Origin of the sequence: Enteractinococcus coprophilus (assembly GCF_006716305.1) — a bacterium.
GTDB classification, from domain to species: domain Bacteria; phylum Actinomycetota; class Actinomycetes; order Actinomycetales; family Micrococcaceae; genus Yaniella; species Yaniella coprophila.
This window is the reverse complement of the sequence record NZ_VFOU01000002.1, coordinates 230,686-346,028: the sequence shown is the minus strand read 5'-3', so window position 1 is coordinate 346,028 and position 115,343 is coordinate 230,686. Positions and strand designations below refer to the sequence as shown.

Genomic DNA, 115,343 nt, shown 5'->3' with positions numbered 1-115,343 from the left:
ACGATACGGATATCTCATTTACCGAAAATGTTGAACAGCGCTACGAGGCCTACGGTTGGCACGTGCAACGCATCGACTGGTTGCAGACCGGGGACTATGTCGAAGACACCAAAGCGCTCTATGAGGCGATTATCAATGCCAAAAAAGAAACCGATAAGCCGTCGCTGATTTCACTGCGCACGATCATCGGGTGGCCCTCACCGAAGAAACAGAACACCGGTGGGATCCACGGAGCCAAGCTCGGTGCCGAAGAACTTGGTGGTCTCAAGGAGGTTCTGAGCTTTAGCGCAGATGAACACTTCTTCATAGAAGACGAGCTCCTTCAACACGCCAGAACCGTGTGCCAGCGCTCTGCGGAGTATCGCAAAACCTGGGAAGCGGCCTACCAGAGCTGGCGAGACAACAACCCGGATGCCGCCAAACTCTACGATCGTTTGGTTGCCCGTGAACTGCCGCAAGGCTTCGATGAGGCATTCCCAACGTTTGACGCTTCCGAGGGCTCGATGGCGACTCGCGCCGCATCCGGCAAAGTGCTCTCCGCGCTAGCAGATGTGATGCCGGAACTGTGGGGCGGCTCCGCTGACCTTGCCGGGTCCAACAACACCACGATGGCCGGTGAACCATCCTTCCTACCGGTTGATCGCCAGACGACCAGCTGGTCGGGTCACCCGTACGGCCGGACCCTGCACTTTGGTATTCGCGAGCATGCTTCGGGGGCGATCGTCAATGGCATTTCCCTGGGCGGTCTCACTCGCGGCTATGCAGGTACGTTCCTGATTTTCTCGGACTATATGCGCCCAGCCGTTCGCTTAGCGGCACTCATGGGCGCTCCGTCGATTTATGTTTGGACCCACGACTCGATCGGTTTAGGTGAAGACGGTCCAACACACCAGCCAGTCGAGCACCTAGCTGCCCTGCGTGCCATCCCGAACCTCGATGTGGTTCGTCCCGCAGACGCAAACGAGGTCTCCATCGCTTGGAAGACGATCTTGTCCCAGCGTGAGCGCCCGTCCGGGCTGATTCTGTCGCGTCAAGGCCTACCAGTCTTTGACCGCAGCCAGGATGCTTTCCGGTCGGCCGAGGGAGTCGCACGCGGTGCATATATTATGGTCGAAGCCAGTACAGACAACCAGGAAACGACTCCCGAAGTCGTACTCATCGGTACCGGTTCGGAAGTTCAATTGGCTGTGGCAGCTCGTGAAACACTCCAGGCTGCGGGTATTGCCACCCGGGTAGTTTCGGCGCCATGTCTGGAATGGTTCGACGCCCAAGACGAGGCATACCGCAATGAAGTGTTGCCCGTCGACGTGCTACGTGTCTCTATCGAGGCCGGCGTCGAACAAGGCTGGCAAAAATACACCAGCGGTCATGGTCACTCGGTGTCTTTGGAGCACTTCGGGGCCTCCGCCGACTACCAGACCCTCTTTAGAGAATTTGGCATCACCGCCGAAGCTCTCGTGGACAAAGTCAACAGCCTCTACAACGCTTAAGGACTCTTTGTGACTCAAAATCAGTACACCAAAGCCCTCAACGACGCCGGTGTATCACTGTGGCTGGACGACCTTTCCCGTGACCGCATCAACTCCGGAGACCTACAAAATCTCATCGACACGAAAACCATCACCGGGGTGACCACGAACCCAGCGATCTTTGCCAAAGCGCTGACAACGGGTGAGGCGTACACCAAGCAGCTCACCGAGCTCGCGGCTTCCGGCGCAGATGCAACCACAGCTGTCGTGGAAATTACCACCGACGATGTCCGTGCAGCGTGCGATGTGCTGGCAGATGTCTATACGGCAACCGACGGCTACGATGGCCGTGTGTCGATCGAAGTTGATCCTCGATTAGCGCGAAACACCGAGGAGACGGTGGCTCAGGCCATCGAACTCCACCAGAAGGTGGATCGCGAAAATGTCATGATCAAAATTCCGGCGACCACCGAGGGACTGCCAGCGATCACTCGAGTTTTGGCTGAAGGGATCAGTGTTAATGTCACCCTGATCTTCTCGCTGACCCGATACCGTGAAGTCATTAACGCCTGGCTCGCCGGATTGGAAGCAGCCCGCGCCAATGGTCATGATCTTGCAAAAATCTACTCGGTGGCAAGCTTCTTCGTATCTCGTGTGGATACCGAGGTGGACAATCAATTAGAGGCTGCCGGATTGCCTGACAACCAGATTCTGCAACTGCGAGGGCGTGCCGGCATCTCAAATGCTCGATTGGCCTACCGGATCTTTGAGCAGACCCAGGAGACCGAACGATGGCAGCTGCTAGCATCTGCGGGCGCTCGTCTTCAGCGCCCCCTGTGGGCTTCCACCGGCACGAAGAATCCGGAATATTCTGACGTTCGCTATGTCAACGGGCTGGTTGCGCCGCATACGGTCAACACGCTGCCAGAAGACACTCTGAATGCTGTGGCCGATCACGGTGACATCACCGGTAGCCGCATTCCGGAATACTACGACATGGATGACGAGCAGCTTGATGCACTGGCTCGTGCCGGGGTGGATTACAACCAGGTCGTAGAGAAACTCGAATTAGAAGGCCTGGAAAAGTTCGTCGATGCTTGGAATCAATTACTTCACGATATCCAGCAACAACTCGACAGTCACAAATAGACCGAACTAAACAACGGCCGGGCCGGGTGCTCATCAAAGAGCACCCGGCCCGGCCGTTCTACGTTTTACCTCACTCTATGGAATGAGGATTTGCTGGCCTGGGTAGATGAGTACCGGGTCAGCAATCGTGGCGGCATTGGCTTCATAAATCGCCTGCCAACCACCGGATACATTATGAGCCTGGGCAATCTTTGACAGCGTATCCCCTGCGGTCACAGTGTAGGTCTGTCCGGTTGGTGCAGCCTGCTGCTGAGGGGCAGCCTGTGCCTGCGGCTGTACAGGCTGTGACTGAGCTTGTTCTTCGACAGGTGCCTGCTGCTGAGGTTGCTGCTGTGGCTGCTCAGCGGTCTGCTGTTGCTGGGTCTGTTCGCCAGAACCACCGGACGGCTGGGCATTGCCTGACAATCCAAGCTCGGCAGAGCAAGCTGGCCATGCACCCCACCCCTGACCGTCAAGAACGTTTTCGGCTACAGCGATCTGCTGGTCGCGGCTAGCATTTGCAGGGTTGCCTGAGCCACCATATGCTTCCCAGGTCGACTGGCTGAACTGGAGGCCACCGCGGTAGCCGTTTCCGGTGTCGATATTCCAGTTACCGCCTGATTCACATTCGGCTAGCTGATCCCAGGTACCGCCATTATCTGCGTTGGCGGGAGCGGCAAAACCGAGGAGCGGTAGCGAGAGCGCGGCAGCTGCTGCCAGCGATTTGGCGGCAAATTTACCGCGCGATGGTTTCTGCATACGATGACGAAGTTCGTTTTTCACGTTTTGGTCAATCCTTTCCTTCGCAAGACTGCGATAGGGAGTTCGTGTGCAGGCCATAGTTGGTCGCCATGTTCAATGTGGTAACTATTTGGGCGATACCAACGGTGCTGAAATGACCTGAGTTTGCCACCCTACAACTTCTCGATTTGTTATCAAACCGAGATACCGAGAAACTAGCCTAAGACGGTGTGGCCGCGGTAACACGGCTCGTCTGAACTTATTGTTCGTCCATGTCAGGGATGGGTGCTTCGGCATGAAATGCGGACCTTTTAATGCACTGTGAATCGTCTTAGTAAAACCTTAGGAGCATGCTTCAATCGTGATCTAGGTAGCAAAAAGGGGTGGCAAGGTTTCCCTCTGCCACCCCGAATCGAGCGTCGTAAATGCTCTGTCTGAGCTAAAAATCACCCGAGAATCGGGACATGATCCCAAGGGCAATAATGATACCGCCCCATACCACGGCTAGCGTTACAGTCAAACGGTTGAGGTTGCGCTCGGCGACACCTGAGGAGCTCAATCCACTGGTGACACCCCCACCGAACATGTCGGACATGCCGCCACCACGGCCCTTGTGCAGCAAGATGGCAAAAACCAGCGCGACTGACACGACCACCAAGATGATCTGGAGCACAAGTTCAAAATTCAACGGCTAAATCCATTCTTCAACGACTAATCGGTAACCAGGTGGTGTTCGAACCTGACAATATTAGCAAATTCCTCAGCGTCTAGGCTTGCTCCGCCGACCAAGACACCATCGATGTCACGTTCCCGCATGATGGCAGCGACGTTATCCGCTTTGACAGACCCACCATACAGCACACGGATTGCTTGGGCTGTGTCAATGTCGTAGAGCTCGGCAAGCTCTTGGCGGATGGCAGCTGCCATCTCTTGAGCATCTGCTGGACCAGCGACTTCTCCAGTCCCAATGGCCCATACCGGTTCATATGCCAGAACCAGATTGGCTACTACAGAGGCGTCAATACCCTGAAGCGCCGCACGAAGTTGTTGCAGCGTGAAGCTCACGTGTTCTCCGGCCTGTCGAATATCCAGGCCCTCACCGACACACAGTATCGGGGCCAGGTCATGTCGCAAGGCCGCCTGGAGTTTCGCCGCCACGACGTCGTCGGATTCCTGATGAATGTTGCGCCGCTCAGAGTGGCCAACGAGTACATAGGTGCACCCAAGTTTTTTCAGAAAATCCCCGGAAATATCGCCGGTGTAAGCTCCTGAGTCGAACTGCGACAGATCCTGGGCACCATAAGTCAGCTCGAGTTTATCTGCCAAGATGAGCGTTTGGACACTGCGCAGGTCGGTGAACGGTGGGAACACCGCGACTTGGACGTTGTCAAAGTCGTGATCGTGATCGGTCAGCGTCCACGACAGTTTTTGCACCAACGAAACGGCTTGGAAGTGATCCATGTGCATCTTCCAGTTCCCGGCAATCAGTGGGGTACGGTCGTAGACACCGTCGGTCTTTGAGGTCAATGAAACTCCTGTGTTGAGGGATAAATCGTGCCGGATGGCCTATTGCGTGAGGGCATCGATGCCGGGCAGTGTTTTGCCTTCCAAATATTCCAGGGAGGCTCCCCCACCGGTTGAGATATGGCCAAATTGTTTGTCGTCAAAGCCCAACGCACGGACTGCAGCAGCAGAGTCGCCACCGCCAACGACGGACAGTCCTTGAACTTTCGTGAGAGCTTCAGCAACCGCACGGGTACCTGCCGCAAAATTTTCCATCTCGAAGACTCCCATCGGACCGTTCCAGAAAACGGTGGCCGAAGCTTCGATGTGTTCAGCGTAGATTTTGGCCGTCTCGGGGCCAATGTCCAAACCGAGAGCCGACGCGCCACCAGGGCCCGTCGTCATGGCATCCACCGACACCACAGCATGGGCTGCATCGGAGCTGAACGCCTCGGCGACGACGGTATCGACGGGAACCACGATCTGTGCTGCTCCGGCTGCGGAACGGGTGAGATAATCTTTCACGACTGGGATCTGGTCTTCTTCAAGCAGTGAGGATGCGACATCGTGCCCCTGGGCTTTGAGGAACGTATATGCCATCCCACCGCCGATCAACAAGGTATCGGCACGATCGAGCAGGTTGTCGATGACTGCGAGTTTATCCGACACCTTGGAACCGCCCAACACCACGGTGTAGGGGCGCTTGGGCTCAACGATGAGTTGATTCAGCACCTCGAGTTCAGTGGCCACCAGCGTGCCTTGATAGCTTGGCCGCATCGTGGCGATATCGAACACGGAAGCGTGTTTACGGTGCACCGCCCCGAAAGCGTCGTTGACGTAGGCGGCGTTCTCCCCGGCGAGGGATGCAATTTCCTGGGCAAGATCGGCGCGCTCGGCGTCTTTTTTCGAGGTTTCTCGCGGATCAAAGCGAACGTTTTGCAGTAGCAAAATCTGACCGGGTTCCAGTTGCTGGGCGTGCAGTTGCGCCGAGGGACCGGTAACGTCGTCAGCCAGGGTGACGGGATGGTCGGTGAGTTCGCGCATCCGCTGAGCAACGGGAGCAAGCGAGAATTCAGGGTTGACGGTGCCGTTCGGGCGACCCAGGTGGGCCATGACGATGACCTTAGCCCCGGCGTCGGCTAGCTGCGTGATGACAGGCAGGCTCGCACGGATGCGGCCGTCATCGGTGACTGTGCCCTCATCCAGTGGACAGTTGAGGTCGGAACGGACGACTACGGTACGTCCGGAGGCTGTGGGCAGCAGATCACGAAGGGTTTGGGCCATCATCAATCTTCTCTTTGGGTCTCGACTATTGGGATGGGCCGCTGATGCGACCGTCACCATCTTAGTCATTTCGCCCGCAGGTTTTGGATTTAACACACGAAGGACCTTTTGCCCGGTGGCAAAAGGTCCATGTGAAGTGGTATGGAACCGGTGAACCCGGTCTACCGACTAGTTAGGGGTCACAAGTTTCGAAGCGCCTTGGCGAGCGGCTTCGAAGCGGGCCTGGACGTCGGCCCAGTTAACGATGTTCCAGATGGCGTTGACGTAGTCAGCCTTGACGTTCTGGTAATCCAGGTAGAAGGCGTGCTCCCACATATCCAACATAAACAGTGGAATGGTGGCTACTGGCACACCGTTTTGCTGGTCGTAGAATTGTTCGATGACCAGGTTACCGCCGATGGGTTCGTAAGCCAGGATGGCCCACCCGGAACCCTGGATGCCCAGCGCTGCGGCAGTAAATTGCGAGCGGAAGGCATCGAAGGAGCCAAAGTACTCATCGATTGCGGAGGCGAGTTCGCCGGTTGGTTTGTCGCCACCATCTGGAGACAGGTTGTTCCAGAAGATCGAGTGGTTAGTGTGACCACCCAGGTTGAATGCCAGGTCCTTGGTCAGCTGGTTGATGTTGCCGAATTCGCCGGCTTCGCGAGCAGCAGCGAGTTTCTCCAGTGCGGTGTTGGCACCGTTGACGTAGGTGTTGTGGTGCTTGGAGTGGTGCAGTTCCATGATGCGACCCGAGATGTGCGGTTCCAGGGCACCGTAGTCATAGGACAGTTCTGGCAATGAATAAGTAGCCATGTATTCCTCCTGATAAGTCCGGATAATAATCCGAGATGGTACTGAAGTGGAAACATCAGTAAAAAAGTTGGTTCTTCAATTATATGAACCACCTCGTCTATCTTAGGCCGAGACCCCCGGGTGCTGGTCAAGGCTTGAACGCTTATCCCTCTGCGAACACCAGTGTGATCTTAGTTGCGATCGCGGAGATCGACAGGGACCGCCTCGTGGGTATCCGGGAGCCCTAAATCCTTGGCTCGCTTATCGGCCATGGCTAATAGCCGGCGGATCCGACCGGCTATCGCATCTTTTGTCATAGGTGGTTCGGCCAAGCGTCCCAGTTTGTCCAGGGAGGCGTGTTGATGTTCAACACGCAGCTTGCCAGCGTATGCCAGATGTTCGGGGACGTCGTCGCCCAAGATCTCAAGCGCCCTGGTAACACGTGCGCTGGCGGCCACGGCGGCTTGTGCGGAACGACGCAGGTTAGCATCATCGAAATTGGCCAACCGGTTCGACGACGAGCGGACCTCTTTGGTGGTGTGGCGTTGCTGCCAGGTTTTGACGGTTTGTTCGGCCCCCATCACCGTGAGCAATTTGGTGATCGTCTCGGCGTCACGGATCACTACGCGATCGGCTTGACGAACTTCCCGGGCTTTTGCGGTGACGCCCAGTCGGCGGGCGGCTCCGACCAGGGCCAGGGCGGCTTCTGGACCGGGGGCCACGACCTCAAGTGCTGAGGAACGTCCCGGTTCAGTCAGCACTCCCTGGGACAGGAACGCTCCGCGCCAGGCGGCAGCAGCATCGGCCACGGTGCCATTGACGACGGCGGGCGGCATGCCGCGCACGGGACGACCGCGCGGGTCCAGCAGACCGGTCTTGCGAGCCAATTCGGCGCCACCATCCATAATGCGCAACACATAGCGCGTGCCGCGCCGGGAAGCGGACCCGGCCAGAGTGATCAGCTCACACTCGGTGCCGAAAGTATCGCGCAGGGTGGTGCGTAACCGACGGGCTGCAGCCTCGTGGTCGAGTTCGGTTTCGATGATCAGGCGTCCGGGTAACAGTTGCAAACCGCCACCGAAACGAAGAATACCGACAACCTCTGCTAAACGTTCAGAAAGGCGCGTCACGGGTACGCGCGCGAGTTCGTCTTTAGCGGTTGCGGTCAGTGCCATAGGGTGTTCACAATTCTTTCTTCGCGATACAACGCGAGCTGTTTATGCTTCCGTTCGATTAGGAAGTGATGGTGTCGAAGGCTTCGGAGAACGCCACGGCCAGCCGCAGCGGGTCGTGGACGTTGTCGCGATGTTCGTCCTTTACCTTACTAAACACCACGGTTGCGCCAAGTTTTTCTGCTGCCTGACAGAATTCCTCGCGATGGTCATCGGTGACCACCGTGGGATCGGCGATGATCACATCGAGGCGGAATTCTGGCGCATAGTAGTGCAGTACTGACAGGTGTTCGGCCGCTGACATGCCCACGGTCTCGGTGGTCGACGGCTGCAGGTTCATCACCAGACAGCGCTTCGCGGGAGTCTGGGCCAGGGCGGCGCGTTGTTCGGCCAGCAGTAGGTGCGGCAGCACCGAGGTATACCAGGAACCGGGGCCCAATATGACCCAATCAGTGGAGTCAATGGCTTGGAGCGCCTGTGGGGTGGCCGGGGCATCGGCGGGGGTGAGTTCAATGTGGCTGACCCGGCCCCGGGCTGCGGTCTTGGCTAAGCGGTCCTGTCCGATCACATGGCGTTGGGTCAGTCTGCCGTTCTGGCCATCTCCCAGCACGGTCCCGGAGATCGTCATCGGTGTGGTCGACATCGGCAGCACCACGCCGCGGGCACCCAGCAGCGCTCCGGCCCAAGCCAGACCGTCAACCGGATCGCCGAGCAGCTCCCACAGCGCAACAATGAGCAAATTGCCCAGCGCGTGGTTATCCAAAGTGCCTGGATCGCCATTGGTCGCGGCGGTTTTGAAGCGATGTTGCATTGTGTCGCGCCAGGTGCGGCCCCAGTCGGTGTCATCACACAGTGCGGCCAGCGCCATGCGCAAATCCCCGGGGGGCAGGACATCCATTTCCTGGCGGATGACACCAGAGGAGCCGCCGTCGTCGGCGACCGTGACGACAGCGGTGATTTCCCCGGCGATCAATCGCAGCGCGGACAGGGTTGCATAGAGTCCGTGACCGCCACCGAGCGCGGTGACGCTGAGATTCGGCGCGTAGTGGCCAATGTTTGCGCGTTCTGGTCGGCTAACGGGCGAGAGCGGCAGCTGCCCGGTGACATGCATGCTCATTCGCGCCCCATATCTCGGTGGCTTATGCGCACGCGTACGCCGGGGAAAGTTTTCAGACGCCGGGCGATTTCATAGGTGATCGCCACGGACCGGTGTTTGCCGCCGGTGCAACCAAATGCCAGGGTTGCGTAGTGTTTATTCTCGGCCCGGTACCCGGCAATGACCGGCTTCATCATTTCTACGTAGCTTTCGATGAACTCGTTCACGCCGTTTTGAGCCAGCACGTAGTCGGCGACCTGGTTGTCCTGGCCGGTGTAGGGGCGCAGTGCAGGAACCCAATGCGGGTTGGGAATGAACCGGACATCGGCCATGTAGTTGGAGTCTTGCGGGACGCCGTATTTGAAGCCAAACGACATGACATTGAGACGGATGACGATGGGCCCGGATTCGGTGAACAGTTCGGTGGTCTCGGTCGTGAGATCATGGACGTTGAAGTCCGAGGTGTCCAAGATCATTTCAGCTTGTTCGCGCAGTTGCGACATCAATTCGCGTTCGGCGGCGATGCCATCAAGGATTGATCCGCCACCCTGCAGGGGGTGGGGCCGGCGCAGTGTCTCAAAGCGCCGGACGAGAGCGTCGTCTGAGGCATCGAGGAACAGCACGCGCAGCTCGGCGCCATCGGTGCGCAGCTGGTTCATGGCTTCTTGGAGCGATTCGAAAAATTCTTTGGAGCGGACATCAACAACCAGGGCGAGTTTTAGCGGGGTCTCGGGGTTTTTGCCGATCAGCCCAGCCATGGTCGAAAACAGTTGGGGTGGCAGGTTGTCAACGACATACCAGCCGAGATCTTCAAGCGAATGTGCTGCGGTGGTGCGTCCTGCACCCGACATGCCGGTGATGATCAAGACTTCTGCGGTGTCCGGTTTGACCGGTTCGAATTCGGAGGTCATGGGGCTAGCTTACCTGGTTCCTGAGGGGTCGAATCTGTGGAGAGCGTGGTGTGAATCGTCTCGGCAAGTTTCGGGCCGATGCCGGGCACGGCCTGCAGCTCGTCGATATTGGCAGCCCGAATCTTCTTCAGCGAGCCGAAGTGTTTCAACAGATCTTGACGACGTCGCTCCCCCAGGCCGGGGACCTCATCGAGCGCCGAATGGATCATGGATTTGGAGCGTTTGGCCCGGTGGGCTTGGATCGCAAACCGGTGGGATTCATCGCGCAACCGCTGCAGCAGGTAGAGCCCTTGCGAGGTTCGGGGCAGGATCATCGGAAAGTCATCACCCGGGATCCAGAGTTCTTCGAGTCGTTTGGCCAACCCGACGACCGGTATGTCATCGATCCCTAGGTTCAGCAGCGCCTGTTGGGCGGCGTTGACCTGGGCTAATCCCCCATCGACGACGACCAGTGAGGGTGGGTAAGAAAATTTCTTGGGGTCCCCGGTGTCTTCTGGATCCAGTTCACCCGAGAGCACCAGGGGCGCATCGGATTGTTCGCGCAGATAATTCTTGAACCGGCGGGTCAGCACATCATCCATGGCTGCGGTGTCATCGCGGGCGGCGTCCCCGGTAACGTTGAATTTTCGGTAGTCACGTTTCTTGGGCAAGCCATCTTCAAAGACAACCATCGACCCCACCACGTTGGTGCCCTGAACATGCGAGATGTCATAGGCTTCAATGCGTAACAAGGGCTGGTCGAAGTTCAGGGCTTCTTGAAGTTCGCGCAGCGCGGCCGAGCGGGCGGTAATATCGCCCGAGCGCCGGGATTTGTGCAACCGCAGTGCACCGTTGGCATTTTCTTGTACCGTTTCCATCAGTTGCCGCTTCGTGCCGCGCTGTGGCACTCGCAGATCCACGAGGGCACCGCGTCGCTGGGTCATCCAGGTTTCGACGTCATCAGCGTTTTCGGGCAGGACCGGTACGAGCACTTCGGGCGGAATGCGCTCGGTGTCTTCCATATCGCCATAGATTTGCAACAGCAGCTGTTCAACCAGCTGAGGCTTGGTAGTGTCATCGACTTTTTCGACCACCCAACCGCGTTGCCCACGAATTCGGCCGTCGCGGACATGAAACACCTGGAAGGCGGCTTCCAGCTCGTCTTCGGAAAACGCGAAAATATCGGCTTCGGTGGTTTCGGGAAGCACAACGGCGTTGCGCTCGAAGACTTTCTTCAACGCTTCGATGTCGTCGCGGTAACGGGCTGCGTCCTCGTAGCGCAGTTCGGCCACCGCTTGTTTCATGTGCTCTTCCAGTTCGCGCAGGTAGGGCCGGACGTCGCCATTCATAAACGCTACGAAGTCTTCGGCCAGCGCGTAGTGGTCCTCTTGCGAGATCCGATTCACGCACGGGGCAGCGCACTTATCGATGTAACCCATCAAACACGGGCGGTTGGCTAGTTGGGCGCGTCGAAAGACTCCGGCGGAACAACTGCGGATTGGAAAGACGCGCAGCATGCGGTCCACGGTCTCGCGGATGGCTTTTGCCGGGTAGAAGGGGCCAAAGTACTTGACACCCTTGCGCTTATCACCGCGCATAACCATCACACGCGGGTATTTTTCGTTCATGGTTACGGCCAGATACGGATAGGACTTGTCGTCGCGGTACATGATGTTGAACCGCGGGGTGAATTCTTTGATCCAGGTGTATTCCAGCTGGATGGCCTCTTGTTCGGAGGCGACGACGGTCCATTCGACGGCGGCAGCCATGTGCACCATGGTGCGGGTTTTGGGCGGCAGGTTGCCGGGTTTGACGAAGTAGGAGCCCAGTCGGGAGCGCAGATTATTGGCTTTGCCGACGTAAATAATACGGCCGTGTTCATCCTTGAAACGGTACACTCCCGGATCTGTGGGAATGTCAGACGGTTTTGGCCGGTAGGAGGCTGGGTCAGCCAAGGTGTTGGGGTCTCCTTTAGAACTTAGGAGGCCGTTTCGTCTGGCCTCTTATTATAGGTCGCTACGCGTTCTTGTTGCGTGAGGTCCGCGATGGCGGCCATGATCTTATCGGTGGTTTGTCGCCGGATGGGCAGCCCGTGTTTGGGTCCAAGTTTTTCTACCTGAATGGGTTCGCCGACTCGCAACTGGAATTTACGCGGCAGAATGATATTGCGTCCGGGCGGTTGGAGTTTATCGGTGCCAATCAGCCCCACGGGTATGACGGGTACACCGGTCGTCAACGCTAGCCAGCCAACCCCGGTTCGGCCTCGGTAGAGCCGACCATCGCGGGAGCGGGTGCCTTCCGGGTAGATACCCACGCCGTCGCCGGCTTCAATAAAGTCCACCAGCTGGTTCAAAGCGTTGACCGATGCGGACTGGTCACCGCGTTCTACTGGGATCGACCCGACGGCGTCAAAGAACCCGCTCATGATTTTGCCTTTGAGTCCGGGTTGGGTCCAGTAGTCTGCTTTGGCAAAGAACCGCACCTGGCGAGGTAATAAGGCCTGAATAATCACCGAGTCCAAGAATGACAGGTGGTTGCTGGCGACAATGAACCCGCCGGTGGTTGGGACGTGTTCGAAACCTGTTGTTTCTGGTCGTGCTCCAACTCGTAGCAGCGTGCGCACAGTGGTGCGCACCAGCCCAGTTTCGCCGATTGCCATGGTTCCCCTCCCTGCCAACGTGTGGCAGCGTTTTTGGACGTGGACTCAATGATTCTACAACGTTAAGCGCGCAGCACTTCCGCTAAGAATTGCCCGGTGTGACTTGCGGACACCTTGGCTACGTCCTCGGGGGTGCCGGTAGCAACAATCTGGCCCCCACCTGAGCCGCCTTCGGGGCCCAGGTCAATAATCCAGTCGGCGGACTTAATGACATCCAGGTTGTGTTCGATCGTGATGACGGTGTTGCCCTTTTCAACCAGGCGGTTCAACACGATGAGCAGTTTGCGGATGTCTTCGAAGTGCAGACCAGTGGTTGGCTCGTCCAGCACGTAGACGGATCTACCGGTGGCTCGGCGCTGCAGCTCGGTGGCCAGCTTGACGCGCTGGGCCTCCCCACCTGACAGCGTGGTAGCTGGTTGCCCGAGGCGCACGTAGCCCAATCCGACATCGACCAGTGTGTTGAGGTGGCGGGCAATGCGCTGATACGGGGCAAAGAACGCGGCGGCCTCATCGATCGGCATATTCAAGACTTGCGAAATGTTTTTACCCTTGTATTCGACCTCGAGGGTTTCCCGGTTGTAGCGGGCGCCGTGGCAGACCTCGCAGGGCACGTAGACATCGGGAAGGAAGTTCATCTCGATCTTGAGCGTGCCGTCGCCGGCGCAGGCTTCACAGCGCCCACCTTTGACGTTGAAAGAGAACCGGCCGGCCTTATACCCGCGGACTTTGGCCTCGGGAGTGTCGGCAAACAGGTTGCGGATGTGATCGAACACGCCCGTATAGGTCGCCGCATTGGAGCGCGGGGTGCGGCCAATTGGCGACTGGTCGACGTGGACGACTTTATCAAGTTGATCCAAACCCTTGACCCGACGGTGCCGGCCTGGCACGTGGCGGGCGTGGTTGAGCTCATTAGCCATGACCTTGTACAAGATCTCATTGACCAGCGTGGACTTGCCGGAACCGGAGACCCCGGTGACCGCGGTGAAGACCCCGAGTGGGAACTTGGCGGAAACATTTTGCAGGTTGTTCTCGCGTGCGCCAACGACTTCGACCTGGCGGTCGCGATCGATTGGCCGACGCTGGGGTGGAATCGCAATCTCTTTGCGCCCCGAAAGATAGTCCCCGGTCAGTGACTCGGTGTTTTCCAACAAACCCTTGAGGGAACCGGAGTGGACGATCTTGCCACCTTTTTCACCGGCTTCCGGACCGATATCAACGATCCAGTCGGCTTCAGCAATGGTTTCCTCATCGTGTTCCACCACGATCAAGGTGTTGCCCAGATCGCGCAAACGCAGCAGGGTGTTGATCAGACGGCGGTTATCGCGTTGGTGCAGCCCGATCGAGGGCTCATCGAGAACATAGAGCACACCGACCAGGCCGGACCCGATTTGGGTGGCCAGTCGAATTCGCTGGGCCTCACCGCCGGATAGGGTCCCGGCGGGGCGTTCCAAGTTGAGATAGTCGAGGCCGACGTCGAGTAAGAACTTCAGGCGCGCCTTGATTTCGATGAGCACTTGGTCGGCGATCTTAGCGTCACGTTCAGACAGGTCCAGTTCGCGCATGAACTCAATGGTGTTTTGCATCGGCATGGCCGACACCTGCGCGATTGATTTGCCACCGACCAAAACCGACAGCGAGGTCGGGTTTAACCGGGCTCCCCCACAGGCCGGGCAGGCGACCTCACGCATATACGACTGGAAACGATCCCGTGCTTGATCAGATTCGGCTTCCTCGTGCTTGCGCTGCACATAGTCAATGACGCCCTCAAACCCGGTGGTGTAGCGGCGTTCACGACCCCACCGGTTACGGTAGGATACTTTGACTTTGAAATCCTTACCGTGCAGCAGAGCCTTCTTCGCGGCTTTCGGCAGGTCTTGATACGGGGTGTCCATTGAGAAGCCGACCTCGTCGGCCAACCCGGACAACAGCCGCTGCCAGTATTCGCGCGTGCGCTTGCCAATATCCCACGGGGAAATCGCGCCCTCTTTCAGCGATAGGTCTGGGTCTGGAATCAGTAATTCCTCATCAACCTGCAGCTGTGAGCCGATACCGGTACACGTCGAGCACGCACCGAAGGGGTTATTGAAAGAAAACGAGCGCGGCTCGATTTCATCAATGTTCAGAATGTGACCGTTGGGACAGGACAGCTTTTCGGAAAATGACCGGTATTTGGCGCGGCCTTCGTCATCGACGGCGGTCCACTCACCGGTATTGCGCATATCGGGATCGATTTCGGCGTCAATATCGACGTAGTCGACGACGACGATACCTTCGGCCAACTCCAGGGCGGTTTCCACCGAGTCAGTCAGGCGCTGGCGGATCCCGTCGCGGATGACTAGGCGGTCGATGATCACGGCAATATTGTGCTTGACCTGTTTTTCTAGCTTGGGGGGATCCGAGAGCTGGACCTGTTCGCCGTCGACAATCGCGCGGGAGTACCCCTGGGCAGACAGGTTCGAGAACAGATCAACAAATTCGCCCTTGCGGCCCCGGACCACGGGCGCCAACACCTGGAAACGGGTGCGCTCTTCGAGTTCCAGCAGCTGATCGACAATCTGCTGCGGGGTCTGTTGCGATGCCGGTTCATGACACTCCGGACAGTGCGGGACTCCGATGCGAGCCCACAGCAGGCGCATGTAGTCGTGGATCTCGGTGATCGTGCCGACCGTGGAGCGCGGGTTTTTCGACGTCGACTTCTGATCGATCGACACCGCCGGGGAGAGTCCTTCAATGAAGTCGACCGAGGGCTTATCGACCCGCCCGAGAAACATCCGCGCGTACGATGATAGCGACTCGACGTAGCGACGCTGGCCTTCAGCAAAGATAGTGTCAAAAGCCAACGACGATTTCCCGGATCCCGACAGGCCGGTGAAGACCACGAAAGCATCTCGTGGGATGTTCAGGTTCACGTTTTTGAGGTTGTGTTCACGCGCACCCTGGACCACGATCCGATCTGGTTCGTGGGCCCCGATAACGGCCTTGGATTGCTGGTCTTGAGGTGTCACGTTATTGGAAACCTGCTGACCTGCAGCGCCGTCAATATTATGTGTGGTGGTCAAATACTCAGTCCCTCGAGTCGTTCAAGACAGTAGAAAACTAGACTTCCAGAATAGTTCAATTTGACTTCACGCATTGCGTTGCTTAGCTATTCGCTCACAGTCTTCGCCTAAAGCTAAGGAACCTGGCAACAGTGGGTTATTCGCCACAACACGACGGAACGTGTAAATTAGCGTGCATGTCCAAAACGTCGTCACCTATTGGTCCCATCAAGGTTTTATTCAACCTGCCCCAGGTCACCATCCGAACCCGATCGGTTTCTGAGATGAATAATAACGTATATCTCATTACGTCGAAGACCACCGGAGCGCAGGTGCTCATTGATGCTGCCGACGAACCCGACGCGATTATGGAACTGATCGAGTCGGCCGCTGTGGACACTCCGTGTGACCTCGATCTGGTCTCAATCATCACCACCCATCAGCACTGGGACCACATTCGCGCTTTGCCTGAGATTGTTGAGCGCACCCAGGTGCCGACCTCCGCTGGCATCCCGGATGCTGAAGCGATTTTCGCCGAAACCGGCATTCGTGCCAAAGTTGAGCTCAAACACGGCGACAAAGCACAGTTCCCGGGCATTGAGCTCGACGTCATCGGCCTGCGCGGCCACACTCCGGGTTCGGTGGCTCTGGTCTATGTACCCAGCGAGGATGAACCGACCATCATTTTCTCCGGGGATTCGCTGTTCCCCGGCGGCGTGGGCAATACCTGGGACGACGCCGAGCGCTTCACTTCCCTTCTAGATGACGTGACCGAACGAATTTTCGCTCAATACGACGACGATACCGTGATCCTGCCCGGCCACGGCGGCAGCACTGTGCTGGGCACTGAGCGCCCACACCTCGATGAGTGGCGGCAACGCGGCTGGTAACCGCTCCGCGACGCCGCAGCACTTTCTCACGACGAAAAAACCGTTGACCACCTTTGTTGTGGTCAACGATTTTGTTGTTTCTTGTGCCGGGTGTGGACCTAGATGAAGTAGTCCAATTCCTTGTGTCCAACGACAAAGATCCGGCGGAACGGGTAGACGGTGACTTCTTGACCATCCGGACCAGCATAGGGTGGATAGGCTGCGGTCATCTCGGCTTTATACCGCGTCACGAACGCATCGTGCAGGTTGGTCCCGTGGGCCTCGTCATGTTCTGCAAGCTTCTGTAACACCGGGCGCAGTGCGGCCCCCTTGACCCAGTCGTATACCGGATCTGGGCCGGTGAGCACTTGGTGATAGGTGGTCTCCCAGACATTCGGGCGGAAGCCGTGTTCTAACAGCATGTGCGTGTAATCTTCGACCGAATGCACCGTCTCCCCCGTATAGGCCGAATCTTTGGCTACCGAGAAGCGCTCTTCGGAGGCCAGTTCACCGATGTATTGGTGCGACCGGGCAATCGAGTTGCCGGGTACTTGCATCGCAAACCAGGCGCCCGGCTTCAAGGCTTTGAGCCAGCCGGAGATAACCTCGATGTGGTTTGGAATCCACTGGAACATCGCATTGGACACAATGACGTCGGTATCAGCCGGGGGCGTCCACGAGGCGGCCTCTTGTTGCCCGAAGGACACGTTGGACCAGGCGTCGTCGTCACGGGACGCGACCAGTTGATTGGCGTCGGCAATCATTTCTGCCGAGGCATCGAAGCCGGTGATGTTGGCGTTCGGCCAGCGATCGGCCAGGGTGACGGTCATATTGCCGGGGCCGCAGCCCATATCGAATACCAGCTGCGGGTCATCCAATTGGATGGCGTTGGTCAAGTCGACGAAAGGCCGGGCTCGGTGGCCGGCGAAATGCGCATACTGGGCGGGATCCCATACGAAGTTTTCCATGTGATAAGCCTAAACTGGTCAGCTGTATCCCCAACAGGGTCGCGTTATGAATCGCAATGTTCGCGCAGCCAGCGGGGCACAGAATGGGCACTAGGATGGGTTGGGTGCAACTGACTGACTTTATTCCTGATCCTGACCGCGGCGAAGAACTCGAGCCAGTGCTGCTCTATGATCGGTTTGTTGAATGGACAACCCATCGCGGTATTGAACTGTATCCCGCCCAAGACGAGGCCGTGACTGAATTGGCCGACGGGAAAAACGTCATCATGGCCACCCCGACCGGTTCGGGGAAGTCCATGGTTGCTCTGGCTGCGCATTTCTACGCGCTGGCCAATAAGCAGCGTTCGTACTATACGGCTCCTATTAAAGCCTTGGTTTCCGAGAAGTTCTTTGATCTCATTGAAATCTTTGGCGCCGAGCACGTCGGGATGGTGACCGGAGACTCGGCGATCAACCCGGATGCGCCCATTATTTGTTGCACTGCCGAGATTCTGGCGATTCACGCGCTGCGGGAAGGTTCAGGGCTGGAGGTCGGGCCCGTGGTGATGGACGAGTTCCACTTCTATGCTGATCCGCAGCGCGGTTGGGCCTGGCAGGTTCCGCTGCTGGAACTGCCGCAGGCACAGTTCGTGTTAATGTCGGCGACCCTGGGCGATACGACCTTCTTTGAAGAATCGCTGACCGATCGCACGGGTCACGAAACCGTGACCGTGTCTTCGGCGACGCGGCCGATTCCGTTGTATTTTGAATACTCCGAAATTCCGGTGCAACAACAAATTGAAGCACTGGTCGAATCGACCCTGTCACCGATCTATATTGTGCACTTTTCTCAGTTGGATGCCGTGGATCAGGCGTCGAATCTGGCCTCCATTTCGGTCACGACGCGCGCTGAGAAAGATCGGATCGCTGAGATCATCAAGGACTTCCGGTTCACCTCGGGTTTTGGGAAGACCCTGAACCGACTGATCCGCCAGGGTATCGGCGTCCACCACGCCGGGATGTTGCCCAAGTACCGGCGCCTGGTCGAGCGCTTGGCGCAAGAAGGCCTGCTGAAAGTCATTTCCGGGACCGATACGCTAGGCGTCGGCATTAATGTCCCGATTCGCACCGTGCTGATTACAGCGCTGTCAAAGTTTGACGGCAATAAACAACGCCACCTCAATGCCCGCGAGTTCCATCAGATCGCCGGCCGAGCCGGGCGTGCCGGATTCGATACGGCAGGCACCGTCGTCGTCCAGGCCCCCGAGCATGTGATTGAAAACCAGCAGGCTGATGCCAAGGCCGCCGAGAAGTTTGCCAGCGTGAAAGACCCCGAGGAACGTGCCCGGCGAATCGCGCAGTCCTCAAAATCCCAACCGAAAAAGACCCCGCCCAAGGGCTTCGTTTCCTGGTCGAAGGCCACGTTCGACAAACTCGTCGCGGCCGAGCCAGAACCGATGGTTTCGCGGATGCGCATCACGCACTCGATCCTGCTGAATATTCTGGCGCGCCCGGGCAACCCGGTGACCGCGGTCCGCCGAATGATCCTGCGCTCGGCCGAAACCAAGGCCTCGAAAGCCGCCCTGCAGCGCCGTGCGATTGGGATTCTGCGCGAACTCATCGTCACCGACGTCGTCGAAGTCCATGATGAACCCGATGAATGGGGCAACCGACTGGAACTGACCGTCGAATTGCAGGCCGATTTCGCGCTGAACCAACCCCTGAGTCCTTTCGCGCTGGCCGCCTTCGAGTTGCTCGAGACTGATTCGCCGACCTACGCCGTCGATATGGTTTCCATTATCGAGGCAACGCTGGAGGCGCCGCGGCAGGTGTTGACCGCCCAGCTGCGCAAGATCCGCGATGAGGAAATGGCCCGGATGCGCGCCGACGGGTACGAATATACCGAACGCATGAACGTGCTGGACTCACTGACCTACCCACAACCGTTGGCCGAGTTGTTGAATCAGCAGTTCGAAATTTACCGGCAGGGCGCGCCCTGGTTGGCCGAGTTTGAGCTGCAACCCAAATCTGTGGTGCGCGATATGTACGAGCGCGCGATGGGATTCGGCGACTACGTGAACTACTACGGCATCGCCCGCTCCGAGGGCGTGTTGCTGCGGTACCTCACCGACGCCGCCAAAGCCCTTCGCCAGACGATCCCCCAGGAGCTGCGCACCGAAGAACTCGATCTACTGCAAGAATGGCTCGAGACCATTATCGTCACGACCGACTCCTCGTTGCTCGAAGAGTGGGAGCACATGATGGCCGACGACGTCGATCAGCTCATCGCCGATCACGAGGCCATCTCCCCGCCCGAACCACCGAAGCTGACCGATACGGTCGGGGTGTTTACCGTCATGCTGCGCAATGCGATGTTCCACCGGGTCCAGCTCTTTGGCGACGAGCAAGACGCCCGGCTCGAGGCCCTGGACTATCTGCCCGACGGCGCGGTGCCGTTCACCTCGGATAACTGGGCTGATGCACTCGATGAGTACTTCGGTACCTACGAAGACCTCGACGATTCTCCGGCCGCCCGCTCTCCGGAGTTCTTTCGGATTGACAAGGCGCCGGAGTTGTCGTCGGCGGAAATGGCAGACGTTGGCGCCGAGGCCGGTGACTACTGGGTCGTGAGCCAGGTGCTCGCGGATCCGGAAGGCAACCACGATTTTGCGCTCAACGCCGTTGTGCACCTTGCTGCCTCGAATGAGCAGGGCTCCCCCGCCCTCACGACCCTTTCCGTCGGTACTCCGGTATTGTGAAGCCCGCCGCTGTGCTGGGTCTCGAACCGTGAGTGCCCGAGGGCCGCTTAGCTCAGCAACGCGACCCAGGTGCCTTGCGCCCAGTGCAATCCGGCAATGCACATCCCGGCAATCGCTACCGCGGAAATGGGGATCGTAACGGCCCAGCACCGGATCGAGTTGGCCGAACCTAATAAGGGAATGGCGATCCGTCCGTTACGCCCCCACACCTCCGCTACGAGGGGTGCACCGCTCAGAGCCTTGGGACGTTTGAGGGTGAGCGGCCAGAAGATGTTGCACCCTTCTTTCGTGAGCATGTCGCCCACAATGTGCACGACGACGCCCAAGACAATGCAGGTGATCAGCCAGGACTGTCCGCTTGGCGTGACCACTGCCGTGATGACGCCGACCAGAATGCCCGCGGCCCAGGGCGCGCGCCGTGCAGAATCGGGCATAAAGTGCAGCACCTTGAACGCAAAGGCCGACAGGATGACGGCCATCAGCCCCGCACCAATGTTGAGATCGCCGAACCGTCCGCAACCAGTGATGACGAGGAAGCTGGCCAACCATGCCACCACGCCGAAAAACACGACGCCGACTATCGAGTGTGTGCCGTTGCGGTGCCCACCCGAAGCCTTCTGAAAGAATCGGGCCAGGATTTTGGTCATCGGCGGTAAGGAATGGGCAATCGAGGCGTTGTGGTGATCAATGTCTGGCAGCAAAGCTGCACCGGCGCAGATGATGGCCCCCATAAACACCGCGGCTGGTCCCACCTCGAGCAGCCCAAACCCTAGAGGCAGTGCCTCCGGGAGCCAGGCGAGCCGAGGATATGCCTCGACGAGAGGCTCGGTCACCGCAGTGATCGGCAGCTCATAGTTTGAAGCCACGGCAACCCAGGCTGCTGCTCCACAGGCGGCGTGCTGCGCACCCATCATTGGGCATCGCCGAATGTTCTTACAGGAATGACTGGTAGCTGCACGGCAGGGTTCTGAGCAGACGTCCAGTAGATGATGTTCAAAAATACCTGGCTAAAGGATAAAAGTGTTGTGTGGTGTGGGCTCGTCGGTACCCTCGATCAGGAGTATCGTGTCGCCGGCTGAGCGCGGCTTTAGCATACCAAATATCCACGTCGGACAAGGTGCTGGCAAGTGCGGGGCGACCCACCGGCTCGGCGGGGACCCCTGTGCACCGTGACCCAGCGCTAGACTCGAATGATCACGATGATCCGTAGCCGGATAAGGAGACCCATGGCCACCGCACCACACACCGTTGGTTCCCCCGCTCGATTGCATGACGGGACCGGGGTACGCGATCACTACTTCACTGTGCCACTGGATTATCAGACCCCCGAAGGCGAACAACTCACGGTGTATGCACGCGAATTTTTCACGCCCGATGCTGAAGACAAGCCGTGGCTGTTGTATCTGCAGGGCGGACCGGGTGGCAAAGGCTCGCGGCCGGCGCGGGTCAGCGGGTGGTTAGCCGAAGCCCTGAAATACTACCGGGTGCTGATGCTTGACCAGCGTGGCACAGGCCTATCTACACCGGTCAACCACCACACCCTAAGACAGCGCGGCGCTCCGCTGGAACAAGCCCGGTATCTGACCAATTTCCGAGCTCCGAATATTGTGTCTGACGCAGAGGCCATCCGCCGCGCGCTGGGCTCCGACCCGTGGGTCACCCTTGGACAATCCTTTGGTGGGTTTTGCACTCTGACCTACCTGTCCTTCGCCCCCGAGGGACTGGCCGGTGCAATGATCACCGGTGGCATCCCACCGCTCCAAGGCCTCGCTGACCAGGTGTATCAGGCGACCTATCGTCGCATGCACAGTCGCAACCGCGAATACTTCCGCCGCTTCCCAAAGGACCTAGAAACCCTGACCAATATTTATCGTCGAGTGCGTCGCGGCGACGTCGTCCTACCGGATGGATCCCCGCTTACCGTCGGGCGCGTCCAAGCTCTGGGTATGTACCTCGGTGGCAACACGCGGATCGATGCACTGCACTACGTTTTAGAAGAGGCGTTCATCCCGGGCACTGACATCTTGTCGGATACGTTTCTCAACGCCATCTACCAACAAGTATCGCGCGCCACGAATCCGCTGTATCTGATCCTGCACGAAGCAATTTACGCCCAGCCCGGTGCCCAACCAACTGCCTGGGCAGCGCAACGGGTGCTCGCCCAATACCCGGAGTTCAACCCCAAGAAAGCTGACACTCCCCTGTTGACCGGTGAAATGTGCTTCGATTGGTATCCACAACTGGATCCGGCGCTCCAACCGGTTGCACGCGCGACCCAAATCATTGCCGATTGCCGCACCTGGGGTCCGCTGTACGACCTCGACCAGCTGGCCGCCAACGAGGTACCCGTCGCTGCACTGGTATATACCGATGACGTGTACGTTGACCGCGATCTCTCCCTTGCTGCTGCCGAACAGGTCGCCAATTTACAGGTTTGGGAGTCTGACCGGTGGCACCACGATGGTATCGGTGAAGCCGGGGCCGAAATATTTATACGTCTCCACGAGATGATCCAGCCTTCCTAATACTGCCCGCCCCGGGGAGCCTACATCCTTTGTTGCCTCGGGCGAAGGGTGTTTCCCACAGGCCTTGATGCGTTGCCGGGTTATACACGACCCGCACTGCTTCAGTGCTGCATCTCGTGTGGTCTGCCTAGGCTGGAACGAACGTGACAACGCACGACCAGCCGATACGGGGTGAGTTCCATGGTGACGCGGGTACCCGATACCGAAGCATTGATTTCTGATGCGGAACTGGACACGCTCTCCCCTGGTGAATTACAAGCGTTAGCCCTGCGCATTGTGCAGAAGCAACAGACCAAATTGTCGTCTCCGGATGCCTATAATTCATTTGCTCGCCATACTTATACCACGGGTACAGACTGGGGTACCGTATGGTCGAAAGACCCGAATGAGACATACGATGACGAAGCGGCTAGCCGCTCGCAAGGTAAACACGCTGGGCCTACACCGATCCCGCCCGACGCGTTCTTTAACACCCTGCCGGGATTCGTCGACAACCTTGTAACAACCCGTCGAGTACAAGATGCGCTCATTGTCACCCTGACGGGTTTTGCTGAACAGGCCTACACCTTCGATCGTGATGGAATGTTAGGGATCCCCGCCGAGGTGAATCTGCACAAGTCCGGCAAGCGATGGCTGGCGGACCGATTCCAACTTGAAACACGTCAGATGGCAAAATTTTACAACCGTGCGGCTCTGGTGAACGGCGAACTGGCGACCACCGACCGGCTAGGCAAAGATCCATTGCTGCCGCAGATGGCAGCCGCATACTCTGCCGGGGACATCCCTTCGGAAAATATGGACCGAATGAGTCAGATCGTGAACCAGCTTTTCGATTTCTACAATGCGGTGGGGTTAAGCAAGGACAATGCCACGGAGATCCTGAAAATCATGGATCCTATCTTCACCGATGCAGCCAAAGCCATGCGACCTCAAGAGTTAGCGCAGCAAGCAACCCAGTGGCTCAACCAAATTGCACATATTGTTGATCCAGACGGTCCACCACCGGAACAGCGGTTGACGAAAGTCAAGAACTCCCTGAAGACACGAATCGTCAATGGGAAGCTGCACATTAACATCGTTACTGACGTTGTGAATCTGGAACTCATCGAGGCTCTCGTCTTGGCCGGGCTGAATTTCAAAGCAAACCAGGATAAATTCCGGCAAGATCACGACGAAACTGAGGACGATGCACCTCACCCAGCCAGCACTACGCATCAGGCCGAAGACACAGCGCACGAAGACGCAGCGCACGAAGACACATCGTCTGAGCCCGCTGACGCCGGACACGCGGAGCCTGATGATGACAGCTTGGGAGATTCAGCCCCATACGACGAAGATCGAGATGCACAAGAACGTCTCGGACAGTTCCACCGAGACATGGATGACGCGGTCAACGACTCCGACACGTTCATAGAAACCGAGACCGGAACCAAGGTCTCTCGGGAGCAGACGCGTAAACTTGATCCACGGACTCGTGACGAAAAGGCCCATGACGTCTTTATGGCCATGCTAAAAGCTCAGGGGAAACGTTCTCCCGGTGCGGAAGGTATGGCCGAATACAAACGAGCCCCTGCCATTTTATGGACCGTCATGGACTACGAAACCTTGTTGAGAATCCACCAGGATCGTCTCCCAAGGCAGTTTCACCTCGATGACCGCTACACTCGACTCCCCGGGCTAGCAGGCTACGACCAGGGCCCGCCACGGCGCCTCGATCCCTTGGAAGCAGTCGTGGATGAACATGTGCCACCGGGCACGAGTGACCCGGAGAAGCTTTTGGGCGCCGATCCACTGCTGAGTCGAGTCTGGCACCGGTCGACATCGGATCCTCCAGATGAACGTCAGGCCACCAGTTCCGATCCGGCCGAGAGTAGACGTCAACGGGGACATCCGTATGTCTCTCATCGTTTTCAGACCGGAAGCATTGCTCCTGCGGCCGTACTACAGGATCTGTGTGATGCAAAGATCATTCCGGCCATCTTTAATCAGGGTGGAGTGCCACTCTTTTTAGGCAGAGGGAAACGTCTCTTTAGCGACCACCAGATCCTCGCTGCAGGTATGCTCGGTGGATGTCGCGGTCCCGGGTGTCGGGTTCCTCCCGTTTGGACTGAAGGCCACCACGGTACATATTGGTTCCACGATGGTGGCACCAATATCACTAATCTCATTTTGTTATGCAATGCGTGTCATACTCACGTCCACCAGGGCGTCTGGACTCCTACCTGGAACGATGACGGAGTGCTCTACTGGGTTCCTGCTGTTTGGTTGGATCCCACACAGACTCCGGTTCGCAATACCTACTGGGATGATTAGCACGGGTGTCGAACGGTCGATGTGTTAAATGAAATGCTCGCCAGCACACGGTGTATTGGCGAGCAATTCAAGGAGTTGGTCTCTAGTTACGAGGCTCTGAGTCCTCGTTGTCTTTGCCGTTGGTGTCGGGGGCAAGGACCGGACCGTCGGTTTTCACAATACGTTGAGACATCAACGCCGGAATGCCGCGACGGTTGGCGTCTTCTAACCGGGTTTCGTGAGCGGCTCGGATAATGGCCGACCACCGATCTTTGTGTTCAATGAGTTCTTCAAGATACCGGTGTTCGGTCTCTTGAGCTTGATGTGTCCAGTAGTCCATCTTCTCGGCAGCTTCTTGTCGCTGTTCCGCTGGGGCATCATCTGGAAGCTGGGTGTAGCGGTGGGCAAACTTCTCGGCGTTTTGCAGCGCACGGAGAGCCTTGCCCTTCGGGCTGAGCAATGAGATAGCGATGGTGACAATGAGGATGCCGATGATCACCAACAGGGAGAACCCGGTACTGAGTTCAATAACTGGCACATCTTCGCCGCCGTTGATAAACGGCAGGTTGTTCTGATGTAGTGCGTGGAGCATCAGCTTGACGCCAATGAACCCGAGGATGGCGGCCAGCCCGTAACCGAGGTAGACGAGTCGGTCGAGCAAGCCGTCGATGAGGAAGTACAACTGACGCAGACCTAACAGGGCGAATGCGTTGGCAGTGAAGACAATGTACGGTTCCTGGGTCAAACCAAAAATCGCAGGGATTGAGTCGAGCGCGAAGATAATGTCTGTGACCCCGATAGCGACCATCACGAGCAGCATCGGCGTGAACATTTTCTTCCCATCCACACGCGTGCGGAGTTTGTCGCCATCATAGTGCTCTGTTACCGGCAGGATCTTGCGTGCAAAACGCACGAGCGCGTTGTCAGCCTCGGAACCGGCTTCTTCAGCCGATGAGAACTCGGATTTCAGCTGTTGACCGGCCAACAGGAGCAAAAAGATTCCGAAGATGTAGAACGCATCCGACCACCATTCCAGGATGGCGGCACCCGCCAGAATGAAGATCGTACGGCTGATGAGTGCGAACGTAATCCCAAACAGCAACACCTTTTGCTGGAACTGCCGCGGTACCGCGAAACTCGTCATGATAATCATGAACACAAAGAGGTTATCGACAGATAACGCTTTCTCCGTGATGAAGCCGGCATAGTATTCGATCGCGTGGTTCGTGTCGCCGACGGCGAAGAATATTAATCCGAACGCCAGCGCGAGTCCGACATAGATGGCTGACCAGATGGCAGCCTCTTTCAGCGTCGGAGTGTGTGCTTTCCGGACGTGGAAGAAATAATCGAACAGGACCAGAGCGATGATCACTGCAATGGTGACAGCCCAAGTAAACCCGGTAATCTCCATGAAAGGGAGTCCTTCCTAGTTTTTAGGTAACTTCAATTCCACAAGTCTCTCCCCCGACGTAGTAACGGGGTCCGTACCCGGCCGAACGACGGTGTTCGACGTGTTGACGTGTACGGAACTTCTGGGATACTCCCTTGTTCTGCACAGACTATATCAGGAAAGTTCAGGGAACTGGTTCAAATCCACTGCATTGTTGAAGGAAATGCCGTGAACTATGCGTGGCCTTCTCGCTTCATGTCGCGCAGTTCTTTTTTCAGTTCCGCCACTTCATCGCGGAGTCTTGCTGCAAGCTCGAAGTTGAGGTCCACGGCGGCCTGGTGCATCTGCTCGGACATCTGTTGGATGAGATCGGAAAGGTCTTTGGCCGGAACCGCGGCAAGCTTGGCAATTTTTTTGTCTTCTTCGGACAGAGCCGCGCGCTGTTGTTCTTCGGTAATGGTCGCCGTGTAGCCGCGATTCCCCATTCCATAGTCAAAGCCGGTCTTAATACCTGCCATCCCGGACATCAGATCCTGAGTATCGGCATCCTCGCGTGCCAGTTGGTCGGTGATGTCTGCGATCTTTTTGCGCAACGGTTGCGGATCGATACCGTGTTTCTTGTTGTGAGCGACCTGGATGTCTCGACGACGGTTCGTTTCGTCGATTGCAAATTTCATCGAATCAGTGATTTTATCCGCGTACATGTGCACTTCACCGGAGACGTTACGGGCGGCACGGCCAATCGTTTGGATGAGCGACCGGTTCGACCGGAGGAAGCCTTCCTTGTCAGCGTCCAGGATCGACACGAGGGAAACTTCTGGAAGGTCAAGACCTTCACGTAGCAGGTTAATGCCCACCAGGACGTCAAAGACCCCTCTACGCAACTCGGTCATGAGCTCCACCCGTCGCAACGTATCGACATCGGAGTGAAGATACTGGACCTTCACACCGTGTTCGACGAGGTACTCCGTCAGATCTTCGGCCATACGCTTCGTCAACGTCGTCACCAGGACGCGTTCATCACGTTCCACTCGAAGATTGATCTCATGCATCAGGTCATCGATCTGGCCCTTGGTTTCTTTGACGATAATCTGTGGATCGACCAGGCCGGTAGGTCGGATGATCTGTTCAACAACGCCGTCGGCCTGGCTGAGCTCATATGGGCCGGGGGTTGCCGACATATAGACGGTTTGTCCGATGCGCTCTAGGAACTCATCCCACTTCAGTGGCCGGTTATCAAGCGCCGAAGGCAGACGGAAGCCGTGGTCCACCAGGGTGCGTTTTCGTGAGGCATCCCCTTCATACATTCCGCCAATTTGCGGGACCGTCACGTGAGATTCGTCGATGATCAGTAAAAAATCATCCGGGAAGTAGTCGAGCAGAGTGTGCGGGGCGGAACCCGGTGGCCGACCGTCGATGTGGCGTGAATAGTTCTCAATGCCGTTGCAGTAGCCCATTTGCTGCATCATCTCGAGATCGTAGGTAGTCCGCATGCGTAACCGCTGTGCTTCAAGAAGTTTGTTTTGCGATTCCAGTTCCTGCAGGCGCTCGCGTAGCTCATCTTCGATGTCACGAATTGCCCGGGACATGCGGTCATCTCCGGCAACATAATGCGACGCCGGGAAGATATACATTTCGTCTTCTTCGCGGATGATGTCACCGGTCAACGGATGCAAGGTTTGAATCGAATCGATTTCGTCGCCAAAGAATTCAATGCGCACCGCGAGTTCTTCGTACATCGGAATGATTTCCACAGTGTCGCCACGCACCCGGAACGTCCCGCGGTGGAAATCCGTGTCATTTCGGACGTATTGCATGTTCACGAACTGGCGTAGCAGATCATCTCGGTCGAGCAGGTCCCCGCCTTTTACGGTGACCATTTGCGCGATGTATTCCTCGGGAGTCCCCAGACCAAAGATTGACGATACGGTCGCGACCACGATCGTGTCGCGGCGAGTCAGCAGCGCGTTGGTGGCCGAGTGACGAAGACGTTCGACTTCTTCGTTAATCGACGAATCTTTTTCGATGAACGTATCGGTTTGTGGAACATACGCTTCAGGCTGGTAGTAGTCGTAGTACGACACGAAGTATTCCACAGCGTTATGTGGCAGCAGCTCGCGAAACTCATTGGCTAACTGGGCAGCCAGCGTCTTGTTCTGGACCAAGACCAAGCTGGGGCGTTGTAGCCGCTCTACAAGCCAGGCCGCGGTTGCAGACTTACCAGTACCCGTGGCACCCATGAGGACAACGTCCTTTTCGCCACCTTCCACGCGCTGGGCGAGTTCAGCAATGGCTTGCGGCTGATCACCTGCCGGCTCATAGGGTGCTTCGACCTTGAACGGGGCAACGACGCGGTTAATCTCTCGGGCCATACTCATGCCCAACATGTTACGCCCGTGGGCACGCGGTAACCACCTGTTCTCCCGCGGGCTAATGCAGCCGGTACGTGCGCCCGCTAGCTGAACAACAGCAGCACATAGACCCCGAAAACCATCAGGTGGGGCACTGCGTGCATCACAGTGAGTCTCGGTGCCAAAAAATTATTGATGGTGAGCAACATGGTCACTGCTAGCAGGACGACGTTGGCACCGGTTTCGGCCAGGATCACGGTCTGACCTGTGGCTAACCCAATGAGCAATACGGCAGGAATCGTGAAAGACACAGTCGAGACCAGTGCCCCATGACACAGATTAATGACGCGCTGTAGCTCTCCTGCGATACCGGCGCGAATCGCGGTAATGGTTTCTGGTAAGAAAACGATCGCGGCGATGAGCACGCCGGCCAGTTCAATTGGTAACGTCGTCCGGCTTAGGCCATCGTCGAGGAAGGCGGCCATGTATTGGGCCAAGATCACCACCGGGATGACGGTGATGATCAGTACAGCAATCCGCAGCAGAATTTCGGTGCGATGCTTCGCAAAAATCTTCCCGATGGGCTGACGTTGGGTCGGTGGTTCGACGTCGTGCTGTGGGGTTTCTACAGCGGACTCGTGTAGGTGCCAAGCAGCGGCGCGACCGATCGGGTCGACTTCGGCGAAGTCTTGCGGCTGCTGGAACATTTGGCGATAGAGGAAATACCCGTAAGCTGCCAGCGTTCCCACGGCCACCGTCACCGCTACACCCGGCGGGTAACTGCCCCCGTGGTCGAGCTGGCCGGGAATCACAAAGGCCAGGGCCAGCAAGATGACCAGCATGGCCGAGTAGGTGGCCGTGCCGGTGCGATTATGGCTCAGCGCACCGTACTTTCTAGTGGCCATGAGTACCGCTGCGCCCACGACAAGGTTCATAATGATCATCGACACGGCCATCACGGAGTCGCGTCCGATGGTCGTGTGGTCTCCCGGGCCGAGCATCACCGCGGATATCAGAATGACCTCGATCAGAACAATCGAAATGGTCAAGACTAACGAACCGTAGGGGTCGCCCATCCGGTTGGCAAGTTTTTCGGCCTGCGTCACGACACCAAAGGAACACACCATGATGATCGCGACCACCGCCATGAGTAATGCCAGCAACATGGTGCCTGGTAGTGGAGGGCCCAAGAAGTCTGCCGTGGCGGCAAGGACTGCCACGGCAACCCAACCGATGATGATCCGTGTCAGAGAATTGGCGGTAAAAACCCGCGAACGCGAGGTGGTGTCCATGGCGCCCGTCAGTTGACCAGCTCCTTCCACACCGCAGCCACCTGGGCCTTGGTGTCTTGCAGGGATCCGGAATTGTCAATAATCCAATCGGCCACGGCGTTGCGTTGCTCGTCGGTTGCCTGTGCTGCGATGCGTGCGCGTGCGTCGTCGGCGTCCATGCCGCGTAAGTCCTTGAGGCGTTGCAGGCGCGTCGCCATGTCGGTGTGGACCACTATCACGCCGTCAAATTTCTCGGCCTGCCCGGTCTCAACCAGCAACGGGATGTCTTGAATGATGACGGCGTGCTCAGGGTCCGCTTCGATGGCGTGTTTCAGTTGCAGCTTCGATTCGGCACGCACCGCCGGGTGCACTATCGCATTGAGTCGTTGGCGGGCGTCGTCGTCGTTGAATACCACATCTGCCAGGGCCTGGCGGTTGAGTCGACCGGTTTCATCGAGCAGATGGTCGCCGAAGGTAGCCACCACGTCGGCGAGGACCTGCTGTCCAGGCTCCATAAGCTCACGGGAAATGGCATCGGCGTCGATGATCGTGGCGCCGCGGTCCGCGAAAAATTGCGCGACGGTTGATTTGCCGGAACCGATGCCGCCGGTCAGCGCGAGGTGACGCATGATTCTCCTTCGGTAGACTTGGGCACATGTCCTATGCCGATTCTCGTACTCGACGTTATACCGTGGTGGCCCACCGCAACACCGTTGAGGTGACCCTAGATATTCGCCGCTCTGAGTTTATCGGCATGTTACGGCGTGTGGAATCAGAAGACGAAGCCAGGGCGTGGATTGACGAGGTGCGCGGGATACATCATGCGGCAACCCACGTCGTGCCGGCGTTCGTGCTGGGGCCCGATCGCGACATTCAGCGTTCTTCCGACGACGGCGAACCGGCCGGGACCGCCGGGATGCCGATGCTCCAGGCGTTGACGAACTATCGGGCGGTGCATGACGGCGTGGAGTATGCGGACCTGTCGGATGTGTGTGCGATCGCGGTCCGGTATTTTGGTGGGGTCAAGCTTGGCGCCGGCGGGTTAGTGCGCGCGTATTCGGATACGGTGGTTGCCGCGCTGGAACAGACTCCCCTGGTGGTACGGCAACGAATGTTGCTGGTTGCGTTGGGTGCTCCCCACGGCGATGTTGGGCGGGTCGAAAACGAGTTGCGCAGTGCTGGTTTCACGGTGCTGGGTACCGATTATGCGGGGCCGCAGGCGACCCTCACGGTGGGGCTCGATGACGCCGACGACGCCCTGGAGCAGTTCAATGCCCGGCTGGCCTCGATGACGGCGGGTGCGCTGGTGGCCGAAGCAGTAGGAACTCAATGGCAGGATCTCTCCCGATGATGACACAAGACATAACGCCCGATAACGTTGATCGGATGCTGTTGCGCGTCTTAGAGGAGACGTTCACGGCCGAGCCATGGCGTCGTGAAGAACCGATGGTGGTGATCAATGATGTCACCGGTGCGCTGAGTGCTTGGACCTTGGACCAGGACCTCCCGGTGCGATTTATTCAAGATTCGGCGAGCTTAGCTGCAGCCCATGCGCGCATCACCGGTTCGGTTGCCGCCGTGCCGACCCCGGAGGTGCTGGCCGGTGCGGCCACCGTGGTCACGCGGCTGGCCCGTCCGCTCGAAGCGCTGGAAGAACTGTCCTGGCAAGTCGCCCGCTGGGCCGCTCCTGAGGTCATATTCTTGGCTGGTCAGCTGCAACGACACTTAAGCTTCTCGTTCAACCCGATACTGGAGCGTGTTTTTGACGAGGTGACGGCTTCGCGAGGGTATCACAAGGCCAGGGCCTTGCGAGCCCAGCGGCCTAAAGCGCTCACGGGCCTGACTCCGCCGAGGTTTCCACGCAAAAATACGGTTACGGTCGCCGGACAGACATTCCACTTGCGAGCCCACGGGCTGACCTTTGGCGCCGCCCGCCTGGACCCAGGCACACAATTGCTGTTGGAAACTATCCAAACTCAACCGCCCGAACAGTTCACCGCCCAAGCCACCGTCGTGGATCTAGGCAGCGGCAACGGCACGGTTATCGCGGGACTGGCGCGCAGCTTTGCGGTCGGTAGATACATCGCCACGGATGACTCGGCCTCGGCGGTGTTGTCGACGTTGGCGACCCTGGCCGCCAACGGGATTGACGGGGTAGGTGTTATGCACCAGTCCGGCATGGTTGATCTGCCCGATGCCTCCGCGGACATCGTCGTATTGAATCCGCCCTTTCACGCGGGAACGCAACTCACCAGTGATATTGCGTTTTTCCTCTTCGATGAAGCGGCTCGAACCCTGAAACCCGGTGGTGTACTGTTGACCGTGTTCAACGCATCAAGACACTATCGCCGCCAGCTCCAACACCGCGTGGGGCCCACCCTGCAGCTGGCCCGAGATAAGCGCTTTATCGTTACACAATCACAGAAAGTCCACTAAATGTCTGAACTGTTTGTCAAAGTCTGCGGGATCACGACCGTCGAACAGCTCGAATGGGCGATTGAACTGGGCTACGACGCGATGGGGTTGATGTGTGCCCCGCATTCCCCACGCCTGGTGGATATTGGGACGGCGCGCGAATTGCTCGTGCATGCCAACGGCAGGATTCAAACCTTTGCGGTCGGTCTGACACTGGACCAAGTCGAGCCGCTCAAGGACCACGTCGATACGGTCCAACTGTACGAGTCCGCCGAGGTCAAATCCCTAGCGCTGGCCTCAGACACTCCCCCGGAATCGACCGAGGGCCTGGAATATTGGTTTTATGATGCATCGCACGGGACCGGGACGTTTTCCGAAATCCCCCAGTGGGTGCACGACGTCGATGCGCGGTTTGTGCTGGCCGGCGGGCTGAACCCCGGCAACGTCGCCGAGGTCGTTGAGCAATATCATCCAGATGGCATCGATGTATCCTCAGGGGTCGAATCTAGCCCCGGCACCAAAGACTACGCGCTGATGAAGTCCTTCATAGAGGCGGCCCGTGGGCCAAAGCCGCGGGGATGACGCCTCGACACAGGCGTAGAAACGCACAGATCAAGCCTTCCCAAAGCGTGAACACCAACCGCGAGTTTCAACGGGCTCGCCTGCCGTAAAGAAAAAGACTCGCCTGCCGTAAAGAAAAAGACCGGAAACCACAACTAGTGCACCGCCAAGTCCTAAGAGTTGCGTGCTGATGTTGGGTCTGCTCCACCAGACGAGTGCCCGCAGAGTCGTGTCACGCAGCGTTGCCGCGACGAGGATCAGGCTTCCGCCCCCTAGGACAACCAGGATGACGGGGTTGTCGGTCATGCGGATCCACGGGACGACGCCGTCGACGACGTCGACGTCCCAGAGACCGGCAGGTGTCATTGCGTTCCGGATGAGGACGAACCCGAGCAGAAGCATCACAATCCGCAGCAGTGGATCGGTGTCGGTGCGCGCTAACCAAGAGTAGGCCGCGATGAGCACTACCCCAGGTAGAACCGCCAGACTGGAGTCGGCAAGAACGGGTCCGGCGACGTGGATGGTGGCACCCATATGAGCCGGGTTCCCTACTGGTGTACCGAGAGGGAATCGTCTTTATGACTCATAAGTGTCTGGTGCAACGCGAAAGGCCGTCACTTGCATGCAAGTGACGGCCTTTCGAACGTGCGATGCCCTAACGGGCTGACGGGTTAGTTACCGGTCAGTTTTTCACGCAGTGCGGCAAGTGCTTCATCGGAAGCCAGAGTGCCGGAGTCTTCGACCTGGGTCTCTTCGTCCTCGGAGGAGTACGAAGCAGCACCGGTGTCGGCTGGGCTGGCGGAAGCGGCTTCTGCAGCTTCGTTCAGGTGACGGGCAACCTGTTCCTTGTGTGCCTCCCAGCGTGCCTGAGCGTCGGCGTACTGCTGTTCCCAAGCGGCGCGTGCTTCTTCGAAACCTTCCATCCATTCGTTGGATTCAGGATCGAAGCCTTCTGGGTACTTGTAGTTGCCGTCTTCGTCGTAGTCGGCAGCCATACCGTAGAGGGCTGGGTCGAAGTCGGTGCCTTCTGGGTCCACACCTTCGTTGGCCTGCTTGAGCGACAGGGAGATACGACGACGATCGAGATCGATGTCAATGACCTTGACGTACAGGATCTCGTTGACGGAGACAACCTGCTCGGCGGTGTCGATGTGGCGGTTGGCCAGTTCGGAGATGTGCACCAGGCCTTCGATGCCGTCTTCGACGCGCACGAATGCACCGAACGGTACAAGCTTGGTGACCTTGCCCGGCACGATCTGACCCAGAGCGTGGGTGCGGGCGAAGACCTGCCATGGATCTTCCTGAGTGGCTTTGAGCGACAGGGAGACGCGTTCGCGATCCATATCGACGTCGAGGACCTCTACAGTGACTTCCTGACCAACTTCGACAACCTCGGATGGGTGGTCGATGTGCTTCCAGGACAGTTCGGAAACGTGGACCAGACCGTCGACGCCGCCCAGGTCGACGAACGCACCGAAGTTGACGATCGATGAGACGACGCCGGTACGGACCTGACCCTTCTGCAGTGCCTGCAGGAAGTTCGAGCGGGTTTCGGACTGAGTCTGTTCCAGCCAAGCGCGGCGGGACAGGACAACGTTGTTACGGTTCTTATCGAGCTCGATGATCTTCGCTTCGAGTTCTTGACCGACGTATGGTGCCAGGTCGCGAACACGACGCATTTCGACCAGCGATGCTGGCAGGAAGCCACGCAGACCGATGTCGAGGATCAGACCGCCCTTGACAACTTCGATCACGGTACCGGTGACAACACCGTCTTCTTCCTTGATCTTTTCGATGTCGCCCCAAGCGCGCTCGTACTGAGCACGTTTCTTGGACAAGATCAGGCGACCTTCTTTATCTTCTTTGGTAAGAACCAATGCTTCAACGGAATCGCCAACCTCGACGACGTCATCAGGATCGACGTCGTTTTTGATTGACAGTTCACGTGAAGGAATGACACCTTCGGTCTTATAGCCGATGTCGAGCAGTACTTCGTCTCGGTCGACTTTGACGACGGTGCCAGCCACCAGGTCGCCATCGTTGAAGTATTTGATGGTTTCATCGACTGCGGCCATGAATTCTTCAGCCGAGCCGATGTCGTTCACAGCGACCTGCGGGGCGTTGCTAGTAGTGGTCATGTAGTAGGGACTCCGATATGGATTAATATGGTTGATAAACTTACTGAGTTCGTGACATGGCTTGTTGACCAGTCACAACGATTTTTGCCAAAAATAGGCAACGTTTAATATAGTACGGTATCCATCCTGTCAAAATCAACGTAAGACCCGCGCTGTTGTTGATGAATCGCGAAATTAATTGCACGATTTTGACCGCAAGCTGACCTTGAAGTGAACAGGATGTTACCGCCGCAGCTTAATGCGCCGCCTCATGCCATGAGTAACCCTTGCCGACCTGGACATCCAGTGGCACCGCCAAGGTGGCCGCAGAGGACATCTCTTCAACCAGAATAGCTTCAGCGGCATCGACTTCGGAATCGACAACTTCTAAGATCAATTCGTCATGAACCTGCAGAATCAGCCGTGATGTCAGCTGTTCTTTTTCCAATCGGGCCTGCACGCCGAGCATTGCGACCTTAATGAGGTCAGCGGCGGAGCCTTGAATCGGGGCATTCAGCGCAGCACGCTCAGCCATTTCGCGCAACTGGCGGTTATCGGATTGTAGATCCGGCAGGTACCGACGGCGTCCCAACATTGTTTGGGTATAGCCATCCTTGCGCGCCTGGCGAACCACGTTGCGCAGGTACTTCTGGACGTCGCCGAACCGGTCGAAGTAGCTACTCATGAGTTCCCGGGCTTCATCGACCGAAATGCGCAGCTGCTTCGACAGACCAAAGGAGCTCAACCCATAGGCTAGACCGTAGGACATGGCCTTGACTTTGTCACGCATCGAGGTAGTGACGTCTTCAGGTGGCACGTCGAAGACTTGCGAGCCGACAAAACGGTGGAGGTCTTCGCCGTCCTGGTAGGCCGCAATGAGGCCTTCGTCGCCGGACATATGCGCCATGATGCGCATTTCAATCTGCGAGTAGTCTGCGGTCAGCAGGGTCGTACGTTCGTCGCTGTTCGGATGCGTTCCGGCCACGAAGATGTCGCGGATCTGCCGGCCCGCGGGAGTCCGTACGGGGATATTCTGGAGGTTTGGATTCAGCGAGGACAACCGGCCGGTTGCGGCGGCAGTCTGTGAGAACCGAGTGTGAATGCGACCGTCTTCTGCGATTGCGTCCAACAGGCCCTGGACGGTCTGGCGCAATTTGGTCGCGTCACGATAGGCCATGAGGTTATGCAAGAACGGATGATCGGTTTTCTCTAACAGATCCGCCAACGAGTCGGCATCGGTTGAGTACCCGGTTTTGGTCTTACGGGTCTTGGGCATATCGAGGGTTTCAAACAGCACCACTTGGAGCTGTTTGGGTGAGGCCAGGTTGACCTCTTGGCCACCAATGGAGGCAAAAGCAGACTCCTCGGCCTTATTGACCTCGTTGGTGAAGCCTTCGAGCAGCGAGTCGAGGCGTTGACGGTCGATGGCGATCCCGGTCAGCTCTATTTTGGCGAGCACCACAGACAGTGGGATTTCTAAGTCGTGGAGTAGTGATTCGGCGCCGCGCTGGGCCAGTTGGCCATCCATGGATTCATTGAGGCGGTGGATCATCCAGGCGTTGCGCGCGTATTGGGCCAATAATTTGGCGTTGGCATCGTCGTCGAGGCCTTCGATGGTCAGTTGGCCCTGGTTGTTCGGAGAACTCACGGCATCCAGGCGGGTGTTCAGGTAGGTCTGGACGAGGTCGGCCAGCTCGTAGCCGCGGCGGTCGGGCTGCAGGATATAGCCCGATAATAGGACGTCGTCGGTGACATTGACGACCGAGGTGTTGACGTCGGGCTGTGCCGGCACCGGGGAGGCCTCCGGTGCGGTCGCGAGGGCTTTGAGGATGGCTTTGAGGTCGTAGACCACCTTGCCGTATTGGTCATCAGCTAAGAACTTGGTAACGGCGGCGCCGAGCTCGTGGCTGGCGGTCTCCAAGTCGATGACCGCGGTGGCCTGTGAGGTGGCGAATGCGAAGGCACGGATCTGGCCGTAGTCCCCCGGTGCTGGGATCTTGCGTCGAGTAATGGTCGCCGGTGGGTTGATGTGACTGAACACGGCGATCGGTTCGTCCACGGCGTCCAAGAACGCGGCGAAAGCGTCCGGGGTTTCGATCACAGTGGTTTCAGGCATGTCGTGATCTTCGTCGGCATCGGCTTCGGTGTGGCCGAGTTGTTGTTCAAAGGTAGTGAACAAGCGGTCGCGGATGGTGTTGAACTCGAGGGCGTCGAAGAGTTCGGAGACCAGGTTGCGATCCGGGTTGACCAATTCGGTGTCGTCGAGATCTAGTGGAAGCTCAAGGTTGGTCACCAGGGCGTTGAGCTGGCGGTTGCGTTTGACGTCGTCGACGTGCTCGCGCAGCGCCTCGCCCTTTTTGCCACCGATGTCGTCGATATTCTCTAGAATGCCCTGCAGGCTGCCGTATTTTTTCAACCAGCGAGCCGCGAAACCGGGACCGACACCGGGAACACCGGGGAGGTTATCGGCGGTTTCGCCAACCAGGGCCGCCAGCTCTGGGTATTGCTTCGGGGACACACCGTAGCGCTCTTCGATGGCGTCGGCGTCAAAAGGTGGCAGCTCGGAGACGCCGCGCATGGGGTATAACACGGTGACGTTGTCATCAATAAGCTGGAAGGTATCGCGGTCGCCTGACACGACACGGGCGGTCCAACCGTGGGCAGCGGCCTTGGTCGCCATCGTGGCGACGATGTCGTCTGCCTCGTAGCCGTCGACTTCGATGTTCGGGATGTTCAGAGCGGCCATGACCTGTTTGGTCAGGTCAATTTGGCCGTGGAATTCATCCGGGGTTTTGTCGCGGCCAGCTTTATATTCCGGATACTGTTGCGACCGGAACGTCGGGGTGTCCATATCCCAGGCCACGGCAATGTGGGTGGGCTGTTGTTCCCTGATCATGGCCAGCAACATGTTGAGAAAACCGTAGACGGCGTTGGTGTGTTGGCCGGTCTTGGTCTGGAAGTTTTCAGCGGGCAGCGCGAAGAACGCGCGGTACGCCATGGAGTGGCCATCGATGACCATCAAGCGGTTGGAATTCGTCGAAGCAGAGTTATTGGTAGCAGTCACGGTATCTAGTGTAACGAGCCGGTGCGCCCCACACCGATAGTTCTCCCCAGTTGCGCCGGGCGCGGCATTAACGCACGTCACGTACCGTGTCGTCGACCGCGGCTGCGGTGGCGTCGTCGGGCTCATCGGCAAGTGAGACGTCGTGGTCGAGCGCGACGTCGTGGTCGGGCTGGGCGGTCTCGGAGCGATCGGTTTGGTCTTCGGCCAGGTGATCGAAGTAGCCGGGTTGCATTGTGGAGCCTGTCAGATAGGCGGACCGGGCGATGGCCATGGTCCCGATCGAAGAGGTGGCCAACTGCAGGAACACGATGATGAGCAGTTTGATGAAGTTAGGCCAGGACGGTGCCATGAGGAACACTCCGACAATAACCAGGGAGATCCCCAGCCCGGCGGCGGTACCAACCGCAGAGATGCGGGTGTAGACGTCGCGAAATTTGAACAACCCGATTGCGGCGACGGCAAATACGAGGAGGCCAACCAGGATGATGACGTTGGCGCTGATGTCGAGTATGGCGGTATCCATTAGCGGCGCCCCCTGGTCAGTGCTCGAGCCAATGACACGGCGGAGAGGAAACCGACGACGGAGGCGACAAGGATCAGATCAAAAAAGAAGGCTCCGGCCAGGATGACGCCGAGCAGCGCCAGAATGCCGGTGAACGAGAACATCAACAGGTCGGCGGCCACCGCACGGTCCGCGTCGGTGTCGGCGGCGATCATGCGGTAGGCCACCGCGATCATGCAGGCGGCCAGAAGGACCAACCCGAGCAGCAGGCCGAAGTTCACAGCGGTCATGACGTAGCCCTCCTCGGATGGTGGCGGTTGGTTTGATCAACTGTGCGCGGGTCGAAACCGGTCCGACGCATCGCGGCCAGGATGTGGTTTTGCATGTCGATTGACCCAGCGGCCACGGATGCCGGGTCGCCGTCGTAGAGCGAGTGCACGTAGATCCAGCGGACGCCGTCGGCGTCTTGTTCGGTGCCCAGGGTCAGGGTTCCGGGCGTAATGGTGATCATGGCAGACAGCATGGTGACTTCGGCATCGGTAGCACAGTCCGTGCGCACGCGCGCGATGCCGGGGTGGGCGTCGATGCCGGGGGTCGCGAGGTCTTTGAGCACGGCCCAGGACGAGGTGATGATCTGGCCGATAAACCAGATGACCAGCCAGATCCAGCGCGGCAACCAGGTCAGTGTTTTCACGGTGTCAACACCGCCTGAACATACTGGGTGGTGTCGAGCAGGCCGTCGGCGGCGATCCCGGAGAGTGCCAATAAGAATTGTGCGCCGAGTCCGAACGCCACGGTGATGGCGGCCAGGATCACGGATGGTGCGGCCAGGGCAAAGTTAATGCGCCGCCGCGGCACGGTAGATTCATCGGATTCCAGAATGGTTTGGGCACCGGTGAGCGTGGTGACCTGGGAGTGGGTGGCTTCGGTGGCCAGTTCAGGAGTGTAAGAGGCTTCGTGAGCGTAGGGGTCGCGGGTGGCTGAGGTGATAATGGTCCCCGTTTTTGTTGCGGGGCCACCCGAGCCTTTTTCCCAGAACATTCCGGTCCAGATTTTCAACATCGACAGCAGAGTGATCAGTGACACGAACAGCATCACGACGACGGCGGCGATTTCGCCGGCCTCAACCGCACCGACGATGAGCATAAATTTGGCGGCGAATCCAGAGAACGGAGGGATCCCGGCCAGGGAGAGCGCGGCGATCATGAAGGCCACCGCGATGACGGGTTCGGTGCGCGAGATCCCACCCAATGCCCCGATGACGCCGGTGCCGTAGCGGACTTCAACCGCGCCGGTGGACATAAACAGCGAAGCTTTGACGATCATGTGGTGCAGCAGATAGAAGATGCCTGCGGTCAGACCCAGTTCGGTGAACAGTGCGACGCCGAGCAGGATGTAGCCGATCTGGGAAACCATGTGGAACGCCAGGATCGTGCGGGTGGTCTTTTCTCCGACCGCTCCGAACACGCCAATGAGCATGGTCAGGGAAAATAACACGACGCCGATCCACAAAAATCGAGTATCGCCGTTGTAGACGACCGCATAAATCCGGTAGATCGCATAGATCGCGACCTTGGTGTGTAATCCCGAGAACAGTGCGGTGATTGCCGGGGAGGTTCCCGGATAGGCACGCGCCAGCCAACCGTGAACCGGCACCACCGAGGCTTTAATGGCCAGGGCGAAGATGCTCACGGCCCCGGCGAATGCCACGGTCGGATCCGTTTGGGCTTGGTTGGCAAGCACCGCAATATTCACCGACCCTGCGGTGCCGTAAAGAAAACCGACACCGATCATGTACAGGGTTGAGGTGAACAGGTTCATCGTGACGTATAACCGTGCCCCGTGGACGCGCCGCAGTGGCAGGTTGCGGTTCGCGCTCAGGACGTAGAGCCCGTAGCTGGGCAGCAGCATGACTTCTAAGAAGACGAAGAGGTTGAACAAATCGGCGGTGAGCAGCGCCCCGTTGACCCCGGTCGTCAAAATCAGCACCAGCGGTGCGAAGTACCTGGAGTTTGCCGCCCGGGAAGCCTGGGCGAACCAGATCGACACGACGGTCAGGATCATGGTCACCGACAGCATCAGCGCGGTGAACATGTCAGCGGCAAAAGGGATAGCGATGCCCGCTGGCCAGTGCCCAACCTGGTGGGCCACGGCGCCGCCGTCGTGAGCCCAAAAATAATACACGAGGCCACACGCTGCGCCGAGCATGGTCAGCATCGTGGCGAAATTCACGACGGCGTGTAGGCGCAGCCGTGGCCCGGTCATCACTAAGAGGCCGGCCACGAGCAGCGGCAGACCGACCAACAGTGGTAGCAGCGCGCCGATCATCTCGGAGGTCATGGCCGCTCCTGTCCGTTGGTTTTGCGTGGAATGCGTCGGACGCCGTCGGAAGCCGATTCGGCGGCGACGTCGAGTTCTTCGACCTTCTGCGCGGTGTCGTCGGTCTTGTCACCGGTCACCGCGAGGACGAGCATGAACACCGTGATCGAAAACGCGATGACGATCGCGGTCAGCACGAAGGCCTGCGGGAGCGGGTCCGCCATAACCGAGGGGTCGGCCGATGGGTGGAAGGCCTCGGTGCGGCGGTCGGTACCGCCGGCAGCAAATAGGATGAGATTGCCTGCGTGCCCGATCAACACGAAGCCTAAAATAATGCGCAGCATCTCGCGTTTGGTAAAGAGGTAGACGGCGCCTGCAGTCAGGATTGCAACGGTGAGGGCCAGGGTCATTTCACACGCTCCCGCTCGCGGACGCGCTCGGTCGGTTTGGTGTTGGGGTTGGAGATATCGGTCTTCGATTCGGGGGCCACTTCAATGGCTTTGGCCAGGCCGCGCTCGGAGCCCAGCATGTTAAAGGCACCCAGGATCAGCCCGAGGACGGCGAAGTAGACACCAACATCGAACAGCAACGAGGTGTTGAGTTCAAAACCAAAGAGGTCCAGGTAGATGGGTTTCAAAAATGATCCGTCCACGAGACCGTAGATGCCCACGGCTGACCCGAGTGCGACCCCTGCTCCGGTGAGCCCCATATACGGCCACCTGATGGGAGCGGCATCGTCGGTTGGTGCCGCCAAGTACAACAGCGCAAACGCTGCACCGGTGAGCAGGGCCGCTACGAATCCCCCGCCGGGCTCATTGTGTCCGCGCACCAATAAGATGAGGCTGAACACGATCAGGATAGGAACTGCGATCTTGGAAAACGTTCGCAGATAGGCGGAGTTATCGAAGGGGTCGGACAGTGGAGAGGTTTTCAAAATGGTGGCTTGACGCACCGGATTCGGCGTCCGTGAGGCCAACAGTGCGGCAACGGCGACGCCCGCGACCCCCAGGACGGTTAGTTCGCCGAGGGTATCGAGTGCACGGAATTCCACCAGGATGACATTGACCAGGTTATTGCCGCCGGTGACCTCGGTGCCTTGTTCGGTCAAGTATTGGGCTGGCTCGGACATGCCGCGTCGTCCGGTGAGGGCATAGGTTCCGGCAAAGGCCGCAGTACCGGCCGCGATCGCTGCGATTAAGCCCACCTTGGAGAGCTTGTCGGTTGTACCAAAGGTCTTGGGCAACCGGTGCAGCAGTAAGACCATGACGACGACGGTGAGGACTTCGACGAGCAGCTGGGTCAGGGCAACATCGACCGCACCGAGTGCAAAAAACCACAGGGTGACTGCAAAGCCCACGGTCCCAAGCACGGCGATCGCTGCTACGCGGGTGCGGGCGCGGATGGTTGCGATGACGCCGACTGCGACCACTGCGACGAGCAGCCAGTCGGACCAGCGGGTGAGGTGTTCTTGTTGGGCTGGCAGACTGTCGATCGTCAAGAAACCCGCCAGCGCGAGAACCGCCAGCAGTACTGATGGGACCGCCAGGTGTCGACCGGGGTTCAGCCCCGAAGTCCATGAACTGACGGTGGCGCCAATTTCGATAGTTGCCTGGCGGAGTTTCTCCACGACCCCCAGACCTGAGAAGCTCAGCGGGCGGGGCACCAGGAATGCTTCAATGACCGGCAAATACCACACGGCCACTGCCCCCAGTCCAATCACCAGAATTGACAGCAGCAATGCGGGCGTGACGCCGTGCCACAGCGCTAATTCCAGGTCTAGTCCGACACCAGTGACGGCATATACCGCTGCGGCGACGATGCCGGTCAACATAAACGGGGCGATCCCTAGGATTAGTGAGAGAAATGCGTTGACGGCAGGATAACCCCAGAACGTCGCGGAGGCTTCGCTGGCAGTGTGACGGTTGGCCCCGGTGCCACGGGGCGTGTTGATCCAGTGCTTTGGTGATCGGTAGCGTCCCATGGCGCCCAAAACGAGTCGGCCCGAGTAGGTGAATGTACAAATCGCGATCAAGACCACGATGACGGTGAGCAGTATCATGACCCCATCGGGGAGGTCGGCATCCAGAAATGCGGCGAACAGTGACTCTTTTGACACAAAACCCAACAGTGGTGGCACCCCGGCCATGGATGCTGAGCCTAAGATGATCACCAGCAGGGTCGCGGGCATGACCATTCGGCGGACGGTGAGCATGCGCATGTCCCTGGTTCCGGTCTCGTGGTCAATCACCCCGACCGCAAGGAATAATGCCGATTTGAACAGTGCGTGGGCGATGGTGTGGACAATGGCCGCCGTCAGCGCTGCAGGCGTTCCGAGGCCGATGAGAGCTACCAGATAGCCCAATTGTGACATGGTGGAATAGGCCAAGAGTTCTTTGAGGTCGTAACGACGCAGTGCTGACACGGCTCCCATCAGTGCGGTCAGCAGTCCCGATGATACGAGCAAGACCAGCCATAAGGTGTTCCCGGCTAGGACCGGTGAGAAGAGCAAAAGCAGGTAAATGCCTGCTTTGACCATCGCTGCGGCGTGGAGATACGCCGAGACCGGTGAGATGGCCACCATCGAGTCCGGTAGCCACGATTGAAATGGGAATTGGGCTGATTTGGTAAATGCGGCGATGGCCAGGGTGATGATAAGCCAATTCACCGGTGTGGATTGTGTCCACAGATCAGAAACCAGGATCTCGGTGATCACGGTTGTCCCGGTCGCAGCGATCATGACCGCGACGGCAGCGAGCAACGCTAGGCCACCCAGAATGGTTACCAGAAGAGTTCGAACCGCGGGTTTCCGGGCATGTGATCCAGAACGTGCGATAAGGAAAAACGAGACAAGCGTGGTTGCTTCCCATGCAACGTAGAGCAGCATCACGTCATTGGCTAGGACTAAGACCAGCATGGCTAGTGCAAAAGTGGTCATGCCCAGATAAAAGCTCGTAATTTTGGTTGTGCCCAAGTATTTTGCTGAATAGAACAGCACGCCGGCACCAATGACCGTCACCAGTAAACCAAAGATCAGTGAGAGACCGTCAAGGCGCAGGTGGAATCCGACGTTGAAAAAATCCGGAATCCACGGGTAGTACTCAATAACCTCCCCGGCCGATGAAGCAAACGCTTGGCTCAGCGTCCAGGCCGAGGCGGCCAAGGGAATCCACAAAAGCCAGCCAGCATATCGCCCCATCCAATGTGACAGCGGAACCGCCAGGATGACTGCGACCAGGCTGAATACGACCGCTAGTAGCAGCACGGTGCTTCACCTCTCCGCAGGCACCTGCGCAGTTCATCTTCGAACCGCCGGTGTGAGTTTCATATCGGGGAACAGAATCAAACGTGCATAAGCATTTTATGCACCAGACCATATTGTCATAGGACACTCTACAGTTTCAAAATCGTCATGGCCGTCGACATGACGCCCATCCCTTCGAGGTGTCACAACTGTTCGTATACGGGGTTCTTTGACGAGAAAAAGCCTCCGCACCGATCTCGTGGATCGATTGCAGAGGCTTGGCAGTTGTACCCGAAGTGGGACTCGAACCCACACATCTTTCGATATTGCATTTTGAGTGCAACGCGTCTACCAATTCCGCCATTCGGGCTAGGCACCTGACCTATTTTACACAAGTTTTTGGAATAACCAAACGGGGACCATCTGGTTTCTAACGTAGAATGATCCACTGATCCTGCCCCGTGGCACCAACGATATGAGGTTACGATGCCAGACACTGAGCCAACCCAACCGATACGTATTGTGGTAGCGGAAGACGAGACAATCATCCGATTAGATATCGTTGAAACGCTCACTGCACAAGGCTATGAGGTCGTTGGCGAGGCGGAGAACGGGCAGCGTGCCATTGAACTGGTAGAAGATCTCAAACCCGACGTCGTGTTGATGGACATCTCGATGCCGGTCATGGATGGCCTCTCAGCCACTCGGTATATCGCCCAGCATTCCATAGCGCCGGTTGTGATCCTCACGGCATTTTCCCAGCGGGACCTCATTGATCAGGCCACACAGGCTGGCGCGATGAGCTATATTGTCAAACCATTTAGTGAAACCGATCTGGTGCCCGCCATCGAATTGGCCAAGGCGCGATTCGACCAACTGGTGACACTTGAGTCGGAGATCTCCGATCTGACGGTCCGGTTTGAGACTCGCAAACTGGTGGATCAGGCCAAAACATTACTGCAGCAAAAACTGGATATTACCGAACCTGAAGCATTTCGGTGGATCCAAAAAACTTCGATGGATCGTCGTTTGACGATGAAAGATGTTGCCCAAACGGTCATTGACCAGCTGGGCAACACTTTGTCGTAGGGTTTTACATTGGGGACCAGCCGGATACGGCATCCCAGCGGTGGGCTGCCGGTGCTACTGCGGTGTCGACGAGGGCTGGATCAATTTCGGCCGTCCTTGCGCCCATACGGTGCACTTTGAGCATGTTGGTGGACCCTGGCACACCCGGAGGAGAACCAGCAACCATCACGACTAAGTCATCGAGTTTGGCCAGCCCATTTTTGACCAGTTCGTGATCGATCTGCTCAGTCATTTGGTCGGTAGAGTCCTTGAATGGCACGACCTTTGGCACCACGCCCCAGGACAAGCACAGCACATTAGCGGTGGTAAACGAGTGGGTGAATGCATAAATCGGCTGCGGTGCACGCAAACGCGACAGACGCCGGGCGGAGTCACCCGACTGGGTGAAGGCGACTAAAAACGGGATGTCCAATGAGCGTGCAATATCCACGGCGGCGCGGGTGATCGCTCCCCCACGGGTACGAGGCCGGGTGCCCAGGGGCGCCATGCGTTCTAGCCCATGCTCTTCAGTGGATTTGATGATTTTCGCCATCGTTTGGACCGTTCGTACCGGGTACTTACCAACCGAGGTTTCGCCGGACAGCATGACCGCATCTGCCCCGTCCAGGACCGCGTTGGCACAGTCGGAGGCTTCCGCACGAGTCGGGCGCGGGTTTTCGATCATGGATTCCAGTACCTGAGTGGCAACAATGACTGGCTTGGCCCAGCGGCGGGCAAGATCAATCGCGTTTTTCTGGACAACCGGTACCTGCTCCAGGGGGAGTTCAACTCCGAGGTCGCCACGGGCCACCATGATTGCGTCGAAGGCGTCAATAATCTCTTGGAGGTTGTCCACCGCCTGGGGTTTCTCCAGTTTGGCGATCACTGGGATGCGGCGGCCTTCCTCCTCCATGATTTGATGGACGGGCTCAATGTCTTTGGCGCTACGCACAAACGACAGGGCGACCATATCGACCCCGAGTTTCAGAGCAAAGCGCAAATCCTCTTTGTCTTTATCAGTTAACGCTGGGATGTTCACGGCTACGCCGGGGAGGTTGATGCCCTTATTATTGGACACTTCCCCACCGATGACGACATTCGTGATGACATCGGTTTCGGTGACTTCGATGGCTTGAAGCTGGATCTTGCCATCGTCGATGAGCAGCTGATCACCGACTTCAACGTCGTCGGGCAGGCCCTTGAAGGTGGTGGAGCAGATGTCCTGGGTACCCTCGACGTCCCGAGTGGTGATCGTGAAAGTGTCGCCATCTTCCAACAGGTGTGGTCCGTTGGCGAAACGGCCCAGACGGATTTTCGGGCCTTGGAGGTCAGCAAAAATCGCAACCGGCTCATCGAGGTCAGATGAGGCCTGGCGCACGGTGTTAAAGGTACTCGTGTGGACCTCGTGATCCCCGTGACTGAAGTTCAGCCGGGCAACGTTGACACCGGCCTTGATTAGTTCACTGGTGGTTTGATATCCCTGCGTGGCAGGCCCGAATGTGGCGACGATCTTCGCATGTCTCATATGGGCAAGTCTAGGGTTCGACCACACGGAAGTTAATCATTGAATAGCGATAATAACCATGACCTTGGTCATGTCACCCATCATATCTTCCGCTTATCTGGATCGTCGTCATCGGAAGTCACGGGCGCATTGTCGGCCGCGTCATCGACGACGTCAGGAGTTGAAACTTGCTCCGGGACTTCACGGTCGTCACGGTAGATTTTATTGGCTTCGGCCCATTGTTCGGGCGTTCTGGGTCGCAGCCTGAAAGTGTAGATGAGTAATGCTATTGCGATCAAAAACATGAGGACCGAGGTCCACGTATTTGTTCTGGCGGTCATGCCTAAAATGGTGAATTCTTGAGCGTGGTCCAACCTGATGGATTCGATGGGAATGCGACCCAGGGTGTACCACGCGATATACGACCACAGCATCATGCCATTGCGCAGTTTGAAGCGTCGGTCAATTAACAACAGCACGGCCACGCCGAGAAGATTCCATAGCGATTCGTACAGAAACGTTGGGTGGAAGAGTGTATCGGCAGGTAAGCCTGTGGGGAAGTTATAGTGGTCGGCGTCGACCTCTAGTCCCCATGGCGCAGTGGTGGGTTCACCGAAAAGTTCTTGGTTAAAATAGTTGCCCCAGCGGCCCACAGCCTGAGCTAACAGAATCCCCGGAGCAATGGCATCAGCCATGGCCGGCATACGGATCCCGTAACGGCGGCACGCGATCCAGACACCTAGGGCGCCACCACCGATCGCGCCCCAGATGGCGATACCGCCCTCCCAGATGGCGAAAATCTTCGATAAGTCACCCGTGCCATCGTAGCCGGGCCCGAAGTAGACATCTGGCACGGTCAACACATGGTAGAGACGTGCACCAATGATGCCGAAGACCACGGCCCATAGGCCGACGTCATGCATTTCTTCGGCTCTCCCGCCGCGGGCAGCCCACCGTTTACCACCCAGCCAGAATGCCAGGATGCCCCCGGCAATAATGCACAGTGCATATATATGGACCTTGAAGGGACCGATTTCAAATCCATCCAGCGGCGGTGGCGGGATGGCTGCCATCAGGGCTGCAAGCTGCATAAGGCGTTGTGTCCTAGAGGTAGGGGCGTATCGCTAGTTTTTGGTTGCTCCGCTTACCAGACGGCGGGTGATCTCACCGACGGCTTCTGGCCCACCATCACGCAGGGCGGTGACCAGTGCTGTACCTACTATCGCACCGTCAGCATAGGAGCCGATTTCGGCGACGTGTTCTGGTTCAGAGATACCCAGTCCGACACAGACTCGTGGCGCACCGGCTGCGTGGGTACGTTGGACGACGCGTTCTGCGGCATCAGAGACTTCCTGGCGTGCCCCGGTAATGCCCATGACCGACACCGCGTAGACGAATCCTCGGGAAGACTCGACGGTCAGTTTGACTCGTTCTTCCGGTGATGAGGGGGCGGTCAAGAAAATCCGGTCCAGCTCGTATTTATCGGAAGCTTCAAACCATTCGGCCGCTTCTTCTGGCACCAGGTCGGGGGTCACAAGGCCTGCTCCTCCGGCTTCAGCGAACCGGCGCGAGAATTCGTCGACACCCATGCGATCGACCAGGTTCCAGTAGGTCATGATGACGACGGCGGCATCGGTACGGGAGGTGACTTCTTTGACAATGTGGAACACATCAGCCACGCGGAACCCATTTTCCAGCGCTTGGGCGGTGGCTTTTTGAATGACCTCGCCGTCCATCACGGGATCGGAGTAGGGCAATCCGATTTCGATGATGTCGGCACCGTTATTGCCCAGCTGGACTGCGGCTTCGATGGATTCTTCGATGGTCGGATACCCGGCTGGCATGTACCCGATGAATGCGGTACGACCTTCAGCGCGAGCTTGTTCAATTTTTTGTGCGGTGAGTGAGCGAATCTGTTCTGACATCTATCTATTCTCCACGTCCGGCTTGATCTTCGGGGACCATACCGAACCAGGTGGCGGCGGTACTAACGTCTTTATCACCGCGACCCGACAGGTTCACAATGATAACTTTCTGGTCGGCTTCAGGGGTGTCAGCGTCGACAACCCCGTCTTTGACCCATTGTTCGGCCAGACGTTGCGCACCGGCCAGCGCGTGGGCGGACTCGATCGCAGGCATGATGCCTTCGGATTGCGTGAGGGTTTTGAAAGCGTTCATCGCCTCGGAGTCTGACACCGGCTGGTAGTCCACGCGCCCGGAGTCATGCAGAAAAGCGTGTTCTGGACCGACTCCCGGATAGTCGAGGCCGGCAGAAATCGAATGCGAGTCGATGGTCTGACCGTCTTCATCCTGCATCAGATAAGTGCGTGCTCCGTGCAAAACACCGACACGTCCCAGAGTAATCGGGGCGGAGTGTTTCCCAGTATCAACACCGGCACCGCCGGCTTCCATGCCGTAGAGACCGACGGTTGTGTCATCGAGGAAAGCATGGAAGATACCAATGGCGTTGGAACCGCCACCGACACAGGCAATGACGGCATCGGGCAGCTTGCCGGTTTGTGCCTGGGACTGTTCGCGGGCTTCCTGACCAATGACCTGGTGGAAATAGCGAACCATCTCAGGGAAAGGGGCCGGACCGGTCACCGTGCCGAGCAAGTAGTGAGTGGTATCGACAGAAGCTACCCAGTCGCGGAGCGCCTCATTGATCGCGTCTTTCAGGGTGCGCGCACCGACTTTCACGGCGATCACTTCAGCGCCGAGCATTTCCATGCGGGCAACGTTGAGCGCTTGGCGCTGGGTGTCGACTTCACCCATGTAGACGGTGCATTCCAGCCCAAAGAGTGCTGCTGCAGTTGCGGTGGCTACCCCGTGTTGTCCGGCACCGGTTTCGGCGATCAGCCGGGTCTTGCCCATGCGTTTGGCTAACAGTGCCTGGCCGATCACGTTGTTGATCTTGTGCGAACCGGTGTGGTTGAGGTCTTCGCGCTTCAAAAAGATACGCACGCCCGGATATGGCTCGGCGAAGCGTTTTGCTTCCGTCAGCAAGGACGGGCGGTTGATGTAATTGGCGTACAGGTCATTGAGTTCTTTGATGAACTCGGGATCTTCGATAGCTTCGCGGAAAGTCTCTTCGACCTCCTGCAGTGCTGCCATGAGAGATTCTGGCATCCATCGGCCACCGTATTTGCCGAAGTATGGACCTTCTTGATCTCGGAAGGCTCCCTCATGCGAAGTAGAACCGGACTGTGGTGTATCCATTGGGACGCTCATGAATTGTCTTTCCAAATACGACAACCGCCCCGGCACCAGGTCCGAGGCAGCGTAAAGGTGGTTATGATCTGCTGGCTTGTCGGAAGTCGACGATCGCCTGTTTGGGCTCGCCATGCTTCACCAGCGCTTCGCCTACCAGCACTGCGTCGGCACCCTGAGAAGCATACATTGCCACATCGCTGGCGGATTTGACGCCAGATTCTGCGACTCGCACGACGTTTTCGGGCAGTTGGTCTGCCAGCGTACCGTAGTGGGCGGTATCGACCTCGAGGGTCTTGAGGTTGCGCACATTGATACCCACGATCCTGGATTCAAGGGCCGCAGCACGTTCGATTTCTGCAAGCGTGTGCGTTTCTACCAGCGCGTTCATGCCGAGTTCGTGGGTGAGCGCAAGATAGTCACGCAGTTGCGTGTCGTCGAGCGCTGCAACGATCAACAGGACGAGGTCGGCACCATGAGCTCGAGCTTCATAAATCTGGTACTCATCGACAGTGAAATCCTTGCGCAACAACGGAATGTTGACGCGGGCGCGAACGGCATCAAAGTCTGCTAACGAACCATTGAAGCGACGCTGTTCGGTCAAGACCGAAATCGCAGCCGCTCCCCCAGCTTCATACTGGGCAGCCAGTTCTGCGGGAGAGTCGATCTGTGCCAGTGGACCAGCAGACGGTGACGAACGCTTCACTTCAGCAATGATATTGACACCGGTTGAATTGTCTCGGCCACCGGCCAGTGCCACGTACGCATCTTGTGCGGGTGAGGCTTCTGCTGCGAGCTGCTGCATGCGCGCCAACGGCGTGTTGGCTTTTCTGGCGTCCATGTCTTCGATGACGCCATCGATAATACTGTCGAGAACCGTTCCGGTTGTGGGGTTGGGTCGGGTCATTTAGGAGTATTCTCCGTTGGCACCTTTACCGGCGAGACGCATGAAGAATCCAACTGGCGCGCCCAGGACGGCAATGACGATACCGACCCACATGACGATCCATGCTGAAGCAAGCGAACCGATACCTGCGATGACCAAGCCGACCAAGACCATGGCAACCAGTGCCCAAGCAGCCGGTGAGTTGCCGTGACTTGGGGACTCATCGTGGGTGGGGTCGTTCAGAATACGGCCGTATTCGTCGACTTGGATTTCATCTGTGGTGTTAGCCATAAGGGTGTTGCCTTTCTGTCAGCCAGGATATTTCCGGCAGCCTCAAGTTGCTAGCGATGATATGTGTTCCATTGTGCCATTTTTTCTGCCGGCCCAGTGCAGAACACGAACTACTACAGGATTTAGGTCGGATCTTCGCCGCGGGATAATTCGTCCCATGTGTCGATTTCATCAAGCGGTCCCTCCCCCTGCGCGCGCTGTTGAGCACCGACGTCATATTTTTTGGTCTTGCCCACCGGCCAGCTGCGCCCTGCGATTAGCGCGAGGACTCCGCCGACGGCGCCGATCAGCGATCCAATGATCGTCAACCAGGGCAGCATGGACACTTCGATGTTCGGAACAATGTGCTCAACGCCCGTGGTGCCTGTGGTTTCAGCAATCTTCAGTGCCACGGCGCCCAGCGGATTGGTCAGCACACTCAAGGTCACCCACCCCATGGTGACGGCAGCCAGGACGATCACAATGCCGATAATCCAGCGTCCGATATGGCGGGCAATGGAAAGCGCTGCCCCGGCAGCAACAATCACCAGCGCCATGGCAGTGATGACCGGTGAGGCCTCCTGACCAGATAACTGGACACTGTTGATATGCGCGGCTTCAAATCCGGTGGCTGTCACCCAGGTTTGCGTTGCGCCGATCAGCGCGAGCACCCCACCGAGCAAAATGATGATCACGGTCATACCGCGACTGATGCCTTGGGAGCGCAGCGGCGTTTGGCTTGGTTGTGGTGTCGTCATCTAGTGGGGATCATTCGGTTCGATGGTTTGCAACTGCTGGGCGGCCAGTACGGCACGAATGGCAGCGGTTGCCTTGGTTAGTGTCTCATCTGCTTCAGTGGCGGGCACGGACTCGGCGACGATCCCGGCTCCGGCCTGTAGATAGGCGATCTGGTCCTTGATGATCGCAGTGCGGATCGTAATGGCCATATCCATGTTCCCGGCCAGATCGAAGTAGCCCACGGTGCCGCCAAATGGTCCACGTGCATGTGGTTCCCATGTGTCTAACAACTCCAGTGCTCGGCGCTTCGGGGAGCCAGAGAGGGTGCCTGCCGGGAAGTTCGCGCGTAAGACGTCGAGTGCGCTGGTGTTGGCCGCGATGTCACCTTCCACGGTGGAAACGATGTGCAAGATGTGGGAGAACTGTTGGACGATCATGTAGTCCGAGACCTCTACAGTCCCCGGGGCGCACACGTTTGATAGTTCTGACTTTGCCAAGTCCACGAGTTGCTGATGTTCTTCGCGTTCTTTGGGGTCCGCCAGGAGTTCTTCGCTGATCGCCCGAATACTGCGCGTTGGGTCTTTGGGTTTGGAGCCACCGATCGGATGAGTCAACACGCGCTGATCTTTCACCGAAACCAGAGTTTCCGGTGAGGCACCCACGAGATGGTACACACCGTCGCGATCCGGGTAGTCAAACGTGTAGAGGAACATGTAGGGGCTGGGGTTAATGGCTCGCAAGACCCGGTAGGTGTCAAGTGCCGTGGCTGTCGTTGGTGCGGTGAACCGACGAGAGATCACCAGCTGGGAGACTTCGCCGTCGCGAATCGACTGTTGGGTTTTGCGTACCGCGTTGAGGAACTCGCACTCGGGCCAGGAGTGCTCAATGTCCTGAGAAAAATCTCGGTCTAACCAGCCGGGCGGAGCAATCGAAACTGGGTCAGCAACCGGCTCCACCAAGCGCTGAGTCATATCCTGCAGGCGAGCAACAGCGCGATCGTAGGCTGCGTCAACACCGGTAGCTTCGCCGTCGAAGTTGATGGCGTTGGCCACCAGGGTTACGGTGCCGTCGAAGGCGTCATGAATCGCTAGGTCGGTGACTAGGTTCATGGCCATGGACGGCAGATTCAAGTCATCTGTGGGGCCGTCACCGAGTTCAACCCATGCGCGTACCGTATCCCAGCCGAGGAACCCGACGAACCCGGAAACCAGATAGGGCAGAGTACTGGAAATATCGGAACGTACATCGGTGGCTAAGAATTTCAGCGATTCTTCTAATACCTCGAGCGGGGTCCCGGTGGCAGGGACCCCGGCGGGGACCTGACCCTGCCAGAATGCTTGACCATCTTTTTCGGTCAAAGTGGCGGCAGTGCCAGCACCGATGAATGAGTATCGCGACCAGTTGCCGTCTTGGCCAGCGGATTCCAACAGGAAGGTGCCCGGAGCGTCATTGGCCAGGCGCCGGTAAATGCCCACCGGGGTGAGCGCATCGGGCAGTAGCGTGGTGGTTACCGGAATCACTTTGTGGTCGGCTGCTGCAAGTTCATGAAATGTTTCTCGAGGAGGAAACACTGGGCCTATATCACGCATCGGGTTCTTTCATCTGGTCTGCGGAGGAATTGGTGCCGGTCACGGGAAGTTCCCGATCGGTAAAACAGGACGGCGTACCGGTGTGGCATGCGGGTCCGTACTGATGGACCTGAACCAATACGGTGTCGGCGTCGCAATCAAGGGCCACTGAGACGACGTGCTGGACGTTGCCTGAAGTATCACCCTTACGCCAGTATTCGCCCCTGGAACGCGACCAGTACCAGGCGCGACCGGTGGTCATGGTCAGATGCAATGCCTGGTCATTCATGTATCCCAGCATGAGGACCTCGCGGGTCGTAGCATCTTGAATGATAGCCGGCAGAAGCCCATCGGAATTACGTTTCAACCGGGCGGCGATCTGCGGGGCAAGATCCGGTTCGGGCGGTGAAACTTCAGAAATGTTCATGATGGATCCAGTCTAGGGCGGCTTGTCTACTGTCGCCACTGATCAACACGTGATAATTTCACATATGTGACAAACATATCTGCGGGATCCACCAGTTACGACGGCGACGACTTCGTTGCAGCGTCTCGTGACGCGCTCGTAGCAGCCTTATACGCTGCCGGGCCTAACGAACCCACCCTGGTCGATGAGTGGCAGACACAACATTTGGCCGCCGCGGTATATTTGCGCGAGAACCCACATCATGTCACCGAAGGCGGTTTCGGTTCCAAATCGGCGGCACGTCAGGCTGCGATTGCGAAGTTGGGGGAAGAGTCCTCGTCCCGCAAGGCATTTTATAACCTGGTGCGAAGGATCGCCGATGGTCCCGAAGAACGTCCGGCGCCCCCGCGCCAATCGGTGTTCACCCGGTTACGTCAAGCCGTCTCTCCGCGGAAGCCCCAAACCGATAGCTTGTTGCTGCATTTCTTTGTGCACACCGAAGACATCCGGCGTGCCCAGACGCGGTGGGCACCAAGAAAATTGACGGACGCCTATGCCGATGCCTTATTTGAGCAACTGCGGGAACACGCGCGCAGTTATTATGCGCATGCCAAAACCGGGTACGTGTTGATTCGGACAAATGGCGAACGCATCGTTGCCAAACGCGGCACAGCACAAACGTTTGTGACGGGTCCGGCCGGGGAGCTTGTGCTGCACGCTCTAGGCCGACCGGACCACGCTCTGGTATTGATTGACCGCCCGTAACGGGCAGAGCCAGTGCCTAGCGGCGAACCGGGTAGCCGGCAGCTTCGATGGCGTCTTTGACCTGTTTGATCATGTCGTCTGGTCCGTAGTGAAACAGGGACGCGGCCAGTACGGCGTTCGCCCCGGCGTCGATAGCCGGTGGGAAGTGCGCCGGTTCGCCCGCTCCCCCAGAGGCAATCAAAGGCACGCCGACGGCGGCGCGGATCGCGCGAATCATCTCCAGATCGAAACCATCGCGGGTGCCATCGGCGTCAATCGAGTTGATAAGGATTTCGCCTACGCCGCGTTCTTCGGCTTCTTTGACCCATTCGATAGCGTCTTTGCCGGTGCCTTCTTGGCCGCCTTTGATCATGACTTCATAGCCGGAAGGCAGTTCAGGGTTTGAGCGTGCATCGAGTGAGAGCACCAGAACCTGGGCACCCCAGCGCTGTGCGATCTCGTTGATGAGCTCTGGATTGCTCACGGCAGCCGAGCTGATCGAGACCTTATCGGCACCGTTGCGCAATAACTGTTCAACGTGCTCAACGCTGCGAATACCGCCGCCCACGGTCAGGGGGATGAAGGCTTGCTTGGCGGTCGCGTTCACCAACTCGTAGGTTGTGTCTCGGTTTTCTGTGGTTGCCGTGACGTCGAGGAAGGTGAGTTCATCGGCTCCTGCAGCATTGTAGCGATGAGCGAGTTCAACCGGGTCCCCTGCATCTCGCAGGTTTTCGAAATTGACGCCTTTGACGACTCGGCCGTTATTGACATCCAAACATGGGATGACGCGAATTGCAGTGCTCATAATATTCCTCGCGGTTGGTTGGGGTTAGAGACGGATGGCGTGAATGGCTGATGCCAAAATGGCTTTGGCGCCCATTTCGTAGAGCTCGTCCATGATGCGGTTCATGTCTTTTTTCTTCGCCATGGAGCGCACAGCAACCCAGTTGTCATCGGCCAACGGGGAAATGGTCGGCGATTCCAGACCCGGGGTGACTTTCAGCGCGGCGTCCATGTGTGCCCGTGGCACGTCGTAATCGACCATGACGTACTCGCGCGCGACTAAAACACCGTGGAGGCGTTGGGTAAGTTTATCCAGCCCATGGGGGTGTTTGCCGGTTTGGCCAATCAAAATGGCTTCGGATCGCAAGATCGGTTCGCCAAGGATTTCCATCCCGGCGGCCTTGAGGGTTGAGCCGGTCTCCACGACGTCGGCAATCGCATCGGCAACACCGAGTTTGACCGAAGATTCAACCGCACCATCAAGGTGCACGATCTTATCGGTGGCGATTGCTGAAGACTTCAGGTAATCCGAGAGCAGTCCGTCGTAGGAGGTAGCAATGCGTTTCCCGGCAAGCTCTTCAACCGAGGAGAAGGCTCCGACGGGGGCAGCGAAACGGAAGGTCGATCGAGCAAAACCCAGGGCCATAATTTCTTCGGCAGCGTCACCGACTTGAGCGTCTAAGAACAAATCGCGGCCGGTCAGCCCGGCGTCGAGGGTTCCTTTGGCTACATAGATGGCGATGTCGCGGGGTCGCAGATAGAAAAACTCGACACCGTTGTCCGGGTCTACGAACACCAGTTCTTTGGAATCGCGACGCTGACGGTAGCCGGCTTCGATCAGGGTTTCACGAGCAGCCTCGGACAACGAGCCCTTGTTGGGCACAGCAATGCGCAACATATTGCGTTCGATTCTCCTAGTTAGAGGTATTTATAGACGTCGTCCAAGGAGATACCCTTGGCCAGCATCATGACTTGGAGGTGGTAGAGCAGCTGCGAGATTTCCTCGGCTGTCTCATCGTTGGTTTCGTATCGTGCAGCCATCCAGACTTCGGCAGCCTCTTCGACAACTTTCTTGCCGATAGCATGCACCCCGGCGTCCAATTGTTCTACCGTTCCGGAACCGTCCGGGCGGGTGCGCGCTTTTTCAGTCAGTTCAGCAAAGAGTTCTTCGAAGGTTTTCACACCTCCTAGCGTAGTTGTTTGTGACCGGCTTTGTGGACAACTGCGCATTTCGTGACACAGTTGGGTCATGAATTCACGTGGTGTTCACCCGGCTCTTGCAGGGTTGGGTCGGGCATGAGCGTTTCGACCGCGGGTTTTTCGCGCGCTCGGGCACGCGCCCACACAAAGAAGCCGATCAGCGTAAAGACCCCGTAGAACACGTACATAAACGCCGTCGCGTAGTAGCCGGCCGAGAAGAGCAGCGGGACGCCGACAATATCGACGACCACCCAGATGAGCCAAAATTCGACCCAGCCCTTGGCCATCCCAAAAGTCGCCAGCAGGGAGCCGACAAATGTCCAGGCATCTGCCCAGACCGGCTCAAAGGATCCTAGTGTCCGAAACAGCGGGGTCAGCGCAAGAGTTCCACCAACCAGGATGACTACCAGTGCAATTCGGGTGGGCCAGGAGGCCCATGTCGGTACAATCGCGGTGCTTTTTCCGCTGCCGTGTTGCATACCGCGTGATTTTTGCCACTGATACCACCCATAGATGGAAACGGTGATGAACATGATCTGGCGTCCGGCTTGTCCCAGCAGGTTCGCGGCGTCGGCCCCACCAAAAATGCTGCTGAGAAACACGGTCAGCAGTGTGACGTTCCCGATGATGCCAACCGGCCAGGCCCAGACTTTGCGTTGCATCCCGCCGAGGGCTGAGGCCAGCCCAAATACATTCCCGAAGACCTCGCGCATCAGTAGCCCACCGCCGCCGATCGGGATGGTCCAGTTAAATAGGTCGATGAGCCACTGCATGGTCAGGTTCCTTAGTGTTGGGCGTTGCGTGCCAAAGTGCGCAGCTCGTCGATAGCTTTGGCTGGATCATCAGCCGAATATACCGCCGACCCGGCCACGAAAACATCGGCTCCGGCCTCGGCGGCACGTTCGATTGTATCGGGGGCGACTCCCCCATCGACCTGCAGCGCAATTGGCACACCGGCATCTTCGATTGCCTGGCGTGCACGGCGGATTTTTGGCAGGACGACGTCGAGGAATGACTGGCCACCAAATCCGGGTTCTACCGTCATCAACAGGATCATGTCGAGCTCGGTGAGCATGTCCATATACGGCTCAATTGGCGTGGCGGGTTTCAGCGCCATCGACGCTTTAGTGCCGCGGGCACGCAATTCCCGTGCCAACCGGATCGGTGCTTTGGATGCCTCGACGTGGAACGTGACGGATTCAGCCCCCAGATCCGCGTAGTCTGGCGCCCATCGGTCGGCGTCTTCGATCATCAGGTGAATATCAAGCGGCTTGTCAGTTGCGGCGCGAATAGCCTGGACCACCGGTGTTCCCATGGTCAGGTTGGGTACGAAATGATTGTCCATAACGTCCACGTGAATGGCGTCAGAGTTCTGGACACGCGCGATTTCATCGGCGAGGCGTGCAAAATCTGCGGACAGAATGGACGGATGGATGTGGATACCGGTCACGGTCGGGCTCCTTGAGGTCTGGTTCGCTGTTGATCAGTGAGTCAATAGGGCAAAGAACATGGCGTCAGTTTTGTGTAGGTCGGGCCACAACTGCGCGGTATTTGCTTCGGCGTCGTCGGCAGTAATGGTGGCACGTTCCAGTGCGGATCCGTCCTCGTGTTGTCGTGCCGCGTCTTGCAGTGCAGTGGCCGAATCGAGGAGTTTCACGGCCGAATTGCGTTTCTGGAGGTCGGATACCTGCAGGACGGTTTCGCCGATATGCGGCGAACAGGTGACATACGCCAACAAGCCACCGGGTTTGAGCATGGTGATGGCGGCGTCTAGCAGCTGGGCCTGTAACTGGGTCAGCGTTGCCAGGTCTTGAGGGGTCCGGCGCCACCGAGATTCTGGACGACGACGCAGCGCGCCTAAACCGGTACACGGGGCATCAAGCAGGATCCGATCAAAGCGTTGGACATTCGCGGGATCCTTGGCCAGTTCCACGCCATCGGCGACCGACGTCGTCCACACATCCTCATCCACTACTCGTAGGGCTTGTGCAACCAGTTTCGTACGGTGTTCGGAGACGTCGTTGGCCAGCAGGGTGGCACCCTGGGCTTGCGCGAAGGACGCCAGGACCGCGGCTTTGCCGCCGGGTCCAGCAGACATATCCAACCAGGACTCTCCTGGCTCAATCTTGCGAGCCGTGACCAGTGCGCGGGCGGTGAGTTGCGAGCCGATGTCTTGGACCCGAACCGTGCCCTCGGCCACCCCGGGGATGCGGCCGGCATCGCCACCAACAAATACTGCGGCGTCGGGTGCCAGGTCGGACGGTTGTGCACCGTATTCCAGCACCGGTTGCAGATCGCCGATTCCGGGCAGGGCGATGAGGTTCAGCTCGGGGGCAATATTATTTGCGGCCAGGACGGCGTGGAAGTCTTCTGGGACACGACCGTTGGCAACAAGTGATTGTTTTATGGCGCGCAGAATCCAGGTGGGGTGCGCATACCGGATGGAGAGGTCCGTATCGGATTCACCCGGTGCTAGCTCATCGAGCCATTCCTCCAGGCTGCGCTCGCTGACCTTCCGCAGCACGGCGTTGACCAGGCCGGAAGGGCCTGCTCCGATTTGGTCGCGCACCAGCGCAACGGTGGTATCCAGGGCCGCGTGTGGTGGCACGCGCATATTCAGTAGCTGGTGGGTACCGATCCGCAGGGCGTCCAGGACCGGTGCATCAAGCTTTTTAAGCGGCCGATCAACACAGCGGCTCAGAATGGCGTCGTAGGTGCCGACTGACCGCAGCGTTCCATACGTGAGCTCGGTGGCAAACGCTGCATCCTGACGATCAAGGTTATTACGTCGGATGCGGGTGGGTAGGATCAGGTTGGCGTAGGCGTCCTCGTGCGTGACGGCTTGCAGGATCTGGAATGCGGTCAGCCGTGCGGGGTCGCTGGAACGCTTGCGTTGTGCCGGGGCGGAGGCGGAATATTTGCGTTGGCGCCCGGTTTGTCCGCGGTTGCGTTGGCGCCCTTTCGTGTTGCGGCGGTCTTGTGAGGTGTCGTCTGCCAAATTCTTCGTCCTTAGTTGACCTGAAACTCGTCTGGGTGCGTGATCGACGTTTGTAGTCTTACGGCCTCATCCACGCCGCGCGCCCAGTCGGTTGCGCGCATCATTTTCTTGCCCGCTGGCTGGACGTCGGTGAGTTCAATAACACCATCTTGACATACCAGAAGCACTCGTTTTGCTTCCAGAAGGAATGCTCCTGGTTGTTGGTCGTGTGCAGGCGGGTCATTTACCGGGCGCGCCCTGCCGATTTTGAAGCGCTGCGGCTGTCCGGCACCAGTTTCTAATATCCCCCATGCCCCGGGGGCCGGCGACGTGCCGTTGATTAATCCTCGCACGACGTCGGCGGGTTGTGCGGGGTCTACCTTTGCCTGTTGACTGGCAAGTTTTGGTGCCCAGGTGACCTCACCTTGTTGAGGGGTGGACTCCGCAGCTCCCGCAGCGATATCGGATAGTGTGCTGGCTAAGAGCTCAGCACCAGTGGTAGCGAGGTCTGTTAGGACGTCGCCGGCGGTCTCGTCGGCTGCCAAGGGGCGGGACAAAGTGGAAAATACCGGTCCGGTATCGAGACCTGCCTCTAACTGGAAGACGGCAGCTCCAGTTTGGGTCTCTTGGTTGATGATGGCCCACTGCACCGGAGCCGCACCCCGATATGCCGGCAACAGCGAAAAGTGCAGATTCACCCATCCTTTGGGCAGCATGTCGAGGACGTGTTGCGGCAACAGTCCACCATATGCGACCACCGCACCGATATCGGGTTGTAGTTCTTTGAGCTGGTCAATGGCGGCTTGGCCATCAGGGGTGTTGAAGCCATCGGCCTTGATGACCGGTAGTCCCAATTCTGCTGCGCGGGCGGCCACCGGTGAAGGGGTCAGCACGCGCTTGCGACCGACTTTCGCGTCGGTGCGGGTTAAGACGCCGACGACCTGTTGTCCCGCTTCAATCAGAGCGTCCAGTGAGGCGACCGCAGGTTCTGGGGTCCCGGCAAATACGATTCGCATGTACTTCCTTTATGACGTTGCTTGACCAAAAGTGGCGCCCGAACCGAAGGTCGAGCTGATCTCATGGGAGCGCTGAGAGTTAATCTTCTGGGTAGCTTCCATAAACTTTGATGAGACCATGGCGCGGCGGGCTTCGCGTCGTTGTTCACCTTCGAGTCGGTCGACGAATAGGTAACCATTGAGGTGGTCGACCTCATGTTGCAGCATCCTGGCGAAGAGACCCTCGCCCTCGTATTCCACGGCGTCGCCGTCGCTATTGACACCTTGAACTTTGGCGAATTGCGCCCGCGGCGGAGTGTAATAGAGCTCGGGAACCGACAAGCACCCTTCTCGGGGCTCATGGGTGATGTCACCCCAGGTTTCAATGACCGGATTGATGACGTGACCGCGCCGTCCTTCAAGGTTGAAAACGAAGATCGCCTGACCGATACCCACCTGTGGGCCAGCCAAACCGACCCCATTGACTGCTTCCATGGTTTCGTACATGGAGTCGATGAGACGCTTGAGGCCGCTAGAGCCGAGCCGGCTGGGGGTAACGGGCGCAGTTTGACTGCGTAAAACTGGATCTGGGATAGTCCGAATAGATAAAACACTCACGGGATAAGACTACCCAAGCAGCTTTAGGAATGTTGTGCCATCGCAATGGGTGGTGCGAGTGGTTGCAGCGGGGTAGGCGCAGCCTCCACTGCTTGCTGGTATTGCCACACCTGACGCAGCGCCCAGAATTTTTGCCAATACTGCGGTAGCGTTTGCGGGTTCGCTTGATAGGCCACGACCTCGGTCTCTCCGACTGCTACCCCAATGAGCATCGCGTCCTCACCGTATGCCCATGGTTCCCAGGTGCCCGCTTCTGCGTCGACCAGGGATTCCTCAGCTTTAAACCCGGCCGCTAATTGCATCACGACATTGTCGCTGAGACCTTTGACACGTCCGAACCGGTCGGTGCCGCGAGTTTTGTAATCGATGAGGCACACTCGCCCACCGATTTCTGCCACCAAATCCAAGGTGCCCGCATAACCGACCGTGTGGTTCCACACGGTGATTTCAGCGGCCAATGGTTTGACCTGATAGGTCTCCCACCATTCATCAAATCGATCAGCGAAGTTGACCTCGCGATGCTGAGCAAGTGCCTCGCGGGCCTCCGCCAAGTTGTGGGGCATGCCCAGCGCGCGGAGGGCGACCTGCTCCGCATAGTCGTGAACCCTGTCACCCCTGGCTGCGGAATCGTCGCGAAAACGTTCTGCTGCATCATTGCATTGACGTGCCAGGGTCTTTAATTTTGCAGGTGACCCAACCGCTCCCGGCAGGCGCGTGTCGGTGATCAGCGCTGAGGTGGCCATGTGACTCGCCCAGCCGGTCAAATCCAGGTGTTGCTGCCCGATAACAGTGGTGATTGAGGGAACTTCAGGTAGTCCCAGCAGGGATCGGGAGTACATTCTTCCGGCGTTCGTTTGATGAGCAAGTTGAGGTTGAGTCATGCTCTCTATTATTGGCCATCCCGAGGACGCGATAAGCGTTTCCGCCCGACACGAAACCCTTCGGTGGGTTGAATTTGCGCTTTTGAATTTTTGTTGTGTATAGTTCTTATCTGTTGGACACACGGTGAACAACTTCAGAACAGAAGTTCACCTCGTCTGCGGATGTAGCTCAGCTGGCTAGAGCACCACCTTGCCAAGGTGGGGGTCGCGGGTTCGAATCCCGTCATCCGCTCGCAACACCCTCAGGGTGGGGTGGCCGAATGGTGAGGCAGCGGCCTGCAAAGCCGCGTACGCGGGTTCGATTCCCGTCCCCACCTCGATCGGATTTCTGAGATAGTAAGAAAGATGCTATCGTAGGTATCTGCAAGAACTTGGGTTTCACTAGTTGAAACACAAGCGCGATTGGCGCAGTTGGTTAGCGCGCTTCCCCGACACGGAAGAGGTCACTGGTTCGAGTCCAGTATCGCGCACAGGATTACTCTCCTAGTAATTCACGCGGATGTAGCTCAGCTGGCTAGAGCACCACCTTGCCAAGGTGGGGGTCGCGGGTTCGAATCCCGTCATCCGCTCTCGATAAAAACCCCGGTATAAAAACCGGGGTTTTTGTTTTCCACAGAAGACTCTCCGATACTGCAAACGTTGTCCATTGTGGCTTATTTGCCAAAGGGGATGCGGACGTGTCATGGGCGGGTTCATCTGCCCCAGCCGTGGCTAATTGCACAGCACTCGAGATCGAGTCCGGTGAATGGCAGGTGACTGGCAGCCGACTCATCGTCCGTGCAGTTCGTCTAATCTAGTGAGATGAATTTGCTGCACAGCGTGAGCGAATCGGAGCTTCGATTGAGCCAGAGCGCATGCTCGCCCAGAGCTCACCGTCTTAGGTCGAGATGCATCAGCGTTGGCAGTTCCAACGCTCGGTGATCAGCCAGTCGGTGCGGTCTTGGTTGACTGGTGTCTAGCAGCAGAGACTTCACAGGGATCGTGATCAGCGCAGGAACTGGAGACAAACGCCCGAAACACAGGGCGGGCGGTTACGGCCGTCTTTCCAGAGCTCTACGTGATGCGAGAGGCCGTGTAGATGTCACCCTGTCATTATTCGCCACCGCACTCCCATGGCGACGGCAGCCCTCCCACAACCGTGAGAAAAGCAACGGCTACGATACTGCCCAACACAGAACCAGACAGTACCTCAATAAGGCTATGCCGCGCTAGGAAAACCCTGGACCAGCTCACTCCCGCCCAGACGATAAGGGACATGACAAGTACGGCAATGTAAGGCAATCCAGTCGAAAAAATCACGGCACATAGCGCCGCCATAAGCGAATGCATGCTGATCTTTAGCCGCCGATTAAAAGCCATAACAACTAGCATCGTCCCAACGGCAAACACCAACATCCAGCGAGCCTCGGTGCTCGTGTCCAGCGCGAACACGAGCACCGCCCCAACCAGTATGGATCCTAGGGTAATTGCATAAAAAGTATGCCGTTGCGTTCGGTGACGAATGTATTTATCCGTCGCCTTCCCCAGTCGAACCAGCACCAAAGAAGTTGCCAGCGGGACAATCGAAATGAAAAACACCGCGATCGATGCCGTTTGACCCCACGAGGGATCGGTCAACCATGCAACGAATGTTAAAAGTGCTGCGACTAGTACGAACGGATTCAAAACTTCCGTAAAGAATTTCGCTAACACCTTCTAGAATGACGGCCTAGGGTGTCCCATAAAGGTTGATTCTCCTTGCAAAAGTCTCCCCCGTTACATACAACGACGGAGCCTTGAGGAAGTGTGGAGGGCTAGAGAGCCTTTTCGCCCAGCTGTCCTTCGCGCGCTAGTGCCGTCATACGCGACACTGTGCGGAAGTACTTTTTCATGTAGCCGCCAGCCATCATGTCTTCGGTAAAGAGGTGTTCGAATGGCACACCGGATGCCACGACTGGGACGTCCTTGTCATAGAGCCGGTCTGCTAGTACAACAAATCGCAGCGCCATGGCCTGTTCGGTGATCGTGGTGACGTCTTTTAGCACTAACACGTCGACATCTTTTACGAGCTCTCGATACCGTGATGGGTGAACCCGGGAGAGGTTTTTCGTCAGAGCAGTCCAGTCATCCACCGCAAAGACGTTTTCGTCCGGGAAGTTGTCTTTGGCCGTCTGCAATTCCGTACCGACTGAGACTGGTTCTGGAGCACTTTCTAGACCGCGATGGCGGAAGTCTTCACCGTCCACACGGATTGTTTCAAACTGATCCGACAGCACTTGGATCTCGCGTTTGAAGTCTTGAGCCGCAAAGCGACCTTCCCCCAGAGCCCCTGGCAACGTATTCGAGGTCGCGGCAAGTTTCACGCCAGCATCAGAGAGCTCGCGCATCAATCGGGACATCAAAACGGTGTCGCCTGGGTCATCGAGCTCAAATTCGTCGATACATACTAGGCTGTACTCTTTCAGGACCTCAACGGTGGTGGTGAAGCTCAGAGCCCCTACGAGGTTCGTGTATTCGACGAAGGTGCCGAAGGCTTTTCGTCCTGGTGCTGCGTGCCATAGCGATGCAAGTAAGTGGGTTTTACCAACTCCGAAGCCACCATCAAGGTAGATACCATTAGGTTGACCGTTGCCATTTTTTGTATTGGCCTTTTTCGCGTCACGTCGAAACATTGAAAAGAAGCCACCCGGTTTTTTGGGTGTTTTCATAGATGCGGCAAACGCTTTCAGGCGTTCTACAGCTTCAGCTTGTGAGGGGTGAGCGGGGTCTGGGATATAAGTGTCGAAAGATACTTCGCCAAAGCGATATGACGGATGAAACCCTGCCAGAAGTTCTTCGGAAGAAACCTGCGGGTTTCGCTCCGATAGAGCTACGATTTCTGTCACGACAATTCCCATCCTTGACTATTACAGTAATGTCGACCACTCATGCAGTCGCCCAACCTTTCCATCCTAAAACGCGCTAGAATCCCGGATGCACTATTACTTTTACAGCGTGCCTAGAAGTACTAGTGTGACGGGGCAGCCGGCAAATAACGCACAGGGTTGTATCCTTAATATCTATACGTGTCACCCGCTGACGGCCAACCACTACGAAAGGCACTTTCCTTCATGACGACAACAGTTCCCGTGGAACAATCCGACTACGCGCACCCTGAAAAACTGGTTTCAACCCAGTGGGTCGCCGAGCACAAAGACCATCCAAATGTTGTTGTACTCGAGTCGAATGAAGACACACTGCTGTATTCCACCGGTCACATCCCCGGTGCAGTAAAAATCGATTGGCATACCGAACTTAATGACCCAGTAACCCGTGACTTCATTGGTCCTGAAGCTTTCGCCAACATGGCGGCCTCAAAGGGCATCAGCCCTGACACCACCGTGATCTTTTATGGCGATAAATCCAACTGGTGGGCAGCGTATGCGCTGTGGGTCTTCACACTCTACGGTCACGAAGATGTGCGTCTGATGAACGGTGGTCGCGACAAATGGATCGCTGAAGGCCGCGAAATCACCCGCGACGTGCCCGAAGTCACCCAGGGTACCTACCCTGTTGTCGAGCGTAACGATAACACCGAGCGTGCAAATAAAGCACAAGTTCTGGAAAGCATTGGTGAATTACCACTTATTGATGTGCGCTCCAATCCAGAATATACCGGTGAGACCACCCACATGGCCGGCTACCCGCAGGAAGGAACCCTGCGCGGTGGTCACATCCCAACCGCTGAATCGGTCCCATGGGCGACCGCCGCTAATGAAGATGGTACGTTCAAATCCCGCGGTGAACTCCACGAACTCTACGCAGAGAACGCCAATCTGGGCAAAACCGATAAAGTGATCGTCTATTGCCGCATCGGCGAACGTTCAGCCCACACCTGGTTTGTGCTGCGCTACCTCCTGGGCTATGAATCTGTCCGAAACTATGACGGATCGTGGACCGAGTGGGGCAACAGCGTTGGTCTCCCAATCGTTGTTGGTCCACAACCAGGTCAGGCACCGAGCTAGTTGACATGCTGTATTCGCCGGTATCGGAGTCCTTCCGATACCGGCGAAATATTTCTGCGATGATTCGCGTTAGACTAGACGGCGGATCACCTCCACAGAAAGGCTCTCATTGACTGTCAAAACTCCACAGGTTCTACAGGAAATCATTGAAGATTTCCAGAACATGTATGAACAAGAACGTCTTGAACTGCTTTTAGAGTTCTCGGATAACCTCCCAGAACCACCAGAACGCTACGCTGGGCACGAAGACGAAATGGAACAGGTCACTGAATGCCAAACTCCCCTGTTTTTAGCTCTGGAATACTCTGATTCACCAGACCCAGAGGTCACCATCATCATTTCGGCCCCACCAGAAGCTCCCACGACGCGAGGCTTTGCCGGCGTCTTGGTCGAAGGGCTCTCCGGTCAACCAGCATCTGTCATCTTGGGTGTGCCTGACGATATCCCAAACCAGCTGGGACTGACCAAGGCGCTGACCCCGCTGCGGCTGCGTGGTATGAGTGCACTTCTTGGTCGAATTAAACGAAATATCACCAATCATCTGGCATGAGTGCTGCGGGACGTAGGGCAACACCAGCCCTGCAATCGCTGGCTGCAGCTGGTGTCTGGCACCGGGTATATACCTACGATCCTCAGACCTCGGGCAAGGGCTTTGGTCTTGACGCCGCCCAGAAACTTGCGATCGCACCCCAACGAATCTATAAGACGCTACTTGTGGAGTCTTCCGATCGCGGGCTAGCCAATGCTGTGATAGCTGTATCCGATATGCTGCATCTCAAACGACTTGCCACAGCGCTGGGTACCAAACGTGTAGAGATGGCAGATCCAAAGCTCGCTCAGCAAAAGACTGGCTATGTGCTCGGTGGCATCTCACCGCTGGGCCAGCGAACCCGGTTGCCTCTTGTTGTGGATGATTCTGTCCGCGACAATGAGACAATCTGGGTGTCAGGTGGCCGCCGAGGCGTGTCCATTGAGATTCGGACTGATGACTTTCTGACTATAACCTCAGCTGTGGTAGCCAACATCAGCCGGTAAGCGTTATCTTTCTAACCTCGCATTCCGGTAGCTTGGCCCCGAGTTGCGGTGAGCGATTCGGCCATCGCGTTTTCGACCGCCTGAAGCGATTCCGCAATCGCGGGTTCTTCCTGCGCAGCTTCCATATGAAAGGCTTCCAGTCGTTCCTTGACCGTCTTATTTTGCAACCCCGGAAATAAGCGCGTCAGAACATCCGTGGAATATAGCAGTTGTACTAGTGGCCAGGTGCTGGCATCAAGAGCAGTATCACGGCCCAGTAAGGTAGCTCGCAACCGCACATACATATCCATCCGACCATAAGATTCTTCCGGCACATAACGCGTACGCGGCACCAGGCCGAAAAATCGTTTCGTCATGACAGCGATGTCACCTCGCACTTGTAAAGCTTCAATGATGGCATCCATAAGCGCCGGTCGGGAGAATCGATTGATCCAGTGTTCGGCGTCTTGGTTCTCCGGTGCATCTGTCATGATCTGCAAAACGGCGGCCAGGGGCTCTTCCAAATCAACATCAGCTGTCGAGTTCACCATGACCAATTCTTGAGTCACATACAGGCATTCCCTGCGGGCAAGATCGGTGAGAATGGCTCCGGCAAGACCGACGCGAACGGTATGAGATTGGGTCAGCAGTTTGCCGTGGTGGTCGAGACACGTCAGCAAATAGTACTCCGCTAGATTGAGCGGTCGCTTCTTCGTATCCTGGGGTTCCGACATCATGTCTCTATTGTCTCGGCTTTTTGAGCTTTATCTGGGAACTGAGAGTTACGCCTCAGGCGTGTCATATCTAACGATCATCAACAGCTCTCGCTTGCTGTTCAAGAAACCGTTGGGCCCCCGCGTGCCATGCGTCCGCGATCATCTGCCGCATGTCTCCGATGGTGCCTGTGACATTCTTTGTTTGAGCAATGATCGGTAAGAAGTTTCCGTCCCCTCCCCAACGGGGTACGATGTGCTGATGCAAGTGTGCCGCAATGCCGGCTCCCCCGGCATTGCCTTGATTCATACCAAGGTTGAAGCCAGCCGCGTTCGAGACATCACGCAAAACCTCCATACCGATTTGTGTCAGCTGCGCAAACTCGGCAGTTTCTTCAACCGTGAGGTCAGTGTAGTCAGGAATATGACGGTAAGGACATACCAAGAGATGACCAGGATTATAGGGGTAGAGGTTCATTACCACATAACAGGTGGTGCCACGAGCAACGATCAATGAAGTCTCATCGTCGCGCTGCGGTGCAGTGCAAAACGGACAGGACTCCTCATCGGTCACCTGACCTTGTCCTTTAGACACGTAGGCCAACCGATGAGGAGTCCATAACCGTTCAAAAGCATCCGGCGTACCTGCTAATGCAAAATCATCTGTGAATTCTGCATCACGATCTGCATCAGGGTTCGCCATGTTCTCCTACACCTGCTGACGCTGCTCGACTGCAGTAACAATGCGTTCGATGGCTTCGTCGACGGGCACACCGTTATCCTGTGACCCATCACGGAAGCGGAACGACACGGCGTTCGCCTCGGTGTCTTCCCCACCTGCAATCAGCACAAATGGTGCTTTGTGTTTGGCAGCAGTGCGGATTTTCTTCGGGAACCGGTCCGTGGAATCATCTACTCGCGCACGGATTCCCCGGGCTTTGAGTTTGTCAACGATGTCATAGAGATAGTCGTTGAACGCTTCGGCTACTGGGATGGCAATCACCTGTTCGGGTGCTAACCATGCTGGGAAAGCACCAGCGTAGTGTTCGGTGATGACACCCATGAAGCGTTCGATGGAACCAAATAGCGCGCGGTGAATCATCACCGGACGTTGCCTGGTGCCATCGGCTGCCTGGTATTCCAGATCGAAGCGCTCTGGCAGGTTGAAGTCCAACTGAATGGTCGACATCTGCCAGGTACGACCCAGGGCATCTCGAGCCTGGACGGAGATCTTTGGTCCATAGAATGCAGCGCCGCCTGGATCATCCACGAGTTCGAGTCCGGAGGCTTCGGCGACTTCAGCCAGCACCTGGGTGGCGTTGTCCCAGACTTCCTCACTGCCGACGTATTTTTCTGGGTCTCTGGTGGACAGCTCAAGGTAGAAGTCATCCAAGCCAAAATCTTTGAGCAAGTCCAACACGAAATTCAACGTGGTGGTGAGCTCATCTTTCATCTGGTCTTCGGTGCAGTAGATGTGCGCGTCGTCCTGGGTCATGCCGCGCACACGAGTCAGGCCGTGGACCACACCGGACTTCTCATAGCGGTAGACCGAACCGAACTCAAATAACCGCAGTGGCAGTTCACGGTAAGACCGGCCACGGGAGGCAAAGATGAGGTTGTGCATCGGGCAGTTCATGGGCTTCAAATAGTAATCCGCCCCGGCCCGGGTGACTTCACCGGTTTCTTCGTCTCGAACCTCATCAATGTGCATCGGTGGGAACATGCCATCGGCGTACCAGTCGAGGTGACCCGAGGTTTCGTACAGGTTTTGCTTGGTGATGTGCGGGGTGTAGACGAATTCGTAGCCGGCTTCTTCGTGGCGACGGCGCGAGTAGTCTTCCATCTCTTTGCGGATGATCCCGCCCTTTGGGTGGAAGACCGGCAGACCTGAACCGAGTTCATCTGGGAAGGAAAACAGATCCATTTCGGCGCCGATTTTGCGGTGGTCGCGGCGTTCTGCTTCAGCGATGCGCTCTTGGTATGCCACCAGGTCATCTTTCGATGCCCACGCGGTGCCGTAGATGCGCTGCAACTGCGGGTTGTTTTCGGAGCCCAACCAATAGGCGCCGGCGGCACGGGTCAGTGCGAAACCGTTGGCAATAAGTTTGGTTGATGGGATGTGTGGGCCGCGACAGAGGTCGTACCAAACGACTTCACCTTTGCGATCTACGTTGTCATAGATGGTGATTTCTCCGGCACCGATTTCCACAGCGGCACCTTCGGCGGCGGCCTCGGCGTCATGCTGACGATCCAACAGCTGCAGCTTATATGGTTCGTTGGCGAGTTCTTCGCGGGCCTGTGTTTCATCCACGGCGCGGCGATCGAAAGTCTGACCGGCTTTAACGATGCGCATCATGCGCTTTTGGATGTCTTTGAGGTCTTCGGGTGTGAAGGGTTCATCGACATCAAAGTCGTAGTAGAAACCATCTTCAATAAATGGCCCGATGCCCAATTTGGCGCCCGGGTGGAGCTCTTGGACAGCCTGAGCTAGCACGTGCGCGGTCGAGTGTCGCAGGACTTCAAGGCCCTCCTGGTCTGTAATATCGACGCGTTCAACGCTGGCACCGGCGGGGATGACGCGGAATAAATCCTGTAGGACGCCATCGACCTTCATCACTACCGTAGTTTTTTCTTCGGCAAACAGGTCATTGCCTGTGGTTCCTTCAGCGACCTGGGTGGTTTGGTCATCTACGGTAATGGTCATTTCTTTAGGTTCGGCCACGTGCCAGTTCCTCCTTGTGTCAGGCTGAAAACTCGGTGGCATACTGGACCACCGATAAGCCACCCGTCATTCTATCTGCTTGGCAGATTGTTTGCAGGTGGCTCGCGACGAAGTAGTTAGTCGGTTTGGATATCCACAACGAGCCGAACCGGGTCTTGCAGGATCTTCACTGCATAGGGGCGTTGCTCATCGAGGCCAATGAAGTAGCTTGAGGTTGCTTCAAAGGGAGGGAAAACGACGACGCTTTGGGCTGCGGTAGTGTTGAGATCGGTGATCGGGTCATTGACTTGCATGAGCTGATCGACATCCATATCGTCAATGCTGGAGGTCCCTGACCAGACAACTTCCAACACCGCGTCTTGGTCGATGCCGAGGTCAGCGCCAGAGCCGGGGGCCATGGGTTCATCGGTGTATCGCGCCAGCATGCTCGGGGTACCGGTCCCTGCATGCTCAATGACAATCCGTTCAAACCCGTCGTGCACCGCTGAGCGCATCGCGACTGGATACACGCCTTTGGCGTCACCGAAGTCTGGCCAGTTGTCGGATTCATAGTTGCCCGTACTGAACTCTCCGACCGGTTGGGTGCCGGGTTCAGACTGCTGCTGTGTAGGTTCGGGCTGCTGTTGTGATGGCGAATGTGACGGGGTCGAGGATATCGAAGCGTCCGGTGGTGTGGCTTCGGTATTTTCGTAGGTGCTACAACCGGTAGCAGCCAAACCGACGATCACTGTTGCGCAGACAAAACGCAGGATACCGGTTGGTGTGCATTGGGGTTTCATGTTGGCTCCGCCTTTATCAAGCACTTGAGTTAGGTATTAATGATATCGCAGGACTCGGGTGTGAGAACCGGTGTTATGCGGTTTTCCGAGTTGGCTTTGATGGCGAATAGTTGGTAAAGAGGCGTTGCGGGTAAGCCAGTCAGCCCAGTGGTCGCGTTCGGTATCGAAGTAGTCAGGATCCGGCAGGAGGGCTGGGTTGTGCATATCCCATGCTCTGAGGGCCTGCAGGGTGATCCCCCGTGCCCCGGTGCGTCTGGTGGTGCCTTCAATTAATAACAATCGCGAGGAGAACAGAATGTCTCCGGTTGCGTGTTGAGCTTGAGCAAAAAATGACGTGTCGATGACCCCGGTACCGTCGTCGATGGAAATAAAGACGACGCGGTCACCGGAGCGCATCGGTGGGGTCTGCGTTGCCACCCGAACCCCCGCTACCAGAACCCTTGTGTGGTTGCGCAAGGTTATCAGGTGATCGGCCGAGGTCGCGCCCAGAGCATCAAGGTATGGTTTATGAGATTGCATGAGGTGACCGGTCGTGTCGATTGCGGTCAGATCCAGTTCGGTGCGGATACGTTGTGCTTCGGTGGGTTCCGGGAACAGTGCTGGTAGGGTCTCCAGTTCGGTGTCACCCAGCGGTAAGGTCTGTTGCCCATCGATTTGAGGACTGCCTGTGCGCAGAGTACGTCCGGTGCGGTCGCGTTTAGTGGGTGAGTGTAACAACTCTAGGTGGTGGACCACATCGGTGCGACTGATACCGGTAGCAGGGAAGATGCAATCGAGGGCCCCGAGTTGGGCGAGGTTTTCGAAACTCTTTTTGCTCAGACGTGCTCGGTCACGAATATCGGCCAGGCTATCAAAGGGTTGGGCGCGTTCGATGCGTTGTTTTTCTTTATGAGTCAGGCCTAGCACTGTTTCGAATGACAACCGGATCCCCCACGGATGTCTTGGGATGTTGGAGGTTTCGGTCAGGCGTTCGAGTCGCATATGGGTGGTGGATTTATTAATGTCAACCGGTAAAATTTCAATGCCCATCCGTCGGGCTTCGGCGACCATGAGCCGTTGCGGGTACATGCCCGGATCGTGTTCGAGTACCGCGACCATAAATGCCGCAGGATAATGGGTTTTGAGCCAGGCGGATTCAAACGTCGGGATGGCAAAGGCCGCACCGTGGGCCTTGCAAAAACCAAAGGAGCCAAAGGCAGCCAGGGTGTTCCAGACTTCGTCGATCACCTGAATATCCCAGTTATTTTCCATGGCTTTGGCACGAAAATATGTTTCGACGTCGTTTTGGGTATCGGATCCTAACCGGCGGCGGAATTCATCGGCGGCGGCCAGCCCACATCCGGTCATGAGATGAAAAGTGCGCAGGAGTTGTTCATGGAAGACAGTCACTCCGTGAGTTTCTTCCAAGATGGGTTTGAGGTCCGGGTGTGGGTAGTGCGCCGGGTCAAGCTGGTGGCGGTAGTCCAAGAACGGGCGGACCATATCGGATTTCATTGGTCCGGGGCGAAATAGCGAGATGTCGATGATCAGATCGGTGATGGATTCGGGTTCTAGTTTGCCAATGAGTTCGCGTTGTCCAGGAGATTCGATCTGGAAACAGCCCAGCGTATGGGTGGTTTGGATCATCGCATAAGTGGCCGGATCGTCATGCGGGACCTTTTCGAGGTTAATCGTCTCACCGGTGGTGCGATGGATTTCTTCCAGCGCATAGGCGATGGTGGATTGCATTCGAACACCTAACACATCAAGTTTGAGCATGCCCATCGGATCCATGTCGTGTTTATCAAATTGACTCATGGCCAGCCCCATCCCCGAGGCCTCCACCGGGGTCCGATCTAGCAGGGTGGTATCACCCAGAATGACGCCGCACGGGTGCATGGAGATGTGGCGAGGTAATCGATCGAGTCGTTCGGTCAGGTCCACCAGCAGGTCAAGTTGTTGGTTGCCAGATTTTCGACTGTCCTGGACCTGGGCGGCAAAGGTTTGCAGTTCAGGCATGTGTTCGAGGGCTTGACGAAAATCGGAGGCCGAAAACCGCCAGAGTTTTTTCGCCAAATGGTCCACTTGTTCCCGTTCTAACCCCAGGGCGCGGCCGGCGTCTCGGACGGCCCCGCGAACCCGGTAACCGTTTTGCATGCTCATCAGCGTGGTGCGTTCGGCACCAAAGCGGTCAAAAATCGCATGATAGATCTCGTGCCGGCGGGCTGATTCGACGTCGATATCGATATCGGGCAGGGTCGAACGATCTTGGGATAAGAACCGTTCGAAAATCAGGTCGTGTTCGATCGGGTCCACATGCGAAATCCGTAGGGCATAATTCACCAACGACGACGCCCCCGAGCCACGGGCGGAGACGCGCACGTTGCGGTCTTCGATCATTTCCACGACTTCGGCCACGGTGAGAAAATAACTGGAGAATCCGAGGTCTTGAATGATGCCCAGCTCGTGATCCAGTCTGCGGTGCACACGATCATAGAGGCTGGTACTAGGGTCCAGGTGGCCAAAGCGCAGCGCTAATCCCGCTCGGGCGCGTTGCGTCAGGACGGTGTTGGGGTCGCCGTCGATTCCGATGATGTCGAATTCTGGGACGCGCGGTTGGCCCCATCCAAGGTCCTGAGCCGGATCTAGCGCGCAGCGTTCCGCAAGCTGCTGGGTGTTATCAAGCAACTGACGGGCTGCGGCCGCGCCCAGGCCGGCTTCGTGCGTGATTTCATAAGCCAGGGCGTGCATCGTGTCGCCGGTTTTCAGCCACCCCTGCCCATTGGGTTGCATATCGGTCAATGTATCCAGAGTGGACAATGCTCGGGCAGCATCAACCACATCGGCGGTGGCAGCCCCATCCGGGGTCGCATATCGCACCGCATTGGTCAGCACTGCTGGCAGGTCGAGTTCATCGCTGGCTCGCAACATGCGAACAGCTTGGGACGTCGAGAGGCGTTCGGTGGGCAATGACAGGTGAGAGACAATCTCGACGTGCACACTGTCTGGTGGTAGCACCTGTTTCCACAGTTTGAGCCGGGTCCGACCGGCAGGGTATTTCCGTTGGACCATCAACCGCCCGACATCGGTCCCGGGCCCTACCAGCACATGCAACACGGGGCTGGTACCAGCGGCTGCGGCCAGTTGTGAGACCAAAATATAAGGTCGGTCGTCGCGCGTGAGCTGGGTGTGGGCTTGGGAGATGAGCCGCACCAGCGCCTGATACCCCGCTCCTAAGTTGTGGGCTTGCCCGACCCCGACGTTTGCCGCACTAGCAGCCAGAATGGTGACCCGACCGGCGGGCAGCAGCGTGCCGTCCACCGTATATTTCGAATCCCACATGACCGCAAGATTCACCCCGACCACCGGAGCAATGCCCTGCCCGATGCAGGCTCGAAGATGTTTGGCCATCCCATACAGCCCATCTCGATCCGTGCAGCCCAGGATTTGGGCGCCATCGGCGGCCGCGACCTCGACGAGTTCTTCGGGCCAGGACACCCCGAAGTGCGCCGAGTACGCGGTCGTGACGTTGAGATGGGCAAAAGACCGTGCCATGGTTAGGCGGCTTCCTCCAACCGCCGCGCGTCGTGAACCTGTACCAAGCGCCAGCGGCCAGACTCGATGTGGTGGGAAATATCTAGGGTCAACATCGGGGCATTCGCCGCCCGGGTCAGGCTGACCTGCACGCGCCAGACCTGATAATCCACCAGTCCGGGGCCGTGTCCCAGGGCTGCCCGGTATTCTTCGGCCCACCAGCGACGTCGCACATACCAGCGTTGCGGCTGGGCTTTGACCGTATAGGACCGACCCCCGTAGTTCAGATGTAATGGAATGCCTGCGGTAGTGCAGGTGACCTGAATGGATTGTGTGAGTGTACCCATGAAATTCCCTTTCTGATCCGTGGCGTCAAAGTGCCAAATGGTTGTTCGCGCTCTCAGCATAAAAATCTGCGCGGACACGATAAGCCGCCCTACCGCAGGTCAGCGGCAGCATTCATAATGGGGCCATGATGAATGCTGCTTTTGATACTGTCCTGTCCACGCTGCTTGATGCCCGCCGTTTGACCGGAGTCACGGTGAAATCAGGCCAAATCCTCACAACAGTGCAGCAGCTAAAGCAAGACGACACCGGCTATGTCACCCAATTGTGGGATGTGACCGACACACCAGTGCAGTTAACTCACGGGGACGACTCGGTCTCGGCTGTTGAACAAGCTGACGATGGGCAGGTCTTTTTCTTATCCACACGTCCTGCAGCAGCCAAAGACCCTGATGCACCGACCGAGGCCGGCGCGAAACTCTGGGTGTTGCCCACCATGGGCGAACCCCGGGTGATAGCCCAGCGGACCTGGGGATTCACCGGACTGAAGGTGGCCGCCAACAAACTGGTGGTCACCATGCAATGGCACAGTGCCGCAACCACCCACGCACAACATGAAGAACTCGCCGCGACCCGCGATCAAGCCAAGGTCACTGGCGTAGTGTACTCACAATTTCCCACCCGCTATTGGGACCAAGATCTACCGCAGGGTCGCACCGTGTTAGGCGTCGCGCCCATCCCGAGTGCCGGTCAGCGCCCAGAGTTTATGCGCGTAGATTTGCCACCCGGGCGGCTGCTCAACTGGCACATCGATGCGGGCGCAACCTTCGCGGTGGTAACCATGTCCCAGCTCCGTGGCAACACCCCCGACGACGTTGAAACCCAGGTGATCTATCGGGTGGATTTCATGACTGGTCAGGCCACTGAACTGCTGGTGTCCACTCCGCAGCGCGAATACAGTGCCGGGGCCATCAGCCCGGATGGCACGCGCGCCGTCATCAACATGTCCACCCCGTGGCGCGAAGGCACCAACCTGGCGGTCACTGCTGGCTTATTGGAGCTGCGTTCCGGTCAGCTCGAAGGGCTGTGGCCGCAGTTAGATCGCTGGGTCTCCCCCGAATGGTTGACCAACGCGCACTTGGTAGCTGCATGTGATGACGAGGGCGCCGGCGCGATCTATGTTGGCCACCGCGATGCACAGTTGCCGACCCGACTGACCGCCCCGGTGGACACGTGGCAGCCCCACGATCATCTGGATGCCGCGCGGGCCTATGCCGGTTTGACCACGGATGCTCAGGCAAATACCGACGACGACGCAACCGTCTATGCGATCGCGTCGGGCATTGCAGCCAGCCCTCAGCTGGTCCAGTTTTCTTTTAGCCCGGCAGCACCCACCGTGACCGACCCGGTAGCCGTAGCCACCGCGGTGACCGCGCTCGACTCCCCCGGCAGGTTAGACACCCTCAGTGCTACCGCCGAAGACGGCACGGCCGTGCGCTCCTGGCTGCGCCTGCCCGACGGCGAAGGCCCGTTTCCGCTCGTGGTCTTTGTCCACGGCGGTCCGTGGGGATCGTGGAATGACTGGACCTACCGGTGGAACCCCGACCCGTTTGTAACCGCCGGCTATGCCGTGCTACTTCCCGATCCAGCGATTTCCACCGGTTACGGACAGCACATGATCGACCGGGGCAATCAACAACTGGGCGGCACCCCGTTTACCGACCTGCTGGCCCTGATTGACGCTACCCAAGCCCGTCCAGACATTGACGCAGCCAGAACCGCTCTGGCCGGTGGCTCCTACGGCGGGTATCTGGCCAACTGGGTTGCCGGGCACACCGGTGATCGTTTCCGGTGCATCATCACCCACGCGTCCCTGTGGGATACCACCGCAATGGGTCAAACCACCGATAATGCCGTCTGGGATCGCGCGATGGCCCCGCAGACCCAGTACTCACCTCACCGGCATGCGCGTCAGATCGCCGTCCCGATGCTGGTGATCCACGGCGATAAGGATTACCGGGTCCCGATTGGTCAGGCACACCAGTTGTGGCACGCTCTGCATACAGTCACCCCGCCCATTACCGATGACCACGGTAACACCGCCCATCGCTATCTCTATTTCCCGGATGAGGGCCACTGGATTCTTGGGCACGGTAATGCCGAAGCCTGGTATCGGGTGTTTCGAAACTTCTTAGATGTCCACGTTCACGGCGCAGCCGAAAAGCTGCCACCACAACTGGGTTAGACCAGGGTGGCTTGGCCACCGGTTGGGTCAAACGGTTCAATCAATTCCGGACCGTTATTGCGCACCGACCCGACCGCCGGATCTACCGGATACATCTCCCATTCGGTAGCCGTGTCATAGGCCTGAGCAACGACGGCATCCACTAATTGGGCGGCCTCATCCTTGGTCACCTCGCCGGCACCCAGCCACTGATCCGTCATGTCGCGGCTCATGGGCAGCGGGAGTCGATCGTGTAGCGCTGAGAGGTCATTGAGGATCTCTGGTTGATCACCGGGGTGCGGGGAGGGTCCGGTCAGAATCGTCGTAGACAACACCCACGGGGCACCATCTTCGGCGGCCGGATCTTTCCACCACTCATAAAGCCCAGCAAAGAAAATGGGTGAGCCGTCTTTCGGGCGGACAAAATATGGTTGTTTGCGCTCGCCCTTGGTCTCCGGGGCTAACCATTCGTAGTAACCATCCACCGGCACAGCTGCCCGGCGGGTTTTGACGGCCGAGCGGAATGAAGGTTTGTCGACCACGGATTCGGAACGTGCATTGAAGGTGCGCTGACCGAACGATAGGTCTTTGGCCCAAGTCGGCACTAGGCCCCAGCGTGCTAAATATAGGTTGCGTTGCCACGGCGTCGTAGGATCCTTGGGATCTTGGTAGTGCTCCACGAGCACTGGCACATCTTTTGTGGGCGCCACGTTATAGTCCGGGGTCAGCTCTTCGAAATGCACTGCATCGGCACCCGTGGCTGCCATCAGATCACCGATTGCTCTGGCCATTACATATCGTCCGCACATGCTTCCAGTATGCCAGTCCGGCACGCCGAAAACGATGCCTTGACCTGATGAGAGCAGACCATGCGCCACGCTAACGGCTTATATATCAGCGTGTTGCCAACCATGGTCAACTGCCGTGCAGATATGGTCAGATAGTGTGTGATCGCCCACGATAACTCGTGGGTGCAACCGTGATTTCAAGGAGAGATGAATGGCATATAAGGTTCAGGCCGCCGTAGTCCGTGCCAAAGATGCACCGGTGACCATCGAAACGATCATCGTGCCCAAACCCGGGCCCGGTGAAGTGGTTGTTGACGTATCGACCTGCGGTGTCTGCCACACCGACTACCTGTATGTTGAAGGCGGGGTCGGCGATAACTACCCGTACCTGCTGGGCCACGAATCCACCGCCGTCGTTGCCGAGATCGGCGAAGGCGTCACCAATGTTGCCGTGGGTGACAAGGTCATTTTGAACTGGCGCGCCGTCTGTGGTGAATGCCGGGCCTGTAAGAAAGGCCAGCTGCAGTACTGCTTTAACACCCACAACGCTAAACAGAAAATGACTCTGGAAGACGGCACCGAATTAGAAGCCGCCCTGGGCATTGGCTCATTTGCCGAAAAAACCCTGGTTGCTGCCGGACAGTGCACCAGGATTGAAGCCGACCTGGAAGACCACCAAGATGCTGCCGTTGGCCTGCTGGGTTGCGGTGTCATGGCAGGTATCGGTGCGGCGATCAACACCGGTGAACTCAAACGCGGCGAATCCGCAGCTGTCATCGGCTGTGGTGGCGTCGGTATGGCAGCCATTCAGGGTGCCAAGCTGGCCGGTGCGACCACCATCATCGCCGTCGATATTGATGATGCCAAACTAGAACAGGCCAAGGCCCTGGGAGCTACCCACACGGTAAACTCCAAACAGGTGGACGCCGTGGAGACCATTCGCGAACTGACCGATGGCTTCGGTGCGGATCTGGTGGTCGAAGCTGTGGGTCACCCAGAAACTTATAAGCAGGCTTTCTACGCGCGTGATTTGGCCGGCCGTGTAGTACTGGTCGGAGTGCCACACCCGGAGATGACCCTGGAGCTACCATTCCAGGACGTCTTTAGCCGCGGTGGATCACTGAAATCCTCATGGTACGGTGACACCCTGCCATCGCGTGACTTCCCAATGCTGGTGGAACAATACCTGCTGGGTAGGCTAGACCTAGATGCGTTCGTTACCGAGCGCATCGAATTGAACGATATTAACGAAGCTTTCGACAAGATGAACGCGGGCAAAGTCCTGCGCTCAGTAGTGGAGTTGTAACATTCATGGCCAAAATTGAAAACATTGTCACCTCAGGAACCTTCTCCTTAGATGGTGGCACTTGGGATGTAGACAACAATGTGTACATTGTTGGTGATGACACCTCGGTAATCGTCATTGACCCGGCCCACGAGGTCGATAAAGTCCGAAACGCCATCGGTGGACGCAGCGTGTCAGCGATCCTGCTGACCCACGGCCACGACGACCACATCTCCGAGGTTATTAAACTGCGCGAGATGGTCGACGCACCGGTGTTGATTCATAAAGACGACAAGATGCTCTGGGATGCTACCCACCCAGAGGAGGAACCGGATGGATACATCAACGATGGCGATGAATTCACTATCGCCGGCGTGACCTTGACCGCCATCCACACCCCGGGCCACTCCCCCGGTTGTGTCGTCTTCCACGCACCTGAACTCGAAGGCGGTGTCCTGTTCTCTGGAGATACCCTGTTCAACGGTGGCCCAGGAGCGACCGGACGGTCATATTCGGATTTCGATACCATCATCGAATCCATCAAAAACAAGATCTTCACCCTACCGGACCACACCAAGGTGCTGACCGGTCACGGTGACTCCACGGTGATCGGTGAAGAAAAACCGCACCTGGAAGAATGGATTGCTCGCGGCCACTAGACCGCGCTAGAAGCACCCGGGGGCTCTACAATCGCTACAGATTGTGGAGCCCCCGAATGGTTAAGGCAAATGCTTAGCCGCCGGTGAGGCGCACCGTCTGAGACTGTTCGCTGCGACCAAGTACGCCGTCGGCATCGTACAAAATGGCCGACGTAATACCGCCGCCTGTTTCGCCGATATTGGCTGAGATCGCGAAACCAAGCCATTCGCCCACAGGTGGGCGTAGGAAATGAATGGTCAGGTCAACATTGGCAAAAAAGACGTTCTCTGCGGAAGGGTCTGCCAACGGCGCTAGTCCGTTAGCGGTATCTGCTAGGCCCACAAGCCGGGCAAATGATGAAGTCGGTTCGCCTTCGATGATATCCAGATTGCTGGTGATCCATACACGACCGTGGCCTGGCGCATGGTCGGGGAATTTCCGGGCATGGATCGAACGGATAAACCCCCCGGGCCATCGCGTGGACATCTCATCCCAAGGTTCGGCGTCTTCTACCGGCGGTAATTGTTCATCGCAAATATTCGACACCCGGGAGGTATCTGATGTGATGATCTTCCAGGTGCGTCCGACCAGTACCGCCCGCCCTTGTGCGTATACAGTGGATTGGATCAGTTCAATTGTGCGACCGGGACGCACGGTTTCAGTGACGACTTTGACTTCGCCGGCATGGAGTTTACCTAAAATATCGAAACTGATCCGCGAGGTTAGAAAATCTTTGCGCGGCTGATACGCTTCCAGTTCCGCTGCAACCAGGCCCGAAACGGGTGCCATGTGCAGTTCGTCGTCTTGCCACGCGCCTTGGGCATGCTGGGTCGAAACGAAAAATGAGGTGCGGACATCTTCGGTGATTTCGATGGGTTTGATCCGCCGAAAATACGCGGTGTCCTGTGGTTGAGTTACTTCCTGTGATGAGGTCATGAGCCTATCTTGCCAGATAGCCCAACCCCTTGTGAGGTATAGCACGGCAATGTTTCGTTGTCAGTTCGGCTCCAGACCAGCCAGTTAATTAAGCAACGGTATAAGCTCTGCCCCAATCACGAAGATTCCCATCAGCAACACAAACCAACCGAAGCCGGTTCGCAATGTTTTGGCAGAAATCCTGGCAGCCAGGCGTGCTCCGAAGAGTGAACCAACAATCGCCAGGGCAGTAAAGGCCAGGGTGATCGGCCAGTTAATGCTGACGGCGAAGATGTGTCCCCCAAGAGCAGCGGCGTTTTTCATCACGATCGCCAGCAGCGAGGTGCCGATAGCCAGATGCACAGGCAGCCCAGCAAATAACACGAGGGCTGGCACGATCAGGAATCCACCACCGGCTCCGACCATCGAGGCTAGAGAAAACGGCAAACCAACGCGAAGGGAGACTTGTTTGCCCCTCCAGGAGGATGTGAGCTGCCAACGATGTCAAGGCGAGCACATAACCAGCAATGATCATTGATTATGCACTCGGACGGGCAGGAACATTGCCGGGCTGGGCTATCCAAGAGTTATAGCTTCCGTCGAGCTCTGCGACATCGTAGCCATATCGCCGGAGCGCCGAGGCACCCACTGCAGCTCGTCGTCCCGAAGCACAATAAGTGACGATTGTAGCGTCATCAGGCAGTTCAGATAAGTCCCAAATGACGCGGCTGACCGGCACTCGTTCCGCACCCGGGATGTAACCTTCGGCATATTCGGTGTTGCTGCGTACATCTAATAAGAACACCTGCTCATCATTGGCAAGTTCGTCCATGGTGATGACCTGCACCCCGTCACCGAGCAGTCCTTTAAGTGAGGTCGTAAATCCGGTAAGGGCATCAACACCAACCCGAATGAAATGGTCCCGATACCGGGTGGCGTCTTCAGCATCCTGCGCCAGAATCACCAGATCGCGATGTTCGTCCTCGGGGTTGTAGGCCCACGCAATATGGGTGGCGGCTTTGGAAGCATCAGGAATGGACAGCGCCCCCGCCACGGCCACATCGTACCGTTCAGTGTGGTTCCGGGTATCGACAAAGATCTTGTCGTCTTGTTCCAGCAGTGGTTTAAGTTCTGCAGGCGAATATTCTGTCAGTTCTGGCAGTTCACCAAGAAGTGCGGGACCTTGACGGTTTTGGACCTTCATTCGCGCAAAATATGCATGTGCATCGGGCTGAGAGTCCAACAGCTCCTTGACGAATCCGTCAATATCGTTGTTTTGCACAAAAGGTGCCCACCACGAGAAGTTTCGTTCATATCCCACGGTAGTCGTAGGGACTGCACCGAGAGCCTTGCCACATGCAGATCCGGAACCGTGTGCTGGTAGCACCTGGACATAATCGGGTAGCGGAAGGAAGTGCTCCCGTAGCGAAGCAAAGAGCTGTCGGGCTCCCATGAAGCGTGTATCAATGCCACCGGCTGCTTCATCGAGAAGATCGGGGCGGCCTAAGTCTCCCACAAAGACGAAGTCGCCACTAAGCATAAAGCCTGGTTCGGAGGCTTGCGCACCGTCAGTGACAAGGAAAACCATGTGCTCCGGGGTATGGCCAGGAGTGTGTACGGCTTGAAGCGTGATATTTCCAATAGTAATTGTGTGGCCGTGCTTCATACGAACGGCCTCATCAAAGCCCTCACCGTAGACCCAATCAGGCCCACCTTCGTCTGAGATATATACTCGCGCCCCGGTTGCATTGGCTAGTTCAAGGGTTCCCGAAAGATAGTCCGCATGGATGTGGGTCTCTGTGACGGCGATGATCTCCATGCCTTCTTTTTCTGCCATATCGAGGTAGACCTTGATATCACGCCGCGGATCGACCACGATAGCGGTGTTATTGGCCTGGCAACCAATGAAATAACTCCCCTGGGCCAGGTCTGGATCGTAGATGTGTTCAAGTAACATTATTGTCTCCTCACGCGTTGTTATAGGTGAGCTTTAGCGTCCGAATAAACGGGCAAGAAAGCCCGGACTAGCGGCTCGAGCAGCAGCAATTTCTTGTTGAGAGTGTTTGCCGTTGCACCACTGCCCGGCAGGCACAGATACCTTCACTGCGTCAATGTGCTGGCCGCAACCAGCCCAGGTTGTTTTTCCGCAGACATCACATTTCACTGATCTACACATAAGTTTCCTCGGATTATTACTAAAGTTTACCCTCGATACCCCCGGGGGTATAGGAAAACTATACCCCAGGGAGTATGCTGACTGCAAGCCTGACTAAATTTTGGAGTGATTATGGTCCAGTCGACCGGTTTGGAAAATGATCCCGGAGCTAAAAAGAAGGTTGTGAATCGACTGCGTCGTGCTCACGGTCAACTCGCGGCCGTTATTAGCGCAGTGGAAGACGATGCGCATTGCGCGCAGATCGTACAGCAGCTCTCGGCCGTATCGAAAGCCTTAGATCGTGCAGGTTTCTTAGTTATTTCATCTGCCTTGCAGGAATGCCTCGCGGACGGGGATGCCCAAGACGAAGACGTAGCTCAACTAGAAAAGTTATTCCTATCGTTTGCGTAGGCTCTGGACTACCTCTAGGACCACGTCTTCGACTGCCCCAGGTGGGCTGAAATACAAAGAGATGATCGCTGAAGAATCACTCTTAAGCAGACTCATCAAAAATGAGCCTGCTAAGAGTTGTTGATTTCATCCCATCCTGACAGGCAGGATCCCTTGTGCTCACGAATAAGCCGTGTGTCTTTTCTAGAAGATATAACGGATAACTCCACGTGTATCCATACACGGCAGTTATCCCCCGAGCGGGTAGAGCCGTATTGCTCTAATGCTCCATGAGACACAACATTATTGGCTCGTTTTGCCCGCTATCCGAGAATGCAGTTAGGGAAGACAGCACGTGAAGCGTGCGAGTGTATACATATCGATCTTGCATGCATACATCCCACATAGGCTTGTATACAGAGGAGCAAGTCTAGGGACAACCTGGACGTACTGTGAGAAAAGCTGCATCCCGAGACCTACTTTTCACGAACACGCGCGATGCTCTTAGCTCGTCGTTGACTGCTATTCAATAGTAATATCTCTTTCTATCACTGCAACGACAGCGAGAATTCAACTGACCAACGATTTTTCACGCTGTTATGACACTACTGGAGCATCTGTTGCGCCATCGTAGATCCGCAATCAGCACTGAGTGTGCCGGTAAGTAACGGTTGTGAACCAGATTTAAACAGATGAGGGGTTACTGACGTTGTCAGTAACCCCTCGATGCTGAAACTTACTTTAACTCGGGATGCTAGAAGTCCCAGTCGTCGTCTTCGGTTTCTTCTTTAGCACCGATGACGTAAGACGAGCCAGAACCAGAAAAGAAGTCGTGGTTCTCGTCGGAGTTCGGGCTCAATGCGGCCAAGATGGCTGGGTTCACATCGGTAACGGAATCGGGGAACATAGACTCGTAGCCCATGTTCATAAGCGCTTTATTCGCGTTGTAGTGCAAGAATTTTTTGACATCTTCGGATAGACCTAGTGGATCATAAATGTCATGAGTGTATGCCACTTCGTTGTCGTAGAGATCCTGGAGTAGATCGAAGGCAAATTCCTTGAGCTCTACAGCGCGCTCTGGAGTTTCGTTTACCATGTTGCGCTGGTACTTATAACCGACATAGTAACCGTGGATTGCCTCATCCCGGATGATCAAACGGATCAGATCGGCAGTGTTGGTCAAACGTGCCTGGGAGGACAAGTACATTGGCCAGTAAAATCCAGAGTAAAACAAGAAAGACTCTAGGATGACCGAAGCGATTTTGCGCTTCTGCGGGTCGTCACCTTCGTAGTGCTTGATAATTTCGTGGGTCTTATACTGCAGGGTGTGTTCTTCACGAGTCCATCGGAAGATGTTGTCGATTGCTTCAGTGGAGGCCAGTGTTGAGAAGATTGACGAATAGGATTTCGCGTGGACAGCTTCCATGAACACAATGTTGGACAGCACGGCTTCTTCATGCAGAGTCAATGCATCTGGGAGCAGTGACACAGCACCAATGGTGCCTTGGATGGTGTCCAACAAGGTCAAACCTGCGAAGACTTTCATGGAGACTTCGCGTTCATCGTCGGTCATATTTGCCCATGATTGTAGGTCGTTGGACAAGGGGACTTTTTCGGGCAGCCAGAAGTTGGTGGTCAGGCGGTTCCATACTTCGAGGTCTTTGTCATCCTCGATGTGGTTCCAGTTAATAGCCTGATAGGTTGGAATACGCTGCGTTACTTCTTCAGGAGTCATGCGGGGTTTCTTTCTACGTTTAATTTGGGGCGCTGAAAGGTACATGCCAAAGTGTGCCGGTTGACGCGTCGTCGGTCAAACAGCACACTTTGGCATGTTGGTTTACAGCATGCAGGATACGCAGCCTTCGATTTCAGTTCCTTCAAGCGCCATTTGACGAACGCGGACGTAGTACAGGGTCTTGATACCTTTGGTCCAGGCGTATATCTGGGCCCTGTTGATGTCACGAGTGGTCGCGGTGTCTTTGAAGAACAGGGTCAACGATAGGCCCTGGTCTACGTGCTGAGTTGCCGCAGCATAGGTGTCGATGATCTTCTCATAACCAACTTCGTACGCGTCTTCGAAGTATTCGAGATTATCGTTGTTCAGATACGGGGCTGGGTAGTACACCCGACCCAGGCGACCTTCTTTACGAATCTCAATCTTCGAGGCAACCGGGTGAATCGACGAGGTTGAGTTATTGATGTATGAGATTGATCCCGTTGGCGGCACCGCCTGCAAGTTCTGGTTGTAGATACCGTGCTCCATGACAGAAGCCTTGAGTTCTTGCCAGTCCTGCTGAGTTGGGATCTGCACTCCGGCATCAGCAAAGAGCTGGGCAACCTTCTCGGTAGCTGGCTTCCATTCCTGATCCGTGTACTTATCGAAGTATTCACCCGATGCGTACTGAGAATCTGCGAATCCACCAAAGGTTTCTTCGCGCTCGATAGCGATCTTGTTGGATGCTCGCAGCGCATGGTAGACCACGGTGTAGAAATACATGTTGGTGAAATCGATGCCCTCTTCAGACCCGTAATGCACCCCTTCCCTTGCCAAGTAGCCGTGCAGGTTCATCTGCCCCAGACCGATGGCATGGGATTGTGAGTTGCCTTTAGCAATCGATGGCACCGAGGAAATATCGGATAGGTCTGATACGGCAGTCAACGCACGAACCGCTGTTTCAATCGAAGCACCAAAATCATCGGAATCCATGGTCTTAGCGATGTTCATCGAACCCAAGTTGCATGAGATGTCTTTGCCAACGTGGTCATAGGACAGGTCTGCGTTGTATGTCGATGGATCAGAGACCTGCAGAATCTCCGAGCACAGGTTCGACATCGAGATGCGACCCTTGATTGGATTAGCACGGTTCACGTGGTCTTCAAAAACGATGTACGGGTAACCCGACTCGAACTGTAACTCTGCAAGTGTTTGGAAGAAATCACGCGGTTTGATCTTGGTTTTTTTGATACGTGGATCATCAACCATCTCGTAGTACTTTTCAGTCACCGAGATTTCACTAAATGGCACACCGTAGACCCGTTCCACATCGTATGGACTGAACAGGTACATCGGTTCGTTCTTCTTAGCCAGTTCAAACGTGATGTCGGGGATGACGACACCAAGCGATAGCGTCTTGATACGAATCTTTTCGTCAGCGTTTTCGCGTTTGGTGTCCAAGAACGTCATGATGTCCGGGTGGTGTGCATTGAGATATGCAGCACCTGCACCTTGACGTGCTCCCAGCTGATTGGCGTAAGAGAAGGAATCCTCTAGCAGCTTCATCACAGGCACGACACCGGAAGACTGGTTTTCAATCTTCTTGATGGGGGCGCCCTGTTCACGCAGGTTGGTGAGGTTTAGTGCTACACCGCCACCGCGTTTGGATAGCTGGAGGGAAGAGTTAATGCCACGCGCGATAGATTCCATATTGTCTTCAACACGCAACAGGAAACATGAAACAAGTTCACCGCGTTGGGCTTTACCAGCGTTGAGGAACGTTGGAGTAGCTGGCTGGAAACGGCCCAGGATGATTTCATCCACCAGTCGTTTAGCCATGTCCTGGTCGCCACGCGCCAGATACAGGGCGTTCATGACCACACGGTCTTCGTAGCGTTCTAGGTAGCGTTCGCCGTCGAAGGTTTTCAGAGCGTACGAGGTATAAAACTTAAAGGCACCCAAGAATGAGGGGAAGCGAAACTTGTGTGCGTAGGCCTGATCGTAGAGAGCAAATACGAATTCTTCTGGATATTGCTCAAAGGTTTCTGGTTCGTAGTACTCGTTTTCGATCAGGTACTCGATCTGCTCGCGACGACTATGGAAGAACACGGTGTTCTTATTGACGTGCTGTAGGAAGTATTGACGTGCAGCAGCGTGATCAGCTTCGAACTGGATTTCGCCATTTGGACCATAGAGGTTCAAGATGGCGTTCAGTTCGTGGTATCCGAGGTTCTTCCATTCCTCAGGAAGCTTCTTAGCGGACTGAATTAGTTCTTCTTCAGTGAGTGTTGTTGCCAAAATGCATCCAATCCTTCACGAACTTTAGTCACATCCGTGGGAGTGCCCATCAGTTCGAATCTATACATAACAGGGACGTGTGTTTTTGCCGAGATAATGTCACCGGCTAAACAGTATGCGTCATAAAAATTTGTGTTCCCAGCAGCGATGACGCCTTGGATCAACTCTCTGTTGTTTTTGACATTCAGAAATTTGATGACCTGTTTAGGAACTACACCAGGTCCTTTGCCAGCACCGTAGGTTGGCAGCATTAAAACAAATGGTTCTAATGCATAAAGCGTAGGCTCGCGAGTAATGATCGGTAGTCGGGCTGTGTAGCCGTCTTCGAACCCCAACTTTTCAGCAAAGTTATGGGTATAACCAGATACCGAGGAGAAATAGATCAACTTCGCACGAGTTTCGACCATATCTTGCGATTCGGGCGATTTAACGAACGACCTATCCTGCACCTGGGCAGTCATTGAATCCCTACCTTAAAAACTTGGTGTGAAATCAGCTTATGCAACCGTAGATGCTGCAGCGCTGTTCACCTCCAGGCTGGCGATCTTATCTGGACGGAACCCTGACCAGTGATCAGAACCTGCCATGACCACCGGAGCCTGCATGTATCCCAAGGCGCGGACACGTTCTAAAGCGTCCAAGTCCTGCGACATGTCGATGACGTTGTATTCGACGCCTTTTTTATCCAATGCACGCACGGTTGCGTTGCACTGTACGCATGCTGGTTTGCTGTAAACAGTTACGGTCATGATCTCTCCCTTAAGTCGTTGCCTTCGTGCCGGTCTATGCCACTATCCTCAAGAAAACTGAGGGGCTCTCGGCTTTTCTATTGAATTCTTGGTGAACGCCTCATCGGGCTCAACCACTGACTTAATACTACATCTAGGGATCGACAACGCAAGGCATAACTAGATGTTGTGCTCACCCATTTATTATTCACCCACAGGGTTCTCCACAACCTTGTCGCGAGAATTCCACAAGTACCCCCATTGACACTTCGGCGCTCTGGTGCGGGATTAGTGCAACAACAGAAAAGTTCTCCACATTCCCACACCGCGCTACTCGCCCCTCGATCCACAGAAAAAGAATTTTTCAACACGGCGTGTTGCATCCCGAAATCACCAGTGATTGTGTTCCACAACCGTGACGACCACAACAAATTGTGGTGTACGGGATATTAAGAGAGTCTGTCAAGAGATGAGGGCTTGGTATCTAGGAAGCAAAATCTGCAGCTCTTCTTGGCGCTGTAGGACCCATAACTGGGATCTCGTCATGGTCCATGGAACAATAGTGTCTCGTGGACGCTGAGCATTTGACCCTAACATCATCATTTCGCCCAAACCTGGGTTTCGACTCGCAAAAATATATCACCCTGCAGTCGCAGTTTATTTCTCAGCGACGCCAGCAGCTTGGTAACAAGCTATATCTCGAAATGGGCGGCAAACTCTTTGATGATTTTCATGCCTCTCGCGTCTTACCGGGCTTTACTCCGAATAACAAAATCTCTATGCTCCAGCAGCTCAAAGATGAGTTAGAGATTATGATGGTACTCAACGCCAAGGACCTTGAGTACGAAAAAGTCCGGGCTGATCTCGGGATCACCTATCAAGATGAAGCCATGCGTCTGATTGACATTTTCCGTGAAGAAGGCTTCATGATCGAACACGTGGTCATTACACAACTGTCAGCGGATTATTCTAACGCCCTAGCATTTAGCGATCGCATGCAGCGCGCTGGGCTTCAAGTAACGCACCACTACCCCACCATTGGCTACCCCACCGATACTGAAACTATTATCTCGCCTGAGGGTTTTGGGCAGAACCAGCATGCCCACACCACTCGATCCTTAGTGGTGGTCACCGGGCCTGGCCCGGGCTCTGGCAAGCTTTCGGCTTCGATGTCCCAGATTTACCACGATTACCAACATGGTATCCGCTCCGGGTACGCCAAATTCGAAACTTTCCCGATCTGGAATCTGCCCCTACAACACCCGGTAAATCAGGCCTATGAAGCAGCCACCGCAGATCTCGATGACAACAACATCATCGACCCCTATCACCTTGCCGCTTACCAAGAACAGGCCGTAAGTTATAACCGTGATGTCGAAGCCTTTCCTTTGCTCAAGGCCATGTTAGAAAAACTCTACGGGGAATCTCCCTATCAGTCCCCCACAGACATGGGAGTCAACATGGCCGGTCACTGCATCAGCGATGATGCAGTGTGTGCCGAAGCCGCTCGACAAGAGGTCATCCGGCGCTGGTATAAGGCTCGCGTTGAAGAGCGCCGCGAAGATACCGCCGATCACACCGTCTCATCTCGCATCGAAGTCATTATGAAACGCATCGGTGTAACCAAAGAAGACCGTCCAGTGGTGACCCCTGCTGTGCGACTTGCAGAACGCACTGGGCAGCCGGCAAGCGCGGTGGAATTACCCGACGGCACCATTTTGACGGGCAAAACATCGGACCTGCTGGGATGTTCTGCGGCAATGTTGCTCAACGCGTTGAAATACATGGCAGGTATTGACGAAGATGTTCACCTCTTGCGTCCCCAGGCTATCGAACCCATCCAGACCCTGAAAACCCGACACCTGGGCTCGATCAACCCCCGGCTCCATACCGACGAAGTGCTCATTGCATTGTCGGTCTCGGCAGCCGAATCCGATGACGCGCGCAAAGCGATTGCTGAACTGCAGCATCTGCGAGGATGCGACGTCCACACCACCACGATTCTGGGCTCGGTCGATGAATCTATGTTCCGACAGCTGGGCATGCTGATCACCGCCGAGCCCATCTACTGGCGGAAATCTCTGTATCACCGCAGTTAGTCGGCCTACTGTCGGATCGCTGCTGTTTTCGCTTCGACAGGATCTGTTTAGTTCGTGAGCTTGAGAGCACTACTATAGGCGGGATAACGGTTCCAACGGTTCAGTCATAGGAGGCATGGTTCATGAAAGCAGCCATGGCACGCTTATGGCGGATCATTCAGCCCATCCGACCCCGTCTTTATATGGGGTTGATCGTCACGATTGCGGCGTCCATCGTGGGGCTCATGATCCCCCAGGTGCTCGAATTTCTGGTCAATAGCTTGGACACCTCCCCCACGGCAACGACCGTCTGGATTGCAGGTGGCGTGGTCATCGCCCTAGGGCTGGTGGAGGCGGTGTTGCTATGGTTGCGCCGTATTTTTGCTGTTGGCCCCTCAACGGAAACCGAGCGCCAAATGCGTGTTCGGTTTTATACCCGCATCCTTGATATGCCGGTGGCATTTCACAATGATTGGGGTTCCGGCCAGTTACTGTCCCGTTCCCAGCAGGACGTGACACAGATCCGCCGCTGGATTGCGTTTGGCATGATCATGACGGTCTCTTCGGCCGCCACCGTGCTGGTGGGGATCTTTATGATGTCACGGTCCTCGATACTGCTAGCGAGCATCTTTCTGGTCATCGTTATACCTATTGTGGTGCTAACGTACCGGTTCCAGCGTGATTACTCGGTCCTGACACGTCGCTCTCAGGATCTCAACGGTGAAATCTCTACGACGGTAGAGCAGTCTGTCCAAGGTATCCGGGTACTCAAAGCGTTTGGACGCAGCAAGCAAGCACTGTCAAATTTCGATACCGATGCGGTCTCGCTCCGGAATAATGAAATTCGTAAAGCCACCACCCTGGCCAGGTTTGACATGTTCATGCTGGCACTACCCGAGACGATGCTTGGGATCTGCTTACTCCTCGGGCTCCTGCAGGTCAATGCTGGCGCCATGAACGTCGGTGAATTGGCCAGTTTCTTCGCCACAGCCACGCTGGTCGTCGGTCCCACCAGGATGTTGGGCATGCTCTTTGGCCAGGCAGTCCAGACCACCACCGCCTTGGAACGGTATTTCGAAGTTATGGATACCGAAAATACGATTGTTTCTCCGAAAAACTCGGCTGGGGTGGACTTTGATAACGCAACCGGGGAACTGGTCATGGAAGACGTGCACTTTCGCTTTCATGATGCGCCAGAGGACACACCGGACTTATTCCGTGGCGTGAACCTGCATATTCGTCCCGGTGAAACTCTGGCGTTGGTCGGTGTGACAGGCAATGGAAAATCGACGCTGTTGCAATTGGTGCCACGTATTTTTGACATCACCGGGGGTCGCATCGCAATAGATGGCGTCTCCGTGCACGATATGGACCTGGATGATCTCCGTCGTCTCACGGCCTTTGCATTCGAAGATACGACACTGTTTTCTTTCTCAGTGCGAGAGAACGTGCTTCTTGGGGTTGATCCAGCCCTTCCGGAGGACGTTCAAGAAGACATTGCTTGGGAAGCCCTGCACGCCGCGGATGCAGGTTTTGTTGCCGGCCTGGCCCAGGGGCTCGATACGCATATCGGTGAACAAGGTTTCTCGTTGTCCGGAGGCCAGCGACAACGCATCGCTTTAGCCCGGGCGATTGCCTCGCGTCCAGCGCTGCTACTGCTGGATGATCCGCTGTCGGCGCTGGATACTAAAACCGAAGAACGAGTCATCGCCCAGCTGCGCGAAGTACTAGATAACACGACCACCTTTATCATCGCGCATCGGTCCTCGACCGTTGCCCTGGCAGATCGAGTCGCGCTACTGGACGACGGGAAAATCGTAGCGGTTGGAACCCACCAGGAATTACTCCGAACCTCAGCTCGGTACCGCTATATTATGGCCAGTCAGACTGAAGATGCCTGGGAGGTGCAATCATGAGCGGTTCTGGACGTGCACGGGGTACAGGGGCAGCAGACTACCAGCGGATGACGCGCGCTGAACGGCGGGCCTCGCTTCGGCTGCTGGGTACGTTACTGCAACCGTATCGATGGCAGCTCGCAGGTCTTTCGATAGTTGTCGTCATTGCCCAATTGGCATCAGTGGCCGGTCCGGCGATCATTGCCTGGGGTATCGATAACGGCATCCCAGCCCTACTCGAGGGCAACGCCACCCCGGCGGTGGCAGCTTCAGTCGCCCAGATCGTGGCTGCTTTGGTAGCCGGCGGGCTGATGTATGTGTTCATCCGCTGGAATATGACACTTGGTCAGACCATGCTGTATGGATTACGACGACGACTGTTTTTGCATAGCCAGCGGCTCGACATGAAGTTTCACGAATCCTATGCCTCCGGACGCACCGTCGCCCGCCAGACCTCCGATATGGATGCGCTGGCCCAGCTGTTGAACTCGGGGCTAGACATTATGGTCGGATCCGTACTGCAAATGGTCTTTACCATGGTGCTGATTCTGACCATGGATCTGCCCTCCGGTGTGGTCATGGCCGGTCTGTTGGTGCCCGCCACGATGCTCACCGTGTGGTTCCAGAAGCGGTCTTCGGTAATCTACCGCCAGATCCAGACGAACTCCGCCCGCCTGATCTCGCATTTCGTCGAAACCGTCTCGGGCATTCGTGCAGTGAAAACGTACCGCCGCCAGCAGGCAAATGGCGAACGCTACGAGCAGCTTGCTGAAGATCACCGGCAGTCCGCGTTGCGCTCGATTCAGCTGTTTGGCATTTATCAACCAACCTTGCGCTGGCTCTCCTCCATCACCATCGCCGCGGTGTTGATGGTTGGTGGTTTCCGCGTGCTCGGAGGCGAGCTGCAGGTTGGTGTGCTCATTGCGCTGGTCCTCTACGCCCGCCGCTTCTTCCAACCGATCGACGAAATAGCGAACTTCTACAACACATTTCAGTCAGCGGTGGCCGCACTGGAAAAGATCTCTGGCCTTCTGGCAGAAAAACCCTCGGTCACGAATCCCCAGGAACCAGTCGCATTAGAAAAAGCATCCGGAGAGATCGAATTCCACGACGTCTCGTTCCGGTATCACGATGATCTCCCCTTGGCGCTCCAGCCGACCTCGCTGCACGTCCCGGCGGGACAAACCGTTGCTATCGTCGGCTCAACGGGTGCGGGCAAGTCGACCATCGCGAAGCTCATGGCCCGGTTTTACGACCCCAGCAATGGGACCATTACCCTGGACGGCGTCAATCTCAAAGACCTCGACATGGAAACCCTGACCCAACACATTGTGATGGTAACCCAGGAGTCGTATTTGTTTTCGGGTTCAGTAGCACAGAACATTGCGATCGGTAATCCTGCAGCATCTCGAGAAGAGATCCGAGCAGCTGCAGCAATTATCGGTGCTGATACCTTTATCGACAAGCTCCCAGAGGGATTTGATACCGATGTGCGAGCCAAAGGTGGTCGCATGTCTGCTGGTCAACGTCAGCTAGTCTCCTTTGCTCGGGCCTTTCTAGCCGATCCAACGGTCTTGATCCTGGATGAGGCGACGTCGTCACTTGATGCACCAACCGAAGCCCTCGTCCAAGAAGGCCTCAAAGAACTGCTTGGAGAGCGCACGTCATTTATTATCGCTCACCGCCTCTCAACGGTGATGATTGCCGATCGAGTCTTGGTTGTCGAAGGCGGACAAATTGTTGAAGACGGCACGCCCGAAGAACTCATTGAAGCCGGTGGGCAATTTGCACAACTGCATCAAGCTTGGCAGGATTCCCTCAGCGACGCTGAACAGCAGTGATCCCAACACGTCAGGAGGACAACAATATGCATGGCAAGATGAAAGCCGCTCTGGTCGGTGGGATGGTGGGTGCCATTGTTGTTGTCGTCGTGGAACTCTTAGCGGTGCTCATCAACAACGAAACATTTTTCGGATCAGAGCGATCATGGCTCATGTTGCTGTTTGCCGTCGTCTTGTTTTCCTGGAGTCAAATGCGGGCATATGACCGCAAGCAAACCGACGCCTCGACGCGCCATGACACTCCAAAAAAACCCGATGATCGACAGCGTTTTTGACCGTAGCTTGAAGTTCTTTGGCAGCGATTAACCGAAATGTATCTCTCCGAGAGCTTGCTGCGGTAGATCGTTGATGGTGCCAAATCGGTGAGCTGTCATCGTCACCGACTGTTCCCGAAGAAACGGCAGCATCTCTAATCGGCCCGCCGAAGTGACCGGCTGCCGGTATACGGCAACTTCTGGGGTCTGAACTGTAACTTTGATCGTGGCCGCTGTCTCGTCATCACCAATGAGCCGAATGCGCTGAGATCCTTTCGTTGGGTCTGCCTGGGCCAAACTCCGAGCGCGTTCCAACCACGACGTCGTATCTTCAAAGACGACGCGCACATTCGTCGCGTTGAATGCTTTGGTGAGGGCTTCGGGAGTGTGGGAGGGCAAAGAGAGTATATTCATCGGCAACGCCCCGGTGCCCTTACCGGTGGCAACAGCGCGTTGAGCGCGAATGCCGGCATATCCGACCCGGAGCGCTTGGGCGAGGGCCTTCGAGTCGGTGTCTGTGACCCGTATGGTGACCGGCACCGGACGGTATCGCAGAATGTTTACTTCGACTTGCAGATTCGAAATGTCGTGCTGGCCGGTATAGGTCTCCACAGCTGTGGCGTCATGGGCAACAGCCTGGGTCAACCACCTGGCATCAACCGCATCCAGTACTGAACTGGTGGTCTTTCTGAGGTGTGCAGCCAGATCGTCCTGGATCGTTGGTACCGTAGCTGCAGCATCGGCCCAATCTGTCAGGGCCAACAGGTAGTTTGGTCCGCCGGCTTTCGCCCCGGGACCAATAGATGAACGCTTCCACCCGCCAAAGGGTTGGCGCCGGACGATTGCGCCGGTAATCCCGCGGTTGATGTAGAGGTTTCCTGCCACGACCTGGTCGGTCCACAACGCAATTTCCTCCGGGTCAAGGGAATGAATGCCTGAGGTCAGCCCATACGGAACCGCATTGACATAGTCGATGGCCGCCTGCAGGGTTGGGGCCGCCATCACGCCCAGGACCGGGCCAAAATACTCGGTCATATGGTACTCGGAACCCGGTTGAATACCTGACCGGATGCCCGGCGAATACAGTCGGCCGGTGTCATCCAGAAGCTTGGGTTGCAGGTGCCAGCGCTGGCCGTTTTCTAGCTTGGTCAACCCCCGTGTCAGTTTCTCACCGGGCGGTTCAATAACCGGACCCATCTGCGCTTGCGGGTTTGTGGGGTAATCAACGATAAGGGAATTCACTGCATCTAACAGTTGTCGGTGGAAACGTTTACTGCGAGCAGTTTGGCCGACCAGGATCACCAGGGAGGCTGCCGAGCATTTTTGGCCAGCGTGGCTGAAGGCAGAATTCACGACGTCGGCCACGGCCAAATCGAGGTCGGCCGAAGGCGTGACGATGATCGCGTTTTTGCCCGAGGTTTCGCCAAACAGCGGCATCTCTGGACGCAGCTCGGTAAACAGCTTGGCCGTTTCGTATCCCCCGGTCAGGATCACTCGTTCGGCCCGGGTATCGGTCACTAGATTCGAGCCAACCGAATGTTCGTCAGCAATCACATACGTGACGATTTCATGCGGTAGGTCGAACTCATCGAGAGCATCCCAGATGGCTTGGACGATGACGGCGACAGTGCGCTGGGCTTGTGGCGCGGGCTTGACGATCACCGGGGACCCGGCAGCCAGTGCAGAGGTGATTGACCCGGTGGGGATGGCCATCGGAAAATTCCAGGGCGGTGTTACCACGGTCAAACCCACCGGATGTGGCGTCGCCCCAATGATGTTCACTAGTTCCAGGCACTGTTGACCGTAATAGCGGGCAAAGTCGATCCCTTCGGATACTTCAGGGTCGGCCCGATCGATGGTCTTACCAGTCTCTGAGCCCATCACCTCAATGAGTCGAGCCCGATTTTTTGCCAGATGATCGCCGATGCGAATCAGGACTTGGCTTCGGGTCTGTAGTGGCAGATCCTGCCAGGTTGCACCAGCTTTTGTGGCTGAGGTGATGACGTCGTTGAGTTGTTTCTGGCTGGTGACCTCGTGTGAGGCCACCAGGTCTTCGCCCAACTTGGAATCAGCCATTCGATTTAGGATGGCTCGACCCCACGCACGGTTTTGTGGCAAGTCAGGATCGGTATCCACCGCGTTAGCAAATTCCGGTGGTGACGCCTGGGAGTAGTCTTCTATGGCACGGTTTTGTTGTCTACGGGGTTTCGGAATCAGGTTCGCTTCGATTTCTAACTGAGCAAGTGAGGCCCGGAATCGCTCTGCCTCGCGATCGAATAGCTCAGGATCGCCGAGTTCATAGACCGCCGACATGAAGTTGTCTTGCGAGGCGCCTTCTTCTAGCCGTCGAACAAGATACGAGATCGCAACATCGAATTCGTCTGGATGGACCACGGGGGTGTACAACAGCAATCGCCCCACATCGGCGCGGACGGCCTCGGCCTGAGCGGTCGCCATACCCAGCAGCATCTCGAAATCCACCGGGCCGTTGATTTCAATACCGCGATGTTGCATCAGGAGATAGGCCAAGGCGATATCAAATAGGTTATGCCCGGCAACGCCGATTCCTACATTCGCCAAGCGTTGCGGGGTGAGCGCATAATTCAGTATCCGCTTGTAGTTGGTGTCGGTATCCTGTTTGGTTGGCCAGACGGTTTGGGGCCAGTCATGCATGGCCGCCTGGACCTTTTCCATCGGCAAGTTCGCGCCCTTGACCACCCGGACTTTAATGGGCGCCTCGCCGTGTGCCACCCGTTGTGCGGCAAATTCCTGCAGATCCACCATGGCCTGATAGGCATCTGGCAGGTAGGCCTGCAAGACGATGCCGGACGAAAAGTGCTGGAACTCGGGTTCTGAAATGAGCCGTCGAAACACATCCAGGGTGAGCTCGAGGTCTTTATATTCCTCCATGTCCAAGTTGATGAACGTCACCGGAACAGAGTTCATTGCAGCTCGGTAGAGCGGACGCAACTGGCCAACAATGTTCTCTACGGCTTCGTTATAGGCCCAGTGGTTATGCGGTGCCACCGTGGCGGAAACTTTGACCGAGACGTAGTCGACGTCTGTTCGTTGAATCAGCTCAAGTGTGGCGGCAAGGCGGTTCTCTGCCTCGTTCTGCCCCAGGATGGCCTCACCAAGCAAATTAATATTGAGGCTGATCCCGTCGGTGCGTAGGCGTTTGATAGCCCGGCCAAGATGCGGGTCGCGAGCATCGATCACGAGGTGGCCAACCAGTGAACGAAGTGCTGACTGTGCAGTCGGTACGATCGCATCGGGCGCGATACGAGCAAGTTTGCCCCCGGCCTTGACTGCGGTTTGCAGATACCACGGTAAGAAATCTGGCACATTTTGCGCGATACCTGCTAGTGCCTGTCCTGCTGTCGCGTTGTCTTCTGGTCGGATCACGCGATCTACAAAGCCCACGGTGAATCCTAAACCGTGGGGGTCTTTGAGGACTCCGGCCAGCTGCTGTGCCGAGGCATCAGGTGTGATATTGGTGGCCCGCGCCAACCAGGTGCGAACCTGCTGGATCGCTTGGTCATCCAGCTGCCAGGGTGCGATATCCGAAGTGTGCTGCGAGGTGGTGGGCATGAGACTCCCGTCGGTGGCTCCCAAACTTGAGTTGCCACACAGCATACGCCGGAGCTTCGATTTGAGGATAGCAACGACTGGCGAGACACCGGTTTTCTAAAGGCGCCAGCCGAGCAGAAGAGTAGTCCCCTCGAGCGTTCTGCAGCAGTGGGTGAGGCTGCTGACCGGCGACGACCTTGCCGTAGGTGGCAAAAAGTTGTCGATTAAGTATCGATGGCGAATAATGTTTGCTATGAGTGAAGAACACGCCTATCAGCTGGCTGCCATTGTTGTGTACCTGATCGGAATGCTGGTTATCGGCTATTACGCGTATCGACGGACCAAGACCGGTCGCGATTTTTTGTTGGCTGGACGAGACTTATCACCTCGAGTAGCCGCGCTCTCCGCAGGTGCCTCCGATATGTCAGGTTGGCTGTTGATGGGCTTGCCCGGTGCACTCTATGCCACTGGATTGATCGAAGCGTGGATTGCCATCGGGCTTACCCTGGGGACCTGGATGAACTGGATGATCGTCGCTCCCCGACTGCGGGTCTACTCCGAAATTACCCGCGATTCGATTACCATGCCGGCTTTCTTTGAGCTGCGCTTCCGGGACCGCACGCGTCTGCTGCGTTCCGTCTCCGCCGTCATTATTCTGGTCTTCTTCGTTTTCTATGTCGCATCGATGATGGTCGCATCCGGGGCGTTCTTTGAATCTTCATTTGGTTGGAATTATCTGACCGGCGTTTTCGTCGTCGGTGGGGTCACTTTGGTCTACACCGCGTTCGGTGGGTTTCTGGGGGCATCACTGACCGATGTGGCACAAGGTCTGTTGATGCTGGCGGCTTTGGTATCGGTTCCCATTATCGCCACGGTCCAACTGGGTGGACCCGGTCGGGTCATGAGCCTCATTGATGAAGCTGATGCCCAAGCAGGCCTCGATCACCTGTCCTTCACCGGTGGTGGGTGGTCTGGCGCTTCAATGCTGGTCGTCATTTCTGGTCTAGCGTGGGGTTTGGGATACTTCGGGCAACCACACATCCTGGCCCGCTTCTTTGCCATTCGAAGCCATGCCGCAATCACAACTGCTCGTCGTATCGGGACCGGTTGGGTCATCCTCTGTATGGGTGGCGCTGTGTTGACCGGTCTGATTGGCGTGGCGTGGTTCCATGATGCCGGGCAGCCACTGAACAATCCCGAGACGGTGTTCCTCCTGCTGTCGCAGACCCTCTTTCATCCCTTTGTGGCTGGGCTGGTATTGGCTGCTGTGTTGGCGGCGATTATGTCGACAATGTCCTCCCAGCTGCTGGTTTCCGCTTCGGCGCTGGTCGAAGATATTTACGGATTGTTCAAGCACAACCCGGGTGAGAAGCAACAGTTGTGGCTGGGGCGTATCGCGGTAGTGGTTGTCACTATCATTGCGATTCTCATCGCCCAGGACCCGGATTCCACCGTATTAGACCTCGTTGGGTTTGCCTGGGCCGGATTCGGTGCCGCGTTCGGACCGATGATTTTGATGGCCCTGTACTGGAAACGCGTCACGGGTATGGGAGCGCTGGCCGGCATGGTTGCTGGCGCGGTGGTGTCCTATGTGTGGGGTACCGTTCCGGCCATCAAGGAGGCTATTGACCTCTACGAGATTGTTCCTGGAGTTATCGCCCACTTCGTGGTCGCGGCCATTGTGTCATTGTTGACGACAAAGCCCGGCCCAGAGGTTGCCTCAGAGTTTGAACAAATGCGAGAAACTGTCTCATCAAAATAATCTGCCACAAGCCTGGATACTGGTTGGCAGCGACTTATCTTCTGAGTTGGTGCCAACCGGTGTTTTAACGGGCTTACGATGGTCCTATGGGTTTCTCGCGGACACAAAGTATTTATCTGGCGCTACCAACCGAAGCGGTCTGGGATCTGCTCTCGGCTCCTAGTGCGTGGTTGCAATTTGACGACCAGCTACAAAAGTTCACGCCGGTCAACATGGCTGGGAACAGGTTGCAAGCCGGCGATACCGTCAAGGTAGTCCCCAAAGCTTTAGTCCGAGGATTTGTTCACGCTGTCACCGCACCACCGGCCACGATTGTGACGGCTCGAGAAAATCAAGAAATTGCGTGGCGGCAGAATCAACCGGGTGGCCACACGCAGCAACGTTGGACGATGCACGCTACCAGCGACGGTGGGACCACACTGACCCGTCACATCGAAGTGGTGGGGCCTCTTGCTGCTCCTCTGGGCGCCGCCTTGGCCGATCCCCTAGCCGGAGATATTGGGGCCGTCGGGGCACGCATGTTCAAGATGGCGGGCAGCGCGGATCCGAGCCAGCCGTTGAATATTATCGCCGGTGGGTCCGGTTATCTGGGCTCTCGGTTAGCTACCCGTATGATTGCTGCTGGCAAGCGGGTGATGGTATTGACTCGCAGTCCACAAAGTGGGGTGGCTTATCCTCAGACCCGCTGGGGAGAAGATGACCTGGCACCCCTGCATGAACAACTCATGGATGATGCGGGGTTTAATATCATCAACCTGGTCGGGCGTCGCATGGGGGCTAAATTCTCGCCGACCGAAGTCGATGCGCTGGCCGTCTCTCGTATCGCCCCTACGCAGCGACTCAGGAATGCTGTGAACACCGCTGAACATCAGGGCGGTACACTCCACCGGTGGATCCAAGGGAGTGCTGTACCCCTGTGGGATGCCAAATCCACGACGGAATTCACCGAACAGACCGCCCCGACCGCAGACCTCGACGGCATCAAGGGCATGGGGCAGCTCGTTGCTGACTGGGAAGCCGCAGCCCCTCACGGTGCGATCATCATACGAACCGGCGTGGTGCTTGGGCCTGAAACGGAAATCACATTGGGACTTACAGCCATGGCGATGTCCAAGACTCGCCCAAACATTGACGGCTACCTACCGTGGATTCATGAGGAGGACTGGTTCGGGATCATCGAGTATCTCCTCACCGTTGATCAGCCACCCAGAATTGTGGTCGCGGTTGCACCGCATCAGACTCGACTGTCCGAGGTCATCAATGCGCTCGCCCCGTGGCTTGGCACACGCAACATCCCGATCCCGGCGACCTTGTTGAGCATGGGAATGAGCATTATTCGCAAGGAACCCGGACTGTTAATGAGCAGTACCCGTGCCCGGTCAGAAGTGCTGGACGATAACGGGTACCAGTTCAAATATCCGACCATCGCCGAAGCAGCAGATGCCGTCATGCTTTAAGACTGAACGCGCCTACCGATGGGCTCTCGGTAGGCGCGTTTGAGACTCTCTGCGTGGAGGGTTTTACTCTGCGACTTTTGCGACGAGATGGCCGGTTACTTCACCGCGCTTGAGACGCTCGACGCCGTCAGCAATTTCTTCAAAGTCAATGACGCTCAGGGTTGGTTCCAGATCACCAGGAGCAATCCACTTCATGACAGCAGCGATATCGTCTTTAGACCCACCGTTGGAACCGACCAATTCGACTTGGCCCAATATCATGGCGTTCGTGTCGATGGTGGCTTCGAGCTTGCCCATGCCGACCAGCACAATGCGGCCTTGGCTTGCTCCCAGACGTCCTCTTTAATTTTGGCGACGTAGACTTCGGAGCCCTCTAGGTCTGCCAAGCGGGCACCAATCTGACCAAGTCCATTTTCATCAAGCCCATCCAAGCCGCATGTTCATGAGCTGTTGTAGCCTGTCAGCATGCGGGAAATACCGATTCGAGACATCACGCTCCACGATGATAACTGTGTCCGCCGAGTGGCGATCTTTGCTGGGCTGACGCCAGACCAACAAGATCTGGTGGCGACCATGGCACGTCCGCAGATTTTAGATGACGGTGAACTCGTGCATAGCGTCGGTGAACGGACAGGCAAAATGTTTGTGGTGCATTCAGGCCAAGTGAAATTGTATCGAGTCCTGCCTAGCGGCCGGAAGTTATTGCTCCGGGTGGCACAGCCCGGTGACACAGTAGGCGAGCATGCATTCTTGACCAGCAGTCCCACGCTTGACGAAGCCGAGGCCATGGATGGCACCCGATTATGTGTGTTTGTCCATGAGGACCTGACAGGCCTGATTCAGCGCTACCCTGACATTGCTCATCGCATGCTGCGGACTCTGGGTGACCGCCTGGCACAAACTGAACACCAGTTGGTATTGAACACCCAGAGCGTCGATGTCCGACTCGCCGACTACCTCCTACAGCAACCTGTGCTGCGCCATAGTCCTTCCGAAGGCCTCATCACGGTGCGCTTGCCGTTAGAGAAGAAAGACGTGGCTTCATTATTGGGCACCACACCGGAGTCCTTCAGCCGAGCCTTGGGGCGGTTGAAAACAAAAGGGTTGATTGGTGTCGACGACGACACAATTACGCTGCGTGACCTTGACGCTCTAGAAGACCTTTTGGCCGGCGACGTTTAGCGGTACGCCCGGTGATATTGGATCGGAGTCGGCGGGGTCTTATGGCGCAGCACCTGGGCGGCATGAATGGGAAAATTCGCATTGCGTAAGGATTCCCGGCCCACTAACACGACATCGGCCTGGCCCGTGGTCAGGATGTGTTCGGCCTGGAAAGGCTGCGTGATCAGGCCGACCGCCGCGGTCGGAACACCAGTACGCTCACGGATAGTTTCGGCAAATTTCACCTGGTAGCCCGGGCCAGAAGGGATCTTCGCGGGCAGGTTTGATCCCGAGGAGACATCGATCAGATCCACACCGTGTTCGTCCAACCAACGGACCACCTGAACGGTGTCGTCAATTGTCAGTCCGGTATCGATCCAGTCCACAGCCGACAGACGCACGAATAAGGGCATGTCGTCTGGTACCTCCTCGCGGATGACGTCGACTACTTGCAGCAAGAACCGTGCTCGGTTTTCCAACGAGCCACCATAATCGTCGTCACGCGTATTACTCAGCGGTGACAAAAATTCGTGTAGCAGGTAGCCGTGCGCACCGTGAACCTCGATGAAATCAAAGCCCGCATCCACCGCACGACGTGCAGCAGCTTGAAACGCTGCGATCAGCTGCTTGATGCCAGCCTGGTCAAGGGCTTGGGGCTCCGCGAGCTCTGGGTAGGCGAGAGCCGATGGCGCGACGGTCTGCCAACCGCCATCAGATACGGGCACACTGCCGGAACGCTCCGGCTCGAATGTACGATACGTACTGGCTTTTCGTCCGGCATGAGCTAGTTGGATTCCGGCTTTCGTACCCTGGGATTGCATAAAACCGACGATGGGGGCCAGCGCGTCGCGCTGTTCGTCGTTCCATAGGCCGAGATCCTGCGGAGAGATCCGTCCTTCGGGTGTCACTGCGGTCGCTTCGACAATCACGGCCCCTGCTCCCCCGCGGGCCAGCCCACCCAGGTGGACCATATGCCAGTCAGTGGCTACGCCGTCTTGGGCTTCGACACTGTATTGGCACATCGGCGGGACCCACAGCCGGTTGCGTGCGGTCATACCGCGCAAAGTGATGGGTTCGAAAACGAGTCGTGACACGGGGTAATTACCTCACATTGTGAAACAGGTCGGGATTCAAGTCTAAGCGGATGTTATCAGGTGCCAAGTATCGTCTGTCCCACAGAGGTAACACGCAACGGTCTACGTCTCAGGTATTCTCCGTCAGGAGATAAGCCGCGGACAGCATTATGGTTTCCAGCCGGACGATCGTCCAGAAAGAACTGCGCAGATTCGTGGCAGACCGGCCCGGCGGCACACAGCCTGTACCGAACTTTTCCAGCACCAAGAGCTGGTCAACAAGCATGCCAATGAGGGCCATTATGGACAGCCCGAGTGACCGTGCAATACGAATAGAATCCGCACATCCTCTCCCCCTGCATGAGCGACGATTATCCCGCTCACGAACTCTTGGAATCGCGAAATGTTCCAGCCAGGCTAGATAAAGGGTCCTTTGACTCGCAGTACACAGCTCCATGGACGGCGGAAGGAAGATTCCTATGGCACAGAAGCCCCCATCAAGCAACGCAAAGATCGATCAACTCAACGAGCTCAAGAAGCAGAACACGGGCGAAGCTTTGAGGCAAGACTCTGGTGTTCCAGCGGTAGACAATGAGCAATCCCTGCGGGCTGGACGACGTGGACCGGCTCTGTTGCATGACCCCGACTTCTATCGGAAGCAATCGCACTTCAGCAGGGAACGTATCCCGGAGAAGGTTGTGCACGCTCGCGGATTTGGTGTGCACGGTGAATTTGAGCTGACCAAATCCCTACGTCATGTGACCAAGGCGCACTTCTTGTCTGAGCCAGGAATCAAAACCCCAACTTTTGTTCGTCTCTCCACATTCATTGGGAGCAAAGGTTCCAAAGACACCGCGATCGATGTGCGCGGTTTTGCCACGAAGTTTTACACCCAAGAGGGTAACTACGACAACCTTGCCCTGTCATTTGGTGTGTTCATCATCAAAGATGCCATGAAGTTTGTGGACTTCACTCACGCCATCAAACCCAACCCGAAGACCGCGGTCCCGCAGGCCGCATCAGCGCATGACACGCTATGGGACTGGGTGGTCAACAACCAAGAATCCGCACACATGGTCATGTGGCTGCAATCCATGCGCGCACGGCCCAGAAGTTGGCGCATGATGGAAGCCTGGCCGATTAACACATTCCGGTTCATCAATGCGGAGGGCAAATCGACGTTTGCTCGCTTCGTGTGGAAACCTCACCTCGGTGTCCACGGGCTGCTCCTGGAAGAAGCCGATATCCTTGGCGGCGTCGATCCAGATTTCCACCGCAACGACATGATCGAAGCCATCCAAGCGGGCGCTTATCCGAAATATGATCTCGGTGTGCAGCTGATCGCTGAGGAGGATGAATTCGCCTACGATTTCGACATCCTCGACGACACCAAATTCTGGCCCGAAGAAGTCGTGCCCGTAGAAATCGTTGGGACCATGACGCTCAATCGACTCGTGGATAATGCGTTTGCCGAAGAGGAACAGTCCTCCTTTGACCCGGCCTCACTGGTACCGGGTATCGAATTCTCTCACGACCCTGTCTTACAGGGCCGCTCGTTTGCGTATCGTGATACGGATTATCACCGGTTAGGTACCGCCAATATCAATAACATCCCGATCAACCAGCCGATCATTCCGGTGCACAATAACCAACGCGATGGGCACGTGCGGCACGACATCGATACTGACATGGTGACCTACCATAAGAACTCACTGGCTGAGAACACCCCATCGGATGCGGCGGAGTCGGCAAGGGTTTCAGACTACCCAGCAGAAGTAGAAGGCCACGTTACCCGGCAGCTGCCGAGCGAAAAATTTGATGATCACTTCTCGCAGGCTCGCATGTTCTGGAATAGCATGACGACCGTTGAGCAGCAGGACATCATCAAGTCCTTCAGCTATCATCTGGGCAAGGTCGTCAGCGCATCGGTTCGTCAGCAGACGGTGGATATGTTCGCCAATGTCGACGAGACTTTGGCGATCGAGCTCGCCCGCAACATCGGCGTGAACCCACCCGAAGGCACCCACGTTGCCTACGACGAGGCGTCCCCTGCCTTGAGTATGACCACCACGCCACATAGTGCCGCAACCCAAAAGGTCGGGGTACTGATTGGTCAAGGGTTCCAGGATGATGAAGTGCGACAAACACTCGACGCATTGCAAGCCGCAGGCGCGTTCGTCCACATCGTCAGCGACAAGCTGGGGATGGTAGCCGGCGCCAACGGTCTGGAGCTGCCCGTGGATACATCGTTTGTAACTGCGCACCCGGCGCAATTTGATGCCTACTACGTAGTCGGCGGCAGTTCAGAAGACCAGAAACTATTTGATGAACACATGACGGAATTCGCCCGCATGGCCTATAAGTTCTTCAAACCCATCGGGGTGGCAAGCACTGGTGAGACGTACCTCAACCTGCCCACCGAAGGTCAGCATGATGGGGTGGTCTTGGCACAACATGAATCCTCGTTTGGCGATGCTTTCGTTGATGCTATTGCCCAGCACAGATTCTGGGACCGCGTCTAAAGGCTGATGCGGACGGGGTGTGGGTCGGTATTCGGCCCACACCCTTAACGTGTCATAGGAGTCTTCAGCGAGACCAGGTAGCTTCGGACGGTCCTGATCTGTGCCGTTTTTGCGTGGCCTGCAAAGCTGAACACATGACTAAAGGCGGTTTCTGCCCCGTCGTCCCCAACGACACTCCCATCTGCACCGCACTCGGTGCCGTGGGTGCTGATGGTCTTCAGATACAAAGCTGATACAGCCGGTTGTGTCTGCAGCCACGACTCAACAGCCTGGTGACCGTGGGGCATTACCACAGTGTTCTGGAATATCGATGACGTCTAATGTCTTGGGCGATGGTGACATAGTGCGAGGCTTCCTTGATTCGCTAGCGCAGGTCAGAGTTGATCTGATCCCTTGACCTCTTTCTTAGCAAGACCGTCAGGTCATTTCCAGACGATGCCGAAAAATGCGTGGACTGCTCCGGGATCGTTGAGTCGTCGGGTTGCGTATCCACGTCATAGAGTGGAAGCAATGAAACATGACACTTCTGGCGGCCGCACCCCTCCCGCGGCGTTACCGTTTGCGCTCGATACGGTCGGCGCTGGGCTACCCGCAGCGGAGCTCGTCGAGGCCTTGTTGGATGATGACGATGCGTTGCGTAGCGTGGTGGTAGCTCCTCCAGGTACCGGAAAAACCACGATCGTGCCACCCACCGTGGCCAATCGATTGTCGGCTCACGGGCGCTTCGGGAAAGTCGTGGTGACGCAGCCGCGTCGGATGGCAGCTCGTGCCGCAGCCCGGCGATTGGCCTCGCTGACTGGTACTCGGCTCGGTGCTGAGATTGGGTATACGGTGCGCGGGGATCAGAAGACCTCGAGAGACACGGTGGTCGAGTTTGTAACCACCGGGGTGCTATTGCGGAGGCTTATTCGCGATCCGGAAGCCGCCGGAATTGCAGCCATCGTGTTGGATGAGGTTCACGAACGTCACCTGGACACCGATCTGACGTTTGCCATGGTCCAGCAGCTGGGTCAGTTGCGTGATCATCCGCTCGACATTGTCGTTATGTCAGCCACCCTTGATGCTGATATGTGGGCCAACCTATTGGCTGCAGACGACCAGGCGTCTGCAAAGATCCTGGCCGTCGACGCTGCGACCTATCCCCTACGTGAGCAGTGGGCGCCGCTGCCGGGTAATCAACGTGGTCTGGATGCCCGCGGGGTAACCGATACGTTTCTCACGCATGTGGCCGACACGGTCGTCTCCACTGTAGAACGCGAGCCCGACGGTGACGTTTTGGTCTTTTTACCCGGTGCACGAGAAATCGATCGTGTGGCCAATCGACTCTCCCAACAACTCAAGAGCCTAGAAATTTTGCCACTGTTGGGTTCAACCTCGGCGACTGAACAAGACCGCATATTGCAACCACCGACCACACGACAACCCCGCAGAATTGTTTTGGCGACGAACGTGGCTGAATCCGCACTGACAGTGCCCGGTGTTCGCCTCGTGGTGGATGCCGGGTTCGACCGACAAAGCAGACTCGATACCATTCGCGGCGTGGCCGGCCTTGTGACGGTGGGTGCTGCGAAGTCTTCGATGATTCAGCGTGGCGGCCGTGCAGCTCGACAAGCCCCCGGGCTCGTTGTGCGCTGTCTGTCAGATGCTGAGTTCGCAGCCCGTCCTGCGCATCGCCCCGCCGAAGTTCGGACAGCCGATCTCACCCAAGCCGTCTTGGATCTGGCCTGCTGGGGTACGGCCGATGGTTCTGGTATGGCTCTGCCTGAGCCCCTCCCGGAGCGCGCCTATCATAGTGCGGTCGAAACGCTGACGCAGTTAGGTGCACTTGATGATCAGCTGCGGGTCACGGCCCTGGGGCGGAAACTGGCCGACCTACCAGTGGACCCGCGACTGGGACGGGCACTGTACGACGGCGCCGAATTCGCTGGCGCGCAACTGGCGGCAGAAACCGTGGCAGCCCTCGCCTCGGACCAGCGTGCCCCTGGAGCTGACCTGGCTGCGTTATTACGTCGTCTCCGGTCCGAACGACCCCAGCGCTGGACGAGCGATGTGTCCCGGCTGCGCCGGGTCCTGCCAGCAGACTCCCCCAAGCTCTCGCAAGATCCCCTGCACATCGGGATGATCACTGCCCTGGCGTATCCCTCACAGATTGCGCGTCGACGCGGGTCTGGCGCAGGGCAGGAATCCGAATATTTACTGGCATCGGGTACTGCGGCGTCACTGCCGCGGGATTCATCCCTGCAAGGCTGTCAGTGGTTGGCCATCGCCGAGCTGACGCTGCACGGTGACCGCGCGATCATCCGTAGTGCAGCCGAGCTGGATCAAGATCATGCAGAACTTGCCGCCGGCACACTGGTCACGAACCAAATCAAAGCGAAGTTCATCGATGGCAAAGTCTCGGCGCGTTCAGTGCACCGCCTGGGTGCCATCGAGTTGTCATCGACCCCGATCAAGCCCACTCCCGAGCACACCAAGGTCGCCGTCGCCGATGATATCCGACAGCGCGGAGTGTTGGACTTTTTCGAGGTTGAAACCAATCCTAAACGATATGCCGATTTTGAAGCCTTGCGTGGTCGCATGGGGCTCCTACACCGGGTCATCGGTTCGCCCTGGCCTAATGTAACTGATGCAGCACTAACGAATTGTCTCGACGATTGGCTGGGTCCAGAGATCGAGCAGCTTGCCGGCGGAACGCATCGAGATCGCATCGATCTGACAGCAGCATTACGCCGGCTGCTCCCCTGGCCTGAAGCATCGCGACTAGATGAGCTCGTCCCGGAACGACTCCAGGTGCCCTCGGGGTCCCGGGTACGCCTGGATTGGCCAGCACCGGAAGAACACACGAACGACGACGTCGCGCCTCCAGTGCTGGCGGTCAAGCTGCAGGAATGTTTCGGTTGGACGGGCAGCCCGACAGTGGTGAACGGGCAGGTGCCGGTGATATTGCACCTGTTGTCTCCTGCTCGGCGTCCGTTAGCGATTACCCGGGATCTGGCGAACTTCTGGGCCAACATTTACCCGCAGGTGCGGGCGGAGAACCGGGGTCGGTATGTCAAACATCCATGGCCGGAAGATCCACTGACTGCTACAGCCACCGCCAAGACGAATCGAGCACTGCGAAACCGAGGTGACTGATCCTCGGCGGGCGTGATGTAGCGGCGGACGCCCCGGACGAAGTAGAGCACCGGGCCAATAAAGTTCACCGCAATAACGGCAGCCCATTTCCTTTTACTGCCCCGCACCTGGTCCATCGGCCGGCGCGCAAGATCAGTCCAAGCGGTAGCTGCCAGTACGACTTGAATCGACGCTAATGTCAGCACGGACGCTTGCTGTTTTGGTGTCAGATCGTGCCATGTTTTGCGAGCATTCTTTTTCGGGATCATGGTAATTTTGTCCTCAGCTCGGTAGCTATTGCAGTGACCTCATCAGCCAGCCAACGTCGCTCACGCAGTGCATCACTGTGTATTGCGACCCGTAAGCTTGTCTCGAAGTCGATCCACCATACCCACTCCTACTCCGACTGTTTTGTGAAAAAGTTCCGAATGCGGAGCGTTGGGATGTGGCCGGGTTGGTGCCATCGATTTCGCCTGTTCGACTTTCCGCCCGAGTTCGATGCGCTCTTCCAACGGAATGTGATTGCGGAGTTCCGGGAACTGGTCGTCTTCTTCGTCACTGGCATGGTGCCGTAATTTCTCTTCGAATTGCCGGACCAAACTCATGAACTGTTCAGAGTCAGCGTCAACGTCTTCTAAACGTTTCATGACCTCGACCAGTTCGTCGTGCTCTTTCTTATCGTGCTCAACTTCTTCAGCACCATTGGGCAGATATTTCTCCATGGCTGGATAAACATGCATCTCTTCGGCGACTGAGTGCCGCATGACTTCTGCTATCACTGTATCGGCGGCATCACGACGCTGTTCAACGGTGGTGGCCTGCTGGATGGTTGCGATCAGATCCAACATATCCTGATGGTCTACGGTCAGGATATGGGTGACATCCTGTTCCTGCGTGCTGGGCTCGTGCGCGGTCATAACCATCCTTCCGTGGGGACTCGGTGTCTCCAGGCTACTGAGTCGCGTTGTCCAGGGGTAGAGCCCACCCACCCCGTGTTACCTTCTACCGCGGCGTGCATATCCACTGCGTTGCACCCTGCCTTCTTCTCAACACTGATCGTTGAACACCGCGAAATAGTCGTCGCACAAATGGTGTCGCTCAATGTCGGTGCAGGGTAGGGTCGATTCCAGCTCCACACTTGAGGCTCTTTGACGTATCTTTATGCTCGGCTCAATAGGAGGGGTCATGATTCGGTCAAATGTTGCCGATGGTATCCACGCCATCACTCGTGCGCACGTCCACTCGTGCGCACGTCCACTCGTGCGCACGTCAATTTTTATCTCATTGAAGATGACGACGGCGTCACGATAGTGGATGCAGGGCTGCCACGAATGTGGTCATTGCTTCACGAAGCACTGGAATCCATTGGACGAAGACCCGATGAGCTCCGGGCACTCGTGCTAACCCACGGCCATTTCGATCACGTCGGACTGGCAGCCCGGGCGCAACGGGAATGGAACCTCGACGTCTACGTCCATCGGGCAGATGCTGATTTGGCCGCGCACCCGTATCGCTACACACCCCAGACCAATCGGTTCTTGTACCCGTTCTTTCACCCGCGCTCGCTGCCGGTGATGGGCAGTATGGCCGTGGCTGGCGCGCTGCGAGTACGCGGTGTCTCGCGGACGATACCGTTTGATGGCCTAGAACGTCTCCCGGTGCCCGGCGCCCCGATTCCGCTGCACACTCCGGGTCATACTCGTGGGCACTGCATGCTATATCTGCCACACCGTGACGTGATGCTCACCGGTGATGCGCTGGTGACACTGGACCCCTATACCGGCAAAACCGGACCCCAAATCGTTGCTTCTGCCGCGACCCAGGACACCGCAGAGGCGATGCAAGCTCTGGAAACACTCGAGACACATCAGGCCACAACTCTGCTACCTGGCCACGGTGAGCCCTGGAAGCTGGGGACCGCAACGGCGCTGCGCCACGCACGCGCCGTTGGCGAGCACTAACTATTAGCCCGCCGAGGGGATGATGGCTTCGAGTTCGGTGAGAAATTCCTGGAGGACCGGGCCGTTCGTCTGGGCGCCGGCAAAGCCCTCGGTGTAGAATAGCGACACTGCTAGATCGCCGTGGGTGGCCATGATCCAGGTGTGGGCTAGGTCCTCGCCGTCGTCGATGTACTCTGCGGTGCCGGTCTTGGCATACACGGGGGCTCCGGGGACCTCTTGCAGAATGGGGACGGTCCCGTGTTCCACCGGCCCGGCCATGAGTTCCTGCAGGGTGGCGGCTTCGTCTTCGGTCAGCGGCGCGGTGCCGGGGAGGTTCTCGTTTTGGGCCGGATCAACCTGCGGATCTGTCACCAGCACCGGGGGGACGGTTTGCCCGGCAGCAACCGAGGCCGCAACCGTGGCCATGCCCAGGGGCGAGGCTTGCACCAGGCCCTGACCAAAGAGTCCGGCGGCGTGCTGGGTTCCTTCGACATCTGTGGGCACCGAGCCAAGAAATGCCCCGGTATAACCGGTCACGGGATCTTCCACCAGGCCTAGCGCCACCGCAGCATCATGGATGTCTTCTGGGGCAAGTTCTTCCCACTGGCTCACGAAACTCGTGTTACAAGATTGGGCGATCGCATCGGCCAGGGTAATCTCTCCGAGGTACTCGAACGGATACCCTTCGAAGTTCGAGATCTCCGTACCATCGATCGTCATGGTTTGTGGGCAGCTGACCGTAGTCTCCGGGGTCATGCCGTTACGCAGCATCGCAAGCGCCGTGACGATTTTGAAGGTCGATCCCGGCGGGTAAGTCCCCGTGATAGCCAGCGGCCAACTGGTCTCGGCCGGACCGTCGGCGGCAGCCAGGATATGCCCATCGGAAGGACGGACCACCACCAGTCCGGCGGGTACCTCGGCGTCGTCGATCATCTCTTCGGCCAGCTGTTGGACGTCACTATGCAGCGTGGTTGTTATGGACTGGCCGTCAACGACGTCGCGTTGAAAGGATACCTCTTCGCCGGATGCGGGTTCGTGGGTGGCTTCTGCATTGTCGACGGAAATATTCAACCCGTCTGTACCGCCCAGCTGCTCGTTGTACATGCGCTGCAGTCCAGTCAGCCCGGTGGGGACACCCGCGGTAAATTCCCCGTCAGAGGCTTCGATTTGTTCCGCGTTGGGTTCCCCATACGTGCCCAGCAGTGATCGGGCAAAGGTGCGTGACGGGCCCAGGACCACCGTGTCTTCCATGGTCATGGCACCCTGGATTTGCGCAATGTCATCCATGGGGATGTCAGTGTCCTCGTCATCGCGCAGCACGATGAATTCGACCCACGCGCGCTCGCCTGCCGCCAGGGTGCGATCCACGAAGGCTTCCGGGTCGAGATCCAGCGCTTCGGCAAGGTCGGTGGCCGATTCGGTCAAGGTCTCTTCAATATCCGCTGCAGTCGGCTCGGCGCCACCCTGGGATAACGCTTGGACCACGTGGGATTTATCGATGCCGATACGCTGTACCGGACGCTCCATGGCCAGAGCATTGTCTTCGCCATCGCGTATCGTGCCGCGCTGGGCTTGATCAACGACGACGTCCACGCGCCCGCCATCGGCCAGTCCGGGCACCAGCGTGCTGGCGGTTAGGTGCGGCTGCCAGGCTTGCGTTTCGTCATCCCACACCAGGTGTGCCTGCGTTGGGTACGACCAGGTTTCCGAGGTTTTCTCGTCGTCGCCTTGTTGCTCTTCTGTTTCGTCGTTCCCGGGGGTGAGATCCCAGGTCACCGTGTAGTTCGCGGTTGCTGTGACCTCGTCACCATCGGAGTCATCCACCTCGGCCGAATCGAGGTGAACGGTCAGCGAGAATCGCTCGAGTTCTTCGACAGCGTCTGCGAGCGCAGCCGGGTCCATCGAGTCAGCCGTGAGGGCCAGGTCAGTGAGGCCGATGAGATCCTCCGTCGCCAGTTGGTCGGCGAATTGCTGGGCGGCCTCGGTTGGGTCGGGTACATTGGGACCGCATGCGTTGAGTCCCAGCGCACCGATAATAAGCGTCGCGGTTAAACTCAGACGGCGGCCCCAATGGGTCGGTGTTGTCTTGGTTGACGTGGAGTGATGTGCGGTGTGAGTGGTTGCCATCATGGTGCGAGTCTAACGGCCTGAAGATGCTCTTTAGTCCGCGTGACATGGGCCATACCCTGGTGCAGGATCCGTTCATGAAAACTCGCCGTGACGTCGACGGTGGTCAGCGGAAGTGCGCTGCGAATTTCTTGAGCCGGAGCTCAGGAGGTAGACAGTCGAGGTGAACCTGTAGCGGCCCGTGCGCAATAGGTTCACTCCTGCCGCGACGTTTATCAGCCCGGTGTGTTGGGATGTCACGGCGGGCATCCTCCCACTTGACTGTCGAACGGGCGGAAGACTGTCGCAACACCCATCAGAACACCACAGGCATTATGATGGGCGTTGGTCTTCGTAGTAGGAGCGCTGGGCTGGAAAGTAGTCATCGAAGTCTGGGGCTGGATCCCCGGCGACGATGGCCACGAGCTGGTCGAGATAGTATTCCCAGCCCGGCCCGATCTCACCGATTGTTGAGGGATCAGCGTCGCGCATCGTAAATTGCAGCTCGGTTTGTCCCTCTGGTTGGGTCAATTCGATTGCTAGGTCCCAGGGTAGGGTGTCGTCCAAGGTTTTTACGCGAACATGCTCAGGAGCTTGGCATTCGAGGATTTCTACCTTAAATCCGGGTTTCCCTTCTTCGAAAGCCAGGTAGAGCTTGATGGTTTCGCCCACATCTCCTACACCTTCCCAGGGCCCGATCCACCTTTCTGTGAATTGGGATTCTGTGATGTAGTCCCAGGCGTGCTCGATTGCTACGGGCAGCGTTCTTTGGAGCGTTAAGTCATATCCCTGGTCAGTCGGGACGAGCCGACCCGTCGGTATAGGCATGATGTCTCTCCTCATCGCTGGTGGGCCGGTTCCGTAGCACGGTCACCACAAGCAGAGTTGGGTGGCCATGGAGGCTGTACCGTAAATTCTACGCTGCCCAATGGCGACCTGTCTTGACACTGTCAGTATTTGAAGACAGCCTACTGGCGGGCAATGTGCCGCACCGAGATGCTCAGTCTCTACAGGGCAGGCGTGCTCTGTTTCACGGCTTTCCCATAGACATTTCTCAGTGCACTGTTCGTGGCATTCGAAACCTTGGCGACAGGTGGGACCGCCCACGCACTGCTCCATCGTCGCTCACCCACCGAGTCGGCTGATGGTAAAGGCCAACAGAAACCCGGTTGCAGCGATCAGCCCTGTCCAGGAATGGGTGCGCTCGAAGGCTTCCGGGATCATGGTGTCGGCCAGCATGGTCAGGATCGCACCAGCGGCGAAGGCCGTGATGACCGCGACCGAGTTCTGCGAGGCGTCACCGAGCAACAGATAGCCTAGCGCGGCGGCAATTGCACTGGCGACCGCGATGCTACTCCAAACCCCGAAGACGTACCGGGCGCTGCGTCCGGCTTGTTTCATCCCGGCAGCGCTGGATAGCCCTTCGGGCAGATTGGAGATGAACACCGCCGCGACCACCGCGGTGCTGACTCCACCGCCTCCGAGCAGACTGGCGCCAAGCACGACAGACTCGGGCACCCCATCGAGGAGCGCGCCGACGGCGATCGCCCGGCCACTACCCGACTGGTCACTTTCTGTGGGCTGCTGGTTTTGGGACCGTTTGCGGTGTCGGGCCCCGAATCTATCGAGGAGCTTATTGGCGAGCATGTAGGTCACTGCACCGCCTGCGAAGCCACTTACCACCGGTGCCACACCGGCGCTGTCTGCAGCCTCTTGGACCAGATCAAACGCCAAAGCAGAGATCAACACCCCGGCACCAAACGCCATCACGGCGGCCACCACCCGGGCGGGCACCTGGACAAACCAAGCGATCGTTGCACCTATGACTAACGCACCACCAGCCAGTAACCCCCAGGCACCGGCGAGCACTGTGCCCATGAGTGGATCACCAGCAGCCGCAGTGGCCAACGACAACTGCGTCACTAGTCAATTTTCCGCAATGCCGTGCCCTTATGAGCGGCGATATGGTCTGTCTTATCGCTTTTAATCTCGTATTGAGGCTCGTCTTCTGACGCACGATGCGTGTGACCTTTATAATCGAAATCTTGCGTGTGCACCTTGGTGATACTGCCTGAAACTCGCCCGGCTTCCGAGTTCCAAGACACATGGTCTCCGACCTTGAATCGTTGAGCCACGTCAGCTCCTCACAACCGTCGTCTAGCTTGATTAGTATTCACGGTATCACCCTCGCATGCATCTC

At 57.0% G+C, this 115,343-nt stretch carries 96 protein-coding genes and 5 tRNA genes (1 of these 101 running past the window's edge); 32 read left to right on the top strand and 69 right to left on the bottom strand.

What is annotated here, in order from left to right; genetic code table 11:
• Together tkt and tal are read left to right on the top strand one after the other, a co-directional pair.
• Positions 1-1,490: the 3' portion of a transketolase gene (tkt, locus tag FB556_RS06365; RefSeq protein ID WP_141865907.1), read on the top strand. It extends 658 nt beyond the left edge of the window; the window shows 1,490 of its 2,148 coding nt (coding positions 659-2,148); its start codon lies off the left edge, out of view; its stop codon occupies positions 1,488-1,490.
• Between the two features lie 9 nt (positions 1,491-1,499).
• Positions 1,500-2,618, top strand: coding sequence for a transaldolase (tal, locus tag FB556_RS06360; RefSeq protein ID WP_141865905.1), 1,119 nt, complete (start codon positions 1,500-1,502; stop codon positions 2,616-2,618).
• Positions 2,619-2,693: 75 nt separating this feature from the next.
• Here tal and FB556_RS06355 read toward each other — a convergent pair whose 3' ends face one another.
• The 11 genes from FB556_RS06355 to uvrA all read right to left on the bottom strand — a co-directional run bounded on the left by FB556_RS06355 (position 2,694) and on the right by uvrA (position 15,721).
• Positions 2,694-3,380, bottom strand: a complete 687-nt coding sequence (locus FB556_RS06355) for a LysM peptidoglycan-binding domain-containing protein (RefSeq protein WP_246057243.1) — start codon at positions 3,378-3,380, stop codon at positions 2,694-2,696.
• A 397-nt stretch (positions 3,381-3,777) separates the two neighbouring features.
• Positions 3,778-4,026, bottom strand: a complete 249-nt coding sequence (secG, locus tag FB556_RS06350; protein WP_141865903.1) for a preprotein translocase subunit SecG — start codon at positions 4,024-4,026, stop codon at positions 3,778-3,780.
• A 23-nt stretch (positions 4,027-4,049) separates the two neighbouring features.
• Positions 4,050-4,865 carry a triose-phosphate isomerase gene (gene tpiA / locus FB556_RS06345; RefSeq protein ID WP_141865901.1) on the bottom strand — a complete coding sequence of 272 codons (816 nt, stop codon included), beginning with the start codon at positions 4,863-4,865 and terminating at the stop codon, positions 4,050-4,052.
• A gap of 39 nt (positions 4,866-4,904) precedes the next feature.
• Entirely contained in the window at positions 4,905-6,128 is a 1,224-nt protein-coding gene (locus FB556_RS06340) for a phosphoglycerate kinase (protein ID WP_141865899.1), read from the bottom strand.
• 165 nt (positions 6,129-6,293) lie between these two features.
• Positions 6,294-6,920, bottom strand: coding sequence for a superoxide dismutase (locus FB556_RS06335; RefSeq protein WP_141865898.1), 627 nt, complete (start codon positions 6,918-6,920; stop codon positions 6,294-6,296).
• Between the two features lie 170 nt (positions 6,921-7,090).
• Complete coding sequence (whiA, locus tag FB556_RS06330; protein WP_141865896.1) at positions 7,091-8,074, bottom strand: DNA-binding protein WhiA; 984 nt, start codon at positions 8,072-8,074, stop codon at positions 7,091-7,093.
• Positions 8,075-8,132: 58 nt separating this feature from the next.
• Positions 8,133-9,188 (bottom strand): gluconeogenesis factor YvcK family protein, encoded by a 1,056-nt coding sequence (locus FB556_RS06325; RefSeq protein ID WP_141865893.1) that lies wholly within the window; start codon positions 9,186-9,188, stop codon positions 8,133-8,135.
• Complete coding sequence (gene rapZ, locus FB556_RS06320) at positions 9,185-10,078, bottom strand: RNase adapter RapZ (RefSeq protein ID WP_141865891.1); 894 nt, start codon at positions 10,076-10,078, stop codon at positions 9,185-9,187. Before rapZ ends, FB556_RS06325 begins: the two co-directional genes overlap by 4 nt.
• The gene (uvrC, locus tag FB556_RS06315) at positions 10,075-12,012 is read right to left on the bottom strand and encodes an excinuclease ABC subunit UvrC (protein WP_141865889.1); all 1,938 of its coding nucleotides are present in this window, start codon (positions 12,010-12,012) and stop codon (positions 10,075-10,077) included. Before uvrC ends, rapZ begins: the two co-directional genes overlap by 4 nt.
• 23 nt (positions 12,013-12,035) lie before the next feature.
• On the bottom strand, positions 12,036-12,716 hold the full coding sequence (locus FB556_RS06310; protein WP_141865887.1) for a lysophospholipid acyltransferase family protein: 681 nt from the start codon (positions 12,714-12,716) through the stop codon (positions 12,036-12,038).
• A gap of 62 nt (positions 12,717-12,778) precedes the next feature.
• Entirely contained in the window at positions 12,779-15,721 is a 2,943-nt protein-coding gene (uvrA, locus tag FB556_RS06305; RefSeq protein WP_246057276.1) for an excinuclease ABC subunit UvrA, read from the bottom strand.
• 230 nt (positions 15,722-15,951) lie between these two features.
• On the opposite strand from uvrA, the gene FB556_RS06300 reads away from it, so the two are divergent.
• Positions 15,952-16,644: an MBL fold metallo-hydrolase gene (locus tag FB556_RS06300; protein ID WP_141865885.1), complete on the top strand. Its 693-nt coding sequence runs from the start codon at positions 15,952-15,954 to the stop codon at positions 16,642-16,644.
• A 98-nt stretch (positions 16,645-16,742) separates the two neighbouring features.
• On the opposite strand, the gene FB556_RS06295 is transcribed toward FB556_RS06300, so the two are convergent.
• A complete protein-coding gene (locus FB556_RS06295) occupies positions 16,743-17,591 on the bottom strand; it encodes a methyltransferase (RefSeq protein ID WP_141865883.1) in 849 nt (282 codons plus the stop codon).
• A 95-nt stretch (positions 17,592-17,686) separates the two neighbouring features.
• On the opposite strand from FB556_RS06295, the gene FB556_RS06290 reads away from it, so the two are divergent.
• On the top strand, positions 17,687-20,329 hold the full coding sequence (locus FB556_RS06290) for a DEAD/DEAH box helicase (RefSeq protein WP_141865881.1): 2,643 nt from the start codon (positions 17,687-17,689) through the stop codon (positions 20,327-20,329).
• A 47-nt stretch (positions 20,330-20,376) separates the two neighbouring features.
• Here the strand turns inward: FB556_RS06290 and FB556_RS06285 are convergent, their stop codons facing one another.
• Positions 20,377-21,243, bottom strand: coding sequence for a metal-dependent hydrolase (locus tag FB556_RS06285; protein WP_141865879.1), 867 nt, complete (start codon positions 21,241-21,243; stop codon positions 20,377-20,379).
• A 312-nt stretch (positions 21,244-21,555) separates the two neighbouring features.
• Between FB556_RS06285 and FB556_RS06280 the strand changes: the two genes are divergently transcribed.
• Together FB556_RS06280 and FB556_RS06275 are read left to right on the top strand one after the other, a co-directional pair.
• On the top strand, positions 21,556-22,854 hold the full coding sequence (locus FB556_RS06280) for an alpha/beta fold hydrolase (RefSeq protein WP_141865877.1): 1,299 nt from the start codon (positions 21,556-21,558) through the stop codon (positions 22,852-22,854).
• A gap of 180 nt (positions 22,855-23,034) precedes the next feature.
• Positions 23,035-25,167, top strand: coding sequence for an HNH endonuclease signature motif containing protein (locus tag FB556_RS06275; protein ID WP_141865875.1), 2,133 nt, complete (start codon positions 23,035-23,037; stop codon positions 25,165-25,167).
• An 82-nt stretch (positions 25,168-25,249) separates the two neighbouring features.
• Here FB556_RS06275 and FB556_RS06270 read toward each other — a convergent pair whose 3' ends face one another.
• The 4 genes from FB556_RS06270 to coaE all read right to left on the bottom strand — a co-directional run bounded on the left by FB556_RS06270 (position 25,250) and on the right by coaE (position 30,787).
• Positions 25,250-26,557: a TerC family protein gene (locus tag FB556_RS06270; protein ID WP_141865874.1), complete on the bottom strand. Its 1,308-nt coding sequence runs from the start codon at positions 26,555-26,557 to the stop codon at positions 25,250-25,252.
• A gap of 212 nt (positions 26,558-26,769) precedes the next feature.
• Entirely contained in the window at positions 26,770-28,914 is a 2,145-nt protein-coding gene (gene uvrB / locus FB556_RS06265; protein WP_141865872.1) for an excinuclease ABC subunit UvrB, read from the bottom strand.
• 77 nt (positions 28,915-28,991) lie between these two features.
• Positions 28,992-30,179, bottom strand: coding sequence for a calcium:cation antiporter (locus FB556_RS06260; RefSeq protein ID WP_141865870.1), 1,188 nt, complete (start codon positions 30,177-30,179; stop codon positions 28,992-28,994).
• Positions 30,180-30,187: 8 nt separating this feature from the next.
• On the bottom strand, positions 30,188-30,787 hold the full coding sequence (coaE, locus tag FB556_RS06255) for a dephospho-CoA kinase (protein ID WP_141865868.1): 600 nt from the start codon (positions 30,785-30,787) through the stop codon (positions 30,188-30,190).
• Positions 30,788-30,813: 26 nt separating this feature from the next.
• On the opposite strand from coaE, the gene FB556_RS06250 reads away from it, so the two are divergent.
• The 3 genes from FB556_RS06250 to FB556_RS06240 are packed head-to-tail and all read left to right on the top strand — an operon-like array spanning position 30,814 to position 33,155.
• Complete coding sequence (locus FB556_RS06250; RefSeq protein ID WP_141865866.1) at positions 30,814-31,509, top strand: IMPACT family protein; 696 nt, start codon at positions 30,814-30,816, stop codon at positions 31,507-31,509.
• Entirely contained in the window at positions 31,488-32,594 is a 1,107-nt protein-coding gene (locus FB556_RS06245; RefSeq protein ID WP_141865865.1) for a class I SAM-dependent methyltransferase, read from the top strand. The genes FB556_RS06250 and FB556_RS06245 overlap by 22 nt, the downstream gene beginning before the upstream one ends.
• Entirely contained in the window at positions 32,595-33,155 is a 561-nt protein-coding gene (locus FB556_RS06240; RefSeq protein ID WP_141865863.1) for a phosphoribosylanthranilate isomerase, read from the top strand.
• A 30-nt stretch (positions 33,156-33,185) separates the two neighbouring features.
• Here the strand turns inward: FB556_RS06240 and FB556_RS06235 are convergent, their stop codons facing one another.
• From FB556_RS06235 to FB556_RS06190, 10 genes are all read right to left on the bottom strand, one after another.
• On the bottom strand, positions 33,186-33,668 hold the full coding sequence (locus tag FB556_RS06235) for a hypothetical protein (protein WP_211343999.1): 483 nt from the start codon (positions 33,666-33,668) through the stop codon (positions 33,186-33,188).
• A gap of 137 nt (positions 33,669-33,805) precedes the next feature.
• Positions 33,806-35,272: a 30S ribosomal protein S1 gene (gene rpsA / locus FB556_RS06230; protein WP_141865861.1), complete on the bottom strand. Its 1,467-nt coding sequence runs from the start codon at positions 35,270-35,272 to the stop codon at positions 33,806-33,808.
• A gap of 235 nt (positions 35,273-35,507) precedes the next feature.
• Entirely contained in the window at positions 35,508-38,270 is a 2,763-nt protein-coding gene (gene polA / locus FB556_RS06225) for a DNA polymerase I (RefSeq protein WP_141866527.1), read from the bottom strand.
• Positions 38,271-38,382: 112 nt separating this feature from the next.
• Entirely contained in the window at positions 38,383-38,838 is a 456-nt protein-coding gene (mnhG, locus tag FB556_RS06220; protein WP_141865859.1) for a monovalent cation/H(+) antiporter subunit G, read from the bottom strand.
• A complete protein-coding gene (locus FB556_RS06215; RefSeq protein ID WP_141865857.1) occupies positions 38,838-39,107 on the bottom strand; it encodes an MrpF/PhaF family protein in 270 nt (89 codons plus the stop codon). Before FB556_RS06215 ends, mnhG begins: the two co-directional genes overlap by 1 nt.
• A complete protein-coding gene (locus FB556_RS06210) occupies positions 39,104-39,511 on the bottom strand; it encodes a Na+/H+ antiporter subunit E (protein WP_170200391.1) in 408 nt (135 codons plus the stop codon). Before FB556_RS06210 ends, FB556_RS06215 begins: the two co-directional genes overlap by 4 nt.
• Positions 39,508-41,157: a monovalent cation/H+ antiporter subunit D family protein gene (locus FB556_RS06205; RefSeq protein ID WP_246057242.1), complete on the bottom strand. Its 1,650-nt coding sequence runs from the start codon at positions 41,155-41,157 to the stop codon at positions 39,508-39,510. Before FB556_RS06205 ends, FB556_RS06210 begins: the two co-directional genes overlap by 4 nt.
• Positions 41,154-41,546, bottom strand: coding sequence for a sodium:proton antiporter (locus FB556_RS06200; RefSeq protein ID WP_141865853.1), 393 nt, complete (start codon positions 41,544-41,546; stop codon positions 41,154-41,156). The genes FB556_RS06205 and FB556_RS06200 overlap by 4 nt, the downstream gene beginning before the upstream one ends.
• On the bottom strand, positions 41,543-44,398 hold the full coding sequence (locus FB556_RS06195; RefSeq protein WP_141865851.1) for a DUF4040 family protein: 2,856 nt from the start codon (positions 44,396-44,398) through the stop codon (positions 41,543-41,545). The genes FB556_RS06200 and FB556_RS06195 overlap by 4 nt, the downstream gene beginning before the upstream one ends.
• Positions 44,399-44,665: 267 nt before the next feature.
• A tRNA-Leu gene (locus tag FB556_RS06190) sits at positions 44,666-44,747 on the bottom strand.
• Positions 44,748-44,863: 116 nt separating this feature from the next.
• On the opposite strand from FB556_RS06190, the gene FB556_RS06185 reads away from it, so the two are divergent.
• Complete coding sequence (locus tag FB556_RS06185) at positions 44,864-45,466, top strand: ANTAR domain-containing response regulator (RefSeq protein ID WP_141865848.1); 603 nt, start codon at positions 44,864-44,866, stop codon at positions 45,464-45,466.
• A 4-nt stretch (positions 45,467-45,470) separates the two neighbouring features.
• Here FB556_RS06185 and pyk read toward each other — a convergent pair whose 3' ends face one another.
• The 9 genes from pyk to hisI all read right to left on the bottom strand — a co-directional run bounded on the left by pyk (position 45,471) and on the right by hisI (position 54,048).
• Complete coding sequence (pyk, locus tag FB556_RS06180) at positions 45,471-46,970, bottom strand: pyruvate kinase (protein ID WP_141865846.1); 1,500 nt, start codon at positions 46,968-46,970, stop codon at positions 45,471-45,473.
• Positions 46,971-47,050: 80 nt separating this feature from the next.
• Complete coding sequence (gene lgt, locus FB556_RS06175; RefSeq protein WP_141865844.1) at positions 47,051-48,040, bottom strand: prolipoprotein diacylglyceryl transferase; 990 nt, start codon at positions 48,038-48,040, stop codon at positions 47,051-47,053.
• 33 nt (positions 48,041-48,073) lie between these two features.
• The gene (gene trpA / locus FB556_RS06170) at positions 48,074-48,874 is read right to left on the bottom strand and encodes a tryptophan synthase subunit alpha (RefSeq protein WP_141865842.1); all 801 of its coding nucleotides are present in this window, start codon (positions 48,872-48,874) and stop codon (positions 48,074-48,076) included.
• Between the two features lie 4 nt (positions 48,875-48,878).
• A complete protein-coding gene (trpB, locus tag FB556_RS06165) occupies positions 48,879-50,168 on the bottom strand; it encodes a tryptophan synthase subunit beta (protein ID WP_141865840.1) in 1,290 nt (429 codons plus the stop codon).
• 73 nt (positions 50,169-50,241) lie between these two features.
• Positions 50,242-51,066, bottom strand: a complete 825-nt coding sequence (gene trpC, locus FB556_RS06160) for an indole-3-glycerol phosphate synthase TrpC (protein WP_141865838.1) — start codon at positions 51,064-51,066, stop codon at positions 50,242-50,244.
• The gene (locus FB556_RS06155) at positions 51,067-51,336 is read right to left on the bottom strand and encodes an HGxxPAAW family protein (RefSeq protein WP_141865836.1); all 270 of its coding nucleotides are present in this window, start codon (positions 51,334-51,336) and stop codon (positions 51,067-51,069) included.
• 122 nt (positions 51,337-51,458) lie between these two features.
• On the bottom strand, positions 51,459-52,073 hold the full coding sequence (locus tag FB556_RS06150) for a Trp biosynthesis-associated membrane protein (protein ID WP_141865834.1): 615 nt from the start codon (positions 52,071-52,073) through the stop codon (positions 51,459-51,461).
• Positions 52,074-53,642, bottom strand: a complete 1,569-nt coding sequence (locus tag FB556_RS06145; RefSeq protein WP_141865832.1) for a chorismate-binding protein — start codon at positions 53,640-53,642, stop codon at positions 52,074-52,076.
• Positions 53,635-54,048 (bottom strand): phosphoribosyl-AMP cyclohydrolase, encoded by a 414-nt coding sequence (hisI, locus tag FB556_RS06140; RefSeq protein ID WP_141865830.1) that lies wholly within the window; start codon positions 54,046-54,048, stop codon positions 53,635-53,637. The genes FB556_RS06145 and hisI overlap by 8 nt, the downstream gene beginning before the upstream one ends.
• Positions 54,049-54,114: 66 nt before the next feature.
• On the opposite strand from hisI, the gene FB556_RS06135 reads away from it, so the two are divergent.
• Complete coding sequence (locus tag FB556_RS06135; protein ID WP_141865828.1) at positions 54,115-54,792, top strand: maleylpyruvate isomerase family mycothiol-dependent enzyme; 678 nt, start codon at positions 54,115-54,117, stop codon at positions 54,790-54,792.
• Positions 54,793-54,808: 16 nt separating this feature from the next.
• On the opposite strand, the gene hisF is transcribed toward FB556_RS06135, so the two are convergent.
• The 9 genes from hisF to FB556_RS06090 form a co-directional block, all read right to left on the bottom strand.
• The gene (gene hisF, locus FB556_RS06130; RefSeq protein ID WP_141865826.1) at positions 54,809-55,576 is read right to left on the bottom strand and encodes an imidazole glycerol phosphate synthase subunit HisF; all 768 of its coding nucleotides are present in this window, start codon (positions 55,574-55,576) and stop codon (positions 54,809-54,811) included.
• Positions 55,577-55,600: 24 nt separating this feature from the next.
• On the bottom strand, positions 55,601-56,452 hold the full coding sequence (gene hisG / locus FB556_RS06125; RefSeq protein ID WP_141865824.1) for an ATP phosphoribosyltransferase: 852 nt from the start codon (positions 56,450-56,452) through the stop codon (positions 55,601-55,603).
• Between the two features lie 20 nt (positions 56,453-56,472).
• Positions 56,473-56,736, bottom strand: a complete 264-nt coding sequence (locus tag FB556_RS06120; protein ID WP_141865822.1) for a phosphoribosyl-ATP diphosphatase — start codon at positions 56,734-56,736, stop codon at positions 56,473-56,475.
• Positions 56,737-56,801: 65 nt separating this feature from the next.
• On the bottom strand, positions 56,802-57,527 hold the full coding sequence (gene pnuC / locus FB556_RS06115) for a nicotinamide riboside transporter PnuC (RefSeq protein ID WP_141865820.1): 726 nt from the start codon (positions 57,525-57,527) through the stop codon (positions 56,802-56,804).
• 11 nt (positions 57,528-57,538) lie between these two features.
• Positions 57,539-58,204 carry a ribulose-phosphate 3-epimerase gene (rpe, locus tag FB556_RS06110; RefSeq protein WP_141865818.1) on the bottom strand — a complete coding sequence of 222 codons (666 nt, stop codon included), beginning with the start codon at positions 58,202-58,204 and terminating at the stop codon, positions 57,539-57,541.
• 33 nt (positions 58,205-58,237) lie between these two features.
• Positions 58,238-59,752, bottom strand: coding sequence for an RsmB/NOP family class I SAM-dependent RNA methyltransferase (locus FB556_RS06105; protein ID WP_141865816.1), 1,515 nt, complete (start codon positions 59,750-59,752; stop codon positions 58,238-58,240).
• Between the two features lie 11 nt (positions 59,753-59,763).
• Positions 59,764-60,747, bottom strand: a complete 984-nt coding sequence (gene fmt / locus FB556_RS06100; RefSeq protein WP_141865814.1) for a methionyl-tRNA formyltransferase — start codon at positions 60,745-60,747, stop codon at positions 59,764-59,766.
• A gap of 9 nt (positions 60,748-60,756) precedes the next feature.
• Positions 60,757-61,344 carry a peptide deformylase gene (def, locus tag FB556_RS06095; protein WP_141865812.1) on the bottom strand — a complete coding sequence of 196 codons (588 nt, stop codon included), beginning with the start codon at positions 61,342-61,344 and terminating at the stop codon, positions 60,757-60,759.
• A 23-nt stretch (positions 61,345-61,367) separates the two neighbouring features.
• Positions 61,368-62,225: a PD-(D/E)XK nuclease family protein gene (locus tag FB556_RS06090; protein WP_141865810.1), complete on the bottom strand. Its 858-nt coding sequence runs from the start codon at positions 62,223-62,225 to the stop codon at positions 61,368-61,370.
• 158 nt (positions 62,226-62,383) lie between these two features.
• Here FB556_RS06090 and FB556_RS06085 point away from each other — a divergent pair.
• The 4 genes from FB556_RS06085 (at position 62,384) to FB556_RS06070 (ending at position 62,794) form a co-directional block, all read left to right on the top strand.
• A tRNA-Gly gene (locus FB556_RS06085) sits at positions 62,384-62,457 on the top strand.
• Positions 62,458-62,471: 14 nt separating this feature from the next.
• Positions 62,472-62,542 (top strand) — tRNA-Cys (locus FB556_RS06080).
• 79 nt (positions 62,543-62,621) lie between these two features.
• Positions 62,622-62,695, top strand: a tRNA-Val gene (locus tag FB556_RS06075).
• A gap of 25 nt (positions 62,696-62,720) precedes the next feature.
• Positions 62,721-62,794, top strand: a tRNA-Gly gene (locus tag FB556_RS06070).
• A 523-nt stretch (positions 62,795-63,317) separates the two neighbouring features.
• On the opposite strand, the gene FB556_RS06065 is transcribed toward FB556_RS06070, so the two are convergent.
• Together FB556_RS06065 and zapE are read right to left on the bottom strand one after the other, a co-directional pair.
• Complete coding sequence (locus FB556_RS06065; protein ID WP_141865809.1) at positions 63,318-63,917, bottom strand: phosphatase PAP2 family protein; 600 nt, start codon at positions 63,915-63,917, stop codon at positions 63,318-63,320.
• A gap of 101 nt (positions 63,918-64,018) precedes the next feature.
• Positions 64,019-65,089, bottom strand: coding sequence for a cell division protein ZapE (gene zapE, locus FB556_RS06060; protein WP_141865807.1), 1,071 nt, complete (start codon positions 65,087-65,089; stop codon positions 64,019-64,021).
• A 225-nt stretch (positions 65,090-65,314) separates the two neighbouring features.
• Between zapE and FB556_RS06055 the strand changes: the two genes are divergently transcribed.
• The 3 genes from FB556_RS06055 (at position 65,315) to FB556_RS06045 (ending at position 67,243) form a co-directional block, all read left to right on the top strand.
• Entirely contained in the window at positions 65,315-66,208 is an 894-nt protein-coding gene (locus FB556_RS06055) for a sulfurtransferase (protein WP_141865805.1), read from the top strand.
• 109 nt (positions 66,209-66,317) lie between these two features.
• Positions 66,318-66,758 (top strand): SufE family protein, encoded by a 441-nt coding sequence (locus FB556_RS06050; RefSeq protein ID WP_281280471.1) that lies wholly within the window; start codon positions 66,318-66,320, stop codon positions 66,756-66,758.
• Entirely contained in the window at positions 66,755-67,243 is a 489-nt protein-coding gene (locus tag FB556_RS06045; RefSeq protein ID WP_141865803.1) for an aminoacyl-tRNA deacylase, read from the top strand. The genes FB556_RS06050 and FB556_RS06045 overlap by 4 nt, the downstream gene beginning before the upstream one ends.
• An 11-nt stretch (positions 67,244-67,254) precedes the next feature.
• Here FB556_RS06045 and FB556_RS06040 read toward each other — a convergent pair whose 3' ends face one another.
• From FB556_RS06040 to FB556_RS06015, 6 genes are all read right to left on the bottom strand, one after another.
• Positions 67,255-67,959: a GOLPH3/VPS74 family protein gene (locus FB556_RS06040; protein ID WP_141865801.1), complete on the bottom strand. Its 705-nt coding sequence runs from the start codon at positions 67,957-67,959 to the stop codon at positions 67,255-67,257.
• A 67-nt stretch (positions 67,960-68,026) separates the two neighbouring features.
• Positions 68,027-68,638, bottom strand: a complete 612-nt coding sequence (locus tag FB556_RS06035; RefSeq protein WP_141865799.1) for an HIT family protein — start codon at positions 68,636-68,638, stop codon at positions 68,027-68,029.
• 6 nt (positions 68,639-68,644) lie between these two features.
• The gene (thrS, locus tag FB556_RS06030; protein WP_141865797.1) at positions 68,645-70,657 is read right to left on the bottom strand and encodes a threonine--tRNA ligase; all 2,013 of its coding nucleotides are present in this window, start codon (positions 70,655-70,657) and stop codon (positions 68,645-68,647) included.
• 116 nt (positions 70,658-70,773) lie between these two features.
• Positions 70,774-71,436, bottom strand: coding sequence for an AMIN-like domain-containing (lipo)protein (locus FB556_RS06025; protein ID WP_141865796.1), 663 nt, complete (start codon positions 71,434-71,436; stop codon positions 70,774-70,776).
• Between the two features lie 36 nt (positions 71,437-71,472).
• A complete protein-coding gene (locus FB556_RS06020) occupies positions 71,473-74,970 on the bottom strand; it encodes a DNA polymerase III subunit alpha (RefSeq protein WP_141865794.1) in 3,498 nt (1,165 codons plus the stop codon).
• A 2-nt stretch (positions 74,971-74,972) separates the two neighbouring features.
• Complete coding sequence (locus FB556_RS06015) at positions 74,973-75,296, bottom strand: DUF6504 family protein (RefSeq protein WP_141865792.1); 324 nt, start codon at positions 75,294-75,296, stop codon at positions 74,973-74,975.
• A gap of 125 nt (positions 75,297-75,421) precedes the next feature.
• Between FB556_RS06015 and FB556_RS06010 the strand changes: the two genes are divergently transcribed.
• Positions 75,422-77,479, top strand: a complete 2,058-nt coding sequence (locus FB556_RS06010) for an alpha/beta hydrolase family protein (RefSeq protein WP_246057241.1) — start codon at positions 75,422-75,424, stop codon at positions 77,477-77,479.
• On the opposite strand, the gene FB556_RS06005 is transcribed toward FB556_RS06010, so the two are convergent.
• Entirely contained in the window at positions 77,476-78,267 is a 792-nt protein-coding gene (locus FB556_RS06005; RefSeq protein ID WP_141865790.1) for an SOS response-associated peptidase, read from the bottom strand. The genes FB556_RS06010 and FB556_RS06005 overlap by 4 nt on opposite strands.
• Before the next feature lie 190 nt (positions 78,268-78,457).
• Between FB556_RS06005 and FB556_RS06000 the strand changes: the two genes are divergently transcribed.
• Both FB556_RS06000 and FB556_RS05995 read left to right on the top strand, forming a co-directional pair.
• On the top strand, positions 78,458-79,552 hold the full coding sequence (locus tag FB556_RS06000) for an S-(hydroxymethyl)mycothiol dehydrogenase (protein ID WP_141865788.1): 1,095 nt from the start codon (positions 78,458-78,460) through the stop codon (positions 79,550-79,552).
• A 5-nt stretch (positions 79,553-79,557) separates the two neighbouring features.
• Entirely contained in the window at positions 79,558-80,190 is a 633-nt protein-coding gene (locus FB556_RS05995; RefSeq protein WP_141865786.1) for an MBL fold metallo-hydrolase, read from the top strand.
• Between the two features lie 73 nt (positions 80,191-80,263).
• On the opposite strand, the gene FB556_RS05990 is transcribed toward FB556_RS05995, so the two are convergent.
• The 3 genes from FB556_RS05990 to FB556_RS05980 form a co-directional block, all read right to left on the bottom strand.
• A complete protein-coding gene (locus tag FB556_RS05990) occupies positions 80,264-81,106 on the bottom strand; it encodes a thioesterase family protein (RefSeq protein WP_141865784.1) in 843 nt (280 codons plus the stop codon).
• 84 nt (positions 81,107-81,190) lie between these two features.
• Positions 81,191-81,532 (bottom strand): sulfite exporter TauE/SafE family protein, encoded by a 342-nt coding sequence (locus FB556_RS05985; protein ID WP_211343997.1) that lies wholly within the window; start codon positions 81,530-81,532, stop codon positions 81,191-81,193.
• Positions 81,533-81,623: 91 nt separating this feature from the next.
• Positions 81,624-83,042: an MBL fold metallo-hydrolase gene (locus FB556_RS05980; RefSeq protein WP_141865782.1), complete on the bottom strand. Its 1,419-nt coding sequence runs from the start codon at positions 83,040-83,042 to the stop codon at positions 81,624-81,626.
• A 330-nt stretch (positions 83,043-83,372) separates the two neighbouring features.
• On the opposite strand from FB556_RS05980, the gene FB556_RS05970 reads away from it, so the two are divergent.
• Positions 83,373-83,651 (top strand): metal-sensitive transcriptional regulator, encoded by a 279-nt coding sequence (locus FB556_RS05970; RefSeq protein ID WP_141865778.1) that lies wholly within the window; start codon positions 83,373-83,375, stop codon positions 83,649-83,651.
• Between the two features lie 733 nt (positions 83,652-84,384).
• Here the strand turns inward: FB556_RS05970 and nrdF are convergent.
• The 4 genes from nrdF to nrdH all read right to left on the bottom strand — a co-directional run bounded on the left by nrdF (position 84,385) and on the right by nrdH (position 88,391).
• Positions 84,385-85,365 carry a class 1b ribonucleoside-diphosphate reductase subunit beta gene (gene nrdF / locus FB556_RS05965; protein ID WP_141865776.1) on the bottom strand — a complete coding sequence of 327 codons (981 nt, stop codon included), beginning with the start codon at positions 85,363-85,365 and terminating at the stop codon, positions 84,385-84,387.
• A gap of 102 nt (positions 85,366-85,467) precedes the next feature.
• Complete coding sequence (gene nrdE, locus FB556_RS05960; protein ID WP_141866516.1) at positions 85,468-87,612, bottom strand: class 1b ribonucleoside-diphosphate reductase subunit alpha; 2,145 nt, start codon at positions 87,610-87,612, stop codon at positions 85,468-85,470.
• Positions 87,612-88,103: a class Ib ribonucleoside-diphosphate reductase assembly flavoprotein NrdI gene (nrdI, locus tag FB556_RS05955; RefSeq protein WP_141865774.1), complete on the bottom strand. Its 492-nt coding sequence runs from the start codon at positions 88,101-88,103 to the stop codon at positions 87,612-87,614. Before nrdI ends, nrdE begins: the two co-directional genes overlap by 1 nt.
• A 36-nt stretch (positions 88,104-88,139) precedes the next feature.
• Entirely contained in the window at positions 88,140-88,391 is a 252-nt protein-coding gene (gene nrdH, locus FB556_RS05950) for a glutaredoxin-like protein NrdH (protein ID WP_141865771.1), read from the bottom strand.
• 563 nt (positions 88,392-88,954) lie between these two features.
• Between nrdH and FB556_RS05945 the strand changes: the two genes are divergently transcribed.
• The 4 genes from FB556_RS05945 to FB556_RS05930 all read left to right on the top strand — a co-directional run bounded on the left by FB556_RS05945 (position 88,955) and on the right by FB556_RS05930 (position 94,459).
• Positions 88,955-90,469 (top strand): DUF1846 domain-containing protein, encoded by a 1,515-nt coding sequence (locus FB556_RS05945; RefSeq protein ID WP_141865769.1) that lies wholly within the window; start codon positions 88,955-88,957, stop codon positions 90,467-90,469.
• 122 nt (positions 90,470-90,591) lie between these two features.
• The gene (locus FB556_RS05940) at positions 90,592-92,364 is read left to right on the top strand and encodes an ABC transporter ATP-binding protein (RefSeq protein ID WP_141865767.1); all 1,773 of its coding nucleotides are present in this window, start codon (positions 90,592-90,594) and stop codon (positions 92,362-92,364) included.
• Positions 92,361-94,184 carry an ABC transporter ATP-binding protein gene (locus FB556_RS05935; RefSeq protein WP_141865765.1) on the top strand — a complete coding sequence of 608 codons (1,824 nt, stop codon included), beginning with the start codon at positions 92,361-92,363 and terminating at the stop codon, positions 94,182-94,184. The genes FB556_RS05940 and FB556_RS05935 overlap by 4 nt, the downstream gene beginning before the upstream one ends.
• A gap of 26 nt (positions 94,185-94,210) precedes the next feature.
• A complete protein-coding gene (locus FB556_RS05930; RefSeq protein WP_141865763.1) occupies positions 94,211-94,459 on the top strand; it encodes a hypothetical protein in 249 nt (82 codons plus the stop codon).
• 27 nt (positions 94,460-94,486) lie between these two features.
• On the opposite strand, the gene FB556_RS05925 is transcribed toward FB556_RS05930, so the two are convergent.
• Positions 94,487-98,029: a bifunctional proline dehydrogenase/L-glutamate gamma-semialdehyde dehydrogenase gene (locus FB556_RS05925; RefSeq protein WP_141865761.1), complete on the bottom strand. Its 3,543-nt coding sequence runs from the start codon at positions 98,027-98,029 to the stop codon at positions 94,487-94,489.
• A 232-nt stretch (positions 98,030-98,261) separates the two neighbouring features.
• Between FB556_RS05925 and putP the strand changes: the two genes are divergently transcribed.
• Both putP and FB556_RS05915 read left to right on the top strand, forming a co-directional pair.
• Entirely contained in the window at positions 98,262-99,770 is a 1,509-nt protein-coding gene (gene putP, locus FB556_RS05920) for a sodium/proline symporter PutP (RefSeq protein ID WP_141865759.1), read from the top strand.
• A gap of 86 nt (positions 99,771-99,856) precedes the next feature.
• On the top strand, positions 99,857-101,227 hold the full coding sequence (locus tag FB556_RS05915) for a DUF1731 domain-containing protein (protein ID WP_141865757.1): 1,371 nt from the start codon (positions 99,857-99,859) through the stop codon (positions 101,225-101,227).
• Between the two features lie 63 nt (positions 101,228-101,290).
• On the opposite strand, the gene FB556_RS05910 is transcribed toward FB556_RS05915, so the two are convergent.
• Positions 101,291-101,536, bottom strand: coding sequence for an MDR/zinc-dependent alcohol dehydrogenase-like family protein (locus FB556_RS05910; RefSeq protein ID WP_141865755.1), 246 nt, complete (start codon positions 101,534-101,536; stop codon positions 101,291-101,293).
• Between the two features lie 156 nt (positions 101,537-101,692).
• On the opposite strand from FB556_RS05910, the gene FB556_RS05905 reads away from it, so the two are divergent.
• Entirely contained in the window at positions 101,693-102,409 is a 717-nt protein-coding gene (locus FB556_RS05905; RefSeq protein WP_141865753.1) for a Crp/Fnr family transcriptional regulator, read from the top strand.
• Here FB556_RS05905 and FB556_RS05900 read toward each other — a convergent pair.
• Positions 102,406-103,482 (bottom strand): NADH:flavin oxidoreductase/NADH oxidase, encoded by a 1,077-nt coding sequence (locus FB556_RS05900; RefSeq protein ID WP_141865751.1) that lies wholly within the window; start codon positions 103,480-103,482, stop codon positions 102,406-102,408. The genes FB556_RS05905 and FB556_RS05900 overlap by 4 nt on opposite strands.
• Before the next feature lie 458 nt (positions 103,483-103,940).
• Here FB556_RS05900 and FB556_RS05895 point away from each other — a divergent pair, with 458 nt between their 5' ends.
• Together FB556_RS05895 and hrpB are read left to right on the top strand one after the other, a co-directional pair.
• Positions 103,941-105,983 carry a catalase gene (locus FB556_RS05895; protein WP_141865749.1) on the top strand — a complete coding sequence of 681 codons (2,043 nt, stop codon included), beginning with the start codon at positions 103,941-103,943 and terminating at the stop codon, positions 105,981-105,983.
• A 510-nt stretch (positions 105,984-106,493) separates the two neighbouring features.
• Positions 106,494-109,118 carry an ATP-dependent helicase HrpB gene (gene hrpB, locus FB556_RS05890; protein WP_141865747.1) on the top strand — a complete coding sequence of 875 codons (2,625 nt, stop codon included), beginning with the start codon at positions 106,494-106,496 and terminating at the stop codon, positions 109,116-109,118.
• Positions 109,119-109,438: 320 nt separating this feature from the next.
• Here hrpB and FB556_RS05880 read toward each other — a convergent pair whose 3' ends face one another.
• On the bottom strand, positions 109,439-110,014 hold the full coding sequence (locus FB556_RS05880; RefSeq protein ID WP_170200390.1) for a hemerythrin domain-containing protein: 576 nt from the start codon (positions 110,012-110,014) through the stop codon (positions 109,439-109,441).
• A 327-nt stretch (positions 110,015-110,341) separates the two neighbouring features.
• Between FB556_RS05880 and FB556_RS05875 the strand changes: the two genes are divergently transcribed.
• On the top strand, positions 110,342-111,058 hold the full coding sequence (locus FB556_RS05875) for an MBL fold metallo-hydrolase (RefSeq protein ID WP_141865743.1): 717 nt from the start codon (positions 110,342-110,344) through the stop codon (positions 111,056-111,058).
• 3 nt (positions 111,059-111,061) lie between these two features.
• On the opposite strand, the gene FB556_RS05870 is transcribed toward FB556_RS05875, so the two are convergent.
• From FB556_RS05870 to FB556_RS05855, 4 genes are all read right to left on the bottom strand, one after another.
• Positions 111,062-113,167, bottom strand: coding sequence for a penicillin-binding transpeptidase domain-containing protein (locus FB556_RS05870; protein ID WP_141865741.1), 2,106 nt, complete (start codon positions 113,165-113,167; stop codon positions 111,062-111,064).
• A 309-nt stretch (positions 113,168-113,476) separates the two neighbouring features.
• Entirely contained in the window at positions 113,477-113,971 is a 495-nt protein-coding gene (locus FB556_RS05865) for an SRPBCC domain-containing protein (protein ID WP_170200389.1), read from the bottom strand.
• A gap of 297 nt (positions 113,972-114,268) precedes the next feature.
• Positions 114,269-115,021: a ZIP family metal transporter gene (locus FB556_RS05860; RefSeq protein WP_141866514.1), complete on the bottom strand. Its 753-nt coding sequence runs from the start codon at positions 115,019-115,021 to the stop codon at positions 114,269-114,271.
• A gap of 44 nt (positions 115,022-115,065) precedes the next feature.
• Positions 115,066-115,278, bottom strand: a complete 213-nt coding sequence (locus FB556_RS05855) for a hypervirulence associated TUDOR domain-containing protein (protein ID WP_141865737.1) — start codon at positions 115,276-115,278, stop codon at positions 115,066-115,068.
• Positions 115,279-115,343 lie beyond the last annotated feature (65 nt).

What these genes read in the sequence shown, in the direction of transcription:
- FB556_RS06005 (WP_141865790.1), bottom strand. Translation starts at nt 78,267, where the DNA reads ATGTGCGGACGATATGTAATGGCCAGAGCAATCGGTGATCTGATGGCA.
- FB556_RS05870 (WP_141865741.1), bottom strand. Translation starts at nt 113,167, where the DNA reads ATGATGGCAACCACTCACACCGCACATCACTCCACGTCAACCAAGACA.
- FB556_RS06275 (WP_141865875.1), top strand. Translation starts at nt 23,035, where the DNA reads ATGGTGACGCGGGTACCCGATACCGAAGCATTGATTTCTGATGCGGAA.
- nrdH (WP_141865771.1), bottom strand. Translation starts at nt 88,391, where the DNA reads ATGACCGTAACTGTTTACAGCAAACCAGCATGCGTACAGTGCAACGCA.
- FB556_RS06145 (WP_141865832.1), bottom strand. Translation starts at nt 53,642, where the DNA reads ATGCGTGATATAGGCCCAGTGTTTCCTCCTCGAGAAACATTTCATGAA.
- hrpB (WP_141865747.1), top strand. Translation starts at nt 106,494, where the DNA reads ATGAAACATGACACTTCTGGCGGCCGCACCCCTCCCGCGGCGTTACCG.
- FB556_RS06290 (WP_141865881.1), top strand. Translation starts at nt 17,687, where the DNA reads ATGGGTTGGGTGCAACTGACTGACTTTATTCCTGATCCTGACCGCGGC.
- FB556_RS06280 (WP_141865877.1), top strand. Translation starts at nt 21,556, where the DNA reads ATGGCCACCGCACCACACACCGTTGGTTCCCCCGCTCGATTGCATGAC.
- uvrB (WP_141865872.1), bottom strand. Translation starts at nt 28,914, where the DNA reads ATGAGTATGGCCCGAGAGATTAACCGCGTCGTTGCCCCGTTCAAGGTC.
- polA (WP_141866527.1), bottom strand. Translation starts at nt 38,270, where the DNA reads ATGGTCATCGATGGCCACTCCATGGCGTACCGCGCGTTCTTCGCGCTG.
- FB556_RS06025 (WP_141865796.1), bottom strand. Translation starts at nt 71,436, where the DNA reads ATGAAACCCCAATGCACACCAACCGGTATCCTGCGTTTTGTCTGCGCA.
- pnuC (WP_141865820.1), bottom strand. Translation starts at nt 57,527, where the DNA reads ATGCAGTGGCTCATCGACCTATTTAACTGGACCATCCCGATCGGCGGC.
- FB556_RS06245 (WP_141865865.1), top strand. Translation starts at nt 31,488, where the DNA reads ATGGCAGGATCTCTCCCGATGATGACACAAGACATAACGCCCGATAAC.
- hisI (WP_141865830.1), bottom strand. Translation starts at nt 54,048, where the DNA reads ATGAACATTTCTGAAGTTTCACCGCCCGAACCGGATCTTGCCCCGCAG.
- coaE (WP_141865868.1), bottom strand. Translation starts at nt 30,787, where the DNA reads ATGCGTCACCTCGCGCTGACCGGCGGCATCGGTTCCGGCAAATCAACC.
- whiA (WP_141865896.1), bottom strand. Translation starts at nt 8,074, where the DNA reads ATGGCACTGACCGCAACCGCTAAAGACGAACTCGCGCGCGTACCCGTG.
- FB556_RS06270 (WP_141865874.1), bottom strand. Translation starts at nt 26,557, where the DNA reads ATGGAGATTACCGGGTTTACTTGGGCTGTCACCATTGCAGTGATCATC.
- FB556_RS06260 (WP_141865870.1), bottom strand. Translation starts at nt 30,179, where the DNA reads ATGGACACCACCTCGCGTTCGCGGGTTTTTACCGCCAATTCTCTGACA.
- trpC (WP_141865838.1), bottom strand. Translation starts at nt 51,066, where the DNA reads ATGACCCGACCCAACCCCACAACCGGAACGGTTCTCGACAGTATTATC.
- FB556_RS05915 (WP_141865757.1), top strand. Translation starts at nt 99,857, where the DNA reads ATGGGTTTCTCGCGGACACAAAGTATTTATCTGGCGCTACCAACCGAA.
- FB556_RS06310 (WP_141865887.1), bottom strand. Translation starts at nt 12,716, where the DNA reads ATGGCAATCGGCGAAACTGGGCTGGTGCGCACCACTGTGCGCACGCTG.
- pyk (WP_141865846.1), bottom strand. Translation starts at nt 46,970, where the DNA reads ATGAGACATGCGAAGATCGTCGCCACATTCGGGCCTGCCACGCAGGGA.
- FB556_RS06155 (WP_141865836.1), bottom strand. Translation starts at nt 51,336, where the DNA reads ATGGCTAACACCACAGATGAAATCCAAGTCGACGAATACGGCCGTATT.
- FB556_RS06215 (WP_141865857.1), bottom strand. Translation starts at nt 39,107, where the DNA reads ATGACCGCTGTGAACTTCGGCCTGCTGCTCGGGTTGGTCCTTCTGGCC.
- FB556_RS06020 (WP_141865794.1), bottom strand. Translation starts at nt 74,970, where the DNA reads ATGGCACGGTCTTTTGCCCATCTCAACGTCACGACCGCGTACTCGGCG.
- FB556_RS05895 (WP_141865749.1), top strand. Translation starts at nt 103,941, where the DNA reads ATGGCACAGAAGCCCCCATCAAGCAACGCAAAGATCGATCAACTCAAC.
- FB556_RS05930 (WP_141865763.1), top strand. Translation starts at nt 94,211, where the DNA reads ATGCATGGCAAGATGAAAGCCGCTCTGGTCGGTGGGATGGTGGGTGCC.
- FB556_RS06325 (WP_141865893.1), bottom strand. Translation starts at nt 9,188, where the DNA reads ATGAGCATGCATGTCACCGGGCAGCTGCCGCTCTCGCCCGTTAGCCGA.
- FB556_RS06335 (WP_141865898.1), bottom strand. Translation starts at nt 6,920, where the DNA reads ATGGCTACTTATTCATTGCCAGAACTGTCCTATGACTACGGTGCCCTG.
- FB556_RS05980 (WP_141865782.1), bottom strand. Translation starts at nt 83,042, where the DNA reads ATGTTACTTGAACACATCTACGATCCAGACCTGGCCCAGGGGAGTTAT.
- FB556_RS05995 (WP_141865786.1), top strand. Translation starts at nt 79,558, where the DNA reads ATGGCCAAAATTGAAAACATTGTCACCTCAGGAACCTTCTCCTTAGAT.
- FB556_RS05925 (WP_141865761.1), bottom strand. Translation starts at nt 98,029, where the DNA reads ATGCCCACCACCTCGCAGCACACTTCGGATATCGCACCCTGGCAGCTG.
- nrdI (WP_141865774.1), bottom strand. Translation starts at nt 88,103, where the DNA reads ATGACTGCCCAGGTGCAGGATAGGTCGTTCGTTAAATCGCCCGAATCG.
- FB556_RS06240 (WP_141865863.1), top strand. Translation starts at nt 32,595, where the DNA reads ATGTCTGAACTGTTTGTCAAAGTCTGCGGGATCACGACCGTCGAACAG.
- FB556_RS06090 (WP_141865810.1), bottom strand. Translation starts at nt 62,225, where the DNA reads ATGACTCAACCTCAACTTGCTCATCAAACGAACGCCGGAAGAATGTAC.
- FB556_RS05935 (WP_141865765.1), top strand. Translation starts at nt 92,361, where the DNA reads ATGAGCGGTTCTGGACGTGCACGGGGTACAGGGGCAGCAGACTACCAG.
- rpsA (WP_141865861.1), bottom strand. Translation starts at nt 35,272, where the DNA reads ATGACCACTACTAGCAACGCCCCGCAGGTCGCTGTGAACGACATCGGC.
- FB556_RS05865 (WP_170200389.1), bottom strand. Translation starts at nt 113,971, where the DNA reads ATGCCTATACCGACGGGTCGGCTCGTCCCGACTGACCAGGGATATGAC.
- FB556_RS06000 (WP_141865788.1), top strand. Translation starts at nt 78,458, where the DNA reads ATGGCATATAAGGTTCAGGCCGCCGTAGTCCGTGCCAAAGATGCACCG.
- FB556_RS06285 (WP_141865879.1), bottom strand. Translation starts at nt 21,243, where the DNA reads ATGATGGGTGCGCAGCACGCCGCCTGTGGAGCAGCAGCCTGGGTTGCC.
- FB556_RS06200 (WP_141865853.1), bottom strand. Translation starts at nt 41,546, where the DNA reads ATGACCCTGGCCCTCACCGTTGCAATCCTGACTGCAGGCGCCGTCTAC.
- mnhG (WP_141865859.1), bottom strand. Translation starts at nt 38,838, where the DNA reads ATGGATACCGCCATACTCGACATCAGCGCCAACGTCATCATCCTGGTT.
- FB556_RS06205 (WP_246057242.1), bottom strand. Translation starts at nt 41,157, where the DNA reads ATGACCTCCGAGATGATCGGCGCGCTGCTACCACTGTTGGTCGGTCTG.
- trpA (WP_141865842.1), bottom strand. Translation starts at nt 48,874, where the DNA reads ATGTCAGAACAGATTCGCTCACTCACCGCACAAAAAATTGAACAAGCT.
- FB556_RS06295 (WP_141865883.1), bottom strand. Translation starts at nt 17,591, where the DNA reads ATGGAAAACTTCGTATGGGATCCCGCCCAGTATGCGCATTTCGCCGGC.
- FB556_RS06340 (WP_141865899.1), bottom strand. Translation starts at nt 6,128, where the DNA reads ATGATGGCCCAAACCCTTCGTGATCTGCTGCCCACAGCCTCCGGACGT.
- FB556_RS06055 (WP_141865805.1), top strand. Translation starts at nt 65,315, where the DNA reads ATGACGACAACAGTTCCCGTGGAACAATCCGACTACGCGCACCCTGAA.
- hisF (WP_141865826.1), bottom strand. Translation starts at nt 55,576, where the DNA reads ATGAGCACTGCAATTCGCGTCATCCCATGTTTGGATGTCAATAACGGC.
- FB556_RS05880 (WP_170200390.1), bottom strand. Translation starts at nt 110,014, where the DNA reads ATGACCGCGCACGAGCCCAGCACGCAGGAACAGGATGTCACCCATATC.
- FB556_RS05905 (WP_141865753.1), top strand. Translation starts at nt 101,693, where the DNA reads ATGCGGGAAATACCGATTCGAGACATCACGCTCCACGATGATAACTGT.
- FB556_RS05940 (WP_141865767.1), top strand. Translation starts at nt 90,592, where the DNA reads ATGAAAGCAGCCATGGCACGCTTATGGCGGATCATTCAGCCCATCCGA.
- FB556_RS06150 (WP_141865834.1), bottom strand. Translation starts at nt 52,073, where the DNA reads ATGACGACACCACAACCAAGCCAAACGCCGCTGCGCTCCCAAGGCATC.
- nrdF (WP_141865776.1), bottom strand. Translation starts at nt 85,365, where the DNA reads ATGACTCCTGAAGAAGTAACGCAGCGTATTCCAACCTATCAGGCTATT.
- FB556_RS06300 (WP_141865885.1), top strand. Translation starts at nt 15,952, where the DNA reads ATGTCCAAAACGTCGTCACCTATTGGTCCCATCAAGGTTTTATTCAAC.
- FB556_RS06035 (WP_141865799.1), bottom strand. Translation starts at nt 68,638, where the DNA reads ATGGCGAACCCTGATGCAGATCGTGATGCAGAATTCACAGATGATTTT.
- fmt (WP_141865814.1), bottom strand. Translation starts at nt 60,747, where the DNA reads ATGCGAATCGTATTTGCCGGGACCCCAGAACCTGCGGTCGCCTCACTG.
- FB556_RS06015 (WP_141865792.1), bottom strand. Translation starts at nt 75,296, where the DNA reads ATGGGTACACTCACACAATCCATTCAGGTCACCTGCACTACCGCAGGC.
- FB556_RS06250 (WP_141865866.1), top strand. Translation starts at nt 30,814, where the DNA reads ATGTCCTATGCCGATTCTCGTACTCGACGTTATACCGTGGTGGCCCAC.
- FB556_RS06010 (WP_246057241.1), top strand. Translation starts at nt 75,422, where the DNA reads ATGATGAATGCTGCTTTTGATACTGTCCTGTCCACGCTGCTTGATGCC.
- rapZ (WP_141865891.1), bottom strand. Translation starts at nt 10,078, where the DNA reads ATGACCTCCGAATTCGAACCGGTCAAACCGGACACCGCAGAAGTCTTG.
- FB556_RS05970 (WP_141865778.1), top strand. Translation starts at nt 83,373, where the DNA reads ATGGTCCAGTCGACCGGTTTGGAAAATGATCCCGGAGCTAAAAAGAAG.
- lgt (WP_141865844.1), bottom strand. Translation starts at nt 48,040, where the DNA reads ATGCAGCTTGCAGCCCTGATGGCAGCCATCCCGCCACCGCCGCTGGAT.
- FB556_RS06235 (WP_211343999.1), bottom strand. Translation starts at nt 33,668, where the DNA reads ATGGGTGCCACCATCCACGTCGCCGGACCCGTTCTTGCCGACTCCAGT.
- FB556_RS05860 (WP_141866514.1), bottom strand. Translation starts at nt 115,021, where the DNA reads ATGGGCACAGTGCTCGCCGGTGCCTGGGGGTTACTGGCTGGTGGTGCG.
- FB556_RS06045 (WP_141865803.1), top strand. Translation starts at nt 66,755, where the DNA reads ATGAGTGCTGCGGGACGTAGGGCAACACCAGCCCTGCAATCGCTGGCT.
- hisG (WP_141865824.1), bottom strand. Translation starts at nt 56,452, where the DNA reads ATGTTGCGCATTGCTGTGCCCAACAAGGGCTCGTTGTCCGAGGCTGCT.
- FB556_RS06040 (WP_141865801.1), bottom strand. Translation starts at nt 67,959, where the DNA reads ATGATGTCGGAACCCCAGGATACGAAGAAGCGACCGCTCAATCTAGCG.
- putP (WP_141865759.1), top strand. Translation starts at nt 98,262, where the DNA reads ATGAGTGAAGAACACGCCTATCAGCTGGCTGCCATTGTTGTGTACCTG.
- FB556_RS05990 (WP_141865784.1), bottom strand. Translation starts at nt 81,106, where the DNA reads ATGACCTCATCACAGGAAGTAACTCAACCACAGGACACCGCGTATTTT.
- FB556_RS06185 (WP_141865848.1), top strand. Translation starts at nt 44,864, where the DNA reads ATGCCAGACACTGAGCCAACCCAACCGATACGTATTGTGGTAGCGGAA.
- trpB (WP_141865840.1), bottom strand. Translation starts at nt 50,168, where the DNA reads ATGGATACACCACAGTCCGGTTCTACTTCGCATGAGGGAGCCTTCCGA.